We start from the raw sequence: 115,343 nt of genomic DNA, 5'->3' as shown, positions 1-115,343 counted from the left end.
ATTTTGCAAAAACCATGGCAAAAGTCGAAAAAGAAAGTTGAAAATATCATTTTGACAGGAAAAAATAAAAGAGTTTTACTAATCGACCATCAGGATTCTTTTGTTCATACTTTGGCCAATTATTTAAGACAAACCGGGGCAGATGTCGTGACAGTCCGGTATGACAAGGCAATTGGTTACATGGAAAATAATCATTTTGATTTGATAGTGTTGTCTCCAGGTCCTGGGAAGCCAAGTGATTTTAAACTCTCAGAAACAATCCATGCTATCCTTTCCCAGGGGATTCCAATATTTGGTGTTTGTTTGGGCTTACAGGGTATTGTTGAATATTTTGGGGGTGTGCTGGATGTCCTTGATTATCCTATGCATGGAAAATCTTCAGTGATTAAGGTATTAAATACTAATGGATTATTTACTGATTTAGGAGATTGTTTTAAAGCTGGAAGATATCATTCGCTTTATGCCAGATCAGAGGCAGTACCCAAAGAACTGGAGGTTACTGCGCTAAGTGAAGATGGCATAGTAATGGCAGTATCTCATAAACAGTTACCTGTTTATGCAGTTCAATTTCATCCTGAGACAATCTTGTCTTTGTCAAATCAGGCAGGTTTAAAAATAATCATCAATCTGATGAATATGGTGAGGGACAATGGGTAAGAAAATACTGATTTTATATTTTATATCTATTTTATTAGGGATATTGACAGGTACTATCGCTTCTTTATTTCAATTGGTTATTGCACAACTAGATCACCTATTAGAGATGTTTTATCATGTGGTTAATAGTTATGGATTACCTGGAGGACTCGTTTCAGCATTGGTTTCTATGGTTATGGTATTTGCTGCTTGGATGATGGTGAAATACATAGCGCCAGAAGCTGCAGGAAGTGGCGTTCAAGAAATTGAAGGCACCTTACTCCATATACGGCCAATCTTTTGGAAACGGTTAATACCAGTAAAATTTATTTCTGGCGTATTGTCGATTTCTGCAAAAATGGTTGTAGGTAGGGAAGGTCCAACCATTCAGATGGGTGGGAATCTTGGACAAATGCTAGGAGAGTTGTTTCGGCTGACACGCCATCGACGCGATACTTTAATAGCTGCGGGCTCAGCAGCAGGGTTGGCTGCTGCTTTTAATGCACCCTTGGCCGGTGTATTGTTTGTTATGGAAGAGATGCGTAACCAATTTAATTATTCATTCACCAATTTTAAAATGGTTGTCATTTGCTGTGTGATGGCAACCATTATTTTGCATCTTATGGTAGGATCGCAACCCGCTATTCAAATGAAGGTATTTGAATTACCCACTTTGGCTTCCTTATGGCTATTCTTGCTTTTTGGGATATTAATGGGACTAGTTGGCTTGCTCTTTAATATCGTACTAATGAAGACACTCGGATGGCTAGATAAACAAGATCCTAAAAAGAAAAAATACTATGTTTTGGGTGTTGGTTTTTTGGTAGGTTATCTGGCTTATTCTTATCCTGCTACGGTTGGTGGAGGTTATGTTATTATCGGTGACGCACTGACTATGTCGCCCGCCTTTAGTGTATTATGTACTTTAGTCTTTTTTCGCTTTATAACTACGATGTTGTCATATTCAAGTGGAGTGCCTGGGGGTATCTTTGCGCCGATGTTGGCATTGGGGACACTGGTCGGATTGGCATTTTTCCATTTGTTCCAATGGCTGAGTATCGATTTTTCGGTTGAACCTGGTATGTTTGCAGTTGCGGGAATGGGGGCGCTTTTTGCGGCTGCGGTACGATCACCAATTACTGGTGTCGTTCTGGTCGTTGAAATGACCAAGAATTACTCTTTAATTCTTCCTCTCATGATTACCTGTATTACCGCTACAACAGTGGTGCAGTTAGCACGAAATGAGCCTATTTATACTCAATTACTGGAGCGAAGCATCAGACTAAGTCAAAAAATGAATTTAAAGCAGTAAGACATGTTAATCATTCAGTGGCTAGGGCGGAGAGTATTGAGCTCAATTGAAAAAAACTCTGTCAAGAACACTCAGGACTTGCTTCTGAAGCAGCACATCAAGCTTTTGGATAATTTGAATGGATCCCGTACAAAAAGCTTCGCTTTTTTACGGGATAACGTTCGTTTAGAGACATAAAAGTCATAAATGCCTTTTATGTCGAACTCACGTTAATTAACATTAATGACTATTTTTCCGAAATGATCTCCTAGCTGCATATATTGCAAGGCTAATTCTATTTGCTCCAGATCGAATTCAGAATCAATGACAGGTTTTAATTTGTTATTTTCAAGTGCATTGAACCAGTGTTTATGTGCTAATTTCCACAATCTGGCTTTTTCTTTAATGCTCTGAGGTCTGAGTACAAAGCCATTAATCTGTAATCTTTTTTGCATGATCAATGCCAGACTGCATTCTACTTTGCTTCCTTTAAGACAAGCGATTTGGATTAATTTACCTTGTGGTTTCAATAAGTGTAAATGCTTATTGAAATAATCACCACCTACAAAATCTATGATAAGATCGACGGAGTTATCCTCAATCAATAATTCAAAGTCCTGTTCCTTATAATGAATGACTTGATCTGCTCCTATGGCTAATGCTTTGTCTATTTTTCTGGAATCACCGACTGTGGTTATCACTTTTGCCGTTGTTAATTTAGCCATTTGAATAGCTAATGAAGCTATCCCACTGCCGGCTCCATGAATTAACAGAGTTTGACCGGAACGTAAATCACCTAAATCATAGAGTGTTGCATAGACTGTAGTTAATGCTTCAGGAAGTGCTGCCGCGAGTGAAAAATTCCAATGTGAAGGGACATGATATGCCAAAGAAGCTTCTACAGGGCAAATTTCAGCGTAACCCCCACTCCCCACAAGACCGTAAATTTTATCGCCTAATTTAAATTGTTTTACTTTGGATCCAATGGCTATTACTTCTCCAGCCACTTCCAGTCCAAGAATATCTGATTCTCCAGATGGAGGAGGATATTTTCCAAATTTTTGCATTAAATCAGCTCTATTTAATGCAGTAGCTTTAACACGAATAAGAATTTGAGATTCCTTAAATTTAGGACTTGGACCTTCAGCAAGAACCAGCTGACTATGAGGTCCTGGATTATTAATTTGTATGTAACGCAAAATAAGATCCTTTTTAGAGTGAGAATGCATAGTTTGATAATTTACTATATTATATCTTTTATAGCTCGTATAATGATTTAAAATCGATAAGCTATTGCGTTTATACTTATGTTTTTACATGTACATGGTTAGTTAATGGCTAAATTTAATCATCAGAGTTTGTTTGCTTGGCTATTTATAGTTCCTCAGTTGGTTATTACCATCGTGTTTTTTATTTGGCCTGCTTGTAGTGCATTATTACAATCATTTTTTTACACCGATGCATTTGGTTTACAGAAACATTTTGCTGGGTTGACCAATTTTTTTGATTTATTCCTTGACCCCAGTTATGCAAAGGCAGTGGGGGTTACCTTTGTCATTGCAATTAGTGTGACTTTCATTACCATGAGTCTGGGACTCCTCATGGCCACCTTGGTGAGCTATAGAGGGAAAAGTCAGGGTGTCTATAAGTCTTTATTGATATGGCCTTATGCAATAGCTCCTGCTGTTGCAGCAATACTTTGGCGTTTTTTATGCCACCCAACATTAGGTTGGTTAACTCATTCACTAGAGTTTTTGGGAATTCATTTTAATTATGTAAATGATGCCAATCAGGCTTTAGTGGTTGTCATTTTAACAGCCAGTTGGCAGCAATTTAGTTACAACTTCCTATTTTATTTTGCTGCAATCAAAGCGGTTCCACAGACTTTAATTGATGCGGCAACCATGGACGGAGCAAATGCTTGGCAAAGGTTCTGGCAAATAATTTTACCAATTTTATCGCCCACTAGCTTTTTCCTGCTAATAATGAACTTAATTTATGGTTTTTTTGATACATTTGGGATTATTCAAGTTATGACTCATGGGGGGCCGGGTAATAGTACCACTAACTTGATTTACAAAGTTTACGAAGATGGTTTTGAGGGAATGGATTTGGGAAGTTCATCTGCCCAATCTGTTTTATTAATGATTATTGTAATTGCAGTTTCATTATTGCAATTCAAATACCTTGAAAAAAAGGTTCATTACGAATGAAACAAGTAAAACGTTTTTTGTCGCATGGCCTGATATTGTTGTTCATAGGAATGATGTTAACACCTTTGTATTTGGCCGTCGTTGCTGCGAGTAATGAGGGGGCTGCTATGATGCATTCCCAATTACCTTTGATACCAGGGTCTTCATTTTTTAAAAATATCAAAAGTGTGTTAACTGAAGGATTGGCGGTAACTGGCGGTGAGCCAATCACTTTAATGTTAATCAATAGTCTACTTATGGCATTTATCATTGCAGTAGGTAAAATCATTTTAGCATTAGGATCTGCTTTTGCTCTGGTATACTTTGACTTTCCTTTTAAAAAATCTTGTTTTGCCTTGATATTTGCGACGATGATGTTGCCAGTAGAAGTAAGAATAGTTCCTACGTTTCAGGTTGTGGCTTCCTTTGGCTTATTGAATTCATTTTCGGGTTTAACCTTGCCATTATTAGCATCCGCTACTGGAACTTTTTTATTTCGACAGTTTTTTAAAACCATATCCAAAGAGTTAGTTGATGCTGCTAAATTGGATGGAGCAGGCCCGTTAAGGTTTTTTATCGATATTGTATTACCTTTATCAAAAATTCAAATTTCTGCTTTGTTTGTAATCCTGTTTGTTTATGGCTGGAATCAGTACTTATGGCCGCTGGTAATAACCACCGAAACTAAAATGACAACTATTGTGATGGGTATTCGTTATTTGGCCGGAGTAGCGGATCAGGTACCAGAATGGCACTATATTATGGCTGTTGCATTGATTGCACTCATACCACCTTGTATGGTGGTCATGTTGATGCAACGATGGTTCGAAAAGGGATTAAAATAATGGCAACACTGAATTTGATCGAGGTATCAAAACAAGTCGGACAAACTACTATTCTGAATAAAATCAACATTGATATCAAAAAGGGAGAATTCATGGTGGTTGTTGGTCCTTCTGGTTGTGGTAAATCTACTTTGTTACGACTGATAGCAGGGCTTGATGTTTTAAGTTCAGGAAAAATCCTTATTAATAATCAATGCGTTAATGATATCCATGCTGCTAAAAGAGATATGGCCATGGTATTTCAAAATTATGCTCTTTATCCTCATATGACTGTCTTTGATAATATGGCTTATGGATTGAAATTAAGACACTTCAGTAAACCAGATATTAATAAAAAAGTACGTGAAGTGGCAAATTTATTGCATTTGACTGCCTATTTGGAAAGAAAACCACAGGCTCTATCTGGTGGACAAAAACAGAGAGTGGCTATGGGTAGAGCGATAGTCCGATCTCCAGCAGTTTATTTATTTGATGAACCATTGTCTAATTTAGATGCGAAGTTACGAACTGAAATGCGACATGAAATAAAAAGGTTGCATCAACAATTTAATACTACCAGTTTGTATGTTACTCACGATCAAACAGAAGCCATGACGATGGCAGATAGAGTTTTAGTCCTTAATCAAGGTGAAGTTGAACAAATTGGAACTCCCCAAGAACTTTATCAAAGCCCAGCTACTCAATTTGTGGCAGGATTTACAGGACATTATCCAGTTAACTTTATTTCCGGCAAATATAATAAGTTAACGAATGGTATTCAAACTGATTTAGGTATAGATTATTCAGCGCCGGTTTGGTTTCGAGCTATTGAGGATAAAACGGATCTTATTTTGGCAATTCGTCCTGAACACGTCCAGCTTTGCTCTAATCGAAGCAAGGGCACAGTTGAACTTATTGTCGAATTTATCGATGATATGGGTGCTGATAAATTGATACAAGCGAAGTGTGTTAAAAATGGTGAACTGATGAATTTAAGAATTTCAGCGGATCAGGTGATACCAGACGGACAGTTACTCGTGGAACTACCTAAATCGCGGTTGCATATATTTGAACAGAGAACAGGAAAACGTGTGGGAGAGTGGCGTGGCTAAAGAAAAAAATAAATTAAAACCAATTGATACCCCTCTGTATGGATATTGGCAAGCACTATATATGTCTTTTTATTCAAAGTGGCTTTATGTTGATGTAGCGAAACGTTGGCGCGGTATCGGTTTGATTTACCTTTTATTGGTTATAGCAATTTGTTCGATACCTTTTTCTTTGAGAATAGCTTTTGATTTTAATAAAACCTTTAATAGGCAAATTATTGAGCCTTTGTTGCAATTACCTACTGTTTATGTGCAAAGTGGTAATGTTATTTTTGATAAACCGATGCCGTACTTGATTCGAAATGATAAAAATCAGGTAGTCATAATTATAGATACAACTGGAAAAATAACTGAATTCACAGACAAATATCCCTATCTTAATATTTTAATCAATAAAAATAGTATTAATTTCAGATTACCAACGCCTGAATTGTTAGGGGTTACTGTGGCACCAGACAAGAATGGTGTCCCTATAGTCCAGCCTCTTGATAAAGAAATGAACATGGTATTTGATGGTAAAAAAATTATTCGGGATAATGCAATTTCAGGATTGAAATACGCTTCTCAATTGATGATTTATCCCATTGTGGTTGCTATTCTATATTCAATTATGGCGGCTGTATTATTAGTCATTGCATTTTTGGGACAGGTATTTTCCAGAGTCTTTTTTTCATTCTCTATATCCTTTATAAAATCCAGCCGACTACTTATGGTTGCGTCCACACCTATGTTAGTAGTTTTAGCGATTATATTATCGCTTAATTTTGTTTTTCCTGGATTTGGGGTTATTTTGTTAGCATTCCTGGCAGCTTATTACAGCTATGGTATTTATGGTTTCAGAGCCGAAAGTAGGCAAATGGTGTCTAAATGAGAGAGCTAATCCACTTTGCCCATGGCAATGGATTTCCATCTCTTTGTTATAAACAACTGTTGAATCAATTGGAAACTCGTTTTGATTATTGTTTTGTAGATAGAATTGGACATGATCCTGATTATCCAGTAGGTGAAAATTGGCATAACCTGGTTAATGAAGTCATAGGAAGTATCAAACGACAAGCCAAACAACCTGTGATTGCTGTAGGACATTCACTGGGAGGAGTACTTAGTTTGCTTGCCGCAATAGAACAACCCCAGTTGTTTAAAGCGGTTATTATGTTGGATTCACCTCTAATAGGTCCTTTTAAATCCAATATGGTGCGTTTGGCGAAGACTTTAGGAATAATAGATAGAGTCACTCCAGCCTTTAGAACGAAAAAAAGACGGGAGCATTGGCAAAATCATGAACAATTAATTGCTTATTTAAAAACCAGAGATTTATTTAAAACTTTTACGGAAGAATGTTTGAATGACTACATTAACTATGGCTTGGAATATAAAGAGGATGGGTATTACTTGAGATTCGATAGGCATATTGAATACCAAATATATCGAACAATTCCACATGTTATTCCAAGCTATAAAGGTAAATTGGTAATTCCTGCAGCATTGATCTATGGTGACAAAAGCACCGTAGTTGATAGAATGGATATTCGATATATGAAAAAACACTTTTATGTAAAATGTTTTAAAACTATGGGTACACATTTATTTCCAATGGAGCACCCTCAAGCAGTTGGGAAGCAAGTTATGGAGGCGGTTGATGCTATAATTTGATTAGACCTCTTGCTTAAACTGTGGATTTTGTTTTAGGACAAGATGCTGGTGTTTTATTGAAAACACTTGCAACACGATATAGGGCACTAAACACGGTTTAAGTGAGTAGCTATTAAATTCTTTAATTTGGATTAGCCTATAATAAGGAGAATTTTGTGTTACAACTCATATTAATATTAGCAACATTTGGTGCAGCAGGAATATTATTAACTCGACAAGCATCGATCACTGTATGGGCTATTAGTTTTTCTATTTTTCTTGGTTTAGTCTTACGTTATGCTTCTCCTGGTATAATGTCTCAAATCGTATTATGGTCAATCGAAACAATATTGGTTTTAGGCGCCATTAAACCCTTAAGAAGAGAAGTATTATCAAATTATTTATTTAAAATAGTTAAAAAAGTAATGCCTTCAATGTCCAGTACGGAAAGAGAGGCTTTAGAAGCGGGTACTGTGAGCTGGGAAGGTGATTTATTTAGTGGTAATCCCAACTTTTCTCTTTTAAGAAATGCTCCTTCAGTTTCATTAACGGATGAGGAACAGGCCTTTGTGGAAGGCCCTGTTAATACTCTTTGTGAGATGTTGGACGACTGGGATATTACCCATAACAAAACCGATTTACCTCCAGAGGTCTGGCAATTCATAAAAGATAATCGATTTTTGGGAATGATAATTCCAAAACAGTATGGAGGACTTGAGTTTTCTGCTACTGCGCAAATGTCAATTTTGGTAAAAATTTATGGTCGTTCTATTACTGCAGCCACGACTATTTCAGTACCTAATTCGTTAGGCCCAGGAGAGTTACTTTTAAAGTACGGAACCGAAGAACAAAAAAATTATTATTTGCCAAGATTAGCTGATGGAAGAGAAATACCTTGTTTTGCTTTGACTGGACCTAATGCCGGTTCAGACGCAGCCTCTATTCCTGATCAGGGTATCGTTTGTCGACAGGAATTTAATGGTGAAACAGTATTGGGAGTTCGTTTGAACTGGGATAAGCGATATATTACTTTATGTCCCGTGGCTACTGTTATTGGATTGGCATTTAGAATGTTTGACCCTGACAATTTATTAGGAAAGGGAGATGACATCGGTATTACCTGCGCACTTATTCCTGCAGCAACTCCGGGAGTTATAAAAGGACGTAGGCATTTCCCTTTGAATACCGGGTTTTTAAATGGCCCAACTCAAGGTAAAGATGTTTTTATTCCTCTCGATTATTTGATTGGTGGAGCTTCTATGGCAGGACAAGGATGGAGAATGCTAATGGAATGCTTAAGTGCTGGACGAGCAATTTCCTTACCATCAAGTGCTAATGGTGGCGCCCAAGCAGTCGCTTTAGCATCAGGTGCTTATGCCAGAATTCGTAAGCAATTTAACCAGCCAATTGGAAAATTCGAAGGAATTGAAGAGCCTCTTGCACGAATAGCTTCAACTGCTTACATCATTGATTCCGCTCTGACTATGGCCGCGGCAGCGATAGATCATGGATCTAAACCTTCTGTAGCAGGTGCTATTCTAAAGTACCATACTACGGAAAGAGCGAGACAATTAGCATTGGATGGAATGGATATTCATGGTGGTAAAGGGATATGCCTTGGCCCAAATAATTATATGGGAAGGGGATATCAAGGATCTCCAATTGGCATTACTGTCGAGGGCGCTAATATTTTAACTCGGAGTCTAATTATTTTTGGACAAGGAGCGGTTCGTTGTCATCCATATGTATTTAAAGAGTTAGAGAGTGTCAGAAACAATGATCTGGTTGAATTTGATAAATCATTTTTTGCTCACATTGGTTTTGTGATTGCTAATTTTACTAAGTCGATTATTTTTGGTTGGACAGATGCTCGTTTTAGTAAATCTCCAGCCAGTTCAGTGAAGCGATATTATCAATTAATTCACAAGTACAGCTCCAATCTTGCTTTTTTAGCAGATTTTTCAATGATTATTCTCGGTGGTGAGTTAAAGCGTAGAGAAAAATTATCAGCTCGTTTGGGTGACATGCTAAGCTGCTTGTACATGGCTTCAGCTGTTTTAAAGCGATTTTATGAAGACGGTGAGCCAAAAACCGATCTACCAGTAGTGCACTGGAGCTGTCAACAGTTGATGCATGAATGTGAAGCCGCAATGCAAGGTGTTATTATTAATTTTCCAGCTCGATGGGCCAGGATCTTTTTGTCTCTCACCTTGAAACCGCTAGGTAACAAACGACATAAACCTAATGATAACTTAGGTCATAAAGTAGCAAAATTATTGATAGAACCCAATGAGACAAGAAATCGAATTACAAGATTAGTGTATAAAAAACCAGGAGAGAATTGTCCATTAGGACGGATGGAAGAGGCATTCCATAAGATTTGTGCAGTTGAAGAGCTGGAACGTAAAGTGATGAAGGCTGTTAAAGACAATGTTCTTAAATCACTGACATTCCAAGAGCAAATATTGGAGGCACTAAATTGTCAGATTTTAACTCCGGTCGAAGCAAAGCAGCTAGAGGAAGCCGAGTTGGCCAGACAAGATGTAATTAGAGTAGATGATTTTGCTGATGAGGAGTTACGACGCCCATCGTTATCTGGCAGTGAGTCAAAATTAAGAAAAAAGATCCAAGCCAAGGATGATATAGAAACTGAAACAGTTTAATTATTTTATCTAAAAATTTAAAATATTAAATTAATCCAGTCGTAATCCAGGCGTTGTAGTATTACTGCAAATTCTGGATTACCTTAGTTAAGCTAACCAGGAGGGATGTTAGTAGAATTTTACCGTATTCCTATTTCGTTTATCCCCAATTATGAAAAATTAAAAAATCTAATACTAGCTTATAAAATAAAGCAATTTATTCGATTTATTTTCTCAAACAGTTTATCGAGATATTCAGCGAGTTTGTATTTAAGCTATATTGAGTTAGAAAAAACTCAAATATAATTTTACTAATGCATAACTATTGAAGCAGTATCCTTTACCAGATTAAGCCAGTATAATAAGTTTGACTCGGAAATGAATTGTTATGCCCCATATATATAACGGTGAATTGTATTGAGTTCAAATTGGATTTCTTACTTTTTAAATGGGATCGTAGATTTTCTTGGATATATTCGATAAAGTGGATAAGTAAGAACTGCCAGACACTTCATCAGGAGATTGACAAAGTTAAAAACTAGACTTTGTTTTAACTTTCTTCCAAAGCCTTATCGGGCATTGTAATATTTAACTCAAGGACTGCACTATCTTCCATACGCTCTAAATTAACACTCACTTGATCTCGAGAAATATTAATATATTTTGCGATCACTGCAAGAATTTCTTCCTGCAGTTTGGGCAAATAATCTGGAGTATTGCGCTGAGAACGCTCATGTGAAATTATAATTTGTAAACGTTCTTTGGCAACAGATGCAGTAGAAGTTCTTCTGCGTAAGTAATTGAAAATACTCATATTGTCACTTCCTCCTTGTTTTTACTGAATAAGCGACGAAATATACCTTTTCTATCATTACTTATAAAACGCATGGGTTTGTCTTCACCCAGAAAACGCGCTATAGCATCCTGATAAGCAAGTCCGGCATCGCTTGCTTCATCAAGAATAACTGGGGTACCTGTATTTGATGCTTTAAGCACAGATTTTGACTCAGGGATGACGCCAATTAAAGGAATAGCTAATATTTCCTTCACATCTGTTACAGACAACATTTCTCCGCGTTCTACACGTTCAGGGTCGTATCGTGTTAATAACAGATGCTCTTGTACAGGTGTTTTATTTTCTATAGCTCTTTTTGTTTTGCTGGCCAATATTCCTAAAATCCTGTCCGAATCCCTAACTGAGGATACTTCTGGATTAGTAACAACAATAGCATGATCAGCAAAATACATTGCCATCAGAGCCCCAGCTTCAATTCCAGCAGGGGAATCGCAAATAATAAAATCGAACTCTTTAGCTAAATCATTTAAAGTTTTTTCGACACCTTCAAGAGTCAATGCATCTTTATCTCGAGTTTGTGATGCAGGCAGTATGCAAAGATTAGGAACCCGTTTGTCTTTGATTAGTGCTTGATTTAAATTAGCCTCACCATTAATCACATTGATGAAGTCATAAACGACACGTCTTTCACAGCCCATGATGATATCCAGGTTTCTCAAACCAATATCAAAATCAATAACTACGGTTTTGTGCCCCAAAAGAGCAAGCCCTGAAGAAATAGCTGCTGATGAAGTAGTTTTTCCTACTCCGCCTTTTCCTGATGTAATTACTATTATTTTAGCCAACGCTGAACCCTTCCCATTTTTCGATTCAACACAATATTTAACCAACAGTTTACACGCTATTGATTCAATAATTCAAGCTATCGATTATCTAATTCTGATAAAAACTAAATCAAAAAATTATAGTGATATATTTATATAACAAATGTTTAATTATTTTAAAGTTTGTAGTAAACTATTTGGTTATTTAATTACTGGAGTGAGTTAAAATGCCTCTTTCCATTGTGCAACAATCATTAACCTTTGATGATGTATTGCTGGTTCCTGCCCATTCTACCATCCTGCCTAAAGATGTTTCATTGAAAACCAAATTAACTCGTGTCATTAATCTGAACATGCCTTTAATTTCAGCCGCTATGGATACTGTGACTGAAGCGCGGTTGGCTATTGCTTTAGCACAAGAAGGGGGTTTGGGAATTATTCATAAAAATATGAGTATAATCGATCAAGCCGAAGCGGTTAGACGAGTTAAGAAATTTGAAAGTGGTATGGTTAAAGATCCGATCTCAGTGACTCCTGACTTGACTGTTAGAGAACTTCTGGATGTTATGACGAAATATAATTTTTCAGGGGTTCCAGTAGTTGATGGTGAGCATTTAGTAGGAATAGTAACCAGTCGAGATATTCGTTTTGAAACGAACATGGATTTAACAGTAGCACAAGTGATGACTCCAAAAAGTCGTTTGGTTACTGTAAAAGAAGGGGCAAGCCGCGAAGAGGTAAGAAGCTTATTGCATAAACATCGTATAGAAAAATTATTGGTTGTTAATGAAGATTTTGAGTTACGTGGACTCATTACCGTAAAGGACATACAAAAAGCAAAAGATAATCCATATGCTTGCAAAGACAGCTCTGAACAGCTGCGAGTTGGTGCTGCTGTTGGTGTTGGTGAAGGTACCGATGAGCGTGTCGCTGCACTGGTTGAATCTGGGGTTGATGTGTTAGTAGTGGATACAGCACATGGCCATTCTCAAGGTGTATTAAATCGGGTGAAATGGATTAAAAAGAATTATCCCGATGTTCAAGTCATAGGTGGTAATATTGCAACTGCAGTCGCAGCCAGAGATTTATATGAAGCGGGTGCTGATGCTGTAAAAGTTGGAATAGGCCCAGGCTCAATTTGTACTACTCGAATAGTTACTGGTGTTGGTATCCCACAAATCAGTGCTATAGCAAATGTTGCGCAAGAACTTAAAGGGAAAATTCCCGTGATCGCTGATGGAGGGATACGTTTTTCTGGTGATATTTGTAAAGCATTGGCTGCTGGTGCTGACACAGTAATGCTTGGCAGTATGTTCGCAGGTACAGAGGAATCCCCTGGCGAAATTGAATTATATCAAGGCCGTACTTATAAGAATTACAGAGGGATGGGATCAATTGGAGCAATGTCTCTGGCACAAGGCTCAAGTGATCGATACTTTCAAGATGCCTCTTTAGGGACAGAAAAGTTGGTACCTGAGGGAATTGAAGGTAGAGTGCCTTATAAAGGACCTGTTCAAACCATTATTCATCAATTATTAGGAGGTTTACGATCCTGCATGGGTTATACGGGATGTGCCACAATTGAGGAGTTGCATACTAAAACTGAATTTGTACAGGTGACTAATGCGGGTATGCGTGAATCACATGTGCATGATGTGAACATTACCAAACAAGCTCCCAATTATCAGGTGGATAATTAATAATGACTGATTTAAAAAAATGCCCACTATTAATCTTGGATTTTGGTTCTCAATACACTCAATTAATAGCACGACGTGTTCGTGAAATGGGGGTTTATTGTGAAATATACCCTTATCATATTGATCATGAGCAATTTAAGAAATTAAATCCTTGTGGTGTTATTTTGTCAGGAGGACCTTCTACTGTAACCCACGATGCTAATCCAAGAGCGCCTCAATGGTTATTTGAAAGTAGGCTACCTCTGTTAGGTATTTGCTATGGGATGCAGACGATGGCAGTACAATTGGGTGGTCAAGTGCAGTCATCAACATTAAGAGAGTTTGGATACGCGGAGCTACGTTTACATGGCCATAGTCAATTATTAGCTAATATTGAAGACCGTACTGCAACAGATGGCAGCGCTTTATTAGATGTATGGATGAGTCATGGAGATAAAGTAACTCAATTACCGTCAGGCTTTAAAATTATATGTGAAACACGTAATGCACCGATAGCCGGTATGGCTGATGAGAGTCGTCAAATGTATGGCTTACAATTTCATCCAGAAGTCACTCATACATTACAAGGGTTACGTATTCTTCAACGTTTTGTCGTAGATGTTTGTAAAGCACCAACGGAGTGGACTCCGGAGAACATCATTGAGGAAACCATCAATAAAATTAGAAAACAGGTAGGAAAGGAAAAAGTCTTGCTTGGCTTATCAGGAGGTGTTGATTCTTCTGTAGTAGCTGCCTTATTGCATAGGGCAATTGGAGAACAATTGGTTTGTGTTTTTGTTGATACAGGCTTACTCCGACTTAACGAGGCAGAACAAGTACTGAGTATGTTTGGTCGGCACATGGGAATACATATAATTGCAGTCAATGCCGAGGACAAGTTTCTAACTGCTTTGAAGGGTGTGACATGTCCCGAGGAAAAGAGAAAAATTATTGGTCGGACTTTTATTGAGGTGTTTGATGAAGAGGCACAAAAACTGACTGATATAAAATGGCTAGCGCAGGGAACAATTTATCCTGATGTCATCGAGTCAGCAGCGACGAGTACTAATGATGCTGCAGTGGTTATTAAATCCCACCATAACGTAGGTGGCTTACCTGATACCTTAAACCTCAAATTACTGGAGCCTATTCGAGAGCTTTTTAAGGACGAAGTTCGTCAAATAGGTCTTGAGCTGGGGCTCCCACACGACATGGTATACCGACATCCGTTTCCAGGGCCAGGCTTGGGAGTTAGAATTTTAGCAGAAGTAAAAAAAGAATACGCAGATATTTTGCGTAAGGCAGACGCTATTTTTATTGAGGAACTTCATTTAGCACAGCTTTATCATAAAGTCAGTCAGGCATTTGCAGTTTTTCTACCTGTCAAGAGTGTTGGTGTAATGGGTGATGGGCGTCGTTATGATTATGTAATTTGTCTACGTGCAGTGGAAACGGTTGATTTTATGACTGCTCATTGGTCAGAGCTGCCTTGGGAGTTTTTAGGCAAAGTATCCAATCGAATTATTAATGAAGTAGAAGGCGTGTCACGAGTAACTTATGATATTTCCGGTAAACCACCTGCAACTATTGAATGGGAATGAATGATAAATTGTATACATTTCCCACAATTTCAAAATCTTGGGAAAAGTCAGATTTGAAGGCAGATTGAACGAAAATGATTGTGAAAAAGCGCAGCATAACGGGTTATGTGAGTATTCTTCAGAAAGGATTTTTGGTGAACTGTGCTGAATAGTTATGATAAATTTTGGATGCAACTGGCCTATGAACAGGCGGTTTTAGCCCAGAAGGAAGATGAAGTTCCTGTTGGAGCTGTATTGGTTAGTAAAGACAATAAATTATTAGGTGCTGGTAGAAATATTCTTGAAAAAACGCATGATCCGTCTGATCATGCGGAAGTCAGGGCAATACGACAAGCCGCACAAAAATTAAATAATCACAGATTATTAGATACGACTCTTTACGTTACTCTTGAGCCTTGTGTTATGTGTGCGGGACTTATGGTTCATGCACGCATCAAACGTCTGGTATTTGCTACCCGAGATTTTAAAGCAGGTGCAGCTGGTTCAATATTTAATGTATTACATGGTTCCCAGTTAAACCATTCAGTATTGATTGATGAGGGAATTATGCAGAAAGAGTGTTCTCTATTATTGTCTGATTTTTTTAAACAGCGTCGGTAGTGATTTATGTTTTATATCGAACTCACGTTATTTAATACTTGTTTTTAGATAATTCCTGGATTAACTTTTCACGTAAAATCTCTTTTTCCTCGTGATTCAAGGGCTGTCCGATTTTATTTGAAATATAAAACATATCTTCAACACGCTCACCGGCTGTAGCAATTTTTGCATTATGTAAATGGATATTTAGAATAAGGAATACTCGACTTATGGTTGCTAAAAGACCGGGTCTATCACTGGTTACCAGAAAGAGTTGGGTGTGATGATTTAGACTGTCATCAATAAAAGTAATTTGCGTTTTAACATTAAAATGAGCTAAAGCCCTAGGTAATCTTTTACGAGAAATAGCAGGTAACCGTTCTGTACCAGTAAGGTATTCACACAGTTCTTTTTGAATACCTGCAGCACGTTGCTCATCCAAAAATGCCTGATTGTTTTCATCTAAAATAACATAAGTATCCAAGTCAAATTGGTTATCACAGGTAATAATTGCTGCCTCTTGAATAGTAACGTGATGATTACTTAGTACGGAAGTTGTAATAGTGAATCGTTCATCTCGGTGAGGCATATAGATGAATACTTCCGTTCCACCTTGACTGTGATGTGGCATGATGATCACTACTGGAAATTTCTTACAGCTCAGAATCGCTTTAGTGTGTCTGGCTATCACTTCGGGAGATTCATGAAGAAAATATTTTCCCTTAAATTGATTCCATAAATGGTTTATTGCATCATGAGATAAACCTTCAGAAATTAAAATGTTCAACGCGTATTGTTTACGGATAGATATTAGAGCTGCTTCATCAACCAATTCTTGTTCTTTATGGAGTCTGGTTTTTGCAGCATGATATAATTCTTTAAGTAAAGAATCCTTCCAGGCATTCCAAAGAGTAGGATTAGTACCGCAAATATCTGCGACAGTTAGTAAATAAAGGTAATCCAGATATCTTGAGTGAGGTAGCAACTGGCAAAATTGTTCTATGGTTTTGGGATCATAAATGTCTTTACGTTGTGCTGTGTGTGACATTAACAAATGATAACGGACTAGCCAGACAACTAATTTGCCGTCTTCTTCACTCATAAAGTGTCGTTGTGCAAATTGCTGCGCTTCAATTGCACCTAATTCGGAGTGATCTCCTCCTCGGCCTTTGGCAATATCATGAAATAAAGCGCTGATGTATAAAATTTCCTGTTTCTCCAAGGTTGTCATAATCTTGGAGCATAAAGGAAATTGTTTCGAGTATTCGTCGTTTTTAAAACGCGATATATTACGAATAACAAACAAAGTATGTTGATCAACAGTATAAGCATGAAATAAATCATATTGCATTTGTCCAGTTACTGTAGCAAAGCAATCAAGATAGCGCGCTAAAACACCATATCTGTTCATTCTTTGTAATGCATCGTAGGGGGCATTGGCAGATCTGAAAATGTCGATAAATATATTAGCTGTTACTTTTGATTCTCTAAAACGCCTACCCATTAAAAATAATGATTCTCTGATTAACCTTATTGTGCTTGCTCTTACTCCCTCTATATCAGGTCGTATGGCAATCCAATGGAATAATTTTAATAACGATTGAGGATTCTGACTAAACACTCGAGTATGGCGTACTTCAATGTATTGGTTTGAGAGTTGAAATTCATTATCCAAGTGAGCAATTTTTTGTTTTTGATGATAGACTATCGTTTCATTGAACCATTGCAATAGCATTTCATTAAGCTCTCTATTGCGTTTGATCACTTTAAAATAGTCCTTCATAAATTGTTCTATACCTAGAGAATGAGGCAGATCTTGATATCCAAAAAATTGGGCTAATTTAACCTGATAATCAAATGATAAACGTTCTTCAGGTTTTTCAGCTAACATATGCAGAGCAAATCGGACTCGCCAAAGAAAATGTTGGCAGTACTTCAATTCCTCATATTCTTTATCAGTAATAAAGCCATAAACAATTCCCTCTGCTAATTTTTTGATTTTAAAATGACGTTTACTGATGCTGAGCAGGATTTGCAAGTCTCTTAACCCACCTGGACCGTTTTTGACATTCGGTTCAAGGTTGTATGCTGTCTCTCCATACTTGGCATAGCGGTTCTGTTGTTCTTGAAGCTTAGAAAAAAAATATTGATGACTTGGCCACATATGCAAAGTGTGTGTTTGATAGATTAATTCTTCCATTAATGCGCCATGCCCACATAATAAGAACATATCCATAATTGTGGAAATAACACTCAAATCCTGGCTGGCTAAATCAGCGCAGGAAGACACAGTAGTCATTTGATGGCTGACTTCTAATCCGACGTCCCAACAATCTTGAATAAATTTTTGAGCACGTTGGAGCTGAATTTTGCTTATTTTTTCAGTATGTAATAATAACAAATCAATATCTGAATAGAGTTGAAGTTCTCTTCGCCCGTAACTTCCAAGTGCAAGGAGACAGAAGTTATCTCCTTGGTGTAATTTATTTTTAACAAATAAGTTAATTAATACAGTATCAATAAAAACAGCGAGTTTGCGGGTAATGGAAGTGATGTTTGCTTTCTGACTAAAATCGTTACACAGCTTCTCTTTAAACTGTTTAATCGTATTCTTTATAATGCGATTATCGTTCTTCATCGCGCAAAGTCAGTATTTCAACACCTGTGTCGGTTACCAAGAGTGTGTGTTCCCATTGAGCTGAAAGGCTATGATCCTTGGTAACAACAGTCCAATGATCTGGCAATAACCGTGTATGGTGTTTTCCTATGTTGACCATAGGTTCTATTGTAAAAGTCATGCCTGGCTCTAATTTCAGTCCTGTTCCAGGAACTCCATAGTGCAATACTTGTGGATCTTCATGGAATACCCGGCCAATGCCATGCCCGCAGTAATCACGTACAACAGAACAACGATTTTTTTCAGCATGTTGCTGAATAGCATACCCTATGTCACCGAGCTGAACACCAGGTTTAACCATGTCAATACCAATATTTAAACACTCATGAGCTATCTGAACTACATGCCTGGCTTTAACTGATGGGGCACCCAACATAAACATTTTACTGGTGTCACCATGGTATTCATTTTTTATGACAGTGACATCAATATTGATGATGTCACCATCCTTTAATGTCTTTTTTCCAGGTATCCCATGACAAACCACATGATTTATTGAAGTACATATCGACTTGGGGAATCCGTTATAATTTAATGGTGCAGGAATTGCCTTTTGTACACTGACAATATAATCATGGCAAATAGTATTTAATTCATCAGTGCTAATACCAATCTGAACATGTGGCCCTATCATTTCAAGCACTTCGGCTGCGAGTCGACCGGCTACCCGCATTTTTTCTATTTCTTCAAGTGTTTTAATTGTGACGCCCATTATGGTTTATCCAAAATTATAAATGTTAGCACATGGCTAAGAGGAGCAACAATACTCTATTTGATACCGCAAGAATATATTGTTCAGACAAGTGACGCGCAAACCGGATGATTTACCATGGCCAGTCACTCAAAAATATGAACTATAATTAAGATAATTCTTAATTAAAATAGCATTGATTTCAGGATTTTTTATGAACCCTAAAACGAAAAAGAATGTTGCACGTACTTTAGTATTTGCTCTTTTTATCCTTGCTAGTGCAGCCGCTGCAGCTTATTTTGGGTTCTTATAATAATGACTTATTTAACCCATATTGTAACTTTATTAGTTACGTAGATTAATAATAGATTAAGTCACTATATTGTTTGTGTAGATTAGCGCTACATTATTTCATCATCAGAGAAAACTTAGTGAAGCTCAATACTTATTTAATATCAATATCAGAAAAAAGGATCCTATCTAAAATATAAATATTGAGATCCGCTAATCATTCAGAGCAAATCTACACAATCATAGAGAAAAATTTTTAATTTTTATGTGCTTTTTTTCATGTTTTTATATTGTGATTTTTGTTCATTGGTAAGTAGATTATAAATTTGATTTTTCATCATAATCCGATTTTTTAGCATGGTTCCTGTTATTTTATTTCTTTGACTGATTAAATTATCCAATTTTACTTCATCCAATTTCTCATTAGCAACAAGAGCATTGATTTGCTGCTTAATTGCCTTGAGTTGATTATAGTTGGTTTTCATTGTATTGCGTGCCTGAGTTTTAATTGCTTTAATTTTAACTTTTTGCTCTTCAGTCAAATTCAATTGTTTGAATGCTTTTTGGTGATCGTGACAATGGCAAGGTTTGGATTGATTGTTGCCACTTATGTTGGCAAAAACAGGCTGCCCCAAGGTAAATATTAATGCAAAAACAGCTAACCAGATCGATTTTTTACTCATAATCGTTTCCTCTTAATTTTATGTTAATACGATACTCCTGAGTGCCACACAGTTTAAAACTTCCATGCAGAATGCAGTATAGATCAAAATCAAGTTATTAACATAGTTCTACTTATGAATTAGCTTTACTCAGACTATTGAATAGCGGAAATGATGAATTTTATTGCTGAGTTTGCATGAATATGTTATAAATACCGCGCTTTAAATACACACACGTTTCGTCACATGCGATAGGGTCCCTCAGGGGTTTCGTATGGGAAGCGTGGAGGCTTAACCCTGGAGATATAATATTATGAATAATGTAAGTATGCGTGAATTGCTTGAAGCGGGCGCTCATTTTGGACACAGAACACGTTTTTGGAACCCCAAAATGAGTGAATTTATTTTTGGATCAAGAAATAAAATCCATATCATTAATCTAGAAAAAACTTTGCCTATGCTAAATGACGTAATGAATTACGTTGGTCGATTAGCAGCAAATAAAGCTAAAATTCTTTTTGTAGGTACGAAAAGAGCAGCTCAAGAGAGTATTCGAGAACATGCAACGCGATGTGGTATGCCTTATGTTGATCACCGATGGTTGGGAGGCATGCTGACAAACTATAAAACAGTTCGTCAATCAATATTCCGATTGAAAGAATTGAAAGAAATGAAAGAAAAAGGGCTGTTTAATGACATGATTAAGAAAGAAGCCCTAATGCTCACCAGAGAGCTTGAAAAACTGGAACGTAGTTTGGGTGGAATTGAGAACATGGGTGGCTTGCCTGACGCCTTATTTGTAGTTGACGTTGGTTTTGAGCATATTGCAGTTGAAGAAGCTCGTCGATTGAGAATTCCAGTAATTGGCGTAGTAGATACAAACAATAGTCCTGACAATATTGATTATGTTATACCAGGTAACGATGATTCAATGCGAGCAGTAGATATTTATGTTCGTTGTATTGCAGATGCTATTTTAGATGGTAAAAACAGTAATACTGTTGGTAGGGTATCATCCGATTCAGAATTTGTAGAAGTGGCCTCAAATTCTAAAGAAGAAAAATCTGAAGAATAATTACTATTTGAATAAAGGGGGCTTGAATTCAATATGCCCCCTTTTTGCTATGTGGAGAAATCAATATGTCAACAATTAGTGCTGCATTAGTAATGCAATTGCGAGAGCGCACAGGCGCAGGTATGATGGAATGTAAAAAATTTCTAATTGCAACTAACGGTGATATCGAACAGGCAATAATTGAAATGCGTAAAGCAGGTCAGGCGAAAGCAGATAAAAAAGCAGATAGAGTGGCTGCGGAAGGTATCATTGTCATCGCACGCTCTTCTGATGAGTGTACAGCAGTAATGCTTGAAATTAATAGTGAAACAGACTTTGTGGCTCGAGATGAGAATTTTACCAACTTTGCTGCTATCGTGGCCGATGCAGCATTAACAAGTCTTGCAAAAAATGTAGAGAGCTTATCAAATCAAACCTTGCCTGCTGGCATTACTGTTGAGCAAGCAAGACAAGAGCTGGTTGCAAAGATTGGTGAAAACATTAAATTGCGTCGCTTGGAAAGAATGCATTGTGAAGGTGGCGTAATTGGGTACTATTTGCACGGATCACGCATTGGGGTTATGGTTGCTTTAAAAAATGGAAGTGAATCATTAGCAAAAGACATTGCTATGCATATTGCAGCCAGCAAGCCAATGGTAGTTAGCCGTGATCAGGTGCCAGCTGAAGCAATTGAAAATGAAAGAGAAATCTTCACTGCTCAAGCTAAAGAAAGTGGAAAACCACAAGAGATTATTGATAAAATGATTGATGGTCGAATCAACAAATTTATTGATGAGGTGAGCTTGTTAGGACAACCTTACGTAAAAGATCCTAACATTAAAGTGGGTCAACTTTTAAAAGAAAAAAATGCCGAAGTAATATCCTTTATTCGTTATGAAGTAGGTGAAGGAATAGAGAAAAAAGAGGACAATTTTGTTGAGGAAGTGATGGCTCAGGTTCGTACATGATGAATGAAAGTCAACCTAAATTAAAATACAAACGTATTCTGCTTAAATTTAGCGGTGAAGCTCTGATGGGTAAATCTCAATTTGGGATTGATCCTTCAGTTCTCGATACACTAGCTAGAGACACTGCGGAATTGATTCATATGGGTGTAGAAGTTGGTTTGGTATTAGGTGGTGGTAATCTATTCAGAGGAAAGGCTCTTTCTGAAGCAGGTGTTGGGCGAGTTACTGGAGATCATATGGGTATGCTGGCGACTCTCATGAATGCCTTAGCGCTCCGTGATGCTTTAGAACGAATTGATCTACCCGCTCGTATTATGTCAGCTATTCCAATGCTTGGAATAGTTGACCCTTACCACAGACGCAAAGCCATCACTCACTTGCGCAATGGGCATGTAGTGATTTTTGCGGCTGGAACAGGGAATCCATTTTTTACAACGGATACTGCTGCTTGTTTGAGAGCAATTGAAGTTGGTGCTGACGTTGTTTTGAAAGCAACGAAGGTCGATGGGGTTTATTCTGCAGACCCACTTAAAAATCCTGATGCGAAACGTTATGATTATTTAACTTATAAAGAAGTTTTAACCAAAGGTTTAGAAGTGATGGATTCTACCGCAATTTGCTTGTGCCAGGATCAAGGGATGCCATTGCAAGTGTTTGACATGGCAGCTCCTAATGCATTGAAACGGATTGTAACAGGGGAACGTGTAGGAACTATAGTCGGAGCTAATCATGATTAATGAAATTAAGCAAGATTCAGAAAAGCGCATGAGAAAGACTATTGACGCTTTGCATACGGATATGACAAAGATCCGTACAGGTAGGGCCAATGCTGGTTTATTAGATCATGTAATGGTTGATTACTATGGTAGTCCTACACCCTTAGGTCAAGTGGCTAATATTACCACAAGTGATCCACGAACCATTCTAGTTACACCTTGGGAAAAATCCATGGTGGCTGCTATAGAAAAGGCCATATTAAATTCTGATTTAGGCTTAAATCCTGCTACTGCTGGATCAGCCATTCGTGTTCCTATGCCGCCTTTAACGGAAGAACGCAGGAAGGAATTGATTAAAGTAGTTCGCCATGAAGGTGAGCAAGGAAGAGTCTCAATTCGAAACATTAGAAGAGATGCTAATAATCAACTGAAGGACCTTGTTAAAGAAAAAGCAATTTCTGAGGATGATGAACGGCGTGCTGCTGAATCAATCCAAAAGTTGACAGATCGGTATATTTCTGAAGTCGATGCAGTATTGGCCCAGAAAGAAAAAGATTTGATGGAAATTTAAGGAGTAGGGATAACTCCTTTTTTTAAAGGACTACTGTTTCGTATATTTCTAGCATTAATTAGAGGCCACTTGATATACGCTAAATTAGCTGTCTTTAGTATTGTAAATTGGCATTATTTCCATAAATTATGTATCAATGCTGACAGAAGATATTTGTTCTGTTGATGTTTTTATTGAAGTGGTACACAACTTATTTAAATTGGCAAAATATCCCATATAATCCTAAACTTACTTTAGCAATCATTATAATTTGAGGATATGATGAAAAGGAATATACTGATTACAACGTTAATATATGTAACAAGTAATCTAGTTTTTGCCAGTGATTTGGGAAAATATACCTACGAGATTGCTTGTCAAAATTGCCATGCCCCTAAATTGGCTAAATCTATAAAAGCTCCCGCGGCTTTTGATAAAAAGACGTGGAAACTACGTTTTAAACAAGCAAAAATAGAAGCAAAAAATAACCCCTCACAATTTGAAAACCCAATGGATTATTTGCTTTATAGTGTTAAGATAGGTAAAGGATTGATGCACCATGGTGGTTTATGTAAAGAGGCCAATATTCCTAATACTAATTGTTCTGATGATGCTTTAATTGCTGCAATTAATTATATGCGGAAATAATGTGGAAAGTTCTTTGAGATTTTATGGAAGCTTAATAGTATTTATTTCAACCGAACATTAAACCTGGAGTAGGCGGTTAAGACCTGCTTCTTATTCCATGTTTAATATTTAGCAACATAACCCCAATCCTTTACCCATGCTATTTTTTTTATTTCACCAGTACTTTTTACTTGATTAATAAAGAGTTCTTTATTGCTATTCTTAGACGCAATCACAACTAGATTGGCACATTTTTTTATTGGAATAATGATATTTGATGGAAATTGTTTTTTTATTAATTGAATCAAAGGCCATTGTTCTTGAGCGTTTGCTAAATTAATCGCTATAAATCCATCATCAGTTAATTGTTCGTTACAGTGAGTGAAAAAATCAGCAGAGTGGCATTCGTCGGGGAAGTGTGTAGCATCATATAGATCTAGAATCAGATGTTGAAAAGTATTTTTGTTCTCATATACAAAATCTTTGGCATTTTGGTGGATTATGGTGAGATTAGGAATTAAGTCCGTCATAAAAAATTGTTTTGCAATTTGAATCACTTCTTCACTGCTCTCTACAGTAACAATAGATTGCAAAGGATTTTTCGCACTTAGAAAATGAGGAATTCCAGCACCACCAAGCCCTAATAAACAACAGTTATTAGGAAATTTTCGCGCCATAAGTGTTAGTATTTGCAGATAATGCAAACCTGGCTTATGAGGTCTATAGCGGTTAATAACGGTTTGCCATGCTTCACTACCTAAGGTAAGCCAGCGATATAACAGATTTTGATAGACTTTGTATCCTGAAGGTGAAACATAAATACATTTTCCGAATTTTATTTTCCACATGACGCAGGTACTCAGGATTGGAACGGATAAATAGAGCCTAACTTCAAAAGTTGAGTTAATTCATCCAAAGCATCCAGGCATTCATACAATAACTGCGGATCTGCTAAATCAGAGGCTTGCAACTCAGAGCGGTAATACTTTAAAACCCATTTATCTAAAGCATCTAACAAGTCATTATCTACTAAAACACCTTGATGCATTGACTTGAGTTCCTCGTCATTCAAAGGAACTCTTAAGCGTAAACAGGCAGGTCCACCACCATTACGCATGCTTTGTTTTAGATCCAGGTAATGCACTGAATTGATAGGATTTTTTACATCAGCGACTAATTCATCAATACAATTTTTTACTTTAGGATTAGTTTGACATTCAGAAGGGGCTATCAAAATCATATCGTTTTGGCCAGGCAAAGTAATTAATTGAGAATTAAAAAGATAGGTACTCACTGCTTCATTTACACTAAGTTGTTCTTTTGAGAGCTCAATTATTGTTAAAGGAAAGTCAGCTTTTTCTCTCAGTTGCCCCAAAATATTAGATTGATTGCAAAAAGCTTCCTCATGTACCAGAAACACATGCTCGTTAGCAACAGAGATGACATCATTATGAAACACACCCTGATCTATAGCTAAGGGGTTTTGGCGTGCAAAAATTACTTGATCAGTTTTTAATAAATGGTTACGAACAATAGCCTCTGATGCTTCCTGGGTTTGTCGAGCGGGATATTTCATAGGGTTTTGATCTAAGGGATGATTTCCGAGTGCCTTTTTGCCATATACGAATAAATTAATTCCAGTGTGGGCATGGCTTTGACATAAGCGATTATGATTAGCAGCCCCCTCGTCACCAGTACTTGTTGATTTGGGTAATATGGGATGATGATTAAAATAATTTGAATTGGAGAATATAAATTGTAGTAATCTTTGGGAAAAATCAGCTTCCTGATGTCGATGTAAATTACTGATTAAATTGGCGGTGGTAAAATGAACCTTGCCGTCTTCAGTATCTGTGCTTGCGGAAACAGTTGCAGCATTAGCAGTCCACATACTTGAGGCAGAGTAGCATGCACTGAGTAATTCCGGGGCTATTTTATGTGCTTTGTTGATTTGCTCACTGGGAGTGCCTTTAAAACCTAATTGATATAGTAAATTTAAATTAGGACGCTGGTGAGGAGGTAATAGACCTTGCTTTAAACCCATATTATAAAGTTTGCGCATTTTTTCCAATCCTTGTCGTGCAGCGGCTTGAGGATTAGAAATGGATAACGCATTATTTGTGGAGGCTATATTCCCTGCAGAAAGGCCTGCGTAATGATGGGTTTGCCCAACAAGTCCATCCATATTTAACTCATAAACGTTCATAATGATTTATTCCAATACTAGGCCAGGTAATTGTTGTTCTGGGGTTGTTAATAGTGGTTGCTCCATGCTGGCTACAGGATAAGCACAATAATCGGCAGCAAAATAGGCACTGGGTCTATGATTTCCACTACATCCCACACCGCCAAAGGGGAGACTACTGGCAGCACCCGTGGTTGGTCTATTCCAATTGATTAATCCCGCACGAATATTTTGATAAAATTGTAGATAGTGTTCTTCATTATCGCTTAATAAGCCTCCTGATAAGCCATACCGAGTTTGATTCGCCAGTTGAATTGCTTCATCAAAGTGATCGTAACGATATATTTGAGCACATGGGGCAAAAAGCTCATCATCGGGTGGATTTTTAACCCTTGTCATATCAATAATTCCAGGGGATAGCAGGCCAGTGTACTCAACCAGAAGTGACATGGGAAGCACGGATTCCCCCCCCAGCTCAATAAGATGTTTCTGCGCATGGAGATGTTTCAGTGATTGAACATGGCTGATGACTGGTCCCATAAAAGGCTCTGGTTGACTATCAAAAGGGCCAATCTTTATTAGTTTGCAAGCTTTGGTAAAACGCTCTAAAAATTCATCACCCGTATGAGAATTAGGAATTATGACTCGTCTTGCACATGTGCAACGCTGACCAGCAGTTATCATAGTTGAAAGTAATGTATGATAGACTGCTGCGTTAATGTCTTTAATTTCATCAATAATTAATGGGTTATTTCCCCCCATTTCCAATGCTAAAATAACTTCGGGCTTGTTACAAAAATGTTGATGTATTCGAAGACCTGTTGCATAACTCCCAGTAAAATAGACTCCTTGGATGTCTTGGGATAATAAGGTTTTTCCACACGATGCATCTCCTTGCAAACAATTTATGGTTCCAGGTGGTAAACCACTATCATGCCAACATTGCAAAATTAATTCTGCAACCGCTGGAGTGTATTCACTTGGTTTGTAAACTATGGTATTTCCAGCAAGAAGAGCAGGAACAATATGCCCATTACTTAAATGAGCGGGAAAATTAAAAGCACCTAATACGACAACGACACCTTGTGGTTTAAAACGTAGGCAGGCATTAGCTTCTGCTGTTTCACTCTGTTTGGGCCATGTTCTTTCTTTGTATGCTTGTATTGATAAATTTACTTTGCCGATGACTGAGGTCACCTCAGTTTGAGATTCCCATAAGGGTTTCCCAGTTTCTAATGAAATAAGTCGAGCTAATTGCGCGCGATTTTTTTCTACTTGCTCAGCAAAAGTTTTAGTATAATGTGCTCTTTCTTCAAAACTTGTATTAGCCCAGGATTTCAATGTTTGATGGGCAGAGAAACAGGCATTGGAAATTTCTTGATCTGTCGCATTGTTTCCTTGCCAGATCAGAGTTCCATAGGCCGGGTTGATCGATTCCAGAATGGTACCATTCCCGCTTACCCATTGGCCGTTAATATACTGACCTTTGCTCTGTATGATTTGTAATTTAGACATCATTCATCCTTTGTTACAATGGTGGGTTGTCATCAGTGCGTAAGGGCGATATGCGTAAACTGTCGCCACGCTTTACATCAAGTAATTTGGCTGTTTCTTTACTAATAATGCAGGTATTTTCTTGCTCATTAAAAACAGCATGGCTAATTGTTGCTCGAAAATCCATTTGGGTATTAGCCAGTAAATAGCTATTGCTACTTCTTGCCTCATCGCTTACGTTTTTAATGACCATGATACGACTTAAAGCAATAGTTTTAATTTCTGATAAAGGTGATTCGATAGTAGGTCCTGCATCAAAAATGTCAACGTAATTGTTATAGCGAAAACCTTCTTTTAGTAAGATATTCATTGCAGGTATGGTGGATTGGTGTGGTTTACCAATGACTGCTTGTGCAGCGGGCGAGAGTAATTTGACATAGATAGGATTGCGCGGCATTAAATCGGCGATAAATTGTTTGTTAGTAGCAAGGGTAAGGCGATCTGCTTCTACAAATGGCATATGAAAAAAGTTGGCTCCAACATTCTCCCAAAATGGTGAATGTCCCTTGTCGTCAGAAATACCGCGCATTTCGGCAATGACAATAGGGGCAAAACGATGGGAATATTGTGCCATAAATAAAAAACGTCCTTTTGAGAGTAATAAACCATTGTTGTTTTTTCTATAGTCAGGGTGCAGAAAGAGGGTGCAAATTTCTGTGCGGCCTTGGTTATCATTGACCAGACTTAATACTTCATAATCACTGCGTATGTTAAGTGAATGACAAACTCTGGTTCTTTTAGAGACTTTATAAGAGTAAAAGGGTATTTCATAACCTGTACGTGCTTCTATGGCAGATATCCCAACAATTTTTTTATTTTTTTGATCCTCCAGAACAAAAAAATAATATTCAGATCCTGGATTGGTTACATTTTTTTTATAAGATTCACAGGACCAGTCAAGCCGTTTTTTTAGCAACTCTTTATCTTTTGGCAGAGTGGTCATTCCAACACCACTGATTTCTGCCAGCTGATGGATTGTATCCAAATCAGAGTCCCGTGCGCTGCGAAATAATATCATTTTGTTAAATCCTCTAAACCACCTTGTGCCAAATCTGTCATGAGAAGTGCGCTAAGGGCAGCTCGTTCTGCCAAACTATCCAGCAATATATATTCAGCGGGGCTATGTATATTACCGCCTCTAACTCCTAAAGTGTCCAGAACGGGCAAGCCATGGCAGGCCAAATTGTTCCCATCACAACAACCACCGCTGTCTTTCCAGTCAATAGCCAAATCAATCTCTTTCCCAATCACTTGGACGCGATGAAAAAGTCGTTCTGTCCCGGAACAAACACGTTTCACTGGTCGCCCAAAAATACCATGGATATTTAATGAATACTCGGGACGTTTTAACTGCGTGGCGATTGCATCCAATTCTTTTCTTACCCAAAACTCATCTTCAGGTAAACTAATTCGTATATCAATCTGAGCTACTGCCTTGTCAGGAACAACATTCAATGCTTCACCACCAGCAACTTTACCTACATTGAGTGTTACTCCATTACGTTTCCCATTTAACGCATGGATTGCAGTAATTGCTTCAGCAAGATAGCATATAGCATTTCTTCCTTCATCAAATGCTCGGCCTGCATGAGCTGCTTTTCCTGTGGCAACAAGAGTTAATTTTCCACTCCCTTTGCGATTTTTTGCCAAGGTGCCTTTGGGTGTCATTGCTGGCTCATAAACCAGGGCAGCTTGATAATTATGTGCTAATTCATCAAATAGTTTGCAGGATGCAGGTGAACCGATTTCTTCGTCTGAATTGATTAGTACATCCCAGCCTAATTCTTTTGCAAAGCTTGTGTTTTCAAAAGCATATAAGGCATGCAGTATCACAATTAGTCCGCCCTTCATATCCGCAACGCCTGGACCATTAATCTCATTATCATTCAAGTAAGTTAATGTTTGAAAAGGATTGCTCGCGGAATACACCGTATCCATATGTCCACTTAGCAGGATACGCCGTTTTAAGTGAGGACGTTTTCTAACGAACAATGCATCACCACAGTGTTGAGTTACTGTACTTCCAGTCATATCAATAACAGATAAAGGTGATAATTTGATTAATTCTGTTGTATCAGCGATGGGCTTAAATACTGACTGCAAGGTATTAGCCATGACAGCTAATCCTGCTAAATTAGTGGTTCCGGAATTAATTTCACAAAATTGGTGGAGCTGCTCCACCATAGTTGTCTGATTATTGTTTATTGAACTGATAATTTCCTTATATTTAACCATGGTTTTAGCTCTAAACTAAATCGTCAACAATAGCGTAATTTGAGTGTTGGCGTCAATTCAGTATCATAACCATACTAGGCAAAATCATACTTTGCCTACAATATAAACAAAACAAAAATAAATATATGACTTCTATCATGTGAACACCTTTTCACTTATTCTCGCATGAAGGTGTTTTTTGAAATTAGCATTTATCTTTTTTCTGATATAACAACTATAGTTGTGTTTATAAATTAATCAAAAAATCAAAATATAATCTATACTCTCCATATAAGTTAGATATTGGGTTGGAAGTAGGTAGAGCCATATGCAAACAAGTTCAGAGATGGCAAAAGAACTTCTTTCTATGCAAAAAACATCACCTAAAGTAGCTATTACTTTTTATTCCAAGCGCTCTTCTGATGCACAGGGATATTATGCCGGTATCTTCAATGAAGAGAATAGGAAAGATGTAATGCGATTGAAAGAAGGAATTGAAAAGGCGGCAACGAAGAAAGGGGGCCTCCCGCCAAAGATAGAAATTACATTATTTCTTATTCCTAACTGGGAAAAGCATGAAGATTATAATTCATCAGAGTATTTAGCAGCAAAACAACAAATGCTTGTTGATGCCAGAGCATTTTACGGAAGTGATATAATTATTAGAGATTTTCTCGAGACTGGTGTAACAGCGGCTGAGCTTGGTTTTATAAAAGGTTGTCAATCTTTGGGAAGTATCGCCGATATAGTAAAAACACGTACTATCATCGATAGTGCAGGTACACCTTGTTTACAAACCGATTGCAATGTGACCTGGGCCAATAATAATTTTTCTCAATTGTATGAATTAACCTTTGCGTCAAATATGGATGCATTTAATGCCAGCCGATGTTCTGAAATCTATGTTTCTGCTCACAACAAGGTGTTATTTACGGGCTCTGGCAGCAAGTTGCCATTGATTTTTTCAAAGACCCTGGTTGACTATTGTACAAAATATCAAAATGACAAGTGGCATAAAAGTGAGAGTTGCAATGGGGTATATGATATTGCTTTTGGAGAAGGAATGTGTCAATACGGCCTTACTTATAGAGTGAGAGTCGATGATAAATACAATCCAGGTGAAACATTTGATTTCTTTCCAGCAAAATTGCAAGATAGCCGCTACAAGTTGATGCCTTTAGTTGTTGCGTGCCAACGTGAAAGTTGGCGTAAAGGAATGCCACCACCTGACCCTGTGGTAACAGAATTAACAGGTAACCTCACTTTGCATGATAACTCTAAAAAACCTGCCTTGGAAGTTGATATTGGCGGTGTTCGATATGGATACTTTCATTTTAAAAGTTTAGTCAGAGTGTTTACTAATGTGCCAAGTTGGCATACGGAAGAGGGTAAATACAAGTATGCTATGGATACTCATGATTATTTTGAAGGTGCTGAGGAGGCGCGTAATTTATTTGTAAGTCAGCAAGATACTGAATTATGTATGACAATTTTTGCTGAATATTATAATGCAGCTAAACTCGCATGCGAACAAGGAAAACTTCAGCAAGGATTCCGTACTCTGCAAGTATTAGCTGACCTTATTCCTGAGACTGAGGCTGGTAATAAGTTAACCCAAGCATTGTTTCAATGTAGTGCAAAGGAATTGCATAGTAATCCTATGCGTGATGCTGTTTTGTCGAACACAGCGAAACATGATAAAATAAGCTTTAATGTGCAAGAATCACCCACTTTTTGGAATAAAAAGAAACAAACTGAAACTCAGAGTACTACTCCTCAACAAGAGAAGGATAAGCAGTTCAATAGCAAGCCACAATAGGGTGATAATAAGTTTTTTTAAAGGGCAATTTAATGGGGAGGTTTATTATGAGTCCCGATGTTAAACCGATAGATGATAGTTTGCGTGAAGCGGTCATGGATGGAAACCGTTCACAAGTCGAATTAATCATAAAAAATTACCAAGGTGATGTGAATGCTCAGGATGCCAATGGAACAACACCAGCTTTGCTTGCTGCCAAGCGTAATGATTTGCCGATGTTAAAATTATTGGTAGAAAACGGTGCTGATGTGAGGACTGGCGATCAATTAGATCAAACTCCTATGCTTTGGGCTCTTCATAATAAAAATGATGAAATGATAGAGTTTATTGAAATGCTTGGTGATAACCCCGGGATCAGGCCATAATCTTATTTATTTCCACAAGCGTTTTCTTCAGGTAATTGATTTCAATCATACCATTAGAAATAAATATCGCTTCAATTGCACTTTTGATCATCGCCTGAACTTTACAATTTACCGCTTTAAAACTAAACTTGAATTACGAATCATAATTCAAGGTTGGAGGTCTTATGTCTCATGGGGGGGCAAGGGTGGGAGCTGGACGTCCTCGAGGGAAAGGAAAATATGGTGAAGCGACAAGGTCGGTGCGTATACCCGAATCTCGTATCCAAGAGGTGCTGAAATACCTTCAGGGAGAAATGGAGTTTCCCAAAATTCCCTTGTATTCAAGTACTGTGAGAGCTGGTTTTCCTTCTCCCGGGGATGATTATATTGAATCCATGCTGGATTTGAATGAGTATTTGATAAAACACCCCGCATCCACTTTTTTTGTACGAGCTTCTGGAGAATCCATGATGAATGCCGGCATTTACTCTGGCGATATTTTAATCGTTGATCGCAGCATAGAAGCTAGCCATGGAAAAATAGTAATCGCCGCTTTGAATGGCGAGCTTACGGTAAAACGCTTATTTCAACAGCATGGGCAAATAAAACTGATTGCTGAGAACCCTGATTTTCCTCCGATAGATATCACGGACGAATATGATATGGTCATTTGGGGGGTCGTCACCAATGTCATTCATGCGGTATTATGATGTTTGCCCTGGTTGATTGTAATAATTTTTATGTCTCTTGTGAGCGATTGTTTCAACCAGCGTTGGCCAATAAACCAATTTTGGTATTGTCTAATAATGATGGTTGTGTCATTGCGCGCTCTAATGAAGTAAAGGCGTTGGGTGTTCAAATGGGAGTACCCTATTTTCAGGTCAAGGCTTTATGCAAACAACATAAGGTGCACGTGTTTTCATCTAATTACACATTGTACGGGGATATGTCGCGCCGGGTTATGTCAGTGATTGAGGATAAGTGGCCAGAAATAGAAATTTACTCTATTGATGAAGCTTTTCTTGATCTAAAAACTTTACCCAAGTCAGAACATGATGAATTTTGCCATAAGTTACAACAAACCATTTTGCGCTACACTGGTATACCAGTTTCCATAGGTATTGGGGCGACCAAGACATTGGCCAAATTGGCGAATCATATTGCGAAAAAAGAGTTGAAAATTCCTGTATTTAATATTGAGAATCAACGCAATTGGCTGGCTAAAATAGCCATTGGTGAGGTGTGGGGAGTGGGAAGACAATGGAGTAAAAAATTAATACAACAAGGAGTTTATACAGCCCAGGATTTGGTCGATATGGATTGGCATGTAATGAAAAAATTATTTACTATTACATTGCAGCATACTGTGCTTGAGCTACGTGGTGTTTCTTGTGGTGGTTTGCAGGAGTTTGAACCAAGAAAAAGCATCATATCTTCCAAATCTTTTGGAGCTATGCAAACGGACTACTCCACTCTTGCACAGGCAATCAGCAGTCATTGTGCCAGGGCTTATGAAAAACTGCGTCATCAGAAATTGTTGGCACATCATCTTTCAGTATTCATCAAAACGAACCGATTTCGTTTGGATTTACCGCAATATGAGCAGTCCATTGGGTTTAAATTGGTTAATCCAAGTGATGATCTACGGTATTTGATTCGTTGTGCCAATTTGTGCCTGCGTAAAATATTTCGCCCTGGATTTCATTATCAGAAAGTAGGCATTTGCTTGGGAGATTTAATTGGGAAAAATTATTTACAGATGGACTTATTTAATCAAGCTTCAGAAAAAGAGTTAAATCATGTAGAAAGGTTAATGTCTGTATTAGATGCAGTAAATAGTAAATATGGCCGTTACACTTTGCGTTTGGCAGCAGAAGGGTACGTAAAGCCTTGGGCTATGCGAGCGCAGTTGCGCTCCCCTAATTATACAACTCAGTGGTCTGAGTTGCCTGTGGTGAATTTAAATTAAGCTCATAGGCATGATTACCATGCAATAGATTTTTGCGGAAATTCTACTGCAGTGACGAATTGGTTCGTCGAAGCGGTACTTGAATCCTCATGTACTGGTGGCGTGTACTCTAGTGCTGCGTTCCGATTTACCTCACACTTCACAATAGGTGGTAATCCGGGAAATCATGGTAAATTTCTCGGATTACAGCCAAATCTGATCACTCAAACTTAAAGTTAATGTGTAATGACAGGATAGAGAGTCTCTTCAAAAGGTGGTGCGCTAGGATTTACCAGAGTATTAGTTTCAGATGGATGTTTATGAACATTAACTTCAGGGTTGAAGAATGGGGTAGATGAATAGATATAAGGCTCAATTTCTTTAGCCTGTTTTAATGCTTGCTCAGCTAAAGCTTCAGCATGCTGTAATTCATCTTCCAAGCGATTTTTAGTACTTTCATTCTTCAATTGGGCTTTTTGCAGATTAGGAATCGTTTGATTTTCCAATGTGTAAATTTCTTGTAGATTTGTCCCCATTTGCTGTCTATTGTTTTCTATCGTTTCCTGATTTGATTGAATGGCTGAATTATTCATATAAGCTTTCACAGCATAAGTAATTGCGGCAATACCAAAACCAAGACCCGTAAGCAGCAACAATGCTGGTGGGGCAATAACCAATGTTAGCAAGAGGGCTGGTGCAATGACATAAGGAATAACTCCAGTTAGAGTTAAAATTAATGGAATAGAAAAGAGCAAAGATAATCCTGATGAAAGGAGGGTTGGAAAAATCAGTTTATTTCGTGTTTTGATATGGGCATCATGGGATTCACTGAGCTTTTTGTTCTCTTCCTCCAAACTTACATTTTTCTTTGTTAAATTAGGATTAGCAAGTCGTAATGAATTTAATTTGGAATTAAGTCGCTCCAAGGTGTTTTTGTTTTCGCCAATAGAACGTATTGCACTATTTAATTGCAATTGAATGTTCGCAGCCTTTTGTTGGTAGCTTAAGTGATCTTTCATTCTTCCAGAAATGGTACGCAAGGCTTCAATTTCCTGAAATGAACGTCGAGCTGTTTGTAAATAAGGTTCTAATTGCTCGAGAAAAACGGAGTAATTTAATTGTTCCGCTTTTCCGATTAAGGAAGAACATTGCTGTTCAATCGTTTTTAGTTCTTTTTCAATATTAGAGGTTAACTTCCGTTGATTTGTGCTTGACAGCGTCTCGGTAATGGTATCGACTTTTTTAGGATCATAGACAAAACGAAGCAAAGAGGAGGGGTTGGCCGTCAATTCTTTTTTAGCCAGATAATTATTACGTGCCAGAGAACGCTTTTCTCTGTTTTGAGAGCGTATTTCTCTTTGGTCACGTCTTAAATCCAAATCTTGTAATTCCTTTGTGATTTCTGAAATTCTTCGGTTAAGCTTATAGATTCTTGACTCAAGATCTTGCCGACTAATAGAAGCTTCGGAATGAGTATGAACATTAGGATTTGGAGTTAGAGTTACTGAAACAGAAGGAGTGTGATGGTGAACTGTAGGAGTATCAGGATGTACATGCGTGTTGGTGGGTACAGTATATATCAATAACTGCCTTTCATACTCTGCCTTAAGTAGTTTTTTTTGTTGGAGCTCTTCGGTTAAGATTTCTCTTTGATTAAGATCTTTACGTTTTTCTTGTAGGTCTCTGTTAAGCTCTTTCTCATCTTCTAATATTTGTTGTTGTAAGGCATCTTCTTCCAATCGAATGATGGCCGCTGATTTTTCAGAATCTCTGAGCTGATGTAATTTTTTTGTGATTTGCTCATGAATAGAGGAGATGGGTTTTTTATTGGTGAGCAAGTCTTTTAATTCAGAAAATTTATAGTCGATGGATAAAAAGTTTTGGGTGAGCTTAATTAGTTCCTGTTTTACATCATAATTAGCAAGAGACATAGATTACTCCCAATGATCAAGTTGGTGCATTTTAAAGCATAAAGCTTGATTTATCAATATTGGGTTCGCAGTTTTGTTACCGCATCATTAATGTTTGGTCTTTTTCCATTGAAACTTTTTTCTCACTAGAAACATTTGTTAGAATTTTATTTAAGGGGTGTTGAGGAGAAAATTTCAAACATTGAATGGCTTTATTCGTATAATATTCGGTAGGCAAGTGCTGGTACACAGATGAAACGAGTTGATATAGAAAACTATTCCTTGGGGAAAAAAAGTGATATTCGTTGCTTATTTCTTTTTGAATGCCCTGCAAGCCGTGCTGCAGATGGAATAGTTTCATTAGCACATTTGGAGCATGATTTACTTTATTGATCAGGTTTTCTAATTTTTCTATTTGTTGAGCTCTCTGATGATTGTAACTATTTGCATTAACCTTATATTTCTTAATTGCCTCTGATAATTCTTGGGTTAAGTGATCAAAATCATAATTAGATAGATCCTCCAAGTGTTTGGTTTCTGCGTTTAAATAAATATTTGCGGCAGCTGTGACAGCCCTTTGCCATTGAGTCGATGTTCTAAATAAAGAGGACCAGCTATCAATAGGGAGTAATAAAACAATTTGTACATACAACTCAATAGGCAGCAGATTAATAAAGGGGGCGTGCTTGAGCAAGTAGCTTTGAAAAGTAGAAGGCAGCATTAGTAGCGCATTATCATTAAGCAGCTCCAGGCTAAGTTCGGGATCTTTGGTTATTTGATTGAGTATCAAAGTGCTCAAACTAGGGATGTCTGTCATTTTCTATGCTATTTATGAATAAAGGGTAATGCGAGAAAAAGATACACTATTAATAATTTAAAAGCAAATATTGGCCAGGTACAATAATACACAATTAAGCATAAAAAAGTGATTTAAGATATCCCATTCACTACTTCATTATCTTCTTCCTGGGATTCGCTAAACTCTTCTGACAGTGCGGATAAAGACTCATCAGGAGAGTGTGTTTTTCTGGGACTTAAAAATGGAGAATTGGCATAGGATGATGGCTCTATTTCCTTTGCCTTCTGGAATGCTTGTTCAGCCTGGAGTTGCGTTTTTTGCAATGAAAGCACTAATTGATCTCTTAAATTTTCATCTTTTTTGACTTGTGATTCCAGATGGGGAATTGTCAGTGTTTCCATTGTTTTCAAGTTTTGCGAAATTCGTTTCATTTGATTGGAGTTTGATTCTATCGTTTGCAAATTGGATTTAATGGCAGATTCATTGGAATGAGATTTGAAGACGAAAACGATGGCGGCTATACCAACACCGAGAGTTGAAAGTAATAATAGAGCCGGGGGTATTGATACCAGAGCATAAAGTAAGGCAGGAGCGATAAAAAAGGGAATAACTCCACTTATTGTTAAAATAAAGGGAATGGAGAATAACAAAGTCAATCCAAACAATAGTAAGGCAGGGGTTCCCAGGCGCTGTTGTAAAGCATTATTATGAGATAGGGTATTAGATAATTCCAAATTACGCGAAACCAATTCTTCATTAACAGAGGCCAAATTAGGATTATTACTTTTTAAAGATTTTAATTTGCGTTGTAGCTCTTGCAATCTTACTATTTGACCACCGATCGATTGTTTTTTAATATGAAGACTTGACTGAGTATTAATGGACTCATGTTCAAATTCCAAATGTTGTTGCATAAATTTTATAATCGCTTTTAGCGCCTCAATTTCCTGTGAAGATAATTTGTGATCTTTCCCTTTTAAAAAGTCCTTGAGCACCTCAAGAAATAATGGGTAATTAATTTGCTCTGACTGCTGTATCAGTTCCACACATTTCTTTTCAAGTGCATTGCGTTGATTTTGTATACTTTTCAATAAAAGAGATTGGTTTTTTCCTGATAAAGTACTTAGAATTCCTTCTCCTGTACTATTGAATCCAACTCTCGCTTGAGCACGCTTGACCCTACTGGTATGGTGTTCTAATCGAGTATTAGCACGTTTGTCAATTTCTCTCAGTTTTATCTTATTATTAACTTCCAATTCAAAAAGAGATTGAATCTTAATTTCATGCTCGTTAATGGATCTTTGTAGACGTTCAGTAGATATTGTATGGGAAGAAGAAGATTGTTTTTTCTTTAAAGCCGGATCATGATGATGTATGACATCGACTTTAGCCTGGCTTTCCAACAACCGCTCTAATTTATTATGTAGTAATCGAAGTTCTGTTTGCTGCTCACTTAATTGAGTTGGTATATGATTTAATTCGCGAGTTAAATGATCCTTTGATTTTTTATCTTTTGATTCTTCAGAATCATCTAGTTCCTTTTGTTTTTTATCTTCTGCTAATTGAGTTTTATAGGATTGTTGTTCAAGGTTTTTTTTGACCTTGAGTTGATCCGAATCCCTGGATTGAGTGAGGGTGTTTACTATGGAGGAATGAATCTTGGGAATAGGAGCCTTTCTAAGGATTAAATCTTTGATGTTAGAGAAGGATAATTCTTCATCCAAAAAGAATTGATTGATGTGTTCCTTAACTAATTTCTCAATATCGCAGTTGGCCAAAAACATAATCACTCCAGATTATCCTTTTAAATGATGTTAGAGTAATTTGAATTATCAGGCAACATACCTATTAGCGAAGTTGAGAGGAAAATTGGATTAATTCATCACAAAGAAGATTTCTTTCAGAAGCAAAAAATCCAGTTTTTGCAGTAGCTAGTCCATTAGTAATGAGAGGTTTGGCATATCCGAAGGAGGGAATGTATAAAAACAAACCTAATAAACATTCCATTAAGCCACCGATAATATACAAAGCAGGATGATTAATTCGTAATTCCTCAGCAAGTTTTTTATAGGACTTAATCAATTTAGGGGTAGGGCTTGTATGTAATAATTGTGAGGTTCGAGAAACAGCCTCTAATAAAAGCCTTTGACCACTCACTTCGTGCTTATATTGTTTCTGGATTTGAGATAGCAGTTCATGTCCCATCTCTTTTACTTTTAATTGATTACTTGTAAAAGTATTGAATTGTTCATTGCATTGTTTAATTCTTAGTTCCAACAAGTGTTCAACACGAGAGTGGGGACAATTCATATCTCGCCAGTAAATTAGCCAGGATTTTTTATGATTGTTTATTAGTTCATTATAATTAGCATTGATATAGGCATCGAGAGCATTCCAAATGATTTTACGATGAAAATTCATGCCTCGACCTTTCACATTAGCTGCTGCAATATCCAAAGCTCTTTCAAATTCTTTTCTTTGCATGGGATTTTCAAGTGTGAAAGATTTTAACAGATTATAATAAACGGAAGAAACAGCTCCCCTATCTATCGCATCCTTACATGAAAAATTATAACCATCAGGTTCCAATGTTGTAATTATGTAATCGGTTAATGCGAATTTAATAAAATAAAACCATACCGCTTGTTTTTGAGCAGTAGATAAGTGCTGATTAGGTTTTATTCCTATCTTTTTGAAACTTTGAGTTAACAAGTTTCTTAGTACAATGGATTCGGACTCTTTGTTTTTAAAGATTAATTTTCTGGTATTGGCACTGATCCTTAAATCAGAAATACCGCTTTTATGTCTCTTACCTTGTGCGATATGCAGGAACTCATTAAATACATCGTCATAATTAAGTTTGTCAAAAAAGATTTTATAATGTTTGGAGCTCATCAGTGATTTACTGGCTGGAAGAGTAATGACTGCGATCTTAAGCAATGGGTTATTTTCCAATTCATGAAGTGCTAAACTTAATTCTTTCTCATTAGTACCTGCTATATCTAAATCACTTCTATCCAACCCCAGATTGTTGAAATAAATATGGCATATTGGTTTATTAGAAGTGGTACGATTGGCATTTATTGCCAGCCATCTTTTAAACAAAGGGCTGACACGCACTTTTCCATTATGCCGTTGGCCCTGGGTACTAAATCGATATTCAATTATCTTTGAATCTTTTCTATAGAGATAATTTCTTAATGAAGGGAGATTGGTGCTATGTTGTGGTTTGAAATTAGGGTTAAATAAGGAAAACAATCGAGTCAGTATACTTTCTTGTTTTTGTGGTGAAGTTTTATTAATAGGAGCATTCTGATCGATGAGTTCTTTCGCAATTTTCTCTCCTGTTTCAATCTGTCTGGGTCTTGCTTTTGAACTTATATGGTTTATCCATTCTGCGGAATCAAGAATATGGTTGTCATTATGATAGATTGAAAAAATTAAATCATCCAGGGCATTGGATTGATGTTTTGTTAATGTGGGATATAACGAATCTATTCGATCTTCCAAAGAAGCAATAGTAAATGAATAGAGATTACCATATGCAAATTGGTCATTATATACTTCATTTAAAACAGCCACTGAATTCAGCTCAGGAAAGTACTCAAGGATTGTTGAATTAACAAAAGGTTTTAACTGAAGAAGATAGGCATAACAATTACGATTGTGAATGATATCGCTTGATAAAGTATCTTTTAAAACCAATTCGGAAGTCATTTTTTTATTTATATAGAAATAAATTTAAAAATATTGTAACAAAAATATACTAAAAATAACAGATATTTGTTTTATACAAGTACAATATGGTAATAAATTTTCTTGTTTTGATGTCAGAAGAAAAGCTTTATGCCCTGATCTTAAAATGAGAAGATTTAACAGAGTTAAGAATGATGTTAGAGTCTGCACGGTTTCAAAGTTTTGAGTCAGTAATAAAGGGAATTGTCAACGTGGCTTAATTAATGTGAACTGTTTATCAAAATAATAAGGATAAGAATTAAGATGTATAAGAATTTATTGGTTGGATGCCATGAGGAATGGAAAGAAATTCTAACAACAGCATTGAATACAATGGATAGTGAATACTTAAAACAAATACAGAATGATAATCATTGGCTACCTGGGGTAAGTCAACTGTTCTCGGCTTTTAGCTTACCCTTGAGTCAAACACAATATATTCTTCTGGGGGAGTCCCCGTATCCGCGCAAGATTTCTGCTAATGGTTATGCTTTTTGGGATAATTCTGTAGGATCCTTATGGAGTTCAACCGGGTTAAGTAAAGAGGTCAATCGAGCAACCTCATTACGCAATTGGATTAAAATGTTATTGATTGCTCGTAATGATTTACTTGAAAATACTTCTCAAGACGCGATCGCCAGGGTAGATAAATCCGGATTAGTCCAAACGGCAGAAGAGTTTTTTAAAGGAATGATGAAAAGGGGAATTTTATTATTAAATGCTTCCCTGATATATAGTAAAGGTAAGGTACCTTATCATGCGCGTCATTGGAAACCTTTCATGCAAAATTTGTTTGAGCAATTGGCTGCAAGAAAACCAAATATTCAATTGATATTATTTGGTAAAATTGCTGAGAAAATACCACTAAATAAATTATTATTAGGACTGGTTTCAGAGCATCCATATAATGTAAGCTTTATTACTAATCCACGTGTAATAGAATTCTTTAAACCAATGGATTTATTGTCATATGAATCAAACTGAGTCAACTATTGCTGTTCAGGAAGTAAATAAATTTGCGCAACTGGCAGAGGATTGGTGGGATACTGATGGTCCACTGAGAACTTTGCATGATATTAATGGTGCACGCTTTGAATTTATTTCTCAACATATTAATTTACAAGGCCTCAGCGTGCTGGATGTGGGTTGTGGTGGTGGAATACTCAGCGAGTCCATGACTAAAGCGGGGGCTCATGTGACTGGAATTGATGCAGAAAGTGAGACAATTCAAGTTGCTAAAGCACACGCTAAAAAAAACCACTTGCATATTGATTACTTTTGCAGCGCTATAGAAGAGTACGAGGCACAATGTTTTGATGTGGTAACGTGTATGGAATTGTTAGAACACGTACAGAATCCTGATCTGGTGTTACGACATTGCAGACGTTTGCTAAAACCAAACGGAATATTGTTTTTATCAACGATTAGCAGAACATTAAAAGCTTATCTTGGTGCAATTGTTGCTGCGGAATATATTCTTGACTTGCTACCGAGACAAACACATGATTATGATAAATTCATTAAACCTAGTGAACTAGCTAAAATGGCGAGACCTTTTGGTTTAAATATCATTGACATGAAAGGCCTGTGTTATAACCCTTTCACCAGAAAAACGGGTTTAATGTCTGATGTCAGTATTAATTATATTGTGGTTTTACAATAAATTATACTTAACCTGGATGGCCACATTACAAGGTATCAGGTGCTTATCAAATAATTGTTCCCAATTGCCTACTGCGTAGAGAAACCTTCGCATTTTTAGATTGAGGTTAGCACCACCAAGTCAATCATTGCTATGCTGGTTTTTCTTGTTCGCATATCGTTCCTGATAACGTTGATAAGCATATTTAGCTTGCTCAGGAGTGACTACATCTATTTCATTACCGTAAATATCCACACGTGCTGTGTTAGGTTTTTGACAGTTTAAATAAGCTGGAGAAGCACTGTAGTAACTTAATGCTTCTCTTAGAGATTTTTTGCTAAAAGGTGGTGTGTCTAATCGTTCATAAAAATCGATTATGTCATCAAATATTCCAATTTTAAGTGGTTTTACTTGATTGCCTTTTTTAAAAAAGGCATTCGGAAAATTTTCAATAAGCCAATCAATCACTTGAAGCTTGTCTTTCTTGGTCGCATTTAATGGTTGGTTCATAGTCATACTCTGGTACATTTAATCGTAAATAAACTACCATATCTCATGACATAATCAAGCAGCTTATTTTTTTAAATAGCTATAAGGTATTATATTGGCTGTAATTTTTGTAAGAAATTTCTCAATTACATGGGAGATATTATCGTTTTTTCCTATAAATAGTTCTTGTGAAAATAATTAACTTATTGATTTACATTGTATTTATTAAATGGTGTTATAGGAAAATTGAAGAGAAAGTTAAGGAATCAGAGATTTTGATGTCTTGCGCTTCTGACATTGAGTTGCTAAATTTTAATTAAGACTTATATGGATATGAGTCGTGCAAATGGAATTGCAATCAGAGGGATCTGAGTCTGTCAGGATGACAATAAGAACGTACGTTCTTATACGGATGACTGCGAAAAGCCAGGGCTGAGTCCCTGGCTTACTTTTTTATGCTAGATATCCTGAATGAGACAGGAAGTATTTATCAGGATAGTAGGCAAAAATAACCGAACCATTCTTAATGGTATTAATAACAGGTTTAGCCAAGGTTTGCGCTATGGCCGGACAACCCCAGGAAAGGCCAGCACGCCCAGCTCTTTTAATGAAATCGGGTTCAACATACCAGGCGCCATGTATCACAACACGTCTATTGTAGGCATTATCATTAAATCCTCTGTCCAAACCCTGGAGATTCAAAGAATAGCCTTTGTGTCCAATATAGGTTCCTTTAGTGATATAAGTACCCAGGCTAGATTGTTTGCTGGATTCTCTATTGGAAAAATTTTTTGCAACATTAACGCCTGAATTTTTACCATGGGCTACGTAGGTATTATATAAAAGACGCTCATTACGAAGATCAAATACCCACATACGCTGTTTATTAGAGGGCAAAGAATAATCAATTACAGTAAGAACAGGCTTTTTAACCGCTCCTCTTTTGCTTGCATTCTTATAGGCAGTTAAGGCAAGCTTTAAAACTTTTTTATTTAATTGTGGGGCTTTGTGACTGAGATGTTGTACTTGGGCATTAATGTCTTGTCCAGGCTTAGCAAATAATAGAGTGCTGGATGTAATATTGCTTGTCAGTAGTACAGTTGAGATTAGAGTAAATAATGTATTCATACTGCTCCTTTCTTCTTGTTAAATCACCGTTATTGGTTATTACAAAAGATGGTGATTATATTAACAAATAAATTAATTGTAAATTTATACGAGTTTTAGTTGTTCATTAGGTTAAAATATTAGTCAATTCATTGTGTTAGTAACTGGCTCAGAAATGTGTTTGATTAAAACATAAACATATAGTTTATTAATAAATCAAAACAGCTATGCAATCAATCATCTAAATGATTAAAATTAAATATAAATGTACATAATTAGATCTAAATTAAGGGGTTAAAAATCGTATTTTTACTTTATTGAGTGTGATTGTCGTCATATAATATGCTGCAAAATTGTGTCTGATACATTGTTTCTTGTATAGTTCAATTCGGTACATGACTACTTATTAATTGACCAAAATTGTCCCCTATGTGAAAGTAGGGAGGCCTGGACAATAGATCTGTCCAGCTTAATATCGATGGTTATCCACTATGAGAGAGAATGGCAAGTTTATTTGTTGTCATGTACAGAAGAGTTAAATAACGTTTTTGTTCAATTACTACTTTAGTTTCGGAGAACATTATGCTGGAAAAGCAGTCCATTCATTCACCTGATGGTTTAAGAGCTGCTATTAATAAAGCTTATCGTATGGATGAGCTCTCTTTGATTACAGAACTCAGTGAAAAAGCCGTACTTGATCCTCAACAGATGATTGCGATTAAGGCCAGTGCTACAAAATTGGTTGAATCAGTTCGCTCTGAGAGAAAAAAAAGCACCGGAATTGATTCATTTTTAACGGAATACGCTTTATCAAGTGATGAAGGGATTGCTTTAATGTGTTTAGCAGAAGCTTTATTGCGTGTTCCTGATAATGCCACTATAGATAATTTGATTAAAGATAAATTGGCCGGCGGTGATTGGGAGTCTCATCGCGGACAAAGTGAATCTTTTTTTGTAAATGCTACAACATGGGCCTTAATGTTGACAGGGAAAGTTTTAACTCCTGAAAAAGCGGAAAACACATTGACCAAAGCATTATTGAAATTGGTTAATCGAAGCAGTGAAGCTGTTGTTAGAAAAGCAGTAGATAAAGCCATGCGTATTATGAGCAGACAATTCGTGATGGGACGTACCATTAATGAAGCGTTAACCAGAGCAAAGAAGAAGGAAAGCAGGGGATATAGGTATTCCTATGATATGTTAGGGGAAGCAGCGCTAACATCGGCAGATGCTGCAAGATATTTTGAGGCATATAAAAATGCAATAATTTCAATTGGACAGAAAGCAGATAAAAATTCTGATGTATACAGGCGGCCAGGTATTTCTATCAAACTCTCTGCCCTGCACCCTCGATATAGTGAATTTCAGTATGAACGCGTAATGACAGAGTTACCACCTAAGTTATTGGCATTGTCTCGTTTGGCAAAAGATTATGGCATAGCCTTAACAATTGATGCGGAGGAGTCAGAACGTTTGGATTTATCACTTGATGTGATAGAAAAGGTATTTACTGATGATAGCTTACAGGGGTGGAATGGATTTGGATTGGCGGTTCAATCTTATCAAAAAAGGGCTTTTTATGTATTAGATTGGGTTGCTGCTTTGGCAAGAAGCAAACAACGCCGTATTATGGTCAGATTGATTAAAGGAGCCTATTGGGATAGTGAAATTAAAAAAACACAAATGCAAGGTTTTTCTGAATACCCTGTGTTTACACGTAAAGTTTTTACAGATGTTTCTTTTCAGGCTTGTGCAAAAAAAATCTTGACCATGACGGATGCAATTTACCCACAATTTGCAACCCATAATGCTTATTCAGTTGCAATGATTCTTAATATAGTGGGAGATTATAGGGATTTTGAGTTTCAATGTTTGCACGGTATGGGTAATGAGCTTTATGAGCAGATAGTTCCTGACAATTGTTATGGTATTCCATGTCGTATTTATGCACCAGTAGGCAGTCATGAGGATTTACTGCCTTATTTAGTTCGACGATTGCTGGAAAATGGAGCGAATTCTTCTTTTGTCAATCGCATAGTGGATGATAAAGCACCTATTAGCGAACTGATTGAGGATCCTGTTGCTAAAGCCAAATCTTTATTTAGCAAAATCAATAACAATATTCCTTTACCTGAAGATGTTTTTTTACCAACAAGAAAAAATTCCAAAGGGTTCGATTTTACTAATAGGCATGAACGTGCGTTATTGCAACAGGAATTGGCAAAAATTGAGTCAAAAGAATGGCAGGCAAGTCCTATGATAGCAGGGCGTAAATTATCCAAAGACTTTTTACAAACAGTTAAGGCTCCGCAACAACCTGGACGTGCGATTGGTACCGTACAGCAAGCAACCCTTGATGATGTTGAAATGGCTTTAAATCAAGCTCAGTTAACTTTTGAATCCTGGAGCAAAAAATCAGTAGAAGAACGTGCTACTTTTCTAAATCGCTTTGCTGATTTACTACAAGCCAATATGACAGAGTTAATGGCATTAACCTGCCTTGAAGCGGGTAAAACTTGGAGTGATGGAATTGCTGAGGTAAGAGAAGCCATTGATTTTTGTCGATATTATGCCAGGAAAGCACAAGAACTTATGGGCATTCCAAAGCGATTGAACGGGTATACGGGCGAAACAAATGAATTAATTTTACATCCTCGTGGAACAATACTTTGTATTAGTCCCTGGAATTTTCCTTTGGCTATATTTACAGGACAGATTGTCGCAGGATTAATTACTGGGAATTGTGTGATTGCCAAACCTGCAGAACAAACCCCATTAATAGCAGCTTATGCAGTGAAATTAATGCATCAGGCTGGCATCCCAGCCGGGGCTATCCAATTACTTCCTGGAGCTGGAGAGACTATAGGAGCTGCTTTGGTAGCTGATCAACGTATTAAAGCAGTGTTATTTACTGGTTCAACTGATACGGCCAATTTGATTAATCGTACATTAGCTACTCGTGGTGGTGAAATCATTCCTTTAATTGCAGAAACAGGCGGTCAAAATGCAATGATTGTTGATTCTTCAGCATTATTGGAACAGGTAGTTGTTGATGCAGTAACCTCAGCGTTTGGTAGTGCAGGACAACGATGTTCCGCTCTTAGAGTGTTGTATGTGCAAGAGGAGGTATATCCCAGAACCGTTGAATTATTAAAAGGTGCCATGGCAGAACTGGTAGTTGGAGATCCTCAATGGCTATCAACAGATGTTGGACCTGTTATAGATAAGGAAGCATTGTCTACGTTGAAAAATCATGTCGACAATATGAAAAAACGCTATGAAATATTATATCAATGTCCTGCCAGTGATGAGATTGAGTCAGGGTATTTTATGCCGCCAACATCGATTGCAATTGATAGTATTAGTTCATTGGAAAAAGAAGTATTTGGTCCAATTTTGCATGTGATTCAATTCAAGAGAAAAGACCTGGATCAGGTAATTAACCAAATTAATCAGACTGGGTATGGTTTAACACTTGGAATCCATAGCCGTATTAATGAAACGGTTGAATACATTAGGCAAAGAGTTCATGCAGGCAACTGTTATGTGAATCGTAATATGATTGGAGCTGTTGTAGGGTTGCAGCCTTTTGGTGGTGAAGGTTTATCAGGTACAGGGCCTAAGGCTGGAGGACCTCATTATTTGATTAGACTCTGTCATGAACGCACCTATACTGTCGATACAACTGCTGCAGGTGGTAATGCCAGTTTAATGTCTATTCCAGAAGAGGGGTAGCAGTATTTCACTCATCCCAAGTAATAGAGAGGGATCTCCCAAAAGTGGTGTTGTGGTAGCTTTGGGAGCCCTTTTGTTTGCACGCTCGGGATGAAAAGCCAAGAGAAAATTTGTGGTAAAGCAACATAGCCACTCAAATTTTTTAATAAATATTGCGGTAGGTTACTGCAGGAACCAAAAATAAAATTAGAGTTAAATGAAACTCCCATCTATTTCGATAATTTGACTCACTTCTGACCACATAATTGTTCGTCATGCTTTTTAGCAAACAACCATGGGATGAGCACGAATAAGATTAGTCCTCCAATCAGAAAAGACTCAAAGAAAAAAACATTTTTTATAGGAATTTGTGAAGGAGGTATAAATCCAACAATCATGGCTGCTACACAGCAGGCTATTCCAATTCCAGAAATGAGAGACATTACCAGATTACCCCCAGGTATAGTGTATCCTCGTGGCTGTTCGGGCTTACTGTATCGTAATTTAATTGCTGCTGCGAACATCATAATATAAACCAACAAGGCCATTTGGGCACTTAAATCGCTTAGCACCCAGTAAGCAGCATTAATAGAATCTAGTAAAATAAACACAGTGCTTAATATAGAAAATATAATACCTTGCGTGAGAAGTATAGTGACAGGGGCACCGTATTTATTGACTTGAGAAAATCGAGCAGGTAAGGAGCCATCACGTGCAGAGACTAGTAATCCTTTGGTTGGACCTATTATCCAGGCTGAAACTCCACTTAAGCCTCCCAAAATAATTAATACGGCAATTACTGAAGTCATCCAAGGCATGTTATAGGAGTTAAAGAATATTGCGTAAGCATCAACAAGACCTGAAACGACACTTAAATTATCATTTGGTACTACAATAACAATTGCCAGGGAGCCTAAAGATAGGGTAGATATAATTATAAGGGCTGAATAAAAAAGTGCTTTGGGGTAATCTCTTTGTGGATTTTTTACTTCCTCTGCATGAACAGCGGACATTTCCATCCCGATAAGGCCAAATAAAACGGCTGAAAACAGAGATAAGTTCCCTAAGGAGCTAAAATCCGGGAGCAAAGTCGATGGGTAATTCACTGCTACCGGCCTGCCTTGGAATACCCAAACCAAGCCTAGAGTGATAATAACTATCATAGGTAATAATGTACCTATGGATGCTCCAATAATACTCACTATGCTGGATAACTTCATGCCAAAACAATTTAAAAGAGTAAATGTCCAAAACAATGTGAGACCGGTACCTAATAAATAAAATTTATTATTTCCTAAATGGGGTGCAATTAAATAAGATAATGTTGCGGCAATGAAGGCTAACATTGTGGGATACCAAACCACATTATAGATCCATTGCAACCAAATGGTGATGAATCCGGCTCGTCTCCCAAATGCTTCTCTAACCCAGATGTAAATTCCACCGGTATTAGGGTAAGCAGTAGCCAGCTCTGCAGCAACCAGAGCTACTGGAATAAAAAAAACAAGGGCAGCAACGATATAATAAGTCACTAGGGAAAATCCAAGTTTTGCGCTGATGGGCAAGGTACGTAAACTATCCACAGCAATGACATTGATCATAACCAAAGAAAAGACGTTCAGAACCTTTTTTGAATGATTCATTATTTATCCTTTATACGCAATAAATCTGGATATTAAATGGGGTGTAAATGGTATTATGTTAAGTTAACGGAGTAAAGAAAAGTGTATCTAACTTTTAATAGAATTAAATTGACTTTTTGTTTTATTGTTATTCTCTCCCTTACGGTCGCGGCTCGGATTATAGCTTCAACCGAGCCGAGACAGTAAGGGAGAGGATAGTAGTTGGTATGCAAAACTCAATATTTAAGAACTTATTTTGCGTAATACATACTGAAGTATTCCGCCGTTTTTATAATATTCGAGTTCATCAGCAGTATCAATTCTGCAGAGAGTTTCTATCTTTTCAAATTTCCCATCCTGCCGCTCGATGGTAACAGGTACCATTGCTCCAGGGGTTAAGTTATCAGAGATTGTGATACTGATTCGTTCACTTCCATCCAGTTTTAACGTTTTACGAGTCATCCCATCTTTGAACTGCAATGGCAATACACCCATACCAATTAAATTGGATCGATGGATTCGTTCAAAACTTTCAGTAATAACTGCTTTAACACCAAGTAAATTGGTGCCTTTTGCTGCCCAATCTCTTGATGAGCCTGTTCCATATTCTTTTCCGGCAATAACAACCAAGTCTTTTTTATCCTCTTGATAACGCATGGCTGCATCATATATTGACATGGTTTCTCCTGTAGGAACATAACGGGTGACCCCGCCTTCTTGTCCTGGAGTCATCTCATTACGGATGCGAATATTAGCAAAGGTACCCCGCATCATCACTTCATGATTGCCACGGCGGGATCCATAGGAATTGAAATCTTTCTCATCTACTCCTTTTGACTTTAAGTACAACCCGGCTGGAGAAGTCGCTTTAATTGAACCGGCAGGTGAAATATGATCAGTGGTAATCGAATCACCAAAGAGCGCTAAAATATAAGCATGATTGATTGGTTTGATGGATTCCGGTTTCACACTTAGGTTTTCAAAGAAAGGAGGATACTGGATGTATGTCGAATCAGGATTCCATTCATAAGTTTGTCCTGAGCTTGTTTTAATTGCTTGCCAATGCTCATCTCCTTTAAATACTTCCGCATATTCCTTACGGAACATAGTACCGCTGACTTTTGCAACTTCCGCTGCCACTTCAGCATTAGTAGGCCAGATGTCCTTTAGATAAACATCATTGCCTTCCTTATCTTGCCCAATTGGTTCCTTGCTTAAATCACTGCAAGTTGTGCCGCTTAAAGCATAGGCAACCACTAATGGAGGAGAGGCAAGCCAGTTAGCTCTGACTTGGGGATGAACACGTCCTTCAAAATTTCTATTTCCGGACAAGACTGAGGAAACAACAAGGTCATGTTCAGAAACACTGTGTGAAATTTCATCAGGCAGAGGACCTGAGTTACCTATGCAGGTAGTGCAACCATAACCAACCAAATTAAAGCCTAATTGATCTAAATAAGTTTGAAGCCCAGCATTTCTTAAATAGTCTGTAACTACTTTAGAGCCGGGTGCTAAGGAAGATTTAACCCAAGGTTTGCGTTGTAAACCTTTTTCAATAGCTTTTTTAGCTACTAGTCCTGCTGCCATTAGTACACTTGGATTGGAGGTGTTGGTACAACTGGTTATTGCAGCGATGACTACATGCCCATGTTTCATTTGAAAATCTTTGTTTTTCACTACAAAGGTTTTGTCTTTCTCTTTTTCTTTTCCAACTTCCGCTAAAAAATTATTAAATTCGACGGGTAAGGAGCTTAGATTGACTTTATCTTGTGGTCGTTTAGGTCCGGCAAGAGAAGGTTCAACACTGTCTAAATCCAGTTGCAAGGAGTCAGTAAACACAGGATCTTCACAGTCTTTGTCGTACCACATGCCTTGAGCTTTTGCATAGGTTTCAACAAGAGCAATGGTATGTTTATCTCGCCCAGTCAGTTCAAGGTATTTTATGGTTTCTTTATCTACTGGAAAAAAGCCGCATGTGGCACCATACTCAGGGGCCATATTTGAAATGGTTGCTCTATCCGCCAACGGTAAATCATTAAGCCCAGGACCATAAAACTCAACAAATTTTCCAACAACACCTTTTTTTCTAAGCATTTGAGTTACGGTAAGTACCAAGTCGGTTGCAGTAATGCCTTCTTTAAGTTTGCCTGATAATTTAAAGCCAATAACTTCAGGAATTAACATGGATACTGGTTGACCTAACATGGCTGCTTCAGCTTCAATACCGCCTACTCCCCAACCAAGAATACCTAGGCCATTAATCATAGTGGTATGAGAGTCGGTGCCCACTAAAGTATCTGGATAGGCGTATAATTCACCCTCATTTTCACTACTCCAAACTGTTTTACCCAAATACTCTAAATTGACCTGATGGCAAATTCCTGTTCCAGGCGGAACAACCTGAAAGTTAGAAAAGGCTTTTTGTCCCCAGCGCAAAAACTCATAACGCTCTTTGTTTCTTTCTATCTCAATTTTAGTATTTACTTCAAGCGCATCCTTAGAACCAAACTTATCCACCATGACGGAATGGTCTATCACTAAATCGACAGGGGATAGAGGGGATATTTTATCTGCTTTACCCCCCATTTTTACAATGGCAGTGCGCATAGCAGCCAAATCCACAACAGCAGGGACGCCAGTAAAGTCTTGCATGAGTACTCTCGTGGGCCTAAACGCTATTTCATGCTGAGATGTTTTATTGTGTAACCAGTCAGCTATTGCTTTAATATCTTTAGTAGTAACTGTGTTACCGTCTTCGAAGCGTAATAAATTCTCAAATAGCACTTTCAATGAGTAGGGAAGGCGGTTTATTCCTTTAAAGTGTTTGTTTTCAGCTTCTTTTAGGCTGTAATAATGATAGGTTTTACCATCAACTTTTAAGTGAGATTTTGTTGATAGACTGTCTTGACCCACTTTCATAAAATACTCCCAAAATCAAAACTTTAATCATAGCCTAATTTTAGGAACTTTTCATTTAGTATTAACAATCACACCCGGTTAAAAAATCCAGCATCTTCTAGAAATTCTGAAAATATCTTCCCTGGAAACTGCCATTTTGTTCCAATTTTCAATTTTTGTCTTGTTCAGAGTTTGTCTAGAGGTGGTATTAATTCAACAGTTTATTTATAATTGCAGGTTAATTGAACCATCTGGTCGAAAAAGTGATTAAGATTGATGTTATCAAAAACCTATTAGAAGAGAAGAAACAATTAGTTTATACAAACGTTTCAGAACCGCATGATTTCAACAGCGTTAAGCAACGTGTATTACAGTTAGAACTGGAAGAAGAAATAAATTATCTTTTGGAACTTCTTAAGGATGTTGAGCATTTTGAAGAGGGATTCCAACAACGATGCGTGGAAAGGGCGAAAAATCCTAATCAATTTATTGGTTTTGACCAATTAGCTTCCAGTGAAACCAATGAGCTTTATTGGCAAATAGCGGAATTGACCTTTAAGCCGAAGGCTATGGCGGGGATGTTGGCGATAATAGCGCCTGATATTCAGGAACATCTTCGGGTATGGCTTCCGGAAGATATTGATATTTCTGATTCCTTAAAGCAAACCGTGCAGGAAGGCATCATGCCTGTACTGCAACATTCAAAAAGCCTGTCTGCTTTACAAAAAGCTCCTCATTTTTCTGACTTGTCGACGTATGTGATGAAAGACGGAATATTATTGGATACAAGGCACATTGAAAATTTCCCTCTGCGCAGTCATGTCAAACTTTATGAGCAGTTAAAGAAGTCCTATCCCGGGTTTTGCCATTCATTGTATGAACATAATCAGGAGTTAAAAGTCTTAAAAGAAGACGTGGCTATTTTTAATAATCAGGGGATGACTCCTAAACAGGCCTTGCAGTTATTAATTAAAGGGTTAACACTGGGTGGCGAGCGAATGACAGGAAGTACGTTTGCAAGCAACATTGCTACAGAAGCCATTGATGCGTTTATGTCTTATTGGAATGCTTTGCCTTCAGGAGTGCAAGACCATTTAAGAAAGGTTACGGGCCCTCATGGTGATTTAGGCAGCGTTATCGATAAGGAGCTTCTGAAAGGAACTTGCGTTGAGACAGCAGCGCTTCATTTAAGCTCAATAGTAGAAGCTAATGCCAAAACGCCATTATTGAATCAACCGGCTAAAATGACCAGGGACAGTTTGAAACGCCTGGAAAAAAAATACAAGCACATTAATCCAGGACAGGATGACAGTGGCATCCAATTGCCTGAGCGTTTAGTTGCCCAGGCTATTTTAGGCATTGCACCTAAAAATTCCTATGAATTGGTGGTACTGATTATGAATTTTCCGCCTGCTTTATATGCCCATTTGTTAAAAAATATAAAGCTCACCGACCCCGAAAAAGCCTTAAACGCCATAAGCGATGTAATAAAACAAACATGGCTGACCAAAGAGCAAACTGACGCTCTTCCTGATGCGGTCATTCAATATTACAAGGTGCTAAACCCCAATGGAAATATTCTGCATTGGGCCGTTGAAATAAATAATGCCATCTATGTAACAAAAGCCCTGGGATCTATTCCTGAAAAAGAAAGATTGGCTAAGGTTCAGGCTAAAGATAAGTATGGCCGAACGGTGCTGCATAGAGCGGCAAACAATCCTGAGTTATTAAAAACCATTCTTGAGCTTATTCCTGAAAAAGCCAGATTGACTGCGGTTCAGATTAAAAATGGTTTTTATAATACGGTGCTGCATAAAGCAGCAAGTCATCCTGAATCCTTAAAAACCATTCTTGAGCTTATTCCCGAAAAAGATAGATCGGCTGCCGTTCAGGTTAAAAATACCTCTGGTAATACGGTGCTGCATAAAGCAGAAAACAATCCCCAAATCTTAAAAACCATTCTTGAGCTTATTCCCGAAAAAGATAGATCGGCTGCCGTTCAGATTAAAAATAATGATGGTAATACGGTGCTGCATGATTCAGCAAAGAGTCCTGAATCCCTAAAAACCATTCTTGAGCTTATGCCCGAGAAAGATAGGTTGGCTGCGGTTCAGGTTAAAGATAAGTATGGCCAAACAATGCTGCATAAAGCGGCAGACAATCCTGAATTATTAAAAATCATTTTTGAGCTTATTCCCGAGAAAGCCAGGTTGGCTGCAGTTCAAGTTAAAGATAATAATAGTGATACAGCATTGCATTATGTAGCAGACAACCCCCAATCATTGAAAACCATTCTTGAGATTTATCCCGCCAAAGAAAATAAATTGGCTGCGGTTCAGGTTCAAGATAATGATGGCCAAACGGTGTTGCATAAGGCGGCACGTAATCCTCAATCCTTAAAAATCATTCTTGAGCTTGTTCCAGAAAAAGATAAATTGGCTGTTGTTCAGGATCAAGATAGGTATGGTGACACAGTGTTGCATAAAGCAGCAAGCCATCCTGAATCCTTAAAAACTATTCTTGAGCTTATTCCCGATGAAGATAAATTAGCTGTGGTTCAGGTTAAAGATAAGTGTGACCAAACGGTGCTGCATTATATAGCATGCAAACCTCAATCCTTAAAAATCATTCTTGAGCTTGTTCCAGAAAAAGATAAATTGGCTGTTGTTCAGGATCAAGATAATGATGGTAATACAGTGTTGCATAAAGCAGCAAACCATCCTGAATCCTTAAAAACCATTCTTGAGCTTATTCCCGAGAAAGATAGATTGGCCACTGTTCGGATTAAAAATAATGTTGGCAATATGGTGTTGCATAAAGCAGCATACAATCCTGAATCCGTAAAAGCCATTCTTGAGCTTATTCCCGAAAAGGAAAGATTGGCTGCGGTTCAGGATAAAGATAATGATGGTAATACGGTGTTGCATAAAGTGTTACAAAACAAAAAAAACATCGAATCATTCAATTACATTATAGCTTTGATACCTGAAACCCAACAAAAAGAGGCACTCAACTCTAAAAATGGGGAAAATGAGACTGTGTTAGACATAATTATCCGAGATTTTAAAACACAAACACAATCACTAAATAGAAATTTACTATTCGCTTCTCCCTCATCTCAATCAAAGAACGACAAGGTTGAGGAAAAATTTTATAGCCTAAATTTGTGATGTTTGATCTATCCTTTCTTTGTCAGTTGAGATAGTTCGTTATATGATTTAATCTTTTCTTGGTTTAGCTATATAAATTTAAAACGGCTGAGCAATCATACGCTCACATTTTTGCCGTTGGAATATAATAATTTTCATCAAACTCCTCAAGTATTACATCAGGATCGATTAGCTTTGCTCCTTCTTCAAAAATCCTCTTTTCTTGCGCTTTCTTTTTTGTTGTGTCCGGAGAGTCTGGAACTAGAAGACAAAAACTGCTTGGTAAGAGAAGAGTCACTGCTAACGATACCATGAGTGCCCCAATAAGAGGGTTAAAAATAAAAGAGGGTATTGAACCAATAAGCAAAGCGATACAGATGCTAACAGTTGTTATAGCTATCTTTTGCACTATAGGTTCCGGCTTCATTTTGTCTTGAATTGCGACAGGATAATAAATTCTGTTATGGTAATAATATATTGCAGAGGAGGCACGAACAGGGTATTCCATGCAGATTAATAAGGTTTTTGCAAATTTTTCATACTGAGTAAGGATGAGTTCTTTATCATAGGAATCTAAAGACGCCTTATTAAGTTCGGTTTGAAATTCAATAACACGAAGGTTTAATAATCTTAAGAAATGAGTTTTTTGTTCTATATCCACATTGATAAGTAATTTTTTTGCATGATTTATCATCTCATCGACAGATTCTTGCGATTTATGGTGGTGAAATAAAAAGTGATACATAATTAGATTGCTCTCAATAAATTATGTCGAGAAAGTATCACTATTTTTTTTGACACAATAGGTATCGTTAAGAGGATTTACAGGCATGTAATATTTTTTAACTGTCCCTTAATTCTTTTTAAATTAAACTTGCAGTTGGTATAAGTTTTGCTTTATAAATAGTCATAACACAGGGAGTGTTAAATATGATTGATCTGAAAAATCTTATATTAAATTCATCCTTTTCATTGGATATCTCATCCACCATTCAGGATAATGAAAAATCTGAGCAATTGATTGATATTACTGAATATTCTGACGAAGGAAGTGATTTATTAACGCCCGAATCTTTTGTATTATTAATGGCCGAAATTATAGCAAATAGCACCAATATAGCTTATGAAAAAGAGCCTCAATATACAGCAAATGATGATGTTGAAGTTGAAAATGATGATACTGCTCTACAAAGTTTACCATTAAATGATTTAAAGACAGGTGCCAGTACTCAAAAAATTACTCATCAAGAGGAATCACCTAATAATCAATTAATAACGGAACCCATATTATTTGAGGTCCAAGAAGGATTAAATTTAGACGATGAATATATGGAACAATTGAAACCAACATCAACACAAAATGTTGCTTTAGCGTGGATCGATTCTGAAAATTTTGAACCGCCAATGGTTGAATCAGAAAGTAGTCCAGATGAAATTTATAACAATTTGGATGTAGAAATAAAAACCAGTCAAACTAGAAATATTAAATCGGAATTATTAAAATTTGATGGAAATGTGACTGCCATTAATACCATTCAAACCAACTCAATAAACCAACTGCAGAATAGTCTGTCCGTAAATCAAAAATTAGTTGATATGAATAATGCATTCTCAATAACAGAAAGTATTGATTTCAATTCAGAACTTAAGCCTGAAATAATAAAAACAGGGCTAGAAGTAACAGGAGTAGGACCTGAATTGTTAAGTTCCTCACCTCAAATGAATCAAAAAACTATTGTTGATTATACTCCACCTACAAATTTGTCGATTCCAATTCACGTTAAGAGCTCGCAATGGTCAGACCAATTATCTGAGCATATTGTTTGGCTTGGGCATCAGGAAGTAAAAAGTGCATTAATTAAAATTCATCCTGAAGAATTAGGTCCTTTAGAAATTAATGTAAAAGTTGTAAAGGATAATGCTTCTGTTAACATATCGACTCATAGTGCTTATGTACGTGAACTGGTTGATCAAGCTGTTCCCAGGTTAAGGGAGATGATGGCTCAACAGGGCATAAACTTATCTGAGGTTCATATTGGACCTGACACAGATTCTCGTCAAAATTCTCAACAAAATAATGATGTTGAAATGGAGCTTATCCAAGCTGCCGAAGATAAAAATCAAGTCACCTCGTTAACTAAGCGACCCTTAAAAGGACTGGTTGACTATTTTGCTTAGTTTAACGAATACATGGTTGAAAAGGAGTTTACAACAGTGTCTCATAATTATTTCCGTTCCTGGTTGGCTGCAAAGAATAATAACAAGTTTTGGCAAAAACCCCTGTCTTCAGAACGATTTGACAAGTTAATCGCTGATAGAGAATTTCAAAAATCAATCGCAAGCAGTAGAAAAAATCAACTAATGTATAGTTTTATAGAGTCTAAAATTGCTTCAGACTATGCATTATTGATTGATGCCAAGTTAAGAGGGCAATTGAAACAGTTTACACTGGATGATTTTAAAGACACAGCAGGATTTGAACGAAAAGAAAAATCGAATTTGAGGCAAAAGAACTATTTTGAATTAAGACATCAACTTGAGTTTTTTCTTAAACATGATATAGAGCAGTATGAATATTATCCTGATGCTCGTTTAAATGCTTTCAGACGCTGGATAAATATATCGGATTTATTATTAAGACGTCATTGTTATGAAGGTTTTCTCCTGGTTTTTGTTAATTTGCAATTAATTGCAGACGATCAATTATTAGATGGTTTGCCTAAAAGTATAAGAAATAATTACAATGAACTATGTCAATTAAGTTCACCAATAGGAAATCATAACGCTTTGCGTCATTTTATAAACACACATCACAGCGAGAATGATTTTACTCCTTTATTTTTTACATATCATGCTATAGGAGTCTTGGATGAATCTATTGAATCCTTAAAAGAAAAAGAAATTCGTTTAAAGAAACAATTCAAACAACTAAAAAAGGAACTTAATTCTGTAAAGAAAGTGGTAGATCCAGAAGTTGTCGATATAATTTCTGAATTATTGAGTAATAAGGAACATATACCTAGAAAACTGTCAGAACGTAGAGGGCAATTGATCGAGTTGATGAAGGAACTCAGAGGGGTTAGAAAACAGATAAAACAAATACAATATAATGTGCAAGACCAACTTGAGCAACGTGCCAATTTATTGGGACTAATAGCCAAAGAACAAAAAGCAACAGTGAGGGCAATACCCGATTATCTTGAGCAAACCTATCATATAATAGGAGATAGGTCTTATCGCAAACAGTTAATTCAACGTACTCAACAGGATCGACCCCGTGATCTACCAACAGGTAGGGTTCAAAGCCCATCTGGTTTGTATAAAAACAAATTGCTTCCGAGCTTTTGGAATAGAGAGGCCAAAACAGCCTCCAGTTACTGGGAGAGTGTATTTACGCCAAGTTATTTAAACAAAAGGTAAGATGGTTGGTATAAACTAACCTTAATTCAACTCTTAATTGAAAGCCATTTAAAAACAACGTTTAGCGCAGCGTATTACCCGACCACTCCATTTTTCTATTAAACAACTTTTTTGACAGCCATGACCTATATATTTCCATTTTGTCCAATAGGTGCTTCTGTAATATACAGGGCCACGCCAGTAGTAACCCGGATAGCTATGTATTCCAATATAATAAGCTAATTGAGTATTACTCAAAGGTTGCTGATTAGGACTGGTACTAGCGCCAGCTATATTGCTTATTAGTAGCATGAGAAACAAAATCAAATAGGAATTGATGACGTTTAATAATTTGAAATTATGAGTGCTATCTTTTTTCATGCTGAATTCCTTTTGTTGCTAGCAATACCCAAATTATAGACCAATATTTATTCAGAATATTTTCATTGTACTTGCAGAGTATTTTTCATTTGCTAAGAAAATGGTACAAAAAGAATGGTTAGAGTGTGGTAATTAGATCCAGAGATTAGTAGGATAGCTAAAAAATGTCATAAGGCATAGTAATGAATACGAAGATTATTTTAATCACTGGATGCTCCAGCGGTATAGGCTTTGATGCTGTTTTTGCTTTAAAAAAAAGAGGGCACAGGGTTATTGCATCCTGCAGGAAAACAGAGGATATCCAAAAATTACTAAATAAGGGAATTGAAGCACTTTTATTGGATGTAAGCGATACGACTTCAATTCAAAGTGCGTTTTCACAGTTGTTAATTATGACATCAGGCCGCTTGGATGTATTAATTAATAACGCCGGATATGGACAAGTCGGCGCTCTTGAGGATGTTTCTCGAGATATTCTCAGACAACAATTTGAAACGAATGTATTTGGTTTGCAAGACTTGACTAATTTGGTTATTCCTATTATGCGAGAACAGGGTCAAGGACGTATCATTAATATCAGCTCAATACTTGGTGTGATTAGTATGCCATTTCGTGGAGCTTATAATGCCTCTAAATATGCCCTGGAAGGCTTAAGCGATACGCTAAGACTTGAATTATTCAATACTGGTATTAAGGTGATTACTATAGAACCAGGGCCAATAGACAGCAGATTTCGTGATAATGCAGTGGATTACTCCTTGCAACAGATAGAGATGGAAAAAAGTTATTTTAAAAGCCAATATATGACAATGCTGAACACTTTTAAGCAAAAAAAGGCGAATTCTTTCTTTACTCAAGATACAAGTTCAGTGATAAAAAAATTGATTCATGCTATTGAGTCTAAAAAACCAAAACCCAAATATCCTGTCACATTCCCTGCTCATTTTTTAATTTGTTTAAAACGTTTTTTTAGTACTCGGTTATTAGACAAATTTATTCTGTATCTATCCAGGAAGGAATTATCTTAAAGCGTGTTACTGAGAATGAAGTAGTGACAAAATATTAAAATGTTGGCTACAATTATTAGGTACTATACAGAGCCCACTTAAAAATATACTATATATAGCATGAAACTAAAACACAGAGTAATTCATTACCTGATACTATGCAGCATGGTTTTTTTAATAATAAAACCAGCCGTGTTTCATAACAATACTCAACAAGTTCAGGGTAATGCACAGTATATCCATTCTATAACCGAGTGCCCACACAGAACGGCATTAGTGAGTTCATGCTTGTCCAGTATGTATTATACTATTGCTGAAGAAGAATTTTCTATTAATGTTATTTTGTCTTTATTGGCATGTATTCTTTATTTTGCGGTTATTCAATCAAAATATAAATCACCAATATCCTCAATATTTAAGCCTCCCATTTTGCTAAAGTAAATTTGTAATCTTTCTCAATGTTGGTTGCTTGTTACCAAGTACCGGCCTGTAATGTTATTGTTTATTATTTATTGGGATATTAAAATGAGAAAATCAATTTGCTTGATCAGCACACTATTGCTGGCATTTTTTACTCAAGTGGTGTGGTCGTATACACCAGGTTTTGAAAGCTCGAACCCTGATACAGTGATGCATTTTATTCAAGGAAATAGCGTATACGTCTATTTGAGTGCATTTTTTGGGTTAGGCATCTTATTGGCCTTTACCCCCTGTGTCCTCCCTATGGTCCCTATTTTATCCGGGATTATTGTAGGACAGAATTCCATATCGACCAAAAAGGCTTTTAAGCTGTCGTTTAGTTATGTGATTGGGATGGCTGTTACCTATGCAGGAGCTGGTATGCTTGCAGGGTATATGGGAAGTACAGTCCAAACATTGATGCAGCGTCCTTTAATCATTGTTTTATTTAGTATAATTTTTATTGGAATGGCTTTTTCAATGTTTGGTTTTTTTGAACTAAAGCTTCCAGCCAATTTTGCAAATAAGCTTAATAAAAATAATCAATTGGGCAAACAAAGAAGTTATCTTTCAGTTGGAATAATGGGGATTTTATCAACTTTAATTGTTTCACCTTGTGTTACTGCACCCTTAATTGGAGTTTTAAGTTATATTGGTCAAAATGGCCAGGTCATAATGGGTGGATTGATTTTGTTTGTCATGGCATTAGGAATGGGAGTCCCTCTTCTTATTGTTGGCTCAGGTTATGGTACATTACTTCCCAAGGCAGGTCCCTGGATGATTAAAATAAAGCAATTGTTTGGTTTTATGATGCTAGGAATTGCAATATGGATGCTGTCACGTGTTTTGAATCAGACAATAACTCATATTTTATGGGCTGTACTATTAATTATCTCTAGCATTAGTTTAGGTGGTTTGAAATCACAAAACAGCCTGAGCGGTTATTTAATTCAAGGACTTAGTATTTTTGCTTTGATCTCTGGAGGAGTTGTCATATATAACACAGCAATTCCCACAGTAAAAATGACTCAAGGTTCTGTTGAAAATAATTTATTTATCAAGATAAATACCTTAAGTGTTCTCCAACAACAATTGGAGCAAGCTAAAAAAGATAAAAAGGTAGTATTTCTTGAGTTTTCAGCGGATTGGTGCAGTGATTGCCAAGAAATGGATAAGAAGGTATTTAATCAACTGATTATTCAAAAAGCCATGTCTGGTCTGGTGAATATTAAAGTAGATATCAGTAGTAAGAGTAATGAAGTAGATGCGATTAAAAAAACTTTTGCTATTTATGGTACACCAACCATGTTATTTTTTAACTCATCAGGTGAACAGATTGAGCAAATGACTACTGTAGGGTTGATTTCGCAATCAAGAATGCTTGATTTACTGCAACAAGCCCATCATTTAACATAAAATCTCAGGTGGCTTAATTTTCAGTGTTGTTTTCTGCATTTTGGGTGTGGTTGATGTAAAATAAGTTGCAAAACTCAATTTACACCCAAAATATTGACGAGTTTTTAATCCAACATGATTGCTTTCGAACTGGATTATATTTCTAATAATTAAGCAATCTCTCTTGTAGATCTACTTTTTATCAAAGTATTCAAAAAATAATCAATTAATTTTATCAAAAAAGGAAGAAAAATTTCAATTTGTTTGCTAATATCTTAATGGGTAAACTAAAAATCCATTAACTATCAAGGAAGTAATATTATGAAAAAATCAACAATGGCTGTAGCAGCTCTGTTAACTGCTTTATCAACAGCACCTATGGTTTCCGTAGCTTATGCTGATGATACTTCAGGCACTACAGTTTCTGGCTGCAAAGGTTGTAAAGGCTGCAATGGCTGCAAAGGCTGTGGTGGCTGTAAAGGCTGCGGCGGCTGTAAAGGTTGTGGTGGTTGCGGCGGTTGCAGTGGTGATTAATAATTAATATTTTTTTCTAACAAAGAGGTAGTTGAAACTACCTCTTTTTATTATGTTGTATTCGCTATGACAAATAAATCAGATTTTAGTTTGCCTGAACTATCCAAGTGGCATAAAAAAAATTTTCTTGGTTATGCTTCACAGATTTTAGAAGCTCAACAACAAATGACATCCAGTAAAGGAAAAAACATTCTTCATTATACGCTAAGAAAAAAGCGAAGACATGAACGTATGAACCATTATCCTAAGGGTGACAGGATTGATCACAATACTGGTTCACAATATTTCTATCATTGCCATAGAGAGAATTTTGAAAGTAAGGAACACGGGCATTTCCATTGTTTTTTGCGTTATAAACACATACCCAAGCGTATTAAACCAGCTCCTTTACATGATTGGGATAAATACATAGATAATCCCATGACACACCTTGTTGCAATTGGGATGAATCAATTTGGACAGCCGATTCGCTTGTTTACGGTAAATCGTTGGGTTACTTCTGAAATTTGGTACAACGCTGAACATATCCCATATTTTTTGAAACGCTATAAGATGACATTAATGGATGATCCCTATTGGCGTGTTTTGGATCAATGGGTAGAAGGGATGCTTCATTTGTTTTCCCCCCAAATTATTTGGCTGCATCAGGAACGTGACAATCGAATTCATCTGCATCAACAGAATGGCTCAATCGATAACCCATATACTGATCATGAGTTGGAAGAACTTTCAGAGATATCAATTGATTTAAAAAAACAGATTGAGTGGGTTATAAGCTAAGATGTGATGATAAAAACTAGACTCATAATTTAATGCAAGTTTATCATAAGTGGATCTTAAGCTGAGTTTGGTAAATTTGCTCTAATTATTGGTTTTTAATTGCGTCCACCCTAGATAAAACTATACAATATCAGGACTTTGGGGAGCGATTGGTTTTAAGCTGATCAATCAGAGATTAATTCTGTCTGGTATAGAGATTTATGCAAAATCTTAATGAAACCCTTGATTTTTCATCTTTAACTCGTGAGGGTATCGAAACATTACTTTGCGATTATAATTTAAATCTTTCTGTGGATGAGGCATTAACTATACAGAACGAATTTCTTAAAAGGCCACCAACTATCTCTGAATGTGTTCTGTGGTCTATTCAGGGATCTGAGCATTGTTCATATAAAAGCAGTCGTATTCATCTAAAGCAATTCAATACATCTGGCCCTCACGTGATATTAGGAGCAAAAGAAGATGCCGGTGTCGTGTCGGTTGTAGAGGATAATAAAGGCTTCAGATATGGGGTTATTATCAGTCATGAATCCCATAACCATCCGTCTCAAATAGTTCCTTATGAAGGTGCTGCGACTGGTGTTGGTGGTAATGTGCGCGATGTTTGCTGTATGGGTGGGGAGGTTATCGCAGTAGCAGACAGTTTGCGTTTTGGTGATATTAATCGCTCACATACTCATTGGATACAAGAAGGAGTCGTAGCAGGTATTGCCGGATATGGTAATCCTTTAGGCATACCTAATGTAGCTGGGGATGTGTATTATGATCCGGCATATAATGAAAATTGTTTGGTAACTGTCGTTACCCTTGGCGTTGTCAGAGAAGATCACATTATACATTCTTATGCCCCGCCACAAGCAGATGATTATGTTTTTATCTTAGTAGGAAAGCCTACTGATAATAGTGGTTTTGGTGGTGCCAGTTTTGCATCAGCAGCACTGGAAGAAAATTCTAAAGAAAAAAATAAAGGTGCAGTACAAGAACCAAATGCTTTTTTGCAAAGACATCTTCTTAAGTCCAACTATGCCTTATTTGATTTATTAAGAGAAAGGAATTTAATTAATAGAGTTGGCTTTAAAGATTTAGGTGCTGGTGGTGTGGCTTGTGCCAGTATTGAGTTGGCCGAAGCGGGTGGCTCATATGGCGCTGAAATTGATCTGGATAAAGTACCTACAGGAATGGCCGGGCTAATGCCTTCAGTTATTCTATGTTCTGAAACTCAAGAGCGTTTTATGTGGGTTGTACCACCTGATTTAGTGGATACTATACTGAAACACTATAATGAAACTTTTGCATTGCCACAGGTTTCAGAAGGAGCATGTGCTGCAGTAATTGGTAAAATTCGTACTGATGGCTTGTATGTAGTCAATTATCAGGGACGCGAATTAGTTAGGGCAAGAGTTCCTGATGTGACTAAAGGGATTGTATATAATAGGCCATTTGTATCCAAACAACAGCATATAACAGAGCCTAATCTTTCTCCACCGTCAGATTATAATCACATTTTGCTTCAATTATTAGCTCATGAAAATATAGCCAGTAGAGAGCCGATTTTTGAAACTTATGATAAACAAGTTCAGGGGCGCACATGGATAGAAGCGGGGTGGGCTGACGCAGGAGTATTACAACCATTTAATGAAGAGAAGTACCCTGAGGAAATTCGTAAAACAGGCATTGCATTATCTTTAGATCAAAATCCTCGTTATAATAAAATTGATGCCTATTGGGGGGCTGTCAATGCAGTTGTGGAGTCAATTCGTAATATTACGGCTGTAGGAGCTAGCCCAGTCGCAATAACAGACTGTTTATGTTTCGGTAATCCTGAAAAACCAGAACAAATGGGAGAATTTGTTGACTCTGTTCGAGGCATTATGGATGCATGCGCTGCTATTCGGTTAAAAGAAAATTCTAACGCTACCTTGCCTGTCATCGCTGGGAATGTCTCGCTATATAATGAATCTGCCAAAAGTGCTATTCCTCCTAGCCCAATGATAAGTTGTTTGGGTACCCTTCCTGACATTGATTTTGCCACAACCTTTGATTTCAAGAAAAGTGATAGTCTTCTGATCTTAATAGGGGAACGCAAAGATGAATGTGGTGGTAGTGTTTATTATCAATTGCAGGGTGAATTAGGTGCTCTTGTTCCTAAGCCCGATCTAAATACATTGAACAGAGAAATTCATGCTATTTCAGAAGCAATTCAATGTGGTTTGATTAATGCAGCTCACGATATTTCCGAAGGAGGAGTTGCTGTTGCTCTTGCTGAGATGAGTTTTAAAAATTTTATAGGTGTTGATGCGCAGATTAATGGAGATTTGTCTGTCGAGAAGATTTTATTTGGAGAGACTGGAGGTTTTATTCTTGAAATTGATAAAAAACACAGAGCAAATTTCGAACATCTTTTCATGCAATATCAAGTGCCGTATATGTTTATTGGGCATACTATAGAGAAACCAGTGTTACAGATTAATTCAGTTATCAGCTTGTCAATCAGAGAAGCAAAGCATGCTTGGGAAAATGGTTTAAGAGAGAGGCTATTATAATGTCTACTATTAATTATAAATCGGCAGGCGTCGATATTGAGGCTGGTAACGACGCTGTCGCACGGATTAAGCGTAATGTAGAAAAAACTTTTTCACCTCAAGTTCTTACAGGGATTGGGAGCTTCGGTGCCATGTTTGATTTGAAGCCTCTTATCGAAAAATTTAAACATCCAGTCATGGTGCAAAGTATTGATGGAGTTGGCACCAAAACTATCGTCGCTCGCATGATGCAAAAATTTGATACGATTGGAATTGATCTGGTCAGTGCGACTACAAACGATATCATTGTTTTAGGTGCAAAACCATTAACTCTTTTGGATTATATAGCCACGGACCGTCTACAACCTGAGTACATTGAGGAAATTATTATAGGCATGACTCAAGCTTGTCTAGAAAATAATATTTCTTTGGTTGGTGGTGAAACGGCTGAAATGCCGGATACTTATCTAAAGGGTGAGCACGATTTAGTTGGAATTATTACAGGTGTTGTGGAAAAGGATGATGCCATATTAGGTAAAGAGATTGTTCCCGGTGATGTGGTGTTGGCATTCCCATCCAGCGGGTTACATACTAATGGTTATTCTCTGGCCAGGAAGTTATTTTTTGAAATAGGTTCATATACTGTGAACTCTAAAGTTGCAGAATTAGGTGAAACTGTTGGAGAAGCTTTATTGTCACCTCATATCAATTATACAAATCCTATTCTTCATCTATTGAATAATAAAATACCTATCAAGGGCATGGCTCACATTACTGGCGGTGGTGTGTTAGAAAATATTCCGCGGGTTTTGCCTGATAATTGCTCTGTTGAGATAAAGAAAAATTCTTGTCCAACGTTGCCGATTTTTGATGTATTACGAGCATTAGGCAAATTGGATGATCAGGAAATGTATCGTACTTTTAACATGGGGATAGGTCTTGTAATAATAGTTTCCCCGGAGGTTGTTGCTGAAATGCGTTCAGTGATGAAACATTTCGTCAAGTTTCCTCTTTATGAAATAGGGCAAGTAATATCTGGGAAACCAGAAGTGAGATTATTGTGATGAAGATTGCCATTGTTCAATTTCCAGGTTCTAATTGTGAGCGTGAAACGATGCTTGCAGTGCAGAGAGTGGGCATGACTCCAGTAGAATTTCTATGGAATGATTCATCAGAAAAACTGCGAGAAATGGATGGTTATATTATTGTTGGCGGGTTTTCTTATGAAGACCGATCAAGAGCAGGAATTATTGCAGCACTTGACCCGATAATGCAGGAAATAAAACGGCAGAGTGAACAGGGGAAGCCCGTTCTTGGTATTTGCAATGGAGCTCAGATTCTTGTTGAAACAGGTTTAGTTCCTGGCTTAAAAAATTATCAAATTGGTATGGCTCTTACAGAGAATAAGCGTATTCAAGATGGAAAAATTTTAGGAACCGGTTTTTATAACAGTTGGATCCATATGCGTATTGGAGACAAAATAAGGAAAAATGCGTTTACCAGGTATTTATCAAAAGATTCTGTATTGACGATTCCTGCAGCACATGCGGAAGGGCGCTTTGTAATGCCAATAGAATTACTGAAAGAACTTGAAGAAGAAGGCTTGAGTGCGTTTCAGTATTGTGATGAACAAGGTAGAGTGATTGATAATTTTCCTATAAATCCCAATGGCTCCCTACTTAATATGGCCGCTGTTATTAATAAAGCGGGCAATGTAATGGCTATGATGCCACATCCTGAGCGTGCTATAGCAGGTGATCCTATATTCCGCTCTATGAAAGATTATATTAAGGATAGGATACCTTTTGAGAATCAGACATTGTCCTACCAACCGGAACCAATGAAAGTAGCTCCTTATCATAAAGGGGATAATAGTCATGAGCTTATTGTTAAATTAATTATTACAGATAATGCAACTCTAACTGTACAAAACACATTAAGACAATTAAATATTCCTGTCACTGTCAGCCGTATGGTGCATTGGCAAATTGATACAAATACCCCTGAGATACTTGAGAAAATAAAGCAAACTGGTGTCTTGTATAATGATCGCAAAGAATATTTAGTTGATTCTGACCAGATGCTCATACCGTCAGCCAAAGTTTTTTTAGTCAAATCAAAAGACGATATGGTTGGTCAACAAAAATTGCAAATGTTACGAGACCATTTTTCTATAGATGGTGTAAGCGCTATACACCATGGAGTTTTGTGGATTTTCAGGAGCGAAAATGTTAAAATTAATAGCCTGATGGAATCTATTTTATCCACTAACATAATCTTTAACCCTAATGCCCATATCTGCCATGAATACAACCTATCCTAATAAAGAAGCAATAATTGCTGCATTACCCTATTGTTTAACAGATACTTCCTTACCCTTTGGTAAAAAATATAAAGGAAAAGTGCGAGATACTTATGATCTCGGCGATAAGATAATTTTAGTTACCACAGATAGGCAAAGTGCTTTTGATCGGTTCCTTGCCTCTGTGCCTTATAAGGGGCAAGTGTTGAACTTGACCTCCGCCTGGTGGTTTAAAAATACCCAATCAATTGTACCTAATCATTTAATAGCAGTGCCTGATCCTAATGTAGTGGTAGCTAAAAAATGTAAAGTATTTCCTATTGAGTTCGTTGTTCGCGGATATATTTCGGGTACGACTAGTACTTCCTTATGGACGCAGTATCAGAAAGGAGTTCGTGATTACTGTGGGATAACATTTCCGGAAGGGTTAAGAAAAAACCAAAAACTTCAAGAAGCAGTAATAACACCAACAACCAAAGAAACAGAGCATGATAGACCAATCAATCCTCTAGAGATTGTTTCAGAAGGGTGGATGACTCAAAAAGATTGGGATGAGGCAAGTAGTTATGCTTTGCAATTGTTTCAACATGGAATGAAAGTAGCACATCAACATGGATTAATCCTGGTCGATACTAAATACGAGTTTGGTCGAGACGAAGAAGGAAAAATTGTTCTGGTCGATGAAATTCATACACCAGATTCCAGTCGCTATTGGTTATCTAAAAGTTATCAAGAACGATTTGATGCAGGCCAAGAGCCTGAAAACATAGATAAAGAATTTTTGCGTCTGTGGTTTGTTGACCATTGTGATCCCTATAATGATACGGTTTTACCGGAAGCACCGCAGGAATTAATTGTTACTTTAGCCTCAAGATATATTCAATTGTATGAAATGATTACAGGTGAATCTTTTATTTATGATGATAATCCTGGTCCAGTGAATGAAAGGATTCTGCATAATATAGAGCAGTGGTTAGGTTAAATTTTAACCGGGGGAAAGGCTTATGTGTGGTATTGTAGGAGTTTATAGTCATGAGCCCGTTGCTGCTGAGCTTTATGATAGCCTGATTCATCTCCAGCATAGAGGGCAAGATGCTTCAGGTATTTTAACCTGTGCCGATCGATTTTATTTCAAACACGGACTTGGTTTGGTTAGAGAGTCTATTTTTTCTGAAGATATTATCAAGCTTAAAGGAAATTTTGGTATTGCTCATGTACGTTATCCTACAGCAGGTGGCTATAGTGAAACGGATGTTCAGCCTCTTTGGATTGGAAGCCCACGCGGGATTGCATTGGCGCATAACGGAAATTTGGTTAATTATGAAGAGTTAGTTGAAGATTTATGTGGCAAGCAACACAGACATTTGAACTCAACTCTTGATTCCGAGGCACTTTTATTACTTCTGGCAGATTATCTGGCCAAAGGGTCTTATTCTGACAATGACGAAGAACAATTTTTTCAATTGTTATGTACTGCTGTTACCCATATACATCAACGAGTTCAAGGTTCTTATTCTGTTGTCAGTTTGGTTATAGGCAAAGGTTTAGTTGCCTTTAGAGACCCATATGGTATTCGTCCCTTGGTTTGGGGGGAAAGAACTCGTGAAGATGGTAGTAAGGATTATATTTTTGCTTCTGAAACAACCCCTTTCTATGCTTTAGGTTTTGAACCTAAAGGTGATCTGAGGCCCGGTGAGGTAGCTTATGTGAATAGCCAAGGGCAACTGCACAGAAAAGTACTGATGTCCAAAGAGTTTACACCTTGCATATTTGAATACGTATACTTTGCCAGGCCTGATGCCACATTGGATGATGTTAGTGTTTATCGAGCCAGATTACGAATGGGACAAAATTTAGCCAAAAGCTGGAAGGAAAAATTTCCAGAAATAATCCCAGACGTAGTAATTCCAGCGCCATCAACGGCGAATACTGCTGCATTGGCATTTGCGAATGAGCTTGGGATACGTTACTCCGAGGGGTTGTATAAAAATCCTTTTATCGGACGTACATTTATTATGCCTAGTCAGGAGTCACGTTCAAGGCAAGTACGTTATAAATTAACCCCTCAAAAAACTGAAATTAATAAAAAAAAGGTTTTGATTGTTGATGATAGTATTGTAAGAGGGACTACATCACGTGAAATAGTAAGAATGGTGCGAGAGTTCGGTGCTTTAGAAATATATTTTGTATCGACCTGCCCACCTATTAAGAATCCCTGTTTCTACGGTATCGATATTCCATCTCGTAAAAAATTGATAGCGGCTCATAAAACGGAAGATGAAATTCGTGAGTTTTTAGGAGTGGACAAATTATTGTATCAAACACAAGAAAACTTGATTGAAGCAGTATCTAGAAGAGGTCAGTATGATATGAGTAAACCTTGTATGGCTTGCATGGATGGTCAATATATTTGTGGACAGATTACTGAAGCAAAAATTAAATTGTTGGAGAAAAAGAGGCTGACAGAGAACGGCCAAGAGACTGAGATAGGAGAGATGTCTTGATGAATATTCTCATTGTTGGTTCTGGAGCGAGAGAACATGCTATTGCTATGGCTTTAAGTAAATCTACTCTCAAGCCAAAGCTCTTTTGCTTTGGAACATCCTGGAATCCTGGTATACAAGATCTCACTTTGGATTATTGTGTAGGGGATATTACTTCACCGGATCGGGTTAGCCAACAAGCACAGCAATGGAGAGTTAACTTGGCGATTATTGGCCCAGAAGCACCATTAGAGCACGGTGTACCAGATACTTTATGGGAGTCTGGAATTGCGGTCATAGGCCCCAAGAAAAATTTGGCTCAAATAGAAACAAGTAAGGCATTTGCCAGAGAGTTGATGAGAAAATATGGAATTGCTGGCTTACCTAAGTATAAAGTATTTACCTGTTTAGAAGGGGTAAGGGAATTTCTGTCTGAATTAGGTGAAAATAATTATGTTGTTAAGGCAAATGGGTTAATGGCAGGTAAGGGAGTCAAGGTAGGAGGAGAGCACCTGTTATCGTTTGAAGATGCAGTGAACTATTGCAAAGAAATTTTTGATCAAAACCAGTCTTTAGTTATTGAAGAAAAATTAATAGGCCAAGAATTTTCCTTTATGTGTTTTTCAGATGGTAACTCATTAGTTCCTATGCCAATTGTTCAAGATCATAAACGAGCTTATGAACATGATGAAGGACCAAATACAGGTGGTATGGGAAGTTATTCAGCCGCAGATCATAATTTGCCTTTCTTATCATCAGAAGATGTCCATGCCGCATTTGAAATTAACAAATCGGTAATCAACGCTCTTATGAGTGAAATATCTGATAAATACATAGGGATACTTTATGGTGGATTTATAGCAACTGCACACGGAGTTTATGTGATTGAATTTAATGCTCGTTTTGGAGATCCTGAATCACTGAATGTACTTAGCTTATTGGAATCTGATTTTGTTGAGTTATGTAGTGCGATGGTTAATGGAAATTTACAAAAAGATTCAGTTAGATTTATGAAGAAAGCCACCGTTTGCAAGTATGCTGTACCTGATGGCTACCCAGATAATCCTTTACGTCATGCAGAGATCGATATTTCTGATGTGGAGTATAAGGAGAGCTTATATTTGGCTGCGGTTAATCTGGAAAATGGTAAGCTCTACGCCACTGGTTCAAGGACAGCAGCTTATGTTGGCATAGCGAACTCTATAATGGAAGCAGAGGAAATTGCCGAACAACAAATAAATCGCATAAAGGGTCCTTTATTTCATAGAAAAGATATTGGCACATTACCTCTAATTAATGCACGCATTGAAGCAATGCGTAAGTTGCGTCTTTTATGATTCGTTTGGGAATATTAGGCTCCACTCGTGGTACCAATATGATGGCTCTTATTGATGCCATTAATACTGGAGAGCTTAAAGCAACTATAGAAGTTGTTATTAGTAATAAGCCTAATGCTATTATTCTGGAAAGGGCTAAATCATATGGTTTGAAATCTCAATTTGTCAATCCAGAAGGTCTAAGTCGTGTTGACTTTGATCAAAAGGTTAGTGAGCTATTAATAAATCATCAAATAGATCTGGTGGTCTTGATTGGATATATGAGAATACTATCGCCAGATTTCGTAAGTCAATGGAATAAGCGAGTGATCAATGTTCACCCCTCTTTATTACCTGCATTCGCTGGAAAAATGGATACCGAAGTGCATCGAGCTGTTCTTAATTCTGGTGTTAAGGAAACGGGTTGTACTATTCATTATGTCACTGATGAAGTCGATGCTGGTCCAATTATTTTGCAAAAAAAATGTTCAGTTTTGCACGATGATACTGTGGAATCATTAAAGTCAAAAGTCCAGAAGTTGGAGGGTATCGCATTGATTGATGCGATCAATTTGCTCTCATTAAAGAAAAACTAGGCACAGGTAAGAATTTTTCCATTCAGAACAAACCAGGTTTGGCGGTATAGTTCTGAATGAAAGTGACTCCAGAATTAATCAAGAAATAAGTCTTAAATTATTTTAATACAGAGTTTTCTAATACCGTCTTAGCCTGTTCTCTCAAGTGATTAACGATAGCTTCTTTGTATTCCGGGTATTTATTTCCAAGAAAGCGCGTAGTTAAAATGGCCGCATTAATAGCACCAGCTTTTCCAACTGCAAGAGTTCCTACAGGAATTCCTGCTGGCATTTGCACGATAGAAAGCAGGGCATCCATGCCATTAGTAAAAGTCGAGGAAGGCATTGGAACACCGAGGACTGGTAAAGTAGTCTTTGCTGCGATTACTCCCGGAAGGTGTGCTGCCCCTCCAGCCGCAGCAATAAATACTTCCGCCCCTCGTTGTTCTGCCGATTTGATGTATTCAAAAACAGCATCCGGAGTGCGGTGAGCTGAAAGCGCTCTCGCTTCATGAGGCACATTAAATTTATCCAACATACGACTTGTTTCTTCCATGATTGCCCAGTCGGATTTTGAGCCCATAAGAATACTAACAAGAATATTTGACATAATAACACCTTAAATAATTGTGGTTTTTTGTGGTAGCTTAAGAATACTATAAGTTTGCTTTTAATAAAAATATTGAAATTGTATCCAGGGCATTCTGATAATGTGGATGACATTTGCTTTTCTTATCCACAATAAGGTGAATTTTTAACGTATGTCTTTTCTTCTTACCTGAATAGAATCTTAATAGTTTGTTCTTTCGGCCACCATGGGCTTTTTTCTTAATGTCAGCCTCTTTTAAAATGCTTATTATCTTTTCAAACGTACGGCGTTTTATGCCAGTAAGTCGACGGAACTTTTCGTCTTCTAATCCTGGAATTTGAGGGTATTTTACAACTCCTTGTTGTGGAGCTTTTTTTAACAGAAAATCGATTAATTTGCTGGTTTCGAAAGAGGTCTATTGTATGAGGAGAAAAGAACTGAGGAAAACCAGGCATGCTCTAACAATTTGATTGATCAATTTTTTAATAAGAATTTTATGCATCGATCTGGTATAGGAGTCAAAGTTTGTGAGCTAGTTTTATTTGCTTTCTTTTCTACTTATCCAGCAAGGAAGACTGCGAAGAGTCGACAAGCATAGATTCTATGATTTCAGCGGATACAGCTTGGCTGTATAGAAAACCCTGTACCTCATCACAATTATATTTTATTAAAACTTGTTCTTGTTCTCTTGTTTCGACTCCTTCTGAAAGAACCATCAAATTCAGTTGACGAGCAAGGGCAATTATAGCTTTGATAATAGATGCATTTTTTGGATCACTGGCACAGTATTGAATAAATGACTTGTCAATTTTTAATTTGTTAGCTGGTATGTCCTTAAGATAGCTAAAACTTGAATATCCTGTACCAAAATCATCAATAGATATGGAAATACCTAATAAATTCAATTCTCTTAAAGTAGAGATAATTTCTTCTGCATTAGACATGATTATGCTTTCTGTTATTTCCAATTCCAGAAAGGTTGGATCAAGCTTTATATAGTCTAAAATATTTTTAACAACTTCAATAAAATTACTTCGTTTTATCTGCATTCCAGAAACATTGACTGCTATTTTAATTTGGGGTAATCCTTTATCATGCCATGCTTTAATTTGCTGACAAGCCTGGCGTAAAACCCATTCTCCTAATTGGATAATGAGGCCAGTACGCTCAGCAATTAAAATAAATTCATCTGGAGTTACTGTGCCTAATAGAGGATTACTCCAGCGCATTAATGCCTCAACTGCTATTAACTTTTTAGTTTTCAAATTAAATATTGGTTGATATTTCAGAGAACATTCATTCTTTTTTATAGCATTGCGTAATTGACTATATATCAACATTTCTCTCTTGGTGCGAATATGCATAGTTTTATCGAATAACTGATAGCAATTCCTCCCATTATTTTTAGCTATGTACATTGCAATATCAGCATTCCTTAAAAGAGTGGAGGGTGTTTTCCCATCTTTGGGGTATATACTAATTCCTATACTTATTGTGAGGGTTATATTTAAATTGTGTATTGTAAGTGAATGCCCTATGGACTTGAAAATTTTATTAATTACAGTGCGAATATCCTCATATTGATCTATTAATGCCAAAATGACAAATTCATCACCACCAAAACGTGCTAGTGTGTCCGTTTCTCTTATACAATTTTTGAATCGTATAGCAATTTCCTTTAATGCTGTATCACCTGTGTGATGTCCGAAGGTATCATTGATATATTTAAAGTTGTCCACATCAATAAAAGCAACAACTAAAATCGTATGAAATCGTTTTGAATAATTGATCGCTTGTATGATTCTGTCATTTAACAACTGACGATTGGGTAGCTCTGTGAGTACATCGTGGTTAGCTTGATGTATGATTTCCTGCTCCATTTTTTTACGATCCGTTACATCACGAAAACTCCATACTCGTCCTATAATCTTATTCCCTACTCGGTTCGGCATGGAATAACGTTCGAATATCCTTTTATCTTTGAAAATCAATTCATCAAAGCTATTCTGATCTGGATTGGTATACAGTTCATTAACGCGTTCAACAAACTTTTCCGGTTCAACCAATTGGTTTTTAGCGATGTCAATCGCCGTTTTGTCATCAAGAAGCAAAAAAGATTCTTCTTCGAATCTCCACATATCAAGAAATTTTTTATTATAAAATTGAATTTTATTTTCTAAATTCACTACTAATATTCCATCGGTTGTTGATTCCAGCGTTGATCTGGTGATTGCTAATGTTTGATTTAATTTTTCAGTGTGTTCTGCTATTTTCTTTTCCAATAATTTCTTGACTGAATCAAGGTTGTTGTTCTTAAATCTTAACAATAGAGACGAAAGTAATAATGCATTATTTTTATAGGCCGCACTGATTAATATCCCAATATAAATGAAGCTTGAAAATCCTAATAAAATATAAGCGCCACCCTGATTAAATAGCCAAATAGAGAAAGGGATAATCGAAAATAGTAAAAACAAAATGTAGACTGATATTATCGGAGAATATAAGCTATTTGCTGCAGCACTGACTCCCAATATCATAATGACAACAAAGGATTGATGAACTATATCTTCTTCAGGTATAAGAAATCCACCAACGTAGCTCCATGTGCATCCGGTAAATAAAATTCCAACAAAAAATAAATTTAGCCACATTTTATAAGAGAAATCAAAAACATTACTGAGAAAACAATAGACTAATGTACTTCGTAATAAAATTGAGAAAGTCGTAAATATAATCCAAATAATTAATTCAAAATGTGGTTGTAGAGACCATAATGCGGCCACCAAAATTATCGATACAACAAATTCTCCAGCTAAACCGGCCGGTAACTGTTTATATAGTAACTCTACTTGTTCTGCTTTAATTATTTCAGACGCAGTTGTGTTTTCTAGTAAATTACTTTGATCTACCACCATGCATTAAACCTTGTTTTCAGTTCGAAAATTTATTGGTACCTCGAATTTTTATTAGCTGAATAAATTATAGACCATATTTAGTAATAAGTTTTTTAATCTAGAGGCTTTAATTTAGAGGTTTGACATTTGAACCCTTGTCGCCTTGTGCTGCGGATAAACCCTGAAAGGTAGGCACAAAGTAAATAGGTATCTTATTGTTTTATATATAATTTTTCTTTCCTACGTAATACGCTTTATGCCTGAATCCGTTTTATTAAACACTGACTGGTGTTTAATACCATTTCATGATAATTATAAGTGATGTCAAGGACGACTAATATTGGTAAAATATCGGCCAATATCCTTATAACTCTCAGGAGTTGTTATGAAAAAGATAGTTATTATTTTGTTATTATTTCCTTTTTTAATATTTTGTAACTTAGCAAACGCCACCGTTTCACAAAAACGATATCCAGGAGAGTCTTTTCAGGAGGCAATTAAAAGAATTACCAATATAGAACCTCAAAACTCACTTAAGATGTTACTTGCCAAGAGCACTCCTTTTTCCAAGAAAGTACCTCTGCAGAAAATAGATTATTCAACAGTGCCGGAAGTCAGTAGTTACGATGAACTCATTAATATGTTTCATATGATACGCGATACTCGTTTTTTATATTCCCCAGGTAAACCAGATTTTGAGAGGAGAATCAGTTGGCTTTATCCCGATGATGGCTGCTTCGCCAGAGCGGCACTTTCCAGAGTCAAATTGGATGGTGAGCATTTTGTTATTCCTGCAAAAATTTTTGCTTTTGGTAACTTGGAAATGCAAACTCCTTATTCGGAGGATGGGTTGGTCAGTTGGTGGTACCACGTATCGATTGTTGTTAATTATATGGGTTCTATTTATGTACTTGATCCCGCTGCAAAACCTGACGGTCCGATGTTAATTGAAGATTGGTATAACAAAATAGGGGTAATGGATGAAATGGAAGCCGTTGTTTGTAATCCTTATACCTATGATCCCTTTGACCGTTGCTATGATGCTACAGCCAAAAGTGATAACAAAGCGTTAAATGATCAATTAAAGTATCTTGATAGAGAGTGGGATAGAATTGAATCATTGGGCTTTGATCCAGTTGTTTTATTGGGTAATACTCCTCCATGGATAGTCCAATAGTTAAAAAAATCTTAATTGTTAGGCTTGTTGAACTCTATTAGCGGTTGAAAGGCAATTCATAAGTTATTACAGGAGAATGAGCCTATATTACAAGGAGGTAATACGCATGAAGCGTTTTTTTATAATTTTCTTAATTTTTCTTGCGACTCATTTTGCTAACGCCAATCCCTATTGGGATCGGTATAAAGTACCTAGAGATAGCCATTATCCAAATTTAAAATTTCATGATGTTAATCCTGATTTTTTAAAAACAATCGATGAAAATTCAGGAATTGATATATTAAGAATACAAACTGATTGGAATGAGGAAACTGATTCCTATGATGTTAGTTTGTCAATCATCGAATCATCTGGAACCCCGGCATTATTATCGCGAAGTATTCATAAACCTAAATGGGGAAGTTATCTGGGAATTTTAAAAAATAAAGTCACTGGTGAATCGGTTTATTACGACACAATAGGGACAGGAAAAGAGTATCGCAAGCTTGCTCGAGCTATTAATTTACGTTTCCCGGTCCCATCTAAGGATATGATATTTGAACTTTATGCTGAAAATCCTCAAACTGGTTTAATGGAAAAGGTAGTTGAAAAAAATATCATAGCTGATGAGTTAATAAAGGAAACTCGAACGTTTAATGGATTGGAAATAAAGCAATTATCACTTGCTACAAAAACTCCCTCTTTAAGAGTCAATATTTATGCCGAGGGATATACTCAAAGTGAAAAAAAGAAATTTTGGAAACTGGCAATTAAAACCCTGCAAGCCTTACAGAGCCAGCAATTTCCAGGGTTAGAATATATGAGTTTTTATGCTGTATTTAATCCATCCAATAAGCAACTGGGTGTTGCAAAGGATCTGGGATTACCAGTGCCTGAATTTGATTCCTTTTTGGGTTTATATTACCCCTATTGGGATAATTTTGGTCGTTGGTATCATATTGTTTATCCTACCAGAGAGAACAAGTTTCGCCAGGGATTGGCATCCGCACCTTACGACTATCCAATAGTACTAGTTAATAATGGGCAATATTGGGGAGTAGGGAATTACAAATCGCATACCGCAATACCAGCAAATAATTCAACTTATTTTACTTATATTTTGATACATGAGCTGGGTCATTTTTTTGGACTCAATGAAGAATATGAAGGAGGGGGACGTACTGAGTTGGAGTTTGCTCCAGAGATGACGGAACCATGGTCGCAAAATATAACTTTTCTGACAGTTCCAAGCTATTCGGGTTTAAAATGGAATGAGTTGGTTAGCGCCCAGATCTCTATTCCCACTCCTTATAGTGATTGGCATCCAACTCCGCCTCAATATGGTGCTTATCGAGGGGGCTACGGGGACTCCCCGGCTTATAGAGGAGCAAGTCATAAACCGGGTTTAAATTGTGTTATGGAGTCCCATGCGGCATTTTGTGATATTTGCAGTAGAGGGATAATGGATGTCATTCGCTTTGATTTAGGTATAAGTTAGAATCAGTTGCAGTTAAAAAATTATGACCCGGATTAGACTAAATTGTAATCCGGGGATTCAAGAGATAAGATTTCGTACTATTACCAATAGACCTCTTGCATAACCTGCCTCTATTATTTTATTGCTGTGTTGTAAAGGTTTCTGCGGTACTCATTTACTCTCTGTAAACTCCGCTCCTCGAAACCTTTACGCCTTGCACTAAAGCAAAATAGTCAGGTTATGCAAGAGGTCTAATATATTACTCGCTTAATTTTTATACCTTCCTGTACTAAATAATTATTCTTCATCTCTGGTAACGGTTATTTCTGAAGAAGTACCTCTTGCTTTGGTATTGGGATTATACATGGCCTCCGCATAAGGAGGAGGAACAATGTATTTGCCTATATTGGTTGCCTTAATTTTATAAACTAATTCTTTTGCAGTAGAATCCACGCCACCAAAGAAATTAACTCTGTCTTCTCGGACATCTGCGTAATCCATGTTATCGGCTTTTACTGACTCTCTGACTACTTCAAAACCACCTGGCAAGAGATCTTCGATAGCAATGTTGCTAAGATAATTATTATCTAGTGATCGAATTTGCAGATGTACCTCGATTTCTTCTCCCAAGGTAGCAGAATTAATGACATTTCCTTTTTCATCCCGATATTCTCTATAAAGTTCTATTCCTTGCTTTACAGTTTCATTAGGGATTGCCTTGTCAAATCCTGATTGAATTAATTGATAAAAGAATGTTTGCTTGTCAGGATTATTAAAGCGAATAGACTTGGCTGATTCATCGACAGACAACTTTTGATAATTGTTATTTTCAGCAGGTATTTCCTTTGTTTGGTTATTTGCCAATATTTCAGTGATAGATATCTTGGAGCTTGATTCTGTTAATTCATTTTGTGGAAAGGCAGCTAAAGCCAAACTGGTAAATCCTGATAAAACGGTATTGATTTCATCATTATTTATAGCTTGCACTAAATTCATTAATACATGGTCACTTACTTGTGGCAATAAATTGGGGAAATGCTTGGCAACCAAATAAAGATACTGAGCGTCAGCTATATTTCGGTCATAAAAGTCCGTTGCAAAAGTATTATTAGTTGACGGCTTGTACTGACCAATTAGTTGGTTTGCTTCATTGTAGCTTTTTAATAACTGGTAGGTAGAGGCAATATAAACTGCGGTGATGTCTTTTAACCAGCTTTTCGAGGCATCTTGTTGTAAGTATAATTGTAAGTTAGCCAGATAATTCGTAGTGACTAATTCATTACGAGTTAAAATATAAATGGCATATGCCTGAATTCTAGCTGTATAGGAATCTGTAGGGTTGTGGCTGGCAAGTTCCTTGAGGTAACTGATGCCATTATAAAACATCTCACCAGGCACGTTGAATCCTTGTGATCTTGCTTCAGTTAAAAAGTGCATAGCGTACACGGAAGCAAAACTATTTCCTGAATTATCACTTAATCCAGGCCAATAACTAAAACCCCCATTAGACATTTGTCTTTGACTTAACATTTGGATTGTGGCGTTAATTTTCTCATTAATTGGGCCGCTCTCCGAACCGAACCAAGGTTGACTATTCATAGCTATCAACGGTAAGGCTTTGCTTGTTAATTGTTCTGTGCATCCATAAGGAAAGTTATCCAAATATCGTTGCAATCCAAAGACAAGAACCAATGGACTGGTCGACATGGTACTATCTACCTTGCGATACTCCGGATATAGTGTTTGTATAATATCGAGTGACTTGTTGGTGTCTTGTGACTTTCCACTATTAACATAGGTTATAAATGGACTAGCAGGTCTAACACTTAGAGTAGCGTCCATCTTGCTCGATTTATCTCCTGCTTTAGCGGTTAAGGTAACCTTGGCAGATCCTAATAGAGGTTTGGCGCGTAATTTAAAATAAACAGTTTGTTCATTTCCCTCGCTTATTTCTAAAATCTGTTTTGTTGAACCAAGCACTTCAACTTCTGGAGAAGCTGTGAGCTCTACTTCAACTTGAGCATGTTCTCCTGAATCTTTGATATTGTTTGCAACACTGGAGGATATTTCAAATTCGTCCCCAGGTGCAACGAAAGTCGGTACATTAGGATTAATGATAAAATCTCCCCGAACTTCTGCTGAGACCTCACGTGACCCTACAGAGTCATTTGAAACTGCTATGGCTATTACTCGCAGGGTTCCATTAAAATAGTCTGGTACTTGGTACCTTAACTGCCTATCAGTACTGTCGGTGTCAAGAATACCTGACCAGTAAACAACTGGTAAATCGGTTTTTCTTTTAAATGGATTGAGGCGGCTGGATAAAGCCGCTTCGCCTTCATCGCCTCCGACTGCAGATATTTCTCTATCCTGGATAAATTTGGGTAAAATTTGATCTACAGTTTGTTGTGTTAATACTTCTAAAGCGTGTTTCTGGAAAAAGAAAGCCAGAGGATCAGGAGTCTCATAATTTGCTACCTGTAAAATGCCTTCATCGACTGCAAACACAATAATCTTCCCTGGTTTGTCTGTGTGATAGTCCATTACAAAAGGATCACCAGGACGTACCAATTTAGGGGTTTTCAGTTCAATTTTTATGTCATGTTTTTCATGGCTGACGGTAAAAGGGGTTACACTATAGCTTAAGGGGCTAATAAACAATTCAGGAGATTCCCAATCTCTAATAAAGGCCACATTCACATATCCATTTCCTTGGAAATCAGTAGGTATATGGATAGTTTGCACTGAATTTTTGGTTTCTGTTTTAAACCATTGCACTGCATAAACTTTGTCTCTTTCTATGGTGATTAAGCCAGAACCAGTGTAAGGAGCAGTGATTTGAATTTCAATATCCTCATTAGCCTGGTACTCTTCCTTATTCAATTTGATAGACAACTCTGCATTTTTAGCAAGAGGCGCTTGACTGGTGCCAACAATGCTGAATTTCAACTGACTAAGAACAGTATCATCCTTATCTAAGACGTTTAAAGAAAAATCACCAATGGTACTGGTAGGTAATGTATAGTTAGTACCAGATTCTGCTATCTCAAATGGTTTAGTACTAATTATTGTCGATTGAATAGTGGATTGATATTGATAAGTACCATCTGCTTTTTTAACCAGTGTCGTTACTGGATGTAAAGAGACCAATTGTAGTTTTAAATCCGTGACATCTTCTTTACTTAGTTGGGGATTAATCGCAATATAGTTAATATTTCTTACACTATTTTGCTTAATAAAATGTAAATCACCGTCCGATTTGTAACCAATGAAATAGAGTAATGGACTGACCAGTGTTTTGGTTTGAGTTGTGACACTTCTACCGCTGCCTGCTTCAAAACCTTCAGCAAAAAAAGTTAATTGATAAGTTGCTTTTTCAAATCGCTCGAGATTAAGGTTAAATTCGGCCTGTCCGCTCTCATTGGTAGTTGATTCCGTCAAGCTTTCCGTAAAAACTTTTGGAGGCTTTTTGGGATCATACAATGGATCTGCAAAAATATAATCGGGAAACTCATCAAATTGAACTTGCTGAGGAGTTAATAAAATCTTGGCACTGACCCTTCTGTTGGCAGCCGGAGCACCATATAAGTTCCAAAGATCTACTTTGGCTTTTAGGTCGGCAGGAGAACTCCATCCGTCAAAGGGTTTTGGTTCGAAGCTGGAAGTAATGCGCATTCTGTCAGGTTGAAACTCTGAAATACGAACACTAGTAGAACCAAGGAGATTTTGCGGATGATTATCCTTTACCAAATACAAATAAACCATGTATTGGCCAGTAGGAGAATTGGCATTTGTGGTAAAATCAAGCTCCATATAACCAGTATCATTTAAAGTAATTTTTTGATCTATTATAGTGGTACCTCTGGCATCAACAACAGTAGCTTGCAAAGGCAGTCCCGCAGGCTGAGCTTCTGCGAAGGCTTGTTTTACAATCATTCCAATATGTGCCGTGTCTCCCGGTTTGTATATGCCTCTGTCAGAAAATAAATACGCTGTTAAACTTTGCAGATCTTGGTTATTAGTATAGATGCCGCCAATATCGAATTTTGAGAAATTCAATTGTCGGTTGTAATTATTGAATGGAATAAAAGACACATCATTATTTAGGCGAGCCAGATATACGGTGGGTTCTTTGTCTTCAGTAAAATCTTTCAGGTTAGGGAAGCTGGCTCGGCCTTGGGCATCGGTAATGCGAGATAAAATAGGTAACCCATTTTTTCCAAGTACTGTAACAGTAGTGCCGGCAACCGGGATTCCTTGAGTGATGGAATTAATAAATACATCATGACTACCGTCGTTATTATCTTTTACTAACATCCCTAAATCGGTAATTAATATTAGGCGGGTGGTTTTGACATCCAGGGAATATTGATTGACTACATCCCAGCCTGTGGCTTGCAATAAAAAGAGTCCTTGGGGCCCTGAGACATTTGCTTCAGATGCTAAATATTTGCCTAGATCAAGAGCAGTATATTGTTGCCTGGTTAGATCGCTGGTGTCATATTGCTGAATTTCGGAAAAAATTTGGCTGATATTTTGCTGGTTAAAAGACGGATTAATAAAATAGGGGTTACTAAAATCCCCTTGAGTTTGAGTAACCAGTTGATTGATATCGTTGGGTAATACACGAGCAAATTCATACTTAACTGCTGGCACACCGCGGATAAGTACGGACAATTTTTTTTCACCACCCAGTGCCAATAATGCTCCTTTATGCAAGAAGCTAATTTCTTTTGGGTATTCCGGAACAGGAACAATCGCAGCATAATCATTGCTTAGAGTAAATCCGCCAAATCCTTTCATTCCTTTATCCATTTTGACATAAAGGTATCGAGGTGTTTGTGCTTTAAATTTGAAGCTGTGAAGGGTAGCATAATTTTGTTCTGAGGGTATTGCTTCCTTGGCTAATGGTGTGGCCAGGGAAAGAATGTTATTCGTTACTTCCCCGGGATTTTGCCATCCGTAATTGGGTTTTGCAGGCTCGGCAGCCGTAGCGGGGTAATCTTGTGGAAGCAAATAGACATGTATTGATTTATTAAATTCACTTTCACTTACTCCCAAGCTTGTTTCAATTGCAAGAACTTGTTCTGGCCTGTCTTTGTCATTTCGGATAATGTTAGCCGCTGTTGAAACAACCTTAAGAAAATTACTGGCGTCTGGTATAAGTAAATTCTTGGTGATTTGTTGTCCAAGATCCGAAGAGTCAGTTGAGGAGCTCACATTTTTATTCAGTGTTAATAGTAAATAGCGGGATACATCTTTTATTTTAATGTTCGCAGAATGAAGATAAGCGATTCGTTTGTGATTATCATAAGTATAAGAAAATGGAACGGATTCTGCGTTAAGATTGATTTTCCCATCTTTTATTGTTTGAAATATTAAAGAGGTGTTTTTTTCAAGATTATCAGTGTTTACCGGGTAGTTGAACTGGATCGTTGCTACTGCGTATCTTGTCTCTGAATTAACTGGATCCTGGTAAAATTTGAATTCATTAATAGTTGCCTGAAACGGTTTTGTTGTAAAAGATAAATCATAACTATCAATATTGGTATTGGGAGCAAAAAAATTTTCAGCAAAATGAATGTGGTATTTTTGTCCTGCAGGCCAGTCTTCCGCAGGAATAAAAACTAATTGGCTATCACTATTCCAACTCCATTTGCCAGTAATTTCAGGAGTCATTTCGATCCCTTCATCAATCTCTTTGCCAATTAAATTAATTGGTGCTACAGATTGCGGCATAAATTCATTATTTTTGATGCCAAAATCAATAATTAAATTATTAGGAACAAGATTTTCTTCATTAGGAGTGATATCAGGTGTTGTAATGGAGGCAGTGATATAAACTGGTTTAGGTAAGTTATTATACCAATAAGCACCATACGCTCCGGCACCTAACAGTGCAATAAATAATAAAGTGGCGCCCCAGAATACTTTGGGAGAGCTCTTCGATTTTTGCTCTAGATATTTTAACCATGGAGGACTATTCCATTTTACTTTACCAAAAAGGCCTGAAAATACCGAACACAATACATTCATTATGTATGAAAGTGGTTTTTTGTTCATGGTGATATGGAATCCTGGTTGGTCTATGTTATTTTTTAATTATTAGGTTAAGAAACTAATTAGGAGTGTCAGGCTCTGCTGATTCGGCAAAATCCAATACCCCCAGAAAGAATTCTACTTAATTTGTAATTACTAATCAGTATTTAGTCAATTCTAATGCATTTAAACATTAATTTGAATATAATTTAAACTCATGTATAGCTCCTGCTCTGACTAATGAGAAAAGTAATAAAGTATATAAGCATAATCCTAGTCTCGCTCTTTGTCAGTGGGTTTTTGTTAATATTTTTTTCGCCAAAACCTTCTTTATTAGAAGAATTCAATTTTTCCACTGCAATTTATGATAATAACCACCAATTATTAAGATTAATTTTAAGCAAGGATGATAAATACAGGTTATATGTTCCCTTGTCTCAAATGTCTAAAGAGTTAATTGAAGCAACTCTTTTGCAAGAAGATCAATACTTCTACTGGCATAATGGAGTGAATCCTTTCTCCATGGTAAAAGCGATTTGGCAGACTTATATAGTCAAATCTCGCAGGATTGGTGCTTCTACAATTACGATGCAAGTGGCGCGAATTCGTTTTGGAATTAATTCGAAAAAAATTTCTGGAAAATTGTGGCAAGTCATTAGGGCATGGCAGTTGGAACGGCACTATAGTAAGAAAGAAATTCTTGAAGCTTATTTAAATTTGGCCCCATATGGAGGAAACATTGAAGGAGCCGGAGCAGCGAGCTTAATTTATTTTAATAAATCAGTAAATAAACTCACCTTACCTGAGGCGATCACTCTAAGTATAATCCCACAAAATCCTGGTAAAAGAACTTCAAAAAATGTTGAATTAAAAAAAATAAGAAATCATTTATTTGATAGATGGCTAGAACAACATCCTGAAGATAAAGAGAAACAAGCAATGTTTGAGTTACCATTGGTCATGCATGGTACTCAAAATTTACCCTTTCTTACTCCTCATTTTGTAAATATGGTATTGAGTGATAATTCAACACGGTCTCAAAGTATTCAAACCAGTTTGGATTACAGACTTCAATTGATTGTCGAACGCATTACAAAACATTATTTAGCACGAAAAAAAATTTTTGGAGTTAATAATGCTGCAATATTGCTTGTTGATACTCGTGATATGGGGGTTAAGGCGTTAATTGGTTCTGCTGATTTTTTTAATAAAAGCATTAGTGGCCAAATTAATGGTGTAGAAACAAAACGATCACCAGGATCGACTTTGAAGCCATTTATATATGGATTGGCTCTTGATCAAGGTTTAATTCACCCAAATACTGTTTTAAAGGATGTACCACAAAGTTTTAATGGTTATAACCCTGAAAATTTTGATTATGATTTTATGGGACCAATCAAAGCGAAGGATGCCTTGGTACTCAGTCGTAATATTCCTGCTATTGAGCTTTCGAGTCAACTAACCAACCCGACATTACATCAGATGTTAGAACGAGCGCAAGTGAGTCATTTGCGTTCAGAGTCTTATTATGGTTTGTCCCTTAATCTGGGGGGAGTTGAGCTAACCATGAAAGAGCTGGTTAGCTTATATGCTGCGCTGGCTAATGATGGGGTTTGGTATCCAGTGAACTTATTAAAAGGAGAACAAAAGCACAAAGGACATCGTTTGCTTAGTACTGAGGCAAGTTTTTTAGTTTTTGATATGTTAAAAAATACCCCTATTAAAGAGTTGAATAGTAGTGGGGTATTGCAATTACCAATCGCTTGGAAAACAGGGACCTCATCTGGGTATCGAGATGCATGGGCAATTGGTTCTTTTGGTCCTTATGTTTTAGCTGTATGGATAGGAAACTTTGATAATCGGGCGAATCCTGCTTTTATAGGTAAGGAAATTGCAGCTCCTTTGTTTTTTGAACTGCTTGATGCAATAAAGCATGAAAGAGGGCCCATACCTCAGATTGAGAAACATCCAGAGCATATGAATTTGGAGAAAATTGCAGTATGCAAAGCATCAGGAATGCTGCCAGGACGATATTGTACTGATACAGAATGGACCTGGTTTATTCCTGGGAAATCTCCTATAAAAACAGACACTATTTTTCGAGAAGTAGCAATCAATAATAAAACCGGGCTTCGCACATGCCACATAGATGAAGACACTCGCTTTGAAGTGTTTGAGTTTTGGCCATCGGATTTGTTGAAAATATTTAAGAGAGCTGGAATTCAAAGACATACCCCTCCGTTTTTTGAACCAGACTGTGCTTTGTCAGGAAATGGGGGTATTAATCCACAAATTATATCTCCACAGGCAGGGGTCAGTTATATCGTTCATGCTAATAATCAATCAAACAAGGTAATCCCGTTAACTGCAGTTACAGATGCTGGGATTGCACATATATATTGGTTTATCAATGAAAGTTTTGTTGCAGAAACAAAACCAGACCAGCCTTATCTTTGGCGGGCCAAGCCAGGCAAATATGTTGTGAGAGTAGTGGATGATCATGGTTTATCTGATGCACGCGATATTACTGTCCAGCTACTTGGTTAAATAAGGAATCATTTCTTGAGTCATCCCGAACAAAATTGTTCGGGATGACTGTATCTGAATAGAGTTTTGAGTTCTATTGAAGTTAAAAATTTCGTGGGAATCTATCAGAGTCCGAATGTAGTGAGTGATCCTCTGATTTGATCACAGTGGCATAATCAGTAGTTTCCTCACTATATTTGGGTATCAATTAAATCGAATTCTGATGCTGGTGGTCTTCAAGATCTTCTTCCTCGTTCTCTTCTGCATTCCGATGCTGGCCACTTTCAAGATCTTCTTCGTCTTTTTCTTCCTCATCCTCTTCTGCCATTTTGGCTTGTGGATCTACATAAGAATCTTTGGAAAATTCACTAGGTGCCCATCCAACTAATAGAGTGCCTCGATATAATAATTGTAATAAAAAAATTGCCTTGCATAGGTCGGCATCAGTGAATTCCTCACACTCTGTTCCAGTAAAGAGCAACGCGATACTAAGTCCCATTTGTGATGCGGCTATACTTGCTTGCAAAATGTGGATTAGTTTTTCAGGTATATGAGTATCTGATCTGAATAAGGAGTAAAAGGAGATTAAAGTTTGAGCAAGTTTAGTGGGAATTGAAGCAGCGGGATTAAATGCTTCAAGAGTTGTTCCCAAAACCTCTGATGCGGCACTGCTTCGTTCGGCATTACGATGCCCAGTTGATGAAGAATAGGGGGTTCGCATTGCCATACCAGATAAACACTTACAAAAAGACTCAAACATAATGTATCCTTACAATAACCTAATTCATAATGGAGTAAATAAAAGAGGGCACGTTAACAGACAAAACATGATATTGCCAGTATTTCCTATATGATTAAGTTTAAATCTAAATGTCCTTGTTACAAAATGTTTTTAATTTACTCATTTGGTTTGTCTAAATCTCTTAGTTAAAAATCGTTTTTGGCCTCGACATTAGGATTTTGTATAAATCCTGTCTCATTGAATGATTTTTTAATTAAGGTTTTATTAATTGTCAGTACCAGATAATACTAGTCAATAGAGTTCTGTACTTTGATATGGCATTTTGTTTTCATATTTCAATGTTAATTTTCAGCTAAATTAGCCTTTCCAAAACGTCTAGCAATTTTAGGTTGTTCAATAAACACAAGCTTGCTTACGTAAATGGTTGCAATCAATTGAATGCATCCCATTACAATAAACAGCGTTTCAAATGAGGCATTAGCGATAATTAGACCGCCGCATAGCAAAGCAATTCCGGTATAAATGCTTGATAAGCCGTTTGCCAGACCCCATGTTAACCCTTCATGAGTTTTATCTTCATAGCGAGCATACAGGGCATACCAGGTGGTAGTCGAAAGGCCACCAGATATTCCCAAACCAATTTGCAATAAAGCCAATTGTTTTTTACTGGCTACAAGTATGTAACAAAAAGTAAAAATAGTCTGGAGTGCATACCCAAGCACTAATAACTTTTCCTTATAGATAAAATCAGAAATATATCCCAAGCCAATGACCACGATTCCTACTGAAATCAAATACAAAGACCATACCCAGGAAATGTCCAAGGGTGATGAATGAAATCTTTCGCAAAAAACACCAAAAAGAGGGCCTAACATCCCTTCGGAAAGATACCATAGATTATTAGCAAATAATAAAGTACGTTCTTTTTTATTAAACATTATTCAACATTCAAATTAAATTGGATCATGATTAACATACAAGGATAAATGTTTTTTTTATATAGGTTTAAGAAATTTAATTTTAAGCGTGATATTACAATCTGTTTACTAATGTCTTAAAATATAATCCTGAGTTTTTTTGATGCTTGGGTATCATTTAATTAGGCCAAAATTTTTTGGTAAGATATGCCGGCTTCATTGACAGAATACTGGTTTTAAAGAATAGATTAACCTATAAGCTGGCCATGAATACTATTCCCTTACAATCCAAGCGCATTTTATCTCTTGATGTATTTCGCGGAATCACTATTGTCTTAATGATCTTGGTAAACGGGCAGGCCGCTCTAAATCCATATCCTATTCTTGAACATGCTGATTGGAATGGGTGTACACTGGCAGACTTGGTTTTCCCATTTTTTTTATTTATTGTGGGTTTAACCAGTGTGGTCAGCCTAAAAAAACATATAGGCCTAAAAACAAAATCTGCACTGTATTCCTCAATAATTGAGAGAAGTGTTGTTTTGTTTCTCTTGGGATTATTTTTAAATATTTTTCCATACCCAATCGATTTTGGTAGTCTAAGAATATACGGTATTTTACAACGTATAGCGGTTTGTTATTTAATTTCCACCTTAATTTATCTGAATACTACTATCAGGACACAATTATTTATTTTTCTGGTTCTATTATTTGGATACTGGATTCTTATGACTTTGATACCCGTTCCAGGTTATGGTGCTAATCAATTGACTAAAGAAGGAAATTGGGTTGCCTATTTTGATCAATTGCTTTTTTCGGTGCCTCATTTGTATGAAAAAACCTATGATCCTGAGGGATTTTTAAGTACTTTTACTTCTATTGCGACTACTTTATCTGGCGTCTTAACTGGTAGTTTCTTATTAAGCTCATTTAATCAATCTAAAAAATTGTATCTAATAGTACTTATTGGATTCCTATTTTCATTATTAGGCTGGCTTTGGGGTAGTAGTTTTCCTATTAATAAAAATTTATGGACCAGTTCATTCGTGCTTTGGACCAGCGGTTTGGCTTTGCTTGTCTTTGCATTTTGTTATTTGATGATTGATATATTAAATATTAAAAAATGGTCATGGTTTTTTAAAATATTTGGTATGAATGCATTGTTTGCATTTGTATTTCATGTCCTTCTTATAAAGCTGCAATATGCTCTCAAAATTACCTTGAGTGATGGTTCTAGAGTGGCACTCATATCTTTTATTAAGGATTATTTTTTTGGAGAGTTTAGTAGTCCTGATGCGGCATTATTATATTCTATTTGTTTTCTTTTCTTAAACTTCCTGGTCGTTTTGACTTTGTACAAACGTAATATTTTTATTCGCCTATAAGAGGTTGGTCCGCGCAGTTTGCTCGACACCAACCTATATTATTGCCGGTGTTTTAGTGAAGACCAACGCTATGGTTTGATAAAGGCGTCGAGTGTTCCTTATCTTCGCCATTCTTATTCTTTGATAGGGTAGAAAACAACTTGGCACTCTTGATTGTCGGACTTACATTTAAATCATCAGAAATTCCCTTTTCTTTCTGATTTGCAACATCGGTTGATAGTTTATGACTGCTCGATTCACTGGAATTATTTTCCCCAAGAATCATCTTAATAAGGCTTTGATTTCTAAAATTGAGATCGATGGATTCTAGACTATTACTAGAGTCCAAAGCATATTGCAGCATTAGGTACTGTGCCAATGTAATATCCTGATTAAATTTTAATTCTTTTAACTGACATTGCGGATCAAGTAAGAAATTGCATAAGAGCTTGATCGTCTCATTAGATGGGTTGTATCGACAGGTATTGGAAATCGAGATGGAAGTTATATTTTTGTTGGTTTTAACTAGATTAATGATGGCTTTTAGTCCCTCATCTTCAATATAGTTATCATCCAGTACTAATTCCTCAAGATGAGTATTGGAAGCCAAGGCTTTGGCAATTTTTATCGCATCTCCCTCCATGTAGGCATTTTTGGACAGATCAAGTTCTTTCAGAGTTTCAGGATTACTGACTAAAAACTCACATAAATCATCAATGTTATGTAGACTTAAATTATTTTCAATTAATACAAGACTATTCAATTTTGTACATGATGTTAACCAGCTAAGAATTTGTGGGGAGTTAATCTGTCCAATATTAGTTTTACCAAGTATGAATGTGTCTAACGAGCGGTTGGCTTTCATGATTTGATCTAAAAGTGGTAAATCACTTTTATCTAACAACATGTCGTCAATTGCCAACATTTTCAAGGCAGAGGCTTGAGGCAAATACTTCAATACATCTCTACCGAATGTAAGACCACGAAGCATTAGGAAGCGTAGGGATTGATTAGGTTGTTTATTGTTAAAAAGAGGTATTTGTGCTCCTTTGTCAACCGATAGTGCTAAATTTAAATAAGTAAGTGGGGATTTATTTACCGCACGGGTTAATCCACGGATATGCTTGTTATCAAGAGGAGTGCCCAGAGGGAGTAAATCTATAGTTAATTTATTTAATGCTGGTTTATTATCCAGCATAGAAATAAATGCATTATTTACTCGTGTTGCTATCTTTTTTAATCGGTACTCATCTATAAAATCAAATAAACCAATTGGTAGTTTATCTTTAAAATAAAAATCAAAATTAAGAGTTGCTTCAAACACCAGTTTTTTCAGCAGGGGATTTTGCGCAACGACCTGGCCTAAACTCTCTAATGCTTCTGAGTTTTCTTTAGTAACTGTCATTGACAAGTCAAGATCTGTCACTGGAGTAATTTTTAAATATTCGCTTAAAAATATCACATCTTCATAGGATAGGGGATCAATTAAATCCAAAGCTCTGATAGAAAATTCCCCATTTTTTGTAGCGTTGATGCACTTTGCAAGTGATAAGGTTAGCATAATTACTCCTCAAGTCCTTTTGAAAGAAAATAATAATGATCCCGTCTATCTTCTACTTCAGATATCTGAATGTAAAGAGTTGATTATAAATTTCAGTAAATTTGTCACTTATAGACGTTGATAGCTATTTTACTAGATGGATCAAGCATTTCATCGATTGCAATGGATGGATTCAAATTAAGCGATAATTAGAATGCGCTAGTCATACATAGACTTTTATTCCAGGCTATCTCTTGCTTCTAACAAGTCTTTTAATGGTTTGGGTAATCTGGATCGAAGAATATTAGTTAATTTGGCTTCATTTTTTTGCCAAATTATACCTAAATAGATGATACCAAAACCTATCGCAGTTAAAGCAACAGGGAAGAAAAAGCTTAGCTTAAATACTTGGAATGCCAAATAACCCAGATAATATGAGCATCCTAATGCCCCAAAAATAACAAATACTTTTCTGTTTAAAATAACCCCTACCAGGATCATGAGAAGATTAATACACATATAAATAAATTTGGACAATTCACTATCTGAGGATTGACAACTTAGGCCAAACCAAAAAGCCATGACACCGAATATATACAGCCAGAAAGCATAGTCGGCAGACTGACTTGAACGGACATCTACCCAAAAAGCAATAAATATAGTAATTAGTCCAAAATACATGGAAACCATTGCTCTGAGTTCAAAATCGAATTGACCATCACTAATCATAGCGGTTATATCCATAGACATATACCAAAGGGTGATTGCAATTGGCATGATCATAAAGGGGTATCGGTATAGCCAGGCCAGGATAATACCTACCATAAGAGTCCCCAATTCCATGAAGATCCAATTCCATTTGATGTAAACATGATACTCATGATAAACCGTGTTATCTGGCCACCACCCCATTCCTTGCTGTAAACCGTAAATTGCCAAAGGAGTAAGACAGATGACAAAAGTAGCGCAAATACCGGCTGGAATGGTGTATCCTTTGTTATCGAATTGATGACACAAAGCTAAACCAAGTATGGCATAACAAGTTGAGAGATAAAAAATACCCCATCCACCGAATAGTTCCCATCCCAGATTCATAAATAAAGTCATTGCTCCAATAGCAATGAGTCCACCAAAGTAATAAAGCACATTGGTTAAGTTAAATCCAGGGGTTTGTTCAGGAAGGTTTTTTACAAATTCAATAAGATCCTTGGCTTGTTTTTCTGTAATTATCTTAGCTTCAACCGCTTTAGTAATCATATTCCGTGTTAATTTCATCATCATCTCCGATGAATTATGAATTCCTTCTCAATTTGGTATCATACTTGCTATTTGATAAGCATTAATATTTTGATTATAGCTGAGCGCATGACATTTTTTTGATATATTAGAGAGAAATTTATTGTAATTCGAATGATTTTGATTTTGCCCAAAATGGTATGAAGGTCATTATTATTAAGAAAAGTCCTCCTACTAGTGCATAAGCTATTTTAGAGTTAATTTCAATTGATGGTGGTGGAGTTAAACTGACAATGAGTGTTACACAACTTCCAACTAGCCCCAGATAGGCTGGGACACTAATATTTAACCTATTCATGAATGGCTTGGAGTACACTATTTTGAGTGCACTAATAAAAAGCAAGAGATACATTAATAAGTTAATTTGTGTAGCAGCATTAAGCATAATCCAGTAAGAAGCATTAATTGAAGGGATAATAAGAAATAAAGTGCTGATAAAAGACACACAAATAGCTTGTAAAATTAATAGCTTGGCAGGCGCATTATTTTTATTAACTTGATTGAATTGTTTACTTAAAAATCCTTCCCCTGCAGCAAATCCTAATCCTTTTATAGGTGCAATAAGCCAGTTGTTTGCGGCACCTATACAGCCTATCGCGATTAATCCATTAATGATAAAAGCAAAATGTCCATAACCCATTTTAGTGAAGAATAATTGAATAAGTTGGGGGATGCTACTGATAAAACTTAACTGTTGAGGTGGAATGATCATGGCCAATATTATTGAGCCAAATAGCATAGTTAGAAATATTAAAATAACAGAGATGATAATTGCTTTAGGGAATGCTCCATGTTGACTTTCCCTGGCGTGTACAGCTGCTAATTCAATACCACAAAATGACAGAATGATTGCAGTCAGCGATGTCCATGAATAGGGCTCCGCTTGTGGCAGAATAGTTTCATTAGGTTTTATTTGGGTATCCCACCAGTATAATCCCATTAGCATAATAATAGTAAATGGGACAATTAATCCTGTGATAGAGCAATAGGAATTAAAGCGGCTTGAGAATTGAATACCTTGTAAATTAATCCAGGTCAATCCCCAAATCAGGAAAATAATAATTAAAAAAAGTAAATTTTTGTTTTGAACCAAATCAGGGGACATTGAGTAAAGAAGTGTTCCTGCAATAAAACTAAGTAAGGTGGGATAAATTAAAATATTCTGAATACACTGAAACCAAATGGCGATAAACGCCCAATGAGTTCCTAACCCTTTTTTTACCCAACCATAAACCCCTTGTTCGGATTGTTTAGAGAACCAGGCTGCTATAATGGCGCAAGGGAGAAGAAAAAAAAGTAAGGCTAAGGTAAAGTAATAAAACAGTTGGTTTCCTGCCAGTGCTGCCGCTGGCAAGTTTCTAATACTGTCAACAGAACAAACTGTGATCAGGGTAAGGCTGAAAACGGATAAGTGTCTTTTCATTAAAATCTCAAAGACAAACAACTTAAACCACCATCTATTTTTTGAAATTCGCTAACATCCAGTTCTGTGATTGAAAAACCCAATTGAGTCAAATCATTGCTTATTTTAGGGTATCCTTTAGGTAATAAAACTGTCCCATTAATCATAATGCAATTCGCGGCATAAGATTCTTCAGGAGTTACCACGATTTGCTTTAGATGATTAAAAGCTTGATGATTGATTAGTTCTCCACTAACCAATACATGGTCATTGTCCAGGTAGCTGACTCCTGTTTTAAGATGAAGAAATTTTTTTAAGTGTATGATCGAAGCGGTGTATCCATGTTGATTAAGCCAATGCATTAACTGCGCAGCCCCATCTTTATTAGTTCTTTTAGAGAGACCAATAAAGAAATGATTGTCTACTCTGAGCACATCTCCGGCTTCAAGTGTACCTGGCAGGGTTATTCTAAGTGTCTTGTCTTTAAAGAATGTTTGAATGGCTTGTTCAATTTCCTGAACTTCACCTAATCTGGATTCAGCGCCTGGGTGTGTCAATACAGCAAATTGTTCAGTTAATAAGGATACATCTTCTACAAAACAGGAATCAGGGAATTGTTCAAGGGGGGGAAGTACTGTCACTTCCAGTCCGCATTTGGATAAGGCATTAATATAATTTTGATGTTGCACTAATGCTAATTCATAATCAGGTTTTCTGAAATCAGTTGATGTAGTTAACCCATTGATCATTGTGGAAGAAGGGGTTCTAACGATAGCATTTTTAAACATTAATCAGGTCCTTAATGAAACTTTATTCGATAAACATGTAGCAAGAGGTTAAACAAAGCGCTTTCAAAATGCAATGATTGTTAATTTAATTGAGTTGATTACTTGAATTATCAAGGATATATAGATTTAGCTTCAAAAGATAAGTATTCTTGTATCATTTTAACATATGGATTGTTTCTATCATGACTATGAATAAGTATGATATTGTTTTATTGACACAAAAGGATTTTATAGACCCAGTCAATATGACACCTTATATTCAAAACGTATTGATTGAAGATCGATTGTTGATTGAAGCACTGGAACATAAGGGATTAAAGGTCGCACGCACTCATTGGGATAATCAACAGTATGATTGGGCAGAAACCCGGTATGCTCTGTTTCGTGCTACGTGGGACTATTTTCATAGATATGATGAATTTTCTCTCTGGTTAAAAACTTATTCAAAGCAAATTCATTTTATAAATCCAGTTTCTATTATTCAATGGAATATTGACAAACACTACTTGAGTGATTTGCAACAAAAGGGAATTAATATTCCACCTACATTATTTTTACAGGCAGGGGAGTTATGCAATCTACGCCAGTTAATGAAACAGGCAGAATGGAAGAAGGCGATATTGAAGCCAGCTATAGCGGGAGGAGCACGTCATACCTATATGTTTGATCAGGATTCAGCTGATCATTATCAGGATTTGTTTCAAACATTGATTGAAAAGGAATCCATGCTACTGCAAGAATTTCAAGAAAACATCGTAAATAAAGGAGAAGTGTCTTTTATGGTGTTTGGTGGTAAATACAGTCATTCCATATTAAAAAAAGCGAAATCTGGGGATTTCAGAGTACAGGATGATTTTGGAGGTACTGTACATTCTTATGAGGCATCTCAAGAAGAAAGGAAGTTTGTTGAGAATGTCATAGCTCAGTGTGATGAGTTGCCAGTGTATGCACGTGTTGATGTGATGTGGGATAACAACAATAAATTATGTTTGGGTGAATTGGAAATGATAGAACCTGAGCTTTGGTTCAGGAACAGTACTCATGCCGCCTCCGCTATGGCAGATGCGGTGTGTGAGCATATATTAAGTAGTCGTCAATAGGCGTTAGGCATAGGAAAGTACACAGTTTTCTTCTGTGTAGGCTTAGCCATTTTGAGATGAATCCTGTACAAATGTTAGTGTTTTTGAGGGATGACATTCAAATTTACATTAGCTAGAGGTAGGGAAAAGAATATGAAAACAAGGATAGTTTCATTTTTAGTTATTTCTATGGCAAGCATTCACTTGCAAGCCGCTTCAGAAAGCATGGTTTGGGGGGGAGGTAATAGCTACTTAACAAAGTATAATTCTATTATCTTGAGCGATAAAAAAGGCTTAATGCTTATATCGGACAAAAAAACCGGGGAAAATTATCAATTAAAACCTGTTGAGTTTGATAGCAATCTCAACTCTGATGATACTCGTTATCGCATTTATTATCGAAATGTTCCTGTTTGGGGACACGAGCTGATTCTTCATAAGACAAATCAATCAAAAGCATTTTTTACTGGTGTCGATGTTTCTGAAATTGAGAAGGATGTTTTTCAGATAACTGGGAAATTGAGTCCTGGTGATATTGAAAATCAGATTTTAAAATATACCAGCGATTCAATTATTTATAAAAATATAGAAAAAATCATTTATTTGGATATGCAGAATAAGGCGCATCTGGCGTATCATTTATCTATGTATACTAATAATCCAGTACGTTTTGTGTCAGCTCCTAATTACATTATTGATGCTGATTCTGGTCAGACCTTGAAAAGCTGGGACGATTTAACTCATAAAAAGATTGGTCAGGGTCTAGGTGGAAATGTGTTTATTCTTCCTTATCGTTCTGGTTTATTTCAGCACGGCGATTCAATCAAGGACATCCCTTCTCTTGGAAAATTTGATGTGACGATCAAAGGGAAAAATTGTATTGTAGAGAGTCCTGAAGTGAGGGTAATTAATGCTGCACACACAGATTTAGATAAGCGCTCATTCCCTGTCCTGAGTATCGTAGAGATCTTTAAAAATATACCCGCTTTTTCCTATCCTTGCAGTGAGGATACTCACTATGTGAACATTAATGATGGTGATACCTCACCAGCAAACTATAGTTTTTCTTCAGTAAATGACGCTATGTACTTTGCTGGAATAACAATTGATATGTATAAGGAATATTATGGGGTAAAGAAACCTTTAGGTGACGATTTACCTTTACGAGCTTATACCCATATTAAAAATTTTGATAATGCGTTTGCAGTTCCTTCAATTAAAATCAAAGGGTTGTATTTAATGCATCAGCAAATCGTAATAGGGGATGGAGATACTAAATTAACAGCACCCGCACAGAGCACCCTATCTCACGAATTGTCTCATAACTTTACTCGATTGCATTCAAACCTGGTTTATAGTGGACAATCAGGAGGAATCAACGAAGCTTTCTCAGATATGGCTTCCATTGCCATGCAGGATTATTTACGTAAAGATTTTCCATGGTACTGGGATGGTGGAGATTGGTCCATTGGACGTGAAGCTACTATAAGTGGCGAGCCAATCCGTTATATGGATTATCCTGCAAAGGACGGTCAGTCCATTGAGCATACCGAGGCTTATCATGAGGATCTGGATGTGCATCTTACCAGCGGAATTTTTAATAAGGCCTTTTTTCTTTTAGCGAATAAGCCAAATTGGTCTGTGAGAAAAGCTTTTCAAATCATGGTGGATGCTAATATGAGATATTGGACATCGGGTACTTCTTTTGAGGCCGCTGCTTGTGGTGTTATCCAGGCAGCTGCTGATAGAAAGTACGATAAAAGGGATGTCGTGAGTGCTTTTGCCGATGTTGGTGTGATTTGTCCCATTGTTAGTTTGGTAAGCTGATTACTGTGATTCGAGGTGCTAATTGTCTCAAATGACAAATCACATTGGTTTGGGAATATCCCTATCCAGGCAATGTAAATAACGTGAGTTCAACATAAAAGGCATTTATGACTTTTATGCGCTAAACGAACGTTATCCCGTAAAAAAGCGAAGCTTTTTGTACGGGATCCATTCAAGATATCCAGTTCGATATAAGAAAAACCTTGGATTTTGCTTATATCGAATTGACGTTAAATAATAATTTTCATTTTGATATTTTTCTTCCAATCTGACAGTGATAACATCGTGTACGAATAGGATTTCAGTAGGGACAGATAATCACATGAATAAGGGAATGAATGCATTTGTATTCCTGGTTGCGTTAATTGCCGGATTTGGTGGTTTTTTATTTGGATTTGATTCCAGTGTTATTGCCGATGTCAAGGATCAGGTAATCTCCCAGTTATCACTTACAGATTGGCAATGGGCACAAGTGGTTAGCAGTAGTTTATTAGGATGCGTACTGGGAATTCCAATAAGTGGTCTTGTTGCGGATAGAATTAGCAGGCGATCATTATTAAAGATTGTGGCTGTAGGATTTATGATAGGGAGTAGTTTGTGTGCCTTAGCTCCTGGATTGTCTTTTTTACTCTTAGGTCGATTTGCCATAGGTATTTGTATAGGTGTTGCATCCTACATTGCACCTTTGTTTATTGCTGAAATTGCACCACCAAACCGAAGAGGATCTTTGGTGTTGATTAATGGATTAACTATAACTTTTGGGCAAGCTTCCGCTTATTTAATTGGTTACTTTCTTCATGACTATTCATTAATGAGTTGGAGGTATTTATTTTGGATAGGAAGCTTACCTTCTCTTGTTTTATTTTTAGGAATGCATTTTGTTCCTCATTCACCTCGATGGCTAATGGTTAAACATGGCGCAGAGGTCACTTTAAAGACTTTAAAACAAATAAGACCGTCCGGATATGATATTCAACAGGAGTTAGTTGAAATAAGAAACAATTTGGCAAAACCAGGCCGAAACTATAGCCAAATTTTTAAAAGACCGATCGTTTTTGTTTTATTGGTAGGTATTGGTTTGGGGATATTTCAACAGTTTTCCGGGATCAACGCGTTAATGTATTATGGACCAGTCATTTTTGAATCGGCAGGTTTTTTCCCAGTAAAAAATGCAATACTCGCTACATTTTTTCTGGGGTTAGTTAATTTTATATTCACGATTGTTACTCTATTTTCTATTGATAAATTAGGCAGAAGATTTTTACTAATTAGTGGCACCTTGATTGCATCAATTAGCTTATTTTTAGTGAGTCTCCTGTTTTACAATCCATTACTCACTAATAAATTCTGGATTGTGGGCTCATTGTCATTTTATGTGATGGGATATTGTATCAGTTTAGGCTCTTTATTCTGGGTTTTAATATCTGAAATATACCCTTTGTCAGTACGTGGTTTAGCGATGAGCATTGCAACGGTATTTCAATGGAGTGCTAATTTTGTCGTGTCGCTTTCTTTCCTTTCAATTTATCAATACACAGGGCAAGTATTTACTTTTGCCCTGTTTGCCTCATTTTGTTTATTAGCATGTTGGTTTGTTTATTATTTTGTTCCAGAAACCACCTCTATATCTTTGGAAAAACTGGAAGAAAATTTAAATACTGGAATGAAAATAAGAGATATAGGGCAACCCGTATCCAAAGATACCAAAATAACAAAATTTGAATTGATTATGGATTAATTATGAAACAAAAAATATGTCGAATCGGAATAGTTGGTGCTGGGAGGATTGGTAAACTTCATGCAGAAAATATTGTATTTCATTTACCGCAATTTAAATTAGAGTCCATAGCTGATCCCTTTCTCGATAGACATTGGGCAGAAAAATTAGGGATCCCTCATGCATCGGATCAGGCTGACGAAGTACTTTATCATTCAGATCTTGATGCTGTTTTGATCGCATCACCCTCTCATTTGCACTTGAAACAAATCATTGCAGCAAGTTCCAGCCATAAAGCAATATTTTGCGAAAAGCCAATCGGGTTGAATGAAGAAGAGATAGAGTCAGTACTGGATATCGTAGAAAGGAATAATACTTTATTGCAACTTGGATTCAATCGTCGATTTGATCCAAGTTTTGCCAATATTCAGAAAAGAGTACAAGTTGGTGAAATCGGCGCTCCTCATATTCTTCGTATCACATCTCGTGATCCTGCTTGTCCCTCCAAAGAGTATTGTGCGACATCTGGTGGAATATTTATGGACATGTCCATCCATGATTTTGATATGGCTCGTTTTCTTATGCAATCCGAAGTTGTTGAAGTTTATGCTACCGGAGCCGTTTTGATCAACCCGGATTTTGAGCAGTTTCATGATGTAGATACAGCAATCATTCAGCTGCGTTTTGCAAATGGAGCATTTGGTGTCATAGACAACAGCCGTCAAGCAATCTATGGATACGATCAAAGAATAGAAGTATTTGGTTCTGACGGTATGTTATTAGCAGAAAATCAGAAAGAGCATACTGTTACTCGATATTCAAGAAGTACGACGGATAGCGCAAAACCTCAATATTTTTTTCTTGAGCGTTATCAACAAGCTTATTTGGCAGAGTTGCATGCTTTTTATGATGTCTGGGATGCCAACGCATCGAGTCCAGTGTCAGGGTTCGATGGATTGCAAGCATTGCGTATTGCTACAGCAGCAAAACAATCATTGGAAAGACACTTACCAGTCTTATTGAGTTGAGGTTATTATGAAGAAGTACTCTGGGTTTTATTTTGATCAGAGCAGAGCAATCGATTTAATTTGTATGGGGCGCGTAGCAGTTGATCTTTATGCTGAGCAGATAGGCTTTGATTTGAAAGATGCAGCGAGTTTTAAAAAATATTTGGGGGGCTGTGCAGGGAATATTGCTGTCGGAGCTGCCCGATTAGGATTAAAAAGTCAGATGTTTTCTTGTGTCGGATCAGACGATTTTGGCAAATTCTTAAGGGAGGAACTAGAGCATGAAGGGGTTAATGTTGATTTATTAACTGAAACAGAAAATCATTTAACTGGTCTAGTACTTTTGGGTATCAAGCCTCCTTCTGATTTTCCTTTACTTTTTTATCGTAATGATTGTGCCGATATGCAGCTTAAATCCGAGCAAATAAATTTTTCAGATTTAAAAAATGCAAAAGCCTTATTAATAACTGGTACTGGTTTATCAACCCTGCCAATGAAGAATACTACATTGGAAGTTGTTCTTTCTGCGAAAAAAGCAGAGACAGCTGTCATCTTTGATCTTGATTATAGACCTGTTCTTTGGGGCCTAACATCAATTGGAGATGGTGAAAGTCGATATTATCAAAGTGAGCGAGTAAGTGATGCGTATCAGCAAATTCTTCCTTTATGCGATTTGATTGTTGGAACAGAAGAGGAAATATGTATTGCAGGTGGCTCAACTGATGTACGTACTTCATTAACCAACATTAGACAACGGACAGAGGCTCCAATAGTTATTAAATTAGGTGAGAAAGGGGCTCATGTCTATTTTGGACTGGGTAATGAAGTAATGCGATCCAAACCTTATCCCGTTGAAGTGCTTAATGTTTTGGGAGCTGGGGATGGTTTTATGTCTGGGCTTTTAGCCGGGTTATTAAAAGGAGAGTCCTGGGAGAAGGCGGCAACCTATGCCAATGCTTGTGGTGCGATAGTTGTTTCTCGACATGGCTGTTCCCCGGCTATTCCTTACAAAGAAGAATTGGAATATTTCATTAAGGAATATGATAGGGATCCACAGATATGGAACAGTCACTATTTAGCCCAAATGCATGAGCGACTTGGTAAAAATAAAATACCCCAAATACTTACTAAAAACCCGGACGGATTCAGCAACGGTTTTAACCCGATTGTAACTATGGGTAACTCACCTACAAAAATGAATTTCAGCTCTCTAAAATTAAATAAAGGTGAGAGTTATCAATTTAATAAAAATTATGAATTTGCTGCCTTGTTAATGACGGGAAAGGTCATTTTTAAATACGGCAATTATAATCATGAGGTAGAACGAGTTGATTACTTTTCTCAATCACCTTATGTGTTACATTGCTCAAAGAATGAACTTAGCTTTGTGATTGCCCTGACTGATTGTGAAATTTTATTAATAGAGACGGAAAATGAATGTTTGTTCCCACCAATATTATTTGATGCATCAAATATTCTTGAATTGGATAATAGAGGAAAAGAGATACTTGAGGACACATCCTATCGGCTTGTAAGGACAGTATTCGATAAACGAAACAGACCCGAATCAAATCTGGTCGTTGGAGAAATTATTACTTTTCAAGGGCGCTGGTCAAGTTATCCCTCTCATTACCATGTGCAACCAGAAATTTATCATTATCGATTTTCAGAGCCACAAGGCTATGGGTTTGGAGAAAATGGTAAGGAGGTCATGCGAATTGAGCATTATGATACGTATCAAATTGCTCAAAGTCAGGAGCATGCTCATTGTACTGCACCAGGCTATGCCCTATACACACTTTGGTTTATCCGACATTTAAATAATGACCCATACATCATGCCTACTTTTAGAAAAGAGCATGAGTGGACAAGGACTAATAAAGCCAATTTGAGAGTATGGCAAAGGAAATAATAGTCCTACTTATTTCGGAGTTAAGTAAATGAAAATAAAATTAACTATGGCGCAGGCCTTATTAAGATTTTTAGCTCATCAGTACGTAGTGTTGGATAATAAAGAGTATCGTTTTGTTAATGGTGTGTTTGGAATCTTTGGTCATGGCAACGTAACCGGATTGGGTGAAGCATTGGAATACGATGCTCAGGGCCTAACCTATTACCAAGGACATAATGAGCAAGGCATGGCTCATGCTGCAACTGCTTATGCCAAACAAAAAAACAGGTTAGGTATTATTGCTTGCACTTCCTCAATTGGCCCTGGAGCTACCAATATGATTACTGCTGCGGCTACTGCAACGACTAATAGAATTCCCTTGTTATTATTACCTGGGGATGTGTTCAGTTGTAGACAGCCTGATCCGGTTTTGCAGCAACTTGAAGTGCCTTATGATTATACTATATCAGTTAATGATTGCTTTAAACCTGTTAGTAAATATTGGGACAGGGTTAGCAGGCCTGAACAGTTAATGACAGCATGTATGCAGGCTATGAGGGTATTAACTGATCCGGTTGAAGCAGGTGCCGTAACTTTATGTTTACCTCAGGATGTCCAGTCTGAAGCCTATGAATATGAAGAATCCTTTTTTAAAAAACGTATATGGAGTATTGATAGAGAAAAGGTCAATGATGATGTGTTAGGAAAAGCGATCCAACTTATTAGAAAGGCTAAGCAACCATTTATAATTGCAGGTGGCGGTGTTCATTATTCTTTGGCAACTGAGATTCTAGCTGAGTTTGCTTTAAAACATCGCATCCCGGTTGCTGAAACGCAAGCAGGAAAAAGTTGTTTATCGGCTAAACATCCTATGAACGTAGGTGGTATCGGTGTGACAGGATCTGAAGCGGCAAATTGTTTGGCAGCCCAGGCTGATGTCATTTTGGTAATTGGATCTCGATTACAAGATTTTACAACGGCATCGAAATGGGCTTTTAAAAATCAGGAATGCCAAATAATTCATCTCAATGTGTCACGTCTTGATGCCATGAAAATGGATGGGATCATGTTAAAGGGTGATGCAAAAACTGGTTTAGAGCAATTAGAAAAAGAACTGGCAGGTTATCAAACCTCTCTATCTTATCAGCAATTAATTCTCCATTATCAAAACGAATGGGCTCAAGAGCTGGATAGATTAACTAAACTTTCTTTTTCAGAAAAAACAGGATTACATCAAACCAGTGTTTTGGGAATACTCAATCAGTACGTTACCGAGGAAGACGTGATAGTTTGCGCTGCGGGAAGTTTACCAGGCGACTTGCATCGAATTTGGCAATCGAAAAAAACAAAAGATTATCATTTGGAGTATGCTTATTCGTGCATGGGATATGAAGTTGCAGCAGGCCTTGGAGTGAGGATAGCAAAAGGAAACCAGGAAGGCGAAGTGTACGTTTTAGTTGGAGATGGCAGCTTTGTGATGATGCACTCTGAACTCTTAACAGCTATCCAGGAACGCAAAAAAATTACAATTCTCATTTTTGATAATCACGGTTTCCAATGCATCAGAAATTTACAAGAAGGTAATGGTAGTCTAGGCTTTGGTAATGAATTCCGCTATAGGGAACCAACAACTAACACTTTAAATGGGGATTATTTGTCCATTGATTTTTGCAAATATGCAGAAGGTTTAGGAGCGATTGCCTATTTTGCTGAGTCTTATGAGCAATTCCAGTCCGTTTTGGACTTAGCAAAAACACAAGAAAAAAGCACCGTTATTGTATTGCCTGTATTGCCAAAGACCATGAGTCAAGGATACCAGACCTGGTGGCGAGTTGGTATCGCAGAGGTGTCTCAATCCGAATTAGTTAATAAAGCGCATAGAATGATGCAAGAACAAATTGAAACCGTTAGACAGTATTAACAAGCAGGAACTAATGATGAGTATTAGACTTGGTATCGCACCAATTAACTGGTGCAATGATGATGACCCGAATTTGGGCAAGGACATCAGTTTTGAACAATGCATTGACGAAATGGCATTGGCAGGTTATTCCGGTACAGAGTTAGGGAATAAATATCCGCGAGATGTAACAACATTAAGATCAGCTTTGGAACAACGTGATTTGCAACTGTCCAGTTCGTGGTTTAGTACCTATTTTACTGAGTCTGGCCAATATGAAAAGACTTTATCAAGATTTCTCGAGCACTTAAGTTTTATGCGAGCGTTGGGCTCTTCATTCATTAATGTTTGTGAATGTGGTCATGCTATACAAGGTACTAATTTACCTATATTAAGTGACCATATCCCTCGGTTTACCCAAGAGCAATGGAGTATACTGATTCAAGGATTGCATACATTAGGCCGAATCGCTTACGACTTTAACATGAAGATTGTTTACCATTACCATGCCGGTACGGGAGTATTTTTAGATAGTGATATTGATTTTCTAATGACAAATACAAGTCCGGGATTAGTTTCTTTATTACTGGATACTGGCCATGCGACATTTGCAGGAATGGACCCTGTTAATTTAATAGATAAGTATGGTGATCGTATTTTATATGTCCATCTAAAAGACATTCGTGATGACGTATTAAGACAAGTTAAAATCGAAGGGCTTAGCTTCATGGATGCAGTAAGAGCTGGTGTATTTACTGTACCTGGTGATGGAGTAATTGATTTTATACCGATATGGACGGAACTTCAAAAACATTGTTTTAATGGATGGATGATAGTAGAAGCGGAACAGGATCCGGAAAAAGCGCCTCCTTTGGAATATGCCAAGAGAGCATATGATTACTTGCGTTCATTTGTTTATTAAAGCATTAGTTTAGTATTAATTTTAAGTGGTTCAGTGAATAGAATATATATCAAGTTTAACCGATAAATATTTTTTTCTAACATAGACTAATAAATTTATTATAATAGGGAGGTTACTGATGCCATCCAGGGACAAATTGATTCAATCTACCATAAGTGCTTTTTTGATTCTTATTACATCGAATGCAGCGTTAGCAGAGAGTCAAGTGACTGAAAAGTGTTATGGGGTAGTTAAAAAAGGCATGAATGATTGTTCAACTGCTACTGCTGATTGTGCTGGATCATCTACTAAAGATAGCCAAAAAGATGCTTTTATTTTGCTACCCAAAGGGACTTGTGAAAAAATTGTTGGTGGATCATTAGAAAAAGGCAAATAACAAGTTATTTAATGTAACTGGATATTTTGAATGGATCCCGTACAAAAAGCTTCGCTTTTTTACGGGATAACGCTCGTTTAGCGACATAAAGTCATAAATGCCTTTTATGTCGAACTCACGTTAATTTAGGAAATCAATATGAAACGGAATTACATACATCTAATTTTTTTAATATTTACTCTTTTTACATTTTCTCCTGGTATTAATGCGGAATCGCAACCCCTGATTTTGGATAATCAACATACCTATGTATTATGGAAGGTAAAGCACTTGGGTTTTTCAACTCAAGCAGGAAAGTGGTATGCCAACGGCCAACTTACCATTGATAAGGACCATCCACAACAGAGTAAGGTGAAAGTAATTATCAAGATTGATGATATCGTTACTGGTATACCCGAACTGGATAAACATTTGAAAGGGAAGCTGTTCTTTGATACTAAACAGTTTCCAACAGCAACTTTTGTAAGTAACAGAGTGGAAGTCACAGGGAAAGATAAAGCTAAGGTATATGGAATGCTGACCTTACACGGTGTCACAAAGCCTATCACACTGAATGTGGTTTTGAATAAAGCGGGAATTAATTTATTGAATGACAGAGAAACGGTTGGTTTTAGTGCTACCGCTTCATTGAAACGTTCTGATTATGGAATAAAAGCTTTAATACCAGAAGTAGGTGATGATGTTGATCTGGAAATAGAAGCGGAAGCCTATCTGGATAAAAAATATGGATAATGTATGCAGATTAAAAATACTTCTACTCAGTTTGGTTTAGTTACGATTTTTATTCATTGGATTATGGCGGTTTTAATTATTGGATTATTGGGGATTGGCTTATATATGGTCAGGATTCCTATTAGTCTTGAGAAATTAAAATTATATGGATGGCATAAAGAATATGGATTTCTAGTACTGTTTTTAGCTTTTTTTAGACTTATTTGGCGCCTGACCAATCAGTTACCAGAATTGGCAATTCCCCTATTGGAAAAAATTGCTGCTCGCAGTATGCACTGGGCATTTTATTTTTTCATGTTTGCTATGCCGATAAGTGGATGGCTAATCACTTCAGCAGCCGGATTACCCGCTTCCTTTTTTGGTTTGTTTGTTTTACCTAGCCTTGTTGCCCCAGATGAGAATAATAGAATTTTTTTCCAATGGATTCATGAATGGTTGGGCTATGCCTTAATTGCAGCGATAATGCTGCATACAGCAGCAGCTTTAAAACATCATTTTATTAACAAGGATGATATATTACGGAGAATGTTATAATGAATACCTTTTTCAAATATTCCCTTTGGGTATTGATGATTTTTTTGAACTCATTAATTTATGCTAGTAATTCTCCGGAATGGGAAATTGTACCATCACAAAGTGAAATTACTTTTACTGGCACTCAAAATGGCGCACCAGTTACAGGAAGGTTCAAGAAATTTACTGGTCAAATTTTTGTTGACCCGGTGAATTACAAGGCAAGTTCAATTCACATGACCATTGACATGAATTCAATTTCAGCACCTTTTGAAGACATCGTGACGACGTTGGCTTCTCCTGACTGGTTCAATGTCAAACTATTTCCTAATGCGGAGTTTAAAGCCACGAAATTCAATAAATTGAATGATAAAACTTATGAAACAGATGGTACTCTCACTATCCGGGATAAGTCAGCACCTGTTACTCTAAAATTTGTGGTTGATCAAATTTCTAAAGATCAAGCCTTGGTAGAAGGTAGCACAACAGTGAAACGAAGTGTATTCGGGGTAGGTCAAGGTGAGTGGGCAAGTACTGATGAGATACAAGATGATGTGATAATTCGCTTTAAAATTTCTGCTATTCGGAAAAAATAACTTCTATCCGTACCATAATTAGATGCGAGGTTTGCTAGCAAAACCTAACTGTTGTTTCGAGCAATAGCTGAACATTGGAGAGCAAATGAAAGAAGTCAAGACATAGTGTTTTTGAGATTGTTGACTTAGCTTTTGCTGTTCTTTGATGGTGTTAGTTACACAAAACGTCTTTCCAAAAAGTAATAGCACTACCAGCTAAAGTGGTAGTTCCTCATCATGCTGAACCAGCCCCATCCAGTCGTATACACTACTATATTATATGAGCAGGCTAACAACCGTACCAATCTTAACAAACTCTTAAAGAAATAAGCTAAACTTCAATTAAGTTCTGATGATATTGAGCTCAATATGACTGTTGTCAATAAACTTGGTGGTAGTTGTTTACGCTCAGTTGAAGATTATCGAAAAGTTTACCAAATTATCACAGAGAGACCTTGTATTCTTGTTGTTTCTGCATCTTACGGCACTACACAAACTTTATTTGAGTGTTTGCGCTTGGCCAGTCTTAAGAGAAATTATTTCTCCAAGTTAAATTCATTAATTAAAGCCCAATTATTATTACAGAATGAGTTGATTGTTAATGATAACGTCATTAAGACTACAATCAATCAGGATAAAGAAGATATTTTAGCCCTTTTACATAGTGTGTCCATGTTAGGATCTTATTCAGAAAACCAGAAAGATTGGTTATTAGGTTATGGTGAGTATTGGTCCAGTCGAATTATAGCCACTATGTTAGATATGCCATGGGTTGATGCAGGTCAAATTATCACCGTTAACAGCCACGAAGGAATTGTTAGTATAGACTGGAAAGAAACAAAAAAACAATTGAAAAAATTCTTCAAAGGAATCAGTGAGTCCGTTATAGTGATGCCTGGGTTTGTAGCGCGTACTGCGCAAGGACACAGAGCGTTACTTGGGTTTAATGGGAGTGATTATACGGCAGCAGTTATTGCCAAGTTACTAAAAGCTGAGCGATTATACAAATGGACTAACATAGATGGTATTTATACTGCAGATCCTAAATTGGTGAAATCAGCATTTGCAATACCAGAATTAAGTTATCAGGAAGCAGCGGAACTTGCCTATTTTGGTGCCTCGGTGCTTCACCCACAATCAGTACAGCCTGCCGTTGAAGCGAACATTCCTATATACATCAAAAACTATTTTAGATTGAATGAATTCGGTACACGGATAAGTGCTAAATCTGTAGCATCTCACTTAATCGTTAAAGGATTAAGTTCAATTTCAGGGGTTTCTTTAATTAACATAGAAGGAACAGGACTAGTTGGTCTGTGTGGTGTGGCAGGACGTTTATTTACTTCATTATCCAAGGCCGAGATATCTGTAATATTGATTAGTCAGGCAAGTTCTGAGCACTCCATTAGTATTGTAGTGAAAGAAGAGTATGGTGTTCTTGCTGTCAAAAATATTCGATTTGAATTTGAGTTTGAACTAGCTAATGACATCATTCAAGATGTAGAACTCATTGAGCATTGTGCTGTCGTTTCAGCTGTGGGCGACGAAATGTCTGGGAAACCCGGTGTGGCAGCAAGGTATTTTGAAATGTTGTCCAGAGCTAATATTAATATTTTAGCCATCGCTCAGGGCTCTTCAGAGAGAAATATATCGGCGGTTATTAGTGATATTCATACACAAAGAGCACTTCGAGTACTACATGGAGGATTTTATCTATCAAACAAAACACTCTCTATTGGACTGATAGGCCCAGGAGGTGTAGGAAGTACTTTACTAGATCAAATTAAGAAAAATAGATTGAGGCTAATGCAAGAGAAGAATGTGGATTTACAAGTGAGGGGGATTATGAACTCCAAAATGATGTTGCTTAATGATAAAGTGACTGATATTAATGATTGGAAGAAAAAGTTTAAACAATACTCGACACCCCAAGAGATAAACTCCTTTATTTCTCATGTAGCAAGTCCGGAGATCCCACACTCTGTTATCGTTGATTGCACCTCGTCAATGGATATTGCGAATCATTATAGAACTATTATTGAAAGTGGTTGTCATATAGTAACACCCAATAAGAAAGCCAACTCATCGGACTTGGATGAATATAAAAAGCTAAGAGTTTGTGTCAATGCACATAATAGGCATTATTTGTATGAGACAACAGTTTGTGCAGGGCTACCAACCATTAAGACAATTCAGGAACTAATTGCAACAGGAGATACAATAAAACGAATTGAAGGAATTGTTTCGGGAACATTATCTTATATATTTCATCAGTGTGCCCAAGGAGTCTCTTTTGCTGATAGTGTTCTTCAGGCTTATCAATTAGGCTATACTGAACCTGATCCTCGTGACGATTTAAATGGTCTTGATGTAGCAAGAAAATTTGTATGCCTGTCTAGAGAATTAGGTTATGACTTATCTCTTGAAAATGTGAAATTATTAAATTTAGTTCCTAAAAAATTAATAAATGTTTCTCTTCAAAATTTTTTAAAGAACTTAAAAAAGTATCAGCACGAAATTGAAGAAAGAATAATAATGTTATTGAAAAATAATTCAGTCATTGCTTATGTTGGAGTAATAGAATACGGAAAAATCAGTATCCAATTAAATGGATACCCATCTACTCATCCTTTTGCCAATACTAGAGGTACAGATAATATCCTGTTAATTCAGAGCAAAAGATACGACAAACAGCCATTGATTATACAAGGTCCTGGAGCAGGTAAAGATGTAACTGCAGCAGGAGTTTTTGCCGATCTGTTAAAACTGGTGTCTATGCTATGATAAAGAATCTAAATTCTATCACTGTATTTGCTCCGGCAACAACCGCCAACGTAGTGGTAGGCTTTGATATTCTAGGTTTTGCCATAGAAGCACTAGGTGATGAAATCACTTTGGTTAAATCATCAAATGAATCATTGAGAATTGAATCAATTACAGGTTCAGAACATGTTCCTTATGATTTAAATAAAAATACTGTAACTGTCGCTCTACTTGCCATGTTAGATTATTTGAACCTTAAACAAGGTTTTCATGTGCATATAAAAAAAAGAATTCCAATTAGCTCTGGGCTTGGAGGTTCTGCGGCTGGTAGTGTGGCGGCACTTGTTGCCTTAAATCATTTTTTGGAGAGTCCACTATCTCGTGAGCAGTTAGTAGAGTTTGCATTAACAGCTGAACAAACTGCTTGTGGGGTCAGGCACGGGGATAATGTTATACCGTGCTTATACGGAGGTATGACCTTAATTCAATCTTTATCTCCCGCTCAAGTGATCAGACTACCATTAATTCCATTGTATGTGGTTTTGCTTCATCCACACATGCATTTGTCTACTCGAGAAGCAAGAGCGGTACTAGACCTAAGTCTGGATCTATCGCTTCATGTAAAACAAAATGCTCGTATCGCTGCGTTTGTAAGTGCCTTGTATGAGAAAGATTATGAACGATTAGAAGCGTCTTGCGTTGATGATTTGATTGAACCTATGCGTGCTCACTTAATTCCTGGTTTTTTTGAGGTGAAGTCAGTGGCTTACCAATTTGGCGCTTTGGCTTGCTCTATATCGGGTTCAGGACCTACCATGTTTGCATTGGTTAAAACAATGCTCCAAGCCCAACACGTAGTAAAAAGAATGGCTATGGAGTTTAAAAAAATTGGCATGGAATGTGATTCATTCATCACGAAGATTTCATTAGAGGGTGCAAAAATAGTAGATGAAAATTAAAATGAAGAGTACCAGGGGGCAAGACGTCGCTACAATCGATGAAGCAATATTATCAGGGCTGGCAAAGGATGGGGGATTGTATGTACCCGCCAGATTCCCGGATTTCACAATAAAAAAATTTTACGAATACAGTAATTTAATTGATTTCTCTATTAATTTACTGTCTCCATTTTTTGGGGACAGTAAAATTGATATAAATCATACATTTTGTAAAAATTTTCTAAACTTCCCTATTCCTCTCCACCATTTGCATCACAAAAGTTACGCACTGGAATTGTTTCATGGTCCCACCTTATCATTTAAAGATTTAGGGGCTCAATTTTTTAGTGAATGTTTATTAAATTTAATACCAGATCAGAATGCTAAAATTCTAATCGCAACATCAGGTGATACTGGTGGTGCAATAGCCCATGCTTTGCATGGAAAAAAAGGTCTGGAAGGGATTATTTTATTTCCAAAAGACAAAATTAGTTTTAGACAACAAGCTCAAATTACATGCTGGGGAGACAACATTCGTGCTCTGGCAGTTAAGGGAAGCTTTGATCAATGTCAGCATCTGGTTAAAACAGCATTTACTCAAAGAAAAGGTAAAGGAATACTGACCACTGCAAATAGCATCAATATCGCAAGGTTATTACCACAAATTATTTTCTATGCTTATACCAGCATTCAAATAGCATTAAAACATAATCATTCGGTGAATTTTATAGTACCTAGTGGAAACTTGGGTAATGTAACAGCTTGTTATTGGGCAAAAATGCTAGGCTTTCCCATAAATCAAATTCTAATAGCTAATAATGCGAATAAAGTACTTACTGAATTTCTATTAACTGGTATCTATCAACCCAAGCCTTCAATTGAAACTTTAGCAACGGCCATGGATGTAGGTGATCCCAGTAATCTAGAGCGTTTATTGGTTTTATTTAACAATTATTCGGAATGTAAAAATCAAATGGATGCAGAGTCAGTTACTGATGAGCAAATCAGACAAGCTATTCTTGATTGTTATAATGAGCATAATTATATAATTTGCCCTCACACGGCAACAGCCTATCACCGATTGAAAGCAGTAAATCATGAAAAAGCTTGGGTTATTGTTGCAACAGCACACCCAGCCAAATTTGAAGAATTGTTAGAACCACTCCTGGATAGACAGATTCCTGTGCCTGAACAACTTGGAACTCTACTAAAGAAAAAACAGCATTATTCAATTATAGAGCCTAACTATCAATCATTAAATCATTTTTTAGTTGATTGAGTTCAATATTAGGGTCAAGAGGGAAGGATTTCTTCTCAATAAATTCTATGGAGAGTAAACTTATTCTATACTCGTTTCATTAAATGCATTGTAAATAAAGGATGTGTTGCATAATAAGGAAGTTGTCATGAAGCAGGCATTTATAAGCCTAATTATTTGTTTCATAGTATATCAAAATGGGTGGACGTCTAAGCGATTGCCAGAAATAGATGATCTCTATCGTTTACAGGATATCAGCGAGCCGGATTTGTCCCCAAACGAAAAATGGGTAGCCTATACTGTATCGCAATTAAATGCCAAGAAAAATATTTCTACGTCAGAGGTATGGCTGGTTTCGGTAGATAGCCAATCCAGTCATCAAATTACTTCTGCAGAAGATTCATCAAGTTCGCTTCCAAAGTGGAGCCCGAACGGCAAATGGTTAGCCTATTTGTCTGATCATGGAAAAGATGGAACCACACAGATTTGGATATCCTCTTCTCTAGATAATAAAAAATATCAGTTGACTGGTATGGATGGTGAAGTGAGTGATTTTACATGGTCTCCAGACTCTAAAAGAATTGCATTTATAGCACAGAAAAATAGTCAATCTCATAAAGGGGATCAACCTATAGTAATTGATAGATATCAATTCAAAGCCGATACCATTGGTTACCTCGGTATGGGCAGAAACCATCTTTATTTGGTCGAAATGAACAATCACCTTATTTCTCAATTGACTTTTGGTGATCATGATGAGTATTTGCCAGCTTGGTCACCCAATGGAAAATACATAGCTTTTGTTACGAAAAGAGGAAAAGATCCGGATAGGCATTTTAATTATGATATTTATTTGATTAAGCCTAAATCAGGTGCTAATGAACAGCAATTAACACACTTTCCTGGCAGTGATATGAATCCTGATTATGAGTCAAACCTTTCATGGAGCCCAGACAGTTCAAAAATAGCTTATCTTCGTAGCGATGAACATCAATGGTCTTATTATTCACCAAATCAATTAGCAATTGTGGATATACATAGTGGAGTTGAGCGAGTCATTGCTCCAAAAGATAATTGGTATTATAAGCCAAAATGGTCTAAGGATGGAAAATTTATTTATGCATTAATAGAAGAAAGCAGGAATACTTATTTGAATCAGATTGATACGCAATCTGGTCTGGTACGAAGATTGACCAATGGTTTGCGTAATGATATGGATTATTCGGTCGTCAAGAGCAAGATTGTTCTGTTAACAACAGATGATACGCATCCAGCTGAATTATTTATTTTGAATCCCACGTTATTTCCTTTAACTCAACATAATAAAAAACTATTAGAGGAAGTAAGATTTCAATCCACAGAAGACATACAGTTTAATAGTTTTGATGGAATAAAAGTTGATGGATTATTAATGAAGCCAGCAGGGTATCAAACAGGTGTTTTATTCCCTGGCTTCGTATATTTGCATGGAGGACCAGTATATCAGTTTAGTCATGAATTTAACTTTGATATGCAGTGGTTAGCTGCTAAGGGTTATGTTGTGGTTGCTCCCAATCCAAGAGGAAGCTCTGGAAGGGGCTTTAATTTTGCCAAAGCAATTTTTGCGGATTGGGGCAATTTAGATGTCAAAGATGTCTTGGCTTCTGTAGATTACGTCATAGCTAAGAAAATTGTAGATCCCAAACGATTAGGTATAGGGGGGTGGAGCTATGGAGGCATGTTAACTAATTATGTGATAGCTACAGATAGTCGCTTCAAGGCAGCGATATCGGGCGCTGGAGTGGCAAATATTTTGTCTAGTTATGGTGTTGATCAATATACTCCGGAATATGAGTTGGAATTGGGAAAACCATGGTTAAATCCTGAATTGTATTTGAAATTAAGTTACCCTTTTTTTAAAGTGAATAACATAAAAGCAGCGACTTTATTTATGTGCAGTGATTTGGATTTTAATGTGCCCTGTATTGGCTCGGAGCAGTTATATCAAGCTCTGAAATCCCAAAATGTACCTACGCAATTAGTTATTTATCCCAATGAATATCATACTTTAGAAAAACCAAGTTTTATCATAGATAGGTTAAAAAGATATGTGAATTGGCTGGACAGGTATGTTAAATAACGTGAATTGTATATAAAAGGGCAAGGAAATGTCTTTTATATCGCTAAATGAACGTTAAATCAGTGATAATATTGAGATTGATTAAAATAATAAGGTAACCAATCCAATAATTACAAAAGTACATGCTGCAATGATGTGAATTATTTTCATAGGAATTTTATGAGAGAACAGGTTTCCGAAATAGACAGCGGGCAAGTCAGCAAGCAACATCCCTAGAGTTGAGCCAGTAATAACCAGTATTGGAGAATTATAATGTGCGGTCAGGGCAATGGTTGCAATTTGCGTTTTGTCGCCCATTTCTGACAGGAAGAAAGTAATAAAAGTTGCTCCGAAAACCCCAAGATATTTCGAAATTTTTTTCTCATCCTGTTCAATTTCATCAGGTATTAAAGTCCATATTGCCATGAGGATAAACGATATCGCAAGTAACCAGCGCAGTATGTTCGGTTTTAATAGGGTTGTAATCCAGATTCCAATAAGTCCTGCAAGACAATGATTTATTAAGGTTGCGGCAAAAATTCCCAGAATAATTGGTAATGGTTTCTTAAATTGTGCTGCAAGAATGAAAGCAAGTAATTGCGTCTTATCGCCTATCTCAGCAAGAGTAATGACCCCAATTGATATGATCAAAGCTTCCATTAGAATGTATGCACTGGATCTAAACTAAGTA

88 protein-coding genes and 1 pseudogene (1 of these 89 running past the window's edge) are annotated in these 115,343 nt (G+C 36.9%); 57 read left to right on the top strand and 32 right to left on the bottom strand.

The window, feature by feature from the left end:
- Window positions 1-657: the final stretch of an anthranilate synthase component I gene (locus tag ACZ5EK_RS09045; protein WP_464429193.1), read on the top strand. 1,491 nt of this gene lie to the left of the window's left edge; 657 of the gene's 2,148 nt are visible here — the last part of the coding sequence; its start codon lies beyond the left edge, outside the window; its stop codon occupies window positions 655-657.
- On the top strand, window positions 650-1,948 hold the full coding sequence (clcA, locus tag ACZ5EK_RS09040) for a H(+)/Cl(-) exchange transporter ClcA (protein WP_464429192.1): 1,299 nt from the start codon (window positions 650-652) through the stop codon (window positions 1,946-1,948). Before ACZ5EK_RS09045 ends, clcA begins: the two co-directional genes overlap by 8 nt.
- 209 nt (window positions 1,949-2,157) lie before the next feature.
- Here the strand turns inward: clcA and ACZ5EK_RS09035 are convergent, their stop codons facing one another.
- Window positions 2,158-3,126, bottom strand: coding sequence for an NAD(P)H-quinone oxidoreductase (locus ACZ5EK_RS09035; protein WP_464429191.1), 969 nt, complete (start codon window positions 3,124-3,126; stop codon window positions 2,158-2,160).
- Between the two features lie 135 nt (window positions 3,127-3,261).
- Between ACZ5EK_RS09035 and ACZ5EK_RS09030 the strand changes: the two genes are divergently transcribed.
- From ACZ5EK_RS09030 to ACZ5EK_RS09005, 6 genes are all read left to right on the top strand, one after another.
- Window positions 3,262-4,140, top strand: coding sequence for an ABC transporter permease subunit (locus ACZ5EK_RS09030; protein ID WP_464429190.1), 879 nt, complete (start codon window positions 3,262-3,264; stop codon window positions 4,138-4,140).
- Entirely contained in the window at window positions 4,137-4,964 is an 828-nt protein-coding gene (ugpE, locus tag ACZ5EK_RS09025; RefSeq protein ID WP_464429189.1) for a sn-glycerol-3-phosphate ABC transporter permease UgpE, read from the top strand. Before ACZ5EK_RS09030 ends, ugpE begins: the two co-directional genes overlap by 4 nt.
- Complete coding sequence (locus ACZ5EK_RS09020; protein ID WP_464429188.1) at window positions 4,964-6,055, top strand: ABC transporter ATP-binding protein; 1,092 nt, start codon at window positions 4,964-4,966, stop codon at window positions 6,053-6,055. The genes ugpE and ACZ5EK_RS09020 overlap by 1 nt, the downstream gene beginning before the upstream one ends.
- On the top strand, window positions 6,048-6,923 hold the full coding sequence (locus ACZ5EK_RS09015; protein WP_464429187.1) for a DUF1189 family protein: 876 nt from the start codon (window positions 6,048-6,050) through the stop codon (window positions 6,921-6,923). The genes ACZ5EK_RS09020 and ACZ5EK_RS09015 overlap by 8 nt, the downstream gene beginning before the upstream one ends.
- Window positions 6,920-7,705 carry an alpha/beta fold hydrolase gene (locus tag ACZ5EK_RS09010; protein ID WP_464429186.1) on the top strand — a complete coding sequence of 262 codons (786 nt, stop codon included), beginning with the start codon at window positions 6,920-6,922 and terminating at the stop codon, window positions 7,703-7,705. The genes ACZ5EK_RS09015 and ACZ5EK_RS09010 overlap by 4 nt, the downstream gene beginning before the upstream one ends.
- Before the next feature lie 155 nt (window positions 7,706-7,860).
- Window positions 7,861-10,347: an acyl-CoA dehydrogenase gene (locus tag ACZ5EK_RS09005; protein WP_464429185.1), complete on the top strand. Its 2,487-nt coding sequence runs from the start codon at window positions 7,861-7,863 to the stop codon at window positions 10,345-10,347.
- Between the two features lie 529 nt (window positions 10,348-10,876).
- Here the strand turns inward: ACZ5EK_RS09005 and minE are convergent.
- Entirely contained in the window at window positions 10,877-11,140 is a 264-nt protein-coding gene (minE, locus tag ACZ5EK_RS09000) for a cell division topological specificity factor MinE (RefSeq protein WP_464429184.1), read from the bottom strand.
- Complete coding sequence (gene minD, locus ACZ5EK_RS08995; RefSeq protein ID WP_464424012.1) at window positions 11,137-11,967, bottom strand: septum site-determining protein MinD; 831 nt, start codon at window positions 11,965-11,967, stop codon at window positions 11,137-11,139. Before minD ends, minE begins: the two co-directional genes overlap by 4 nt.
- Before the next feature lie 206 nt (window positions 11,968-12,173).
- Between minD and guaB the strand changes: the two genes are divergently transcribed.
- From guaB to tadA, 3 genes are all read left to right on the top strand, one after another.
- The gene (gene guaB, locus ACZ5EK_RS08990; protein ID WP_464429183.1) at window positions 12,174-13,646 is read left to right on the top strand and encodes an IMP dehydrogenase; all 1,473 of its coding nucleotides are present in this window, start codon (window positions 12,174-12,176) and stop codon (window positions 13,644-13,646) included.
- Between the two features lie 2 nt (window positions 13,647-13,648).
- Entirely contained in the window at window positions 13,649-15,226 is a 1,578-nt protein-coding gene (guaA, locus tag ACZ5EK_RS08985; RefSeq protein WP_464429182.1) for a glutamine-hydrolyzing GMP synthase, read from the top strand.
- 144 nt (window positions 15,227-15,370) lie between these two features.
- Entirely contained in the window at window positions 15,371-15,826 is a 456-nt protein-coding gene (tadA, locus tag ACZ5EK_RS08980) for a tRNA adenosine(34) deaminase TadA (RefSeq protein WP_464432477.1), read from the top strand.
- A 31-nt stretch (window positions 15,827-15,857) separates the two neighbouring features.
- Here tadA and glnD read toward each other — a convergent pair whose 3' ends face one another.
- The 3 genes from glnD to ACZ5EK_RS08965 all read right to left on the bottom strand — a co-directional run bounded on the left by glnD (window position 15,858) and on the right by ACZ5EK_RS08965 (window position 20,147).
- Window positions 15,858-18,443 (bottom strand): [protein-PII] uridylyltransferase, encoded by a 2,586-nt coding sequence (gene glnD / locus ACZ5EK_RS08975; protein ID WP_464429181.1) that lies wholly within the window; start codon window positions 18,441-18,443, stop codon window positions 15,858-15,860.
- Complete coding sequence (map, locus tag ACZ5EK_RS08970) at window positions 18,430-19,194, bottom strand: type I methionyl aminopeptidase (RefSeq protein WP_464429180.1); 765 nt, start codon at window positions 19,192-19,194, stop codon at window positions 18,430-18,432. The genes glnD and map overlap by 14 nt, the downstream gene beginning before the upstream one ends.
- A 533-nt stretch (window positions 19,195-19,727) precedes the next feature.
- Window positions 19,728-20,147 (bottom strand): Spy/CpxP family protein refolding chaperone, encoded by a 420-nt coding sequence (locus ACZ5EK_RS08965; protein ID WP_464429179.1) that lies wholly within the window; start codon window positions 20,145-20,147, stop codon window positions 19,728-19,730.
- Between the two features lie 292 nt (window positions 20,148-20,439).
- On the opposite strand from ACZ5EK_RS08965, the gene rpsB reads away from it, so the two are divergent.
- From rpsB to ACZ5EK_RS08940, 5 genes are all read left to right on the top strand, one after another.
- Window positions 20,440-21,201, top strand: coding sequence for a 30S ribosomal protein S2 (rpsB, locus tag ACZ5EK_RS08960; protein ID WP_464429178.1), 762 nt, complete (start codon window positions 20,440-20,442; stop codon window positions 21,199-21,201).
- A 65-nt stretch (window positions 21,202-21,266) separates the two neighbouring features.
- Complete coding sequence (gene tsf, locus ACZ5EK_RS08955; protein ID WP_464429177.1) at window positions 21,267-22,148, top strand: translation elongation factor Ts; 882 nt, start codon at window positions 21,267-21,269, stop codon at window positions 22,146-22,148.
- On the top strand, window positions 22,145-22,885 hold the full coding sequence (gene pyrH, locus ACZ5EK_RS08950) for a UMP kinase (protein WP_464429176.1): 741 nt from the start codon (window positions 22,145-22,147) through the stop codon (window positions 22,883-22,885). Before tsf ends, pyrH begins: the two co-directional genes overlap by 4 nt.
- Complete coding sequence (gene frr / locus ACZ5EK_RS08945) at window positions 22,878-23,435, top strand: ribosome recycling factor (protein ID WP_464429175.1); 558 nt, start codon at window positions 22,878-22,880, stop codon at window positions 23,433-23,435. Before pyrH ends, frr begins: the two co-directional genes overlap by 8 nt.
- A gap of 261 nt (window positions 23,436-23,696) precedes the next feature.
- Entirely contained in the window at window positions 23,697-24,062 is a 366-nt protein-coding gene (locus ACZ5EK_RS08940; RefSeq protein WP_464429174.1) for a c-type cytochrome, read from the top strand.
- Window positions 24,063-24,163: 101 nt separating this feature from the next.
- Here ACZ5EK_RS08940 and ACZ5EK_RS08935 read toward each other — a convergent pair whose 3' ends face one another.
- From ACZ5EK_RS08935 to ACZ5EK_RS08915, 5 genes are read right to left on the bottom strand one after another with little or no spacing between them, the layout of a single operon-like run.
- Window positions 24,164-24,889 (bottom strand): spermidine synthase, encoded by a 726-nt coding sequence (locus ACZ5EK_RS08935; RefSeq protein WP_464429173.1) that lies wholly within the window; start codon window positions 24,887-24,889, stop codon window positions 24,164-24,166.
- A gap of 11 nt (window positions 24,890-24,900) precedes the next feature.
- Window positions 24,901-26,247, bottom strand: a complete 1,347-nt coding sequence (gene astB / locus ACZ5EK_RS08930) for an N-succinylarginine dihydrolase (protein WP_464429172.1) — start codon at window positions 26,245-26,247, stop codon at window positions 24,901-24,903.
- 6 nt (window positions 26,248-26,253) lie between these two features.
- Window positions 26,254-27,741, bottom strand: coding sequence for a succinylglutamate-semialdehyde dehydrogenase (gene astD, locus ACZ5EK_RS08925; RefSeq protein WP_464429171.1), 1,488 nt, complete (start codon window positions 27,739-27,741; stop codon window positions 26,254-26,256).
- Window positions 27,742-27,754: 13 nt separating this feature from the next.
- Entirely contained in the window at window positions 27,755-28,798 is a 1,044-nt protein-coding gene (gene astA, locus ACZ5EK_RS08920; RefSeq protein ID WP_464429170.1) for an arginine N-succinyltransferase, read from the bottom strand.
- Window positions 28,795-30,015 carry a hydrolase gene (locus ACZ5EK_RS08915; RefSeq protein WP_464429169.1) on the bottom strand — a complete coding sequence of 407 codons (1,221 nt, stop codon included), beginning with the start codon at window positions 30,013-30,015 and terminating at the stop codon, window positions 28,795-28,797. The genes astA and ACZ5EK_RS08915 overlap by 4 nt, the downstream gene beginning before the upstream one ends.
- Before the next feature lie 307 nt (window positions 30,016-30,322).
- On the opposite strand from ACZ5EK_RS08915, the gene ACZ5EK_RS08910 reads away from it, so the two are divergent.
- The 4 genes from ACZ5EK_RS08910 to ACZ5EK_RS08895 all read left to right on the top strand — a co-directional run bounded on the left by ACZ5EK_RS08910 (window position 30,323) and on the right by ACZ5EK_RS08895 (window position 34,126).
- Complete coding sequence (locus ACZ5EK_RS08910) at window positions 30,323-31,813, top strand: hypothetical protein (protein WP_464429168.1); 1,491 nt, start codon at window positions 30,323-30,325, stop codon at window positions 31,811-31,813.
- A 47-nt stretch (window positions 31,814-31,860) separates the two neighbouring features.
- Complete coding sequence (locus ACZ5EK_RS08905; protein WP_464429167.1) at window positions 31,861-32,178, top strand: ankyrin repeat domain-containing protein; 318 nt, start codon at window positions 31,861-31,863, stop codon at window positions 32,176-32,178.
- 164 nt (window positions 32,179-32,342) lie between these two features.
- Window positions 32,343-32,867 carry a LexA family protein gene (locus tag ACZ5EK_RS08900; protein WP_464429166.1) on the top strand — a complete coding sequence of 175 codons (525 nt, stop codon included), beginning with the start codon at window positions 32,343-32,345 and terminating at the stop codon, window positions 32,865-32,867.
- Window positions 32,867-34,126 carry a Y-family DNA polymerase gene (locus ACZ5EK_RS08895; protein WP_464432476.1) on the top strand — a complete coding sequence of 420 codons (1,260 nt, stop codon included), beginning with the start codon at window positions 32,867-32,869 and terminating at the stop codon, window positions 34,124-34,126. The genes ACZ5EK_RS08900 and ACZ5EK_RS08895 overlap by 1 nt, the downstream gene beginning before the upstream one ends.
- 215 nt (window positions 34,127-34,341) lie before the next feature.
- Here ACZ5EK_RS08895 and ACZ5EK_RS08890 read toward each other — a convergent pair whose 3' ends face one another.
- From ACZ5EK_RS08890 to ACZ5EK_RS08875, 4 genes are all read right to left on the bottom strand, one after another.
- The gene (locus tag ACZ5EK_RS08890; protein WP_464429165.1) at window positions 34,342-36,036 is read right to left on the bottom strand and encodes a type IV secretion protein Dot; all 1,695 of its coding nucleotides are present in this window, start codon (window positions 36,034-36,036) and stop codon (window positions 34,342-34,344) included.
- 76 nt (window positions 36,037-36,112) lie between these two features.
- Window positions 36,113-36,832, bottom strand: a complete 720-nt coding sequence (locus ACZ5EK_RS08885) for a hypothetical protein (protein WP_464429164.1) — start codon at window positions 36,830-36,832, stop codon at window positions 36,113-36,115.
- Window positions 36,833-36,945: 113 nt separating this feature from the next.
- The gene (gene legC3, locus ACZ5EK_RS08880) at window positions 36,946-38,598 is read right to left on the bottom strand and encodes a Dot/Icm T4SS effector LegC3/PpeA (RefSeq protein ID WP_464429163.1); all 1,653 of its coding nucleotides are present in this window, start codon (window positions 38,596-38,598) and stop codon (window positions 36,946-36,948) included.
- Between the two features lie 64 nt (window positions 38,599-38,662).
- The gene (locus ACZ5EK_RS08875) at window positions 38,663-40,531 is read right to left on the bottom strand and encodes a hypothetical protein (protein WP_464429162.1); all 1,869 of its coding nucleotides are present in this window, start codon (window positions 40,529-40,531) and stop codon (window positions 38,663-38,665) included.
- A gap of 282 nt (window positions 40,532-40,813) precedes the next feature.
- Here ACZ5EK_RS08875 and ACZ5EK_RS08870 point away from each other — a divergent pair, with 282 nt between their 5' ends.
- Together ACZ5EK_RS08870 and ubiG are read left to right on the top strand one after the other, a co-directional pair.
- On the top strand, window positions 40,814-41,533 hold the full coding sequence (locus ACZ5EK_RS08870) for a uracil-DNA glycosylase family protein (RefSeq protein ID WP_464429161.1): 720 nt from the start codon (window positions 40,814-40,816) through the stop codon (window positions 41,531-41,533).
- On the top strand, window positions 41,520-42,212 hold the full coding sequence (ubiG, locus tag ACZ5EK_RS08865; RefSeq protein WP_464429160.1) for a bifunctional 2-polyprenyl-6-hydroxyphenol methylase/3-demethylubiquinol 3-O-methyltransferase UbiG: 693 nt from the start codon (window positions 41,520-41,522) through the stop codon (window positions 42,210-42,212). Before ACZ5EK_RS08870 ends, ubiG begins: the two co-directional genes overlap by 14 nt.
- Window positions 42,213-42,332: 120 nt before the next feature.
- Here ubiG and ACZ5EK_RS08860 read toward each other — a convergent pair whose 3' ends face one another.
- Window positions 42,333-42,707, bottom strand: a complete 375-nt coding sequence (locus tag ACZ5EK_RS08860) for a ProQ/FINO family protein (RefSeq protein ID WP_464429159.1) — start codon at window positions 42,705-42,707, stop codon at window positions 42,333-42,335.
- 426 nt (window positions 42,708-43,133) lie between these two features.
- Window positions 43,134-43,808, bottom strand: coding sequence for a murein L,D-transpeptidase catalytic domain family protein (locus ACZ5EK_RS08855; protein WP_464423987.1), 675 nt, complete (start codon window positions 43,806-43,808; stop codon window positions 43,134-43,136).
- A 561-nt stretch (window positions 43,809-44,369) separates the two neighbouring features.
- On the opposite strand from ACZ5EK_RS08855, the gene putA reads away from it, so the two are divergent.
- A complete protein-coding gene (gene putA, locus ACZ5EK_RS08850; RefSeq protein ID WP_464429158.1) occupies window positions 44,370-47,522 on the top strand; it encodes a bifunctional proline dehydrogenase/L-glutamate gamma-semialdehyde dehydrogenase PutA in 3,153 nt (1,050 codons plus the stop codon).
- A 227-nt stretch (window positions 47,523-47,749) separates the two neighbouring features.
- Here the strand turns inward: putA and ACZ5EK_RS08845 are convergent, their stop codons facing one another.
- Window positions 47,750-49,144 (bottom strand): APC family permease, encoded by a 1,395-nt coding sequence (locus ACZ5EK_RS08845; protein WP_464429156.1) that lies wholly within the window; start codon window positions 49,142-49,144, stop codon window positions 47,750-47,752.
- A 222-nt stretch (window positions 49,145-49,366) separates the two neighbouring features.
- Window positions 49,367-52,042: an aconitate hydratase AcnA gene (gene acnA / locus ACZ5EK_RS08840; protein WP_464429154.1), complete on the bottom strand. Its 2,676-nt coding sequence runs from the start codon at window positions 52,040-52,042 to the stop codon at window positions 49,367-49,369.
- 221 nt (window positions 52,043-52,263) lie between these two features.
- Between acnA and ACZ5EK_RS08835 the strand changes: the two genes are divergently transcribed.
- Window positions 52,264-55,191, top strand: coding sequence for an ankyrin repeat domain-containing protein (locus ACZ5EK_RS08835; RefSeq protein WP_464429153.1), 2,928 nt, complete (start codon window positions 52,264-52,266; stop codon window positions 55,189-55,191).
- Window positions 55,192-55,294: 103 nt separating this feature from the next.
- On the opposite strand, the gene ACZ5EK_RS08830 is transcribed toward ACZ5EK_RS08835, so the two are convergent.
- Window positions 55,295-55,915, bottom strand: a complete 621-nt coding sequence (locus ACZ5EK_RS08830) for a lpg1689 family Dot/Icm T4SS effector (RefSeq protein WP_464429151.1) — start codon at window positions 55,913-55,915, stop codon at window positions 55,295-55,297.
- Window positions 55,916-56,100: 185 nt separating this feature from the next.
- Here ACZ5EK_RS08830 and ACZ5EK_RS08825 point away from each other — a divergent pair, with 185 nt between their 5' ends.
- The gene (locus ACZ5EK_RS08825) at window positions 56,101-57,348 is read left to right on the top strand and encodes a flagellar hook-length control protein FliK (RefSeq protein ID WP_464429149.1); all 1,248 of its coding nucleotides are present in this window, start codon (window positions 56,101-56,103) and stop codon (window positions 57,346-57,348) included.
- Window positions 57,349-57,384: 36 nt separating this feature from the next.
- Complete coding sequence (locus tag ACZ5EK_RS08820) at window positions 57,385-58,590, top strand: Dot/Icm T4SS effector MavA (protein WP_464429147.1); 1,206 nt, start codon at window positions 57,385-57,387, stop codon at window positions 58,588-58,590.
- Window positions 58,591-58,638: 48 nt separating this feature from the next.
- On the opposite strand, the gene ACZ5EK_RS08815 is transcribed toward ACZ5EK_RS08820, so the two are convergent.
- Window positions 58,639-58,950, bottom strand: a complete 312-nt coding sequence (locus tag ACZ5EK_RS08815; protein ID WP_464429145.1) for a hypothetical protein — start codon at window positions 58,948-58,950, stop codon at window positions 58,639-58,641.
- Between the two features lie 176 nt (window positions 58,951-59,126).
- Here ACZ5EK_RS08815 and ACZ5EK_RS08810 point away from each other — a divergent pair, with 176 nt between their 5' ends.
- The 12 genes from ACZ5EK_RS08810 to purN all read left to right on the top strand — a co-directional run bounded on the left by ACZ5EK_RS08810 (window position 59,127) and on the right by purN (window position 72,344).
- Window positions 59,127-59,978, top strand: coding sequence for an SDR family NAD(P)-dependent oxidoreductase (locus ACZ5EK_RS08810; RefSeq protein WP_464432475.1), 852 nt, complete (start codon window positions 59,127-59,129; stop codon window positions 59,976-59,978).
- Window positions 59,979-60,077: 99 nt separating this feature from the next.
- Window positions 60,078-60,398 carry a lpg1681 family protein gene (locus ACZ5EK_RS08805; RefSeq protein ID WP_464429144.1) on the top strand — a complete coding sequence of 107 codons (321 nt, stop codon included), beginning with the start codon at window positions 60,078-60,080 and terminating at the stop codon, window positions 60,396-60,398.
- 84 nt (window positions 60,399-60,482) lie between these two features.
- Entirely contained in the window at window positions 60,483-61,832 is a 1,350-nt protein-coding gene (gene dsbD, locus ACZ5EK_RS08800; RefSeq protein WP_464429142.1) for a protein-disulfide reductase DsbD, read from the top strand.
- 300 nt (window positions 61,833-62,132) lie between these two features.
- Window positions 62,133-62,345, top strand: a complete 213-nt coding sequence (locus ACZ5EK_RS08795) for a hypothetical protein (RefSeq protein WP_464423972.1) — start codon at window positions 62,133-62,135, stop codon at window positions 62,343-62,345.
- A 66-nt stretch (window positions 62,346-62,411) separates the two neighbouring features.
- On the top strand, window positions 62,412-63,125 hold the full coding sequence (locus ACZ5EK_RS08790) for a DUF6969 family protein (protein WP_464429141.1): 714 nt from the start codon (window positions 62,412-62,414) through the stop codon (window positions 63,123-63,125).
- A 200-nt stretch (window positions 63,126-63,325) separates the two neighbouring features.
- Window positions 63,326-65,668, top strand: a complete 2,343-nt coding sequence (gene purL / locus ACZ5EK_RS08785; protein WP_464429139.1) for a phosphoribosylformylglycinamidine synthase subunit PurL — start codon at window positions 63,326-63,328, stop codon at window positions 65,666-65,668.
- Window positions 65,668-66,711 carry a phosphoribosylformylglycinamidine cyclo-ligase gene (purM, locus tag ACZ5EK_RS08780; protein ID WP_464429138.1) on the top strand — a complete coding sequence of 348 codons (1,044 nt, stop codon included), beginning with the start codon at window positions 65,668-65,670 and terminating at the stop codon, window positions 66,709-66,711. The genes purL and purM overlap by 1 nt, the downstream gene beginning before the upstream one ends.
- On the top strand, window positions 66,711-67,970 hold the full coding sequence (purQ, locus tag ACZ5EK_RS08775; protein ID WP_464432474.1) for a phosphoribosylformylglycinamidine synthase I: 1,260 nt from the start codon (window positions 66,711-66,713) through the stop codon (window positions 67,968-67,970). The genes purM and purQ overlap by 1 nt, the downstream gene beginning before the upstream one ends.
- The gene (locus ACZ5EK_RS08770) at window positions 67,951-68,931 is read left to right on the top strand and encodes a phosphoribosylaminoimidazolesuccinocarboxamide synthase (RefSeq protein ID WP_464429137.1); all 981 of its coding nucleotides are present in this window, start codon (window positions 67,951-67,953) and stop codon (window positions 68,929-68,931) included. Before purQ ends, ACZ5EK_RS08770 begins: the two co-directional genes overlap by 20 nt.
- A 22-nt stretch (window positions 68,932-68,953) precedes the next feature.
- On the top strand, window positions 68,954-70,453 hold the full coding sequence (gene purF / locus ACZ5EK_RS08765) for an amidophosphoribosyltransferase (protein WP_464429135.1): 1,500 nt from the start codon (window positions 68,954-68,956) through the stop codon (window positions 70,451-70,453).
- Window positions 70,450-71,769 carry a phosphoribosylamine--glycine ligase gene (gene purD / locus ACZ5EK_RS08760; RefSeq protein WP_464429134.1) on the top strand — a complete coding sequence of 440 codons (1,320 nt, stop codon included), beginning with the start codon at window positions 70,450-70,452 and terminating at the stop codon, window positions 71,767-71,769. The genes purF and purD overlap by 4 nt, the downstream gene beginning before the upstream one ends.
- The gene (gene purN, locus ACZ5EK_RS08755) at window positions 71,766-72,344 is read left to right on the top strand and encodes a phosphoribosylglycinamide formyltransferase (protein WP_464429132.1); all 579 of its coding nucleotides are present in this window, start codon (window positions 71,766-71,768) and stop codon (window positions 72,342-72,344) included. The genes purD and purN overlap by 4 nt, the downstream gene beginning before the upstream one ends.
- Window positions 72,345-72,441: 97 nt before the next feature.
- Here purN and purE read toward each other — a convergent pair whose 3' ends face one another.
- The 3 genes and pseudogenes from purE to ACZ5EK_RS08740 form a co-directional block, all read right to left on the bottom strand.
- A complete protein-coding gene (gene purE / locus ACZ5EK_RS08750) occupies window positions 72,442-72,933 on the bottom strand; it encodes a 5-(carboxyamino)imidazole ribonucleotide mutase (protein WP_464429130.1) in 492 nt (163 codons plus the stop codon).
- A 184-nt stretch (window positions 72,934-73,117) separates the two neighbouring features.
- Window positions 73,118-73,249, bottom strand: a pseudogene (locus ACZ5EK_RS08745) (IS5/IS1182 family transposase); the annotation flags it as partial.
- Between the two features lie 217 nt (window positions 73,250-73,466).
- Entirely contained in the window at window positions 73,467-75,830 is a 2,364-nt protein-coding gene (locus ACZ5EK_RS08740; protein WP_464429128.1) for a sensor domain-containing protein, read from the bottom strand.
- 364 nt (window positions 75,831-76,194) lie between these two features.
- Here ACZ5EK_RS08740 and ACZ5EK_RS08735 point away from each other — a divergent pair, with 364 nt between their 5' ends.
- Both ACZ5EK_RS08735 and ACZ5EK_RS08730 read left to right on the top strand, forming a co-directional pair.
- Window positions 76,195-76,986, top strand: a complete 792-nt coding sequence (locus tag ACZ5EK_RS08735; RefSeq protein WP_464429126.1) for a protein-glutamine glutaminase family protein — start codon at window positions 76,195-76,197, stop codon at window positions 76,984-76,986.
- A 106-nt stretch (window positions 76,987-77,092) separates the two neighbouring features.
- Complete coding sequence (locus ACZ5EK_RS08730) at window positions 77,093-78,463, top strand: M64 family metallopeptidase (protein WP_464429125.1); 1,371 nt, start codon at window positions 77,093-77,095, stop codon at window positions 78,461-78,463.
- 276 nt (window positions 78,464-78,739) lie between these two features.
- On the opposite strand, the gene ACZ5EK_RS08725 is transcribed toward ACZ5EK_RS08730, so the two are convergent.
- Window positions 78,740-84,505, bottom strand: a complete 5,766-nt coding sequence (locus ACZ5EK_RS08725) for an alpha-2-macroglobulin (RefSeq protein ID WP_464429123.1) — start codon at window positions 84,503-84,505, stop codon at window positions 78,740-78,742.
- A 216-nt stretch (window positions 84,506-84,721) separates the two neighbouring features.
- Here ACZ5EK_RS08725 and pbpC point away from each other — a divergent pair, with 216 nt between their 5' ends.
- Window positions 84,722-87,028 (top strand): penicillin-binding protein 1C, encoded by a 2,307-nt coding sequence (gene pbpC, locus ACZ5EK_RS08720; protein ID WP_464429121.1) that lies wholly within the window; start codon window positions 84,722-84,724, stop codon window positions 87,026-87,028.
- A gap of 187 nt (window positions 87,029-87,215) precedes the next feature.
- Here pbpC and ACZ5EK_RS08715 read toward each other — a convergent pair whose 3' ends face one another.
- Both ACZ5EK_RS08715 and ACZ5EK_RS08710 read right to left on the bottom strand, forming a co-directional pair.
- Complete coding sequence (locus ACZ5EK_RS08715; protein WP_464429119.1) at window positions 87,216-87,767, bottom strand: hypothetical protein; 552 nt, start codon at window positions 87,765-87,767, stop codon at window positions 87,216-87,218.
- A gap of 323 nt (window positions 87,768-88,090) precedes the next feature.
- The gene (locus ACZ5EK_RS08710; protein WP_464429117.1) at window positions 88,091-88,687 is read right to left on the bottom strand and encodes an MFS transporter; all 597 of its coding nucleotides are present in this window, start codon (window positions 88,685-88,687) and stop codon (window positions 88,091-88,093) included.
- Between the two features lie 245 nt (window positions 88,688-88,932).
- Here ACZ5EK_RS08710 and ACZ5EK_RS08705 point away from each other — a divergent pair, with 245 nt between their 5' ends.
- Window positions 88,933-90,051 (top strand): acyltransferase family protein, encoded by a 1,119-nt coding sequence (locus ACZ5EK_RS08705; RefSeq protein ID WP_464429115.1) that lies wholly within the window; start codon window positions 88,933-88,935, stop codon window positions 90,049-90,051.
- Window positions 90,052-90,103: 52 nt separating this feature from the next.
- On the opposite strand, the gene ACZ5EK_RS08700 is transcribed toward ACZ5EK_RS08705, so the two are convergent.
- The 4 genes from ACZ5EK_RS08700 to ACZ5EK_RS08685 form a co-directional block, all read right to left on the bottom strand.
- The gene (locus ACZ5EK_RS08700; RefSeq protein WP_464429114.1) at window positions 90,104-91,591 is read right to left on the bottom strand and encodes a leucine-rich repeat domain-containing protein; all 1,488 of its coding nucleotides are present in this window, start codon (window positions 91,589-91,591) and stop codon (window positions 90,104-90,106) included.
- A gap of 216 nt (window positions 91,592-91,807) precedes the next feature.
- A complete protein-coding gene (locus tag ACZ5EK_RS08695) occupies window positions 91,808-92,845 on the bottom strand; it encodes a DUF2157 domain-containing protein (RefSeq protein WP_464429113.1) in 1,038 nt (345 codons plus the stop codon).
- 121 nt (window positions 92,846-92,966) lie between these two features.
- The gene (locus tag ACZ5EK_RS08690; RefSeq protein WP_464429111.1) at window positions 92,967-94,289 is read right to left on the bottom strand and encodes an APC family permease; all 1,323 of its coding nucleotides are present in this window, start codon (window positions 94,287-94,289) and stop codon (window positions 92,967-92,969) included.
- On the bottom strand, window positions 94,289-95,056 hold the full coding sequence (locus tag ACZ5EK_RS08685) for a dimethylarginine dimethylaminohydrolase family protein (RefSeq protein WP_464429109.1): 768 nt from the start codon (window positions 95,054-95,056) through the stop codon (window positions 94,289-94,291). Before ACZ5EK_RS08685 ends, ACZ5EK_RS08690 begins: the two co-directional genes overlap by 1 nt.
- A gap of 182 nt (window positions 95,057-95,238) precedes the next feature.
- Here ACZ5EK_RS08685 and ACZ5EK_RS08680 point away from each other — a divergent pair, with 182 nt between their 5' ends.
- The 15 genes from ACZ5EK_RS08680 (at window position 95,239) to ACZ5EK_RS08610 (ending at window position 114,673) form a co-directional block, all read left to right on the top strand.
- The gene (locus ACZ5EK_RS08680; RefSeq protein ID WP_464429107.1) at window positions 95,239-96,156 is read left to right on the top strand and encodes an ATP-grasp domain-containing protein; all 918 of its coding nucleotides are present in this window, start codon (window positions 95,239-95,241) and stop codon (window positions 96,154-96,156) included.
- Window positions 96,157-96,288: 132 nt separating this feature from the next.
- A complete protein-coding gene (locus ACZ5EK_RS08675; RefSeq protein ID WP_464429105.1) occupies window positions 96,289-97,962 on the top strand; it encodes a M4 family metallopeptidase in 1,674 nt (557 codons plus the stop codon).
- A 322-nt stretch (window positions 97,963-98,284) separates the two neighbouring features.
- Window positions 98,285-99,700 (top strand): sugar porter family MFS transporter, encoded by a 1,416-nt coding sequence (locus ACZ5EK_RS08670; protein WP_464429104.1) that lies wholly within the window; start codon window positions 98,285-98,287, stop codon window positions 99,698-99,700.
- A gap of 2 nt (window positions 99,701-99,702) precedes the next feature.
- Window positions 99,703-100,707, top strand: coding sequence for an inositol 2-dehydrogenase (iolG, locus tag ACZ5EK_RS08665; protein ID WP_464429102.1), 1,005 nt, complete (start codon window positions 99,703-99,705; stop codon window positions 100,705-100,707).
- Between the two features lie 7 nt (window positions 100,708-100,714).
- The gene (gene iolC / locus ACZ5EK_RS08660) at window positions 100,715-102,598 is read left to right on the top strand and encodes a 5-dehydro-2-deoxygluconokinase (RefSeq protein WP_464429100.1); all 1,884 of its coding nucleotides are present in this window, start codon (window positions 100,715-100,717) and stop codon (window positions 102,596-102,598) included.
- 28 nt (window positions 102,599-102,626) lie between these two features.
- Window positions 102,627-104,498, top strand: a complete 1,872-nt coding sequence (gene iolD / locus ACZ5EK_RS08655; protein ID WP_464429099.1) for a 3D-(3,5/4)-trihydroxycyclohexane-1,2-dione acylhydrolase (decyclizing) — start codon at window positions 102,627-102,629, stop codon at window positions 104,496-104,498.
- A 16-nt stretch (window positions 104,499-104,514) separates the two neighbouring features.
- Window positions 104,515-105,399, top strand: coding sequence for a myo-inosose-2 dehydratase (iolE, locus tag ACZ5EK_RS08650; RefSeq protein WP_464432473.1), 885 nt, complete (start codon window positions 104,515-104,517; stop codon window positions 105,397-105,399).
- A gap of 118 nt (window positions 105,400-105,517) precedes the next feature.
- Complete coding sequence (locus ACZ5EK_RS08645) at window positions 105,518-105,775, top strand: BufA1 family periplasmic bufferin-type metallophore (RefSeq protein WP_464429097.1); 258 nt, start codon at window positions 105,518-105,520, stop codon at window positions 105,773-105,775.
- 138 nt (window positions 105,776-105,913) lie between these two features.
- The gene (locus ACZ5EK_RS08640) at window positions 105,914-106,507 is read left to right on the top strand and encodes a YceI family protein (RefSeq protein WP_464429095.1); all 594 of its coding nucleotides are present in this window, start codon (window positions 105,914-105,916) and stop codon (window positions 106,505-106,507) included.
- 3 nt (window positions 106,508-106,510) lie between these two features.
- Window positions 106,511-107,041: a cytochrome b gene (locus ACZ5EK_RS08635; RefSeq protein ID WP_464429094.1), complete on the top strand. Its 531-nt coding sequence runs from the start codon at window positions 106,511-106,513 to the stop codon at window positions 107,039-107,041.
- The gene (locus tag ACZ5EK_RS08630; protein WP_464429092.1) at window positions 107,041-107,616 is read left to right on the top strand and encodes a YceI family protein; all 576 of its coding nucleotides are present in this window, start codon (window positions 107,041-107,043) and stop codon (window positions 107,614-107,616) included. The genes ACZ5EK_RS08635 and ACZ5EK_RS08630 overlap by 1 nt, the downstream gene beginning before the upstream one ends.
- A 348-nt stretch (window positions 107,617-107,964) precedes the next feature.
- On the top strand, window positions 107,965-110,379 hold the full coding sequence (thrA, locus tag ACZ5EK_RS08625; protein ID WP_464429090.1) for a bifunctional aspartate kinase/homoserine dehydrogenase I: 2,415 nt from the start codon (window positions 107,965-107,967) through the stop codon (window positions 110,377-110,379).
- Window positions 110,376-111,317, top strand: coding sequence for a homoserine kinase (locus ACZ5EK_RS08620; RefSeq protein ID WP_464429089.1), 942 nt, complete (start codon window positions 110,376-110,378; stop codon window positions 111,315-111,317). The genes thrA and ACZ5EK_RS08620 overlap by 4 nt, the downstream gene beginning before the upstream one ends.
- Window positions 111,307-112,575: a threonine synthase gene (gene thrC / locus ACZ5EK_RS08615; protein ID WP_464429087.1), complete on the top strand. Its 1,269-nt coding sequence runs from the start codon at window positions 111,307-111,309 to the stop codon at window positions 112,573-112,575. Before ACZ5EK_RS08620 ends, thrC begins: the two co-directional genes overlap by 11 nt.
- 127 nt (window positions 112,576-112,702) lie before the next feature.
- The gene (locus ACZ5EK_RS08610) at window positions 112,703-114,673 is read left to right on the top strand and encodes a S9 family peptidase (protein WP_464429085.1); all 1,971 of its coding nucleotides are present in this window, start codon (window positions 112,703-112,705) and stop codon (window positions 114,671-114,673) included.
- 81 nt (window positions 114,674-114,754) lie between these two features.
- On the opposite strand, the gene ACZ5EK_RS08605 is transcribed toward ACZ5EK_RS08610, so the two are convergent.
- A complete protein-coding gene (locus tag ACZ5EK_RS08605) occupies window positions 114,755-115,312 on the bottom strand; it encodes a TMEM165/GDT1 family protein (protein WP_464429083.1) in 558 nt (185 codons plus the stop codon).
- Between the last annotated feature and the right edge of the window lie 31 nt (window positions 115,313-115,343).

Source organism: Legionella sp. JM-2024, from assembly GCF_055389095.1.
The sequence above is the reverse complement of the archived record's forward strand: the minus strand, read 5'-3'. Positions and strand labels throughout refer to the sequence as shown.

Bases quoted from the DNA above. Each gene is read 5' to 3' on its own strand.
- tsf (WP_464429177.1), top strand. From the start codon at position 21,267: ATGTCAACAATTAGTGCTGCATTAGTAATGCAATTGCGAGAGCGCACA.
- ACZ5EK_RS08790 (WP_464429141.1), top strand. From the start codon at position 62,412: ATGACAAATAAATCAGATTTTAGTTTGCCTGAACTATCCAAGTGGCAT.
- purL (WP_464429139.1), top strand. From the start codon at position 63,326: ATGCAAAATCTTAATGAAACCCTTGATTTTTCATCTTTAACTCGTGAG.
- ACZ5EK_RS08725 (WP_464429123.1), bottom strand. From the start codon at position 84,505: ATGAACAAAAAACCACTTTCATACATAATGAATGTATTGTGTTCGGTA.
- iolD (WP_464429099.1), top strand. From the start codon at position 102,627: ATGAAAATAAAATTAACTATGGCGCAGGCCTTATTAAGATTTTTAGCT.
- ugpE (WP_464429189.1), top strand. From the start codon at position 4,137: ATGAAACAAGTAAAACGTTTTTTGTCGCATGGCCTGATATTGTTGTTC.
- rpsB (WP_464429178.1), top strand. From the start codon at position 20,440: ATGAATAATGTAAGTATGCGTGAATTGCTTGAAGCGGGCGCTCATTTT.
- purM (WP_464429138.1), top strand. From the start codon at position 65,668: ATGTCTACTATTAATTATAAATCGGCAGGCGTCGATATTGAGGCTGGT.
- ACZ5EK_RS08695 (WP_464429113.1), bottom strand. From the start codon at position 92,845: ATGAAATTAACACGGAATATGATTACTAAAGCGGTTGAAGCTAAGATA.
- ACZ5EK_RS08735 (WP_464429126.1), top strand. From the start codon at position 76,195: ATGAAAAAGATAGTTATTATTTTGTTATTATTTCCTTTTTTAATATTT.
- ACZ5EK_RS08830 (WP_464429151.1), bottom strand. From the start codon at position 55,915: ATGTATCACTTTTTATTTCACCACCATAAATCGCAAGAATCTGTCGAT.
- ACZ5EK_RS08905 (WP_464429167.1), top strand. From the start codon at position 31,861: ATGAGTCCCGATGTTAAACCGATAGATGATAGTTTGCGTGAAGCGGTC.
- ACZ5EK_RS08670 (WP_464429104.1), top strand. From the start codon at position 98,285: ATGAATAAGGGAATGAATGCATTTGTATTCCTGGTTGCGTTAATTGCC.
- ACZ5EK_RS08805 (WP_464429144.1), top strand. From the start codon at position 60,078: ATGAAACTAAAACACAGAGTAATTCATTACCTGATACTATGCAGCATG.
- pyrH (WP_464429176.1), top strand. From the start codon at position 22,145: ATGATGAATGAAAGTCAACCTAAATTAAAATACAAACGTATTCTGCTT.
- guaA (WP_464429182.1), top strand. From the start codon at position 13,649: ATGACTGATTTAAAAAAATGCCCACTATTAATCTTGGATTTTGGTTCT.
- ACZ5EK_RS08795 (WP_464423972.1), top strand. From the start codon at position 62,133: ATGAAAAAATCAACAATGGCTGTAGCAGCTCTGTTAACTGCTTTATCA.
- ACZ5EK_RS08855 (WP_464423987.1), bottom strand. From the start codon at position 43,808: ATGAATACATTATTTACTCTAATCTCAACTGTACTACTGACAAGCAAT.
- ACZ5EK_RS08680 (WP_464429107.1), top strand. From the start codon at position 95,239: ATGACTATGAATAAGTATGATATTGTTTTATTGACACAAAAGGATTTT.
- thrC (WP_464429087.1), top strand. From the start codon at position 111,307: ATGAAAATTAAAATGAAGAGTACCAGGGGGCAAGACGTCGCTACAATC.
- ACZ5EK_RS08700 (WP_464429114.1), bottom strand. From the start codon at position 91,591: ATGCTAACCTTATCACTTGCAAAGTGCATCAACGCTACAAAAAATGGG.
- purF (WP_464429135.1), top strand. From the start codon at position 68,954: ATGTGTGGTATTGTAGGAGTTTATAGTCATGAGCCCGTTGCTGCTGAG.
- purQ (WP_464432474.1), top strand. From the start codon at position 66,711: ATGAAGATTGCCATTGTTCAATTTCCAGGTTCTAATTGTGAGCGTGAA.
- ACZ5EK_RS08825 (WP_464429149.1), top strand. From the start codon at position 56,101: ATGATTGATCTGAAAAATCTTATATTAAATTCATCCTTTTCATTGGAT.
- ACZ5EK_RS08870 (WP_464429161.1), top strand. From the start codon at position 40,814: ATGTATAAGAATTTATTGGTTGGATGCCATGAGGAATGGAAAGAAATT.
- ACZ5EK_RS08845 (WP_464429156.1), bottom strand. From the start codon at position 49,144: ATGAATCATTCAAAAAAGGTTCTGAACGTCTTTTCTTTGGTTATGATC.
- purN (WP_464429132.1), top strand. From the start codon at position 71,766: ATGATTCGTTTGGGAATATTAGGCTCCACTCGTGGTACCAATATGATG.
- ACZ5EK_RS08675 (WP_464429105.1), top strand. From the start codon at position 96,289: ATGAAAACAAGGATAGTTTCATTTTTAGTTATTTCTATGGCAAGCATT.
- ACZ5EK_RS08640 (WP_464429095.1), top strand. From the start codon at position 105,914: ATGAAACGGAATTACATACATCTAATTTTTTTAATATTTACTCTTTTT.
- astB (WP_464429172.1), bottom strand. From the start codon at position 26,247: ATGAACGTTTATGAGTTAAATATGGATGGACTTGTTGGGCAAACCCAT.
- ACZ5EK_RS08635 (WP_464429094.1), top strand. From the start codon at position 106,511: ATGCAGATTAAAAATACTTCTACTCAGTTTGGTTTAGTTACGATTTTT.
- map (WP_464429180.1), bottom strand. From the start codon at position 19,194: ATGGGCGTCACAATTAAAACACTTGAAGAAATAGAAAAAATGCGGGTA.
- pbpC (WP_464429121.1), top strand. From the start codon at position 84,722: ATGAGAAAAGTAATAAAGTATATAAGCATAATCCTAGTCTCGCTCTTT.
- ACZ5EK_RS08900 (WP_464429166.1), top strand. From the start codon at position 32,343: ATGTCTCATGGGGGGGCAAGGGTGGGAGCTGGACGTCCTCGAGGGAAA.
- frr (WP_464429175.1), top strand. From the start codon at position 22,878: ATGATTAATGAAATTAAGCAAGATTCAGAAAAGCGCATGAGAAAGACT.
- iolG (WP_464429102.1), top strand. From the start codon at position 99,703: ATGAAACAAAAAATATGTCGAATCGGAATAGTTGGTGCTGGGAGGATT.
- dsbD (WP_464429142.1), top strand. From the start codon at position 60,483: ATGAGAAAATCAATTTGCTTGATCAGCACACTATTGCTGGCATTTTTT.
- ACZ5EK_RS08940 (WP_464429174.1), top strand. From the start codon at position 23,697: ATGAAAAGGAATATACTGATTACAACGTTAATATATGTAACAAGTAAT.
- ACZ5EK_RS08715 (WP_464429119.1), bottom strand. From the start codon at position 87,767: ATGTTTGAGTCTTTTTGTAAGTGTTTATCTGGTATGGCAATGCGAACC.
- thrA (WP_464429090.1), top strand. From the start codon at position 107,965: ATGACTGTTGTCAATAAACTTGGTGGTAGTTGTTTACGCTCAGTTGAA.
- ubiG (WP_464429160.1), top strand. From the start codon at position 41,520: ATGAATCAAACTGAGTCAACTATTGCTGTTCAGGAAGTAAATAAATTT.
- ACZ5EK_RS09020 (WP_464429188.1), top strand. From the start codon at position 4,964: ATGGCAACACTGAATTTGATCGAGGTATCAAAACAAGTCGGACAAACT.
- legC3 (WP_464429163.1), bottom strand. From the start codon at position 38,598: ATGTTTTTGGCCAACTGCGATATTGAGAAATTAGTTAAGGAACACATC.
- ACZ5EK_RS09010 (WP_464429186.1), top strand. From the start codon at position 6,920: ATGAGAGAGCTAATCCACTTTGCCCATGGCAATGGATTTCCATCTCTT.
- ACZ5EK_RS08705 (WP_464429115.1), top strand. From the start codon at position 88,933: ATGAATACTATTCCCTTACAATCCAAGCGCATTTTATCTCTTGATGTA.
- putA (WP_464429158.1), top strand. From the start codon at position 44,370: ATGCTGGAAAAGCAGTCCATTCATTCACCTGATGGTTTAAGAGCTGCT.
- ACZ5EK_RS08910 (WP_464429168.1), top strand. From the start codon at position 30,323: ATGCAAACAAGTTCAGAGATGGCAAAAGAACTTCTTTCTATGCAAAAA.
- minE (WP_464429184.1), bottom strand. From the start codon at position 11,140: ATGAGTATTTTCAATTACTTACGCAGAAGAACTTCTACTGCATCTGTT.
- ACZ5EK_RS08875 (WP_464429162.1), bottom strand. From the start codon at position 40,531: ATGACTTCCGAATTGGTTTTAAAAGATACTTTATCAAGCGATATCATT.
- ACZ5EK_RS08685 (WP_464429109.1), bottom strand. From the start codon at position 95,056: ATGTTTAAAAATGCTATCGTTAGAACCCCTTCTTCCACAATGATCAAT.
- ACZ5EK_RS08860 (WP_464429159.1), bottom strand. From the start codon at position 42,707: ATGACTATGAACCAACCATTAAATGCGACCAAGAAAGACAAGCTTCAA.
- ACZ5EK_RS08915 (WP_464429169.1), bottom strand. From the start codon at position 30,015: ATGGTTAAATATAAGGAAATTATCAGTTCAATAAACAATAATCAGACA.
- ACZ5EK_RS08690 (WP_464429111.1), bottom strand. From the start codon at position 94,289: ATGAAAAGACACTTATCCGTTTTCAGCCTTACCCTGATCACAGTTTGT.
- ACZ5EK_RS08890 (WP_464429165.1), bottom strand. From the start codon at position 36,036: ATGTCTCTTGCTAATTATGATGTAAAACAGGAACTAATTAAGCTCACC.
- clcA (WP_464429192.1), top strand. From the start codon at position 650: ATGGGTAAGAAAATACTGATTTTATATTTTATATCTATTTTATTAGGG.
- guaB (WP_464429183.1), top strand. From the start codon at position 12,174: ATGCCTCTTTCCATTGTGCAACAATCATTAACCTTTGATGATGTATTG.
- ACZ5EK_RS08770 (WP_464429137.1), top strand. From the start codon at position 67,951: ATGAATACAACCTATCCTAATAAAGAAGCAATAATTGCTGCATTACCC.
- ACZ5EK_RS08740 (WP_464429128.1), bottom strand. From the start codon at position 75,830: ATGGTGGTAGATCAAAGTAATTTACTAGAAAACACAACTGCGTCTGAA.
- ACZ5EK_RS08965 (WP_464429179.1), bottom strand. From the start codon at position 20,147: ATGAGTAAAAAATCGATCTGGTTAGCTGTTTTTGCATTAATATTTACC.
- ACZ5EK_RS08730 (WP_464429125.1), top strand. From the start codon at position 77,093: ATGAAGCGTTTTTTTATAATTTTCTTAATTTTTCTTGCGACTCATTTT.
- ACZ5EK_RS08895 (WP_464432476.1), top strand. From the start codon at position 32,867: ATGTTTGCCCTGGTTGATTGTAATAATTTTTATGTCTCTTGTGAGCGA.
- ACZ5EK_RS08620 (WP_464429089.1), top strand. From the start codon at position 110,376: ATGATAAAGAATCTAAATTCTATCACTGTATTTGCTCCGGCAACAACC.
- ACZ5EK_RS08815 (WP_464429145.1), bottom strand. From the start codon at position 58,950: ATGAAAAAAGATAGCACTCATAATTTCAAATTATTAAACGTCATCAAT.
- acnA (WP_464429154.1), bottom strand. From the start codon at position 52,042: ATGAAAGTGGGTCAAGACAGTCTATCAACAAAATCTCACTTAAAAGTT.
- ACZ5EK_RS09030 (WP_464429190.1), top strand. From the start codon at position 3,262: ATGGCTAAATTTAATCATCAGAGTTTGTTTGCTTGGCTATTTATAGTT.
- ACZ5EK_RS08610 (WP_464429085.1), top strand. From the start codon at position 112,703: ATGAAGCAGGCATTTATAAGCCTAATTATTTGTTTCATAGTATATCAA.
- ACZ5EK_RS08605 (WP_464429083.1), bottom strand. From the start codon at position 115,312: ATGGAAGCTTTGATCATATCAATTGGGGTCATTACTCTTGCTGAGATA.
- iolE (WP_464432473.1), top strand. From the start codon at position 104,515: ATGAGTATTAGACTTGGTATCGCACCAATTAACTGGTGCAATGATGAT.
- iolC (WP_464429100.1), top strand. From the start codon at position 100,715: ATGAAGAAGTACTCTGGGTTTTATTTTGATCAGAGCAGAGCAATCGAT.
- ACZ5EK_RS08630 (WP_464429092.1), top strand. From the start codon at position 107,041: ATGAATACCTTTTTCAAATATTCCCTTTGGGTATTGATGATTTTTTTG.
- glnD (WP_464429181.1), bottom strand. From the start codon at position 18,443: ATGAAGAACGATAATCGCATTATAAAGAATACGATTAAACAGTTTAAA.
- purE (WP_464429130.1), bottom strand. From the start codon at position 72,933: ATGTCAAATATTCTTGTTAGTATTCTTATGGGCTCAAAATCCGACTGG.
- ACZ5EK_RS08935 (WP_464429173.1), bottom strand. From the start codon at position 24,889: ATGTGGAAAATAAAATTCGGAAAATGTATTTATGTTTCACCTTCAGGA.
- ACZ5EK_RS08885 (WP_464429164.1), bottom strand. From the start codon at position 36,832: ATGACAGACATCCCTAGTTTGAGCACTTTGATACTCAATCAAATAACC.
- astD (WP_464429171.1), bottom strand. From the start codon at position 27,741: ATGTCTAAATTACAAATCATACAGAGCAAAGGTCAGTATATTAACGGC.
- ACZ5EK_RS08645 (WP_464429097.1), top strand. From the start codon at position 105,518: ATGCCATCCAGGGACAAATTGATTCAATCTACCATAAGTGCTTTTTTG.
- ACZ5EK_RS08710 (WP_464429117.1), bottom strand. From the start codon at position 88,687: ATGTTTAATAAAAAAGAACGTACTTTATTATTTGCTAATAATCTATGG.
- astA (WP_464429170.1), bottom strand. From the start codon at position 28,798: ATGATATTATTTCGCAGCGCACGGGACTCTGATTTGGATACAATCCAT.